We start from the raw sequence: 115,343 nt of genomic DNA, 5'->3' as shown, positions 1-115,343 counted from the left end.
AGATCTCCCTGCGCGGGCGCTTCGCCAACCCGGGAACGACGCTGCTGCCGGGCATGTACGTGCGCGTCAGTGCACCACAAGGCCTGGACAAAGCCGCCATTCTGATACCGCAACGCGCCGTGCAGCGCTCTGCCGATGGTCAGGCACGAGTGCTGGTCATCGGCCAGGACCAGACAATCGAAGCCAAACCGGTGAACACCGGCGCCATGCAGGGCTCCCGCTGGCAGATCACCAAGGGACTGGTCGTGGGTGACCAGATCGTCACCGGCGCAATGAACGGCATCAATCCTGGCGACAAAGTCATTGCCAAATCGCTGACTACCCAGCAGGCCAAGGTCCAGTAAGGGCGTAGCGCTCAAGGAAACGACATGTCTCAGTTTTTTATCCGACGCCCGAATTTTGCCTGGGTCGTCGCGTTGTTCATCATGCTCGCCGGTCTGCTGGTCATCCCGTTGCTTCCGGTGGCCCAGTACCCGGTCGTCGCGCCACCGCAGATCACCATTACCGCCAACTACCCGGGCGCCTCGGCGAAAGTCTTGGTGGATTCGGTCACCAGCGTCATCGAGGAAGAACTCAATGGCGCCAAGGGCCTGCTCTATTACGAGTCCACCAGCAACTCCAACGGTACCGGCGAGATCGTCGTAACCTTCGAACCCGGGACCAGCCCACCGCTGGCCCAGGTCGATGTCCAGAACCGGATCAAGAAAGCCGAGGCCCGTCTGCCCAAAGCCGTGCTCGATCTGGGTCTGCAGGTCGAGCAAGCCAGTTCCGGCTTCCTGATGATTTACACCCTGAGCTACAAAGGCGACAGCGCCGGCAAAGACACCGTCGCTCTCGCCGACTACGCCGCGCGCAACGTCAACAATGAAATCAGTCGCGTCAAAGGTGTCGGCCGGCTGCAGTTTTTCGCGGCAGAAGCCGCCATGCGGGTCTGGATCGATCCGCAGAAGTTGATCGGTTATGGGCTGTCCATCGACGATGTGAATGCGGCAATCCGTACGCAGAACGTCCAGGTACCGGCCGGCAGTTTCGGCAGCACCCCCGGCTCGTCGCAACAGGAGCTGACCGCGACCCTGGCGGTCAAGGGTACGCTGGACAACCCGGAGGAGTTCGGCCGCATCGTCCTGCGCGCCAAACAGGACGGCTCGACTGTGCGCTTGGCCGATGTGGCACGCATCGCCGTGGGCAGTCAAAGCTACAACTTCGAGTCGCGCCTCAACGGCAAGCCCGCCGTTGCCGCCGCGGTGCAACTCGCCCCCGGCGCCAATGCCATTGCAACGGTGGCGGCGGTCAAGCAACGCCTGAACGAACTCTCAGTCAATCTGCCCAGCGATGCCGAGTTCTCCGTTCCCTACGACACCTCGCGCTTTGTCGACGTAGCCATCGACAAAGTGATCTACACCCTAATCGAAGCCATGGTCCTGGTGTTCCTGGTGATGTTCCTGTTTCTGCAGAACATCCGCTACACGCTGATCCCCGGCATCGTGGTGCCGGTCTGTCTGCTGGGCACGCTGACCTTCATGTACTTGCTGGGTTTCTCGGTGAACATGATGACCATGTTCGGCATGGTGCTGGCCATCGGCATCCTGGTGGACGACGCCATCGTGGTGGTGGAAAACGTCGAGCGCATCATGGCCGAGGAAGGACTCAGCCCCGCTGCGGCGACGGTCAAGGCGATGGGCCAGGTGTCGGGCGCAATCATCGGCATCACCCTGGTCCTGTCGGCGGTGTTCTTGCCGCTGGCCTTCATGTCCGGTTCGGTGGGGGTGATCTACCAGCAGTTTTCATTGTCGCTGGCGGTGTCCATTCTGTTTTCGGGTTTTCTGGCCCTCACCTTCACCCCGGCGCTGTGCGCCACCCTGCTCAAACCCGTCCCCGCCGGGCATCACGAAAAACGCGGTTTCTTCGGCGCGTTCAACCGGGGTTTCAACCGCCTCACGCAGCGCTATGAGCGCCTCAATACCCAACTGGTCAAACGGACCGGGCGCTACATGTTGATCTATGCGGGCATCGTCGCCCTACTGGGCTTTTTCTACCTGCGCCTGCCCGAGTCTTTCGTCCCGGTGGAGGACCAGGGCTACCTGATTATCGATGTCCAGCTCCCTCCTGGGGCCACCCGTAACCGCACTGACCAGACGGCCCGAGAACTGGAACGCTACATGATGTCCCGGGACACCACAGCCTCGATGACCATGTTGCTGGGTTTCAGCTTTTCCGGTCAGGGCGAAAACGCCGGCATCGCCTTCCCGACGTTGAAAGATTGGTCGGAACGCGGCAAGGGGCAGTCAGCAGCGGATGAGGCAGCAGCCTTCAACCAGCAGTTTGCCAGCCTGAATGACGGCACCGTCATGGCTGTGAGCCCGCCGCCGATTGAGGGCATGGGCACTTCCGGCGGATTCGCCCTGCGCCTGCAGGATCGCGCCGGACTCGGCCGAGAAGCCCTGTTGGCAGCGCGTGACCAGTTGCTGGGCAAGGCCAACGGCAATCCGAAGATTCTCTACACGATTATGGAAGGCCTGGCTGAAGCACCGCAGTTGCGCCTGGATATCGATCGGGAGAAGGCCCGAGCGCTAGGGGTGAGTTTCGATTCGATCAACAACGCTCTGTCAACGGCGTTCGGCTCCACGGTGATCAATGACTTCGCGAATGCCGGCCGCCTGCAACGCGTGGTGGTGCAAGCCGAACAGGCCGCCCGCATGACACCCGAAAGCGTGCTCAAGCTGTATGTCCCCAACGACAGCAATGCCTTGGTTCCGCTGAGCGCGTTTGTTTCTACCCGCTGGGAGGACGGCGCGGTGCAGATCGCCCGCTACAACGGCTACCCGGCCATCAAAATCGCCGGGGATGCGGCACCCGGGGTCAGCACCGGCGAAGCCATGGCCGAACTGGAACGCCTGGCCGCCGAACTTCCACCCGGCATAGGTTACGAATGGACCGGCCTGTCCTATCAGGAGAAAGTCGCCAGCGGCCAGGCCTTGACGGTCTTTGCCTTGGCCTTTCTAGTGGTGTTTCTGTTGCTGGTCGCGCTCTATGAGAGCTGGGCCATCCCGTTGACGGTGATGCTGATCGTACCGGTAGGTGCTTTGGGGGCCGTGTTGGCGGTTACCTCCGCTGGCATGCCCAACGACGTCTACTTCAAGGTCGGCCTGATCACCATCATCGGCCTGGCGGCGAAAAACGCAATCCTGATCGTCGAGTTCGCCAAAGAACTGTGGGAACAAGGCGTGCCCGTACGCGAGGCGGCTATTCAGGCCGCGCGCCTGCGTTTTCGCCCCATCGTGATGACCTCCATGGCCTTTATCCTCGGCGTCGTTCCTCTGACGCTGGCCACCGGAGCCGGCGCTGCCAGCCAGCGGGCCATCGGCACCGGGGTGATTGGCGGCATGCTCAGCGCCACCTTGCTGGGGGTGATTTTTGTCCCGGTGTTCTTCGTCTGGGTGCTGTCTTGGCTCAAGCGTCAACCTCACCCATCGACCCCTGACGAAACCCAGGCCCCAGCCCGGACCACGGAGTAACCCAATGCCGTCGAATAACTTCCGCTGGTCCACCGTAGCGACACTGAGTGTCGTGCTGGGGGGCTGCTCGCTGGCCCCCGACTACCATCGGCCCGCATCGCCGGTGGCTATGCAATGGAGCGACGCGTCACAGCAAAAACCCGGCACCGCCGTCGTCGATGCCGATGCCTTGAACTGGCAAGCCTTTATTATCGACCCACAGCTGCGCCGGCTGGTGGCGGCCGCCCTGGACAATAACCGCAGTCTGCGCCAGGCGCTGCTGGACATCGACGCGGCGCGCGCCCAGTACCGGATCCAGCGCGCCGACCGCGTACCGTCGCTCAACGCCACCGCCAGCGGCAATCGCCAGCGCCTGCCCGGTGACCTTTCCACCACCGGCAACCCGCAGGTCAACAGCACCTATCAGGTCGGCCTTGGGCTGAGCGAGTTCGAGCTCGATCTGTTCGGTCGAGTGCGCAACCTATCCGACGCGGCGCTGGAACAGTACCTGGCGACTGCAGAAGCAACCCGCGGCACACAGATCGCCCTGGTGGCCGAAGTCACCCAGGCCTACTTGACCCGTGACGGCGCACAACGGCGCCTGGCACTTACCCGACAGACCCTGGAGACGCGCATGGCCTCGCTGGAACTGGTGACCCAGCGACGCAAGGCCGGTACCGCCACTGCACTGGATTATCAAGAGGCCCTGGGGCTGACCGAACAGGCCCGGGCCGAACTGGAGAGCACCGATCGACAGCTGCGCCAGGCCGGGCATGCCCTGCAACTGTTGATCGGGACCCAGGATGCAGCGAGTTACCTGCCCGCCAGACCGCAGGATGAGCTGTTGGTGGTGCAGGACATCGAACCCGGCACCTCGTCGACGCTGATCGAACGGCGTCCGGATATCCTCGCCAGCGAACACCGACTCAAGGCACGCAATGCCGACATCGGTGCCGCCAGGGCGGCGTTCTTCCCGCGCCTGTCACTGACCGGCTCGTTTGGTAGTTCCAGCAAGGAGTTGTCCGGCCTGTTCGACGGCGGCTCGAATGCCTGGACCTTTGCCCCGAGCCTGTCACTGCCGATCTTCGCCGGCGGGCGTAACCGCGCCGGTCTGGACCTGGCCAAGGTGCGCAAGGATTCGGCAGTGGCCAACTACGAAGGCACTATCCAGAACGCTTTCCGCGAGGTCGCCGACAGCCTCGCCGCCACCGACACGCTGCGCCGCGAGGAAGTCGCCCGCCAGGCACTGGCCGATTCCAGCCAAGAGGCACTGAAACTCGCCAAGGCCCGCTACGAAGGGGGAGTGGATACCCATCTGCGCTACCTGGATGCCCAGCGCAGTGCCTTCAGCGATCAATCCACGCTGATCCAGGTCAGCACCGAACGGCAGATCGCACTGACCAGCCTGTTCAAAAGCCTGGGCGGTGGATGGCGTGTTGATGCAGCCGAAAATCGCAATGATTGAGCCCAGCCACTTATCGCCCCCCAGGAGGGTCAATGCACTCTGAAAGTGATTATCTGAAGATCGGTCCCGGCGAACTTGATGCGGCTTCTCTAGCGGAGTTGATCCAGGGGCAGTCCTCGCCCCTCTGGTTCACCGGCGTCGACTTCAGCGGACAGGATCTGTCGCGGGTCAATCTGCAAGGCGCACACTTCGAGCGCTGCCTCTTCGCAGGCAGCAATCTGACCGCGGCAAAGCTCGATAGCACCGAGTGGCTGAATTGCCGAGCAGCACACGCGATTTTTCGCTCGGCAACATTGGTCGATGCCAAGTTCGTCAGCTCCGACCTGAACAATACCCAGTGGCAGCACAGCAAGCTGGCTCACGCCTCCTTTGACGGCTGCAAGCTGACGGGCGCCAATTTCATTGACACCTCAACCCTGGGTTTAAGTTTCTCCGACTGCGTGCTGCGCAGTGCCTGCCTGTCCGGCCTTTCATTCTACAAATCGCAGCTGCGAGGCCTCGACTTTGCCGACGCCGATCTGAGTTACTGCGACTTTCGTCATGCCGTCTTTCTTGAGGGCGGAAGCTTGTCGTTAGCCCGGGTCAATAATGCTCGTTTCGACCAGGCTGATTTGCGGGAGGCGAGTCTGCATGGACTGCGTCTTGTCGATGCGAAGATGTTCAAGGGTGCGATTATCTCCAAAAGCCAGGCGGCGATGCTGCTATCAGGGTTAGGCCTGACAGTGTTGTAGCGCGGCTCTGTCATTTACATTGCTCATAGGAGTTGAGCCGCTGGCAACCCACAGTCAGGCGGCGATCGAATTGTTCGAGCGTCAGGGTTTCCAAAACACTATAAAACAGATCACCTACCAGACCGGGGGTTTGGTGTCCAAGGTCTTCAAGCACTTCGGCAACAAACACAGAATACCGCTGGACATCCAGCCTGCGCGATGCCAACAACCTTGCACTCCAAGACCGTCAAAAACCCTACCCAGTATTTGGACAATACTACTTATTAGTTAGCCTTTGAAACTCCTCAACATTCTCGGGTGTAATAAGGCGATAGGGAACGAACAAACTCTGCTCAACTGTTTTTTTATCAATCATTTTTATGGCGACCTCCAGAGCACCTTCTGATTGACCTCTAGCATCCTGGAATACGGATACCGTCATAAGGCCTCGTTGAATCGCGGCCAACCCGTCGGAAGTACCATCAACCCCTCCAACAAGAACTTCATTTACGCCTGATTGACGTAGTGCCATAGCCGCGCCAATCGCCATTTCATCGTTATTGGATAGAATCGCGTCAATTTTTTTACCGGCCACCAACCAGTTATTCGTGATATCCATACCTTTTTCACGGAGCCAGGAGCCACTCTGCTCCTCAACTATATTGATATTCGGATACTTGGCCAGAACCTCCTTGAAACCCGTCGTACGACTGTGCGTCGCATTATTGGCCAAGTCCCCCAACAAAATGGCCACTCGACCTTTGCCCTCCAGCTTCTCAGCCAAGAATTGCGCTTGCATTCTCCCGGACTCCTTATCATCAGAAGTCACAGCTGCTACACCGCCAGGCAACTGAGGCTTATCGGGTCTCCGGTTAAGGTAAACCAGCGGAATTCCTGCTTTGACGGCCGATTCAGTAATAGCATCGGTTGCACCGGTATCCACCGGGTTGACGATGATCGCATCGACTTTCTGGCTAATGTAGCTCTGAACCTGGTTTAACTGTTTGACCACGTCATTGCGTGCATCTTCAAACTGAAGATCAACACCTTCTTTTTCTGCCCGATGGCTTAAATAGTTTCGCAAGGCGGTAAGGTAAGTATCATCAAACGTCGGCATACTGACACCGATCCTAAGTTCAGCCAACACAGTGGAACTCACCAACAACAACATCGAAAAAGCCAACACACGAGATTTGATATGCATGTTTAAAACTCCTTTTTATTGTAGGTATGGGTGCATCATCAAAAACATCAGCGGTCAATAAAGAGTCCGGCTTCGAGCAACGCCTCGTCCCAGCGGTGACTGATCTCCAGGCCATCGGCGTCCGTCACGGCATAAGGCGGTGGCCCCAGCTCACAGGTAAAAGAAAAGCTGGCCGAGGTGTCCGACCGGTTAAGCCAACCCTTGACCCCATAGCGCCACCCACCCAGAAAAGGCGCCAGCCAAGGTCAATGCTGGGCAAATTTCCATTGCATGGGCAGCCTCGAGGCCGGTCCGGCGATAGTCACGGGTGCAGGCCGGGAGGCACGGGCAAAGGTCGCGCTTGGTTCGGGCATCTTTTTATTCTCCGCAAGCAGGGTGATTCCAGGCGTTTGCCTGGACGAGGGATCACATCACCGCTAGAAAATATAGGGCGCAGGGAAGTGCTCCTCAATCCCCCGCACTCATTCCCTATCAAGCTATCATCTGGTTCCTCTAGCGCTTGATGGTTTTCTATCAAGGCGCTCCTGAGGCCCGCCAGCGCATCCACGAACGACGTTCCAGCTACCTGACCAGGCTTTCCACGGCAACCGTGCAACCGCAATCGCTGATCATGACCTCAGAAGCTGATTGGCCTTTTTCGAATGGCTGCATCAAATCCGGAACTGCCCCACCAGCAGGCCCAACCGCTGTCCGAGGCCCGCCAGGCTGCGAGAAGTCTGAGCGCCCAGTTGAGTCTCATCGGCCACGCTGTCTACCGCCACCGCGATTTGTTGCACACTGCGGTTGATCTCCTCAGCCACGGCCGTTTGTTCTTCCGCGGCGCTGGCAATCTGTGCGTTCATCGAATTGATGGTGCCAATCAGTTGCGCCATGGTGTCCAAAGAGACACCTGCCTGATTGGCCTGAGCCGACGTACCGTCACCGGCATCGCTGGAGCGACGCATGGCTTCCACCGCCTTACGCGTCCCCTGCTGCAAGCGGTCAATCATCCCCTGGATTTCCTGGGTGCTCTGCTGGGTTCGACTAGTCAGCGCCCGAACCTCGTCGGCCACCACCGCAAAACCACGTCCAGCCTCACCGGCCCGGGCGGCTTCGATGGCCGCGTTGAGCGCCAGCAGGTTGGTCTGCTCGGCGATTGAGCGGATCACATCCAGTACGCTGACAATTGATGAAACATCCTCCTGCAAACTGTCCAGTGAGGTACCGCTGCTACGGATATCACTGACCAGGGCATGAATCTGCCGGATGCTGCCGTCTACCACCCGCTTGGCGATCTGCCCCTCTTCGTCGGTCTGCTGGGCAGCCAACGCAGCGCTCTGGGCACTGCGAGCCACTTCCTGTGCCGCCGAGGACATCTCATTGATAGCGGTGGCCACTTGATCGGTCTCATGGCGCTGACGCTCCATGGCCTGATCCGAGCGCTGAGCCTGCTCGGACACCTGAGCCACCAGTCCGGTCAGTTGTGTGGTCATTTCGTTGATCTGACGAACCAGGCCATGGATCTTGTCGACAAAGCGATTGAACGAACCAGCCAGCTCGCCCAGTTCATCCTGGCTGGTGATCACCAGACGGCGGGGCAGATCGCCCTCGCCCGCCGCAATGTCATCCAGATTGGCTTTCATCAGGTTCAATGGCCGCAGCATGTTATTGGCCATCAGCATGCCCACAGCTGCAATCACCACCAGCAGCAAGACCGCGAACCCCAGAATGCTCAGCAGCACGTCCTGCATGCGCTCGTGTACCTCGGCGTCAACCACTGCCACCTGAGCATTGATACCGTCGATATTGATCGACGAGCCAATGATCATGTCCCATTTAGGCAGGTACTCGCTGTAGCCCAACTTCGGTACCCTCACATCACTGCCTGGCTGTGCAGCGTCGTACGCCACATAATGACTATCGTCTTTGGCCGCTCTCACCAGTTCGCGGTTGACGTACACACCGTTGGCGTCGTGGTTGTCCTTGAAGCTTTTGCCCACACCGTCCGGGTTGTTGCCTTTGAACAGGCGAATGGTCTCTGAGTCGAAACCGAAGAAGTAACCATCCTTGCCATAAGTGATGTTTGACAGCAGTTTGACCACCTCGGCGCGAGCGGCCTGGTCACCCGAGGGGGCAGCGTCGTACAGCGGTTTGATCGTGGTAAGAGCGACTTCGACGTAACTCTTCAATGCCAACCTGGCGTCTCCAAGAAGGCGTTGCCGAGTCTCTTCGACCTCTTTTTTCGCCTGCTGCTGGAGCATCAGAACTGTCGTCAGACTGATCACCAGTGCAAACAGCAAAACGGGTAACACCGCGATGGAAAGGACTTTAGTCTTCAGACTTAAGCGCATAGATCACTCACTTTTTATTTTCGTTAGGAGGATAGATCGTTAAAGACAGGTCGGATCAAGCGCGATAACTCCCCCTGCCATCGTGGAGTAGTCACGCAGGTCAAAAAGCCAGGTTGCTGGGTATTTCGTACAGGCACCGATGTAGAACATACCTGCGGCAAAGCCCACTTAAGCCCAAATCCTGACTCATCGTCAGCGCGGCAAAACCGATGTCGGTGCGATCCAGAGAGTTGACGAAACAGGCGATGGCTAATAGTGGGATCAATCGTATTGCCGCTTTACGGTAAGCACTCGACGCTCTGAGCGTTCGACACGGCCGAGCATATGCCAGCCCTGTTCCCCTTGACCAAGACCTTTAGACCATACGTATCCATGCCGACCTGGCATGGGGACCTATGTTGAGTCAGCACCTCATCCTGGATTTTTTCTCATGCGCCCTCGCGACCAAGCCAAAGAGTAGCCTCCTTCCACGCGCCAACCGTCACAAGTTCCTCCAAGGTTTCCAGCACAATTTTTTCCCAACTCAATGCCAAACGACTATTCCTGCGGTCTTTGAGTGTCGTCAACGAAACCGTAGAGCGAATGCCCGGTCTTTCAATCGCATGGCCCACCAAAATGCCCTTGGCGATGTCTTCTTGGACCGCGGCATGAGCAAGAATCGAATAGCCCATACCTTCGGCCACTAGGCGCTTGGTCAGGCTGACGCTGTCTACATCGAATATGACATTCAAGTGAAAGCCATTTTGTGCCGCCACCTGTTCAATCAGACGCCGATTGCTGTGGGGCAACCCTGGGAGGATCAACGGAAAATCTGCCAGGCCCATGATGCGCACCGATTTCGGCGCCTCCCCCGGTGGCCCGACCAGCACCATTCGTTCACTGAAAATGGGCCTGACATCGAAAGCCTCAAGCAACGGTTGGTTGTACACCACCGCGACCTGGATCCGGCCATCCAGTAGCCACTCCTGCAACGAAGTGCTCAAGCCTTCCAATGCATGCAATGAGGCCTTCGGCCAGCGCTCGTGAAAACGACGAATCAACTGCGGCCCGACGATGGTGCCGATCGCGGGCGGCAACCCAATTGCCAGATGGCCGCGCTCTTCGATCGCACTGTTGCGGACATGGTCGGCGGTTTCCTCCATGTAACGCAGCATGACATCCGCTCGTTCCAGCAGGCGCGCCCCAGCGGCAGTCAGCTCCACTCCCCGGCCATGACGAATGAACAGTGCCACCTGCAACTGCTCTTCCAGCTTGGCGATCTGCCGACTCAGCGCCGGCTGAGCGATGAAAAGCTCTTTCGCTGCGCGACTGAAGCCGCCGCACTGGGCCACTTTTACAAAGGAGCGAAGTTCTCGAATGTCCATCTTAGCCACCATGCCGTAATGGCATAGCTTTGTATCAAAATAAGGTTTTTGTGCCTAGGGTTAGTTTTTTCTATGCTCAACACAGATAGCTGAAGGCCCAGCTTGCACAGCAAGCGGCGCGTTACCACAAGAACAATGATGCCCACTATCGGGTCAGGAAATGCCATGAATCAGTTAAAGAAGCTCCACGTGCAGGTGCTGATAGCGCTTGTTGCTGCCGTCATACTCGGTTTCGCCGCCCCCCAATGGGCGGTGGCCATGAAACCCCTCGGACAAGCGTTCATTGCCCTGCTGAAAATGATGCTTGCGCCCATCGTCTTCGTGACCCTGGTCCATGGTCTTACCCACGTTCAGGACATGCGCAAACTCGGCCGGCTCGGTGTCAAATCGCTGATCTACTTTGAAGTGGTCAGCACGGTCGCGATGCTGATCGGTTTCATCCTGGTCAACGTGGTGGAGCCGGGCGTAGGCCTGCATGCCACCGGCCTGACCGAATCCAGTGAAGCGATCAAGGCAACCTCTGCGGCCGGTAGTGTGTCCATGATCAACTACCTGCTGGGTCTGATCCCCCACACATTGGTCGATGCATTCGCCAAGGGCGACATCATTCAAGTGTTGATTATCTCGGTACTGGCGGGTATCGCGATCAACCGCGTTTGCGGCCCGGATTCGGTCGCCGTAAAAGCCATTGGTGAAGCGCAAAGCATCCTCTTCAAAATGCTCAGCTTCATCATGAAACTGGCCCCCCTAGGTGCGTTCGGCGCCATGGCCGCGGCCATCGGCAGCTACGGTGGCGACACCCTCCTCTACCTCCTGAAGTTGATCGCGGTTTACTACGCAGCGTCGCTGATCTTCGTGTTCGGCATTCTGGGCTCGATCAGTTGGTCCATCGGCTTGCCGTTCGGCAGTGTGCTGCGCCTGATTCGCGATGAAATCCTGCTGGTGTTCGGCACGGCGTCCGGTGAAGTGGTGTTTCCACGCCTGATCGAAAAACTGCAGCGCAGCGGTTGCGATGAAGTGGTGGTCGGCTTCGTCCTTCCAGCCGGCTACAGCTTCAATCTCGACGGCACCGCGATCTACATGGCCATTGCCATCGGGTTCATCGCCCAAGCCACCGACACGCCGTTCTCCCTAGTGCAGCAACTTGGGTTGCTGGCAATCCTGAGTATCACCTCCAAGGGCGGCACCACCGTTGCGGGGGGGGCCTTCATCAAGCTGGCCGCCACCTTACAGTCGGTACAAACGCTGCCCCTGAGTGGCCTGGGGCTTCTGTTTGGCATCGACCGCATCATGGCCACCGCCACCGCCCTGACCAATATCGTCGGCAACACCATCGCAGTGTTCGCCATTGCACGCTGGGAGGGTGCCTTCAACCCTGAAGATTTCGAGCGCGAAACCGGCCGTAAACCGAGCCGCAGCCTACTGCGCCCGCCGGTGGAAACCCAGTCGGCCGAGTTGCCCATCGAGCCTGCGCACAAACCCCACATTCAGTCACCGCGTCCCTGACAGGAAAGCTCCATGAATCGTCTGCCCCCTATTGACCCGAACAACCTCAGCGATGCGCAGCGCCCAGTTTACGAGCGCATCGCCAACGGCCCGCGCAAAGGTGTGCGAGGCCCTCTGGCCATCTGGCTGCATCGGCCGGAACTGGCGGAGTGTGCCCAAGCGCTGGGCCGTTACTGCCGCTATGACACCTGCCTAGACCCGCGCCTGTCGGAGCTGGCCATTCTGATGATGGGGCGCCACTGGCTCGCCGAATACGAATGGGCCGCACACAAGCCGTTCGCACTGGAGGCTGGCTTGGCTCCGCACATCATCGATGCCATTCGGGATGACCTGGCGCCGGCGTTCGAAAACGCCGATGAAGCGCTGGTCTACCGCTTCATTCGCGAACTGCATGCCCAGCGTGCAATCAGCGACGGCCTGTACGCCGAATTCACCGAGCTGTTGGGCACAGATGCGGCCGTCGACCTGGTCGGCATCGCGGGTTACTACAGCCTGATTTCCATGACCATCAAGGTGTTCGAAGTGCCGCCGCCTGTGGGCGCCACTGCCGAACTGCCCATTACATTGAACTGAGGATATGTGCATGACTGATACTCTTCCAAAAAGCGATCGCCTCCAGGGCAAGGTCGCTATCGTCACCGGTGCCGGTTGTGTCGGCAGTGGCTGGGGCAACGGCCGTGCGGTCGCGGTGATATTCGCCCTGGCCGGTGCCAAGGTGTTCGCGGTCGATCGTGATCTGGGGGCCATGGAGGAAACTCTGGAGCGCATCCGCGATGCGGGTGGTGAAGTCACGCCTTATGCCTGCGACGTCACCAATACCCAGGCCGTCGCGGCCATGGTTGCCGCCTGCAAAGAGACCTATGGCACCGTCGATATTCTGGTGAACAACGTCGGCGGTTCGGCGGCGGGTGGCGCCGTTGCCTTGGCTGAAGAAAAGTTCGACGCCCAGATTGCCCTGAACCTCAGCAGCGTCTACCTGACCTGCAAGCACGTACTGCCGCTGATGGAAGCCCAAGGCAGCGGCTCGATCATCAACACCGCCTCGACCTCCGGTATTCGATGGACAGGTTCGGCCCAAGTGGCGTACGCCGCGAGCAAAGCCGGGGTGATCCAGCTCTCGCGCGTAACCGCCGTGGAGTACGCGCCCAAAGGCATCCGCGTGAACACCGTGGTACCCGGGCAGTTGCACACGCCGATGGTAGAGGTACGCCTCGCCGGCCAACGCACCGGTGGTGATGTGAGCAAATTGCTCGATACACGCCTGGCACGCATTCCCCTCGGGTTCATGGGCGACGGCCGCGACACGGCTTACGCGGCGCTGTACCTGGCCAGCGATGAGTCGCGCTTCGTCACCGGCACTGAAATTATCGTCGATGGCGGCATGACGGCGCGCTGCGACTGAGCCAGCCGCGAGGAGCAAGCATGTCGACTTCATTCAGCCCTACAGGTGTGTGGGATTGCCACACGCATATTTACGGCCCTTGGGCCCAATTTCCGCTGCCCGCCAATGCTACCTATACACCCGAGCCCGCGCCCTTCACCGAGTTGCTGGGCATGCATCGGCGTCTGAACATCAGTCATGGTGTGCTGGTGCAGGCCGCACCCTACGGTACTGACCACGCAGCCATACTGCAGGCGATTGCCATCAGCGAAGGACGTTACCGCGGAGTCGGCATCATCGACGAAACCACCACCGACGCGCAGTTACAGGCGCTGCACGACGGAGGCCTGCGCGGTATCCGCTTCAACTTGATGGGCCACCTGCCAGGTGCACGCGACCCGCAAAAACTGCGCGCACTGGCTGAACGCGTCATGCCCTTCGGCTGGCATGTGCTGGTGCATGGGGAGTTGCCGGTCGTGCTGCCATTTCTGCAGGCCTGGCGCGATCTGAAGACCCCTTTGGTCATTGACCATATGGCACGCCCCGACCTGACCGGGCCGGTTGATCCGATGCTGATCGGCGAATTGCGCGCGGAGCTCAGCCATGCAAATCGCTGGATAAAACTGTCCGGTATCGATCGCGCCATGCAAGGCAGGCCCGGTCCATGGCCGCAAGTGCTGGATCAAGTGCGCACGCTGCTCCAATGTGCGCCGCAACGCGCTATCTGGGGCTCGGACTGGCCGCATCCGAACATCAAGGGACCGATCCCGGAGGATGCGCAACTGCTCGACTTCATCGTCCAGGTCTGCGACAGCGCAGCCTTGCGGCAAGCGGTTCTGATCGATAACCCGGCTCGGCTTTACACCTGACACCTCGCCTATTCAGGAACTCAAACGATGGACGAAATCACTTGGTCGCCCAGTTTGCGCGTGCCCGATACCCGGGTGCGCGAGCTGGACCCGCGCTTTGCCCACTACCGCCTGGCGCATGCCAAGGTCGAACGGCTCGGTGGCGGCTTGCGCTGGGCGGAAGGCCCGGCGTGGTTTGCCGACGGGCGCTTTCTGCTGTTCACCGATTTGCCCAACGACCGGATCATGCGTTGGGACGAGGCCACAGGGGTACTGGGTGTATTTCGCCAACCCGCTAATCAGGCAAACGGCATGACCCGGGACCGTCAGGGCCGCTTGCTGGTGTGCGAGCACGGTGGCCGGCGTGTCACCCGTACCGAGTATGACGGCAGCCTCACCGTGCTGGCCGACAGCTTCGCGGGAAAGCCGCTGAATTCGCCGAATGACGTTGTGGTGAGATCGGACGACAGCATCTGGTTCACCGACCCGCCTTTCGGCCTGATCAGTGACTATATGGGCCGTCAAGGCACTCCAGAACTGCCGGCCAACCTGTATCGCCTCGATGCGGATGGCACGCTGCACTGTGTGGCAGAAGACCTCGAAGGCCCGAACGGCCTCGCCTTTTCCCCGGATGAAAAAACCCTTTACCTGGTCGAGTCCAGAGCGCGTCCGCGACGAATCGTGGCCTACAGCGTCGACATTCAGGGTCACCTCAGCCAGCGGCGCGAGCTGATCGATGCCGGCAGCGGGTTGCCCGATGGTTTACGCGTGGACGTGGACGGCAATCTCTGGTGCGGCTGGGGCGCACCAGAGCCAGGCATGGATGGCGTCCGCATCTTCGCCCCCGATGGCAGCGCAATCGGGCATATCGACTTGCCGGAGCGCTGCGCCAATTTGTGCTTCGGCGGGCCGCGCGGTAATCGCCTGCTGATGGCCTCAACCACTTCGTTGTATTCGTTGTTCGTCAACACACGCGGCGCTTGAAACGGGCGCCCATTAGAGAAGGTAGCACCATGAAAAAAACAAGATCTGCTCCGATACTGGTGGCCACGGGTCTGGTCAGCTTGCTCGGTTTCTCTCAGTTGAGCGAAGCAGCCGAACTGAAGGTCATTGCCAGTGGCGCACTCAGAGGCGCAATGGAACACCTTCGACCTGCCTATGAAAAAGCCAGCGGCAACACCCTGAGTTTCAGTTGGGGGCCTTCGATGGGCACCTCACCTGAGTCCATTCCAGAGCGCATCAAACATAAAGAGCCCATGGACCTGGCTATCATGGCGGATGAAACCCTTGAACTGCTCTCTTCCACCGGCGCCTTCGACATGGCGACCCGCCGTGAGATCGCCGATTCACGCATCGGGGTCGGCGTACCTCACGGCAAACCCAAGCCGGATGTCTCAAGCGTCGCAGCGTTGAAATCAGCCCTGCTGAACGCTGACAAGATCGCTTATTCCCAGGGCGCCAGCGGCGTGTACATCCGCACTGAGCTCTTCCAGCGTTTGGGTATCAGCGATCAGGTGAAAGGCAAGACCGTTGAAATCGCTGGCAAGGAGTTGGTAGGCACGGCCCTGGCCAGGGGCGATGCGGATATCGGCATGCAACAAATCAGCGAGTTGAAGGTAACCCCTGATGTCGACTACTTGGGCCCACTTCCCGAGGAAGTCCAGAAAGTCAGCCGCTTCTGCGCGACAGTAGCCCACCAGACACCCAATGCGGTCCCTGCCCGCGAATTCATTGCCTTCCTCAACAGCCCGGCTGCACGCCGTCTGCTTGAGGAGAGCGGCCTTGAGCCCGCCAAAAACCTGAATGCCCAAGAGGCCAAGTAATGAAAAAAGTCTCGCGTTTTCTTCTCGGTGCCACCGTTGGCCTGTCTTGCGCCATGGCGATGGCCGCCGGTGCACCGTTCAATCAAGAGCTGGTTCGTTATGACGATGTGCAAATCGAGGTCAATGCCCAAGGCAGCGGGCCGGTAATTGTGATGCTGCCCTCGCTGGGCCGCTCGGGGCGCGATTATGACCAAGTCGCCGAGTATCTTCAGGCCGACGGCTTCCGCGTGGTCAGGCCAGAGCCGCGTGGCATAGGGCACAGTAAAGGACCGATGGAAAACCTGACCGTGCACGATTTTGCCCGCGACGTCGCAGCGGTGGTCGAGCATGAAAATAAAGGTCCCATCGTGGTGGTCGGTCACGCCTGGGGCAACTTCGCGGCGCGCATGCTTGCCGCGGATCGTCCCGACCTGGTGCGCGGCGTGGTCATGGCCGCTGCGTCTGCCGGCAAGGTACCGCCGGGGTCGACTGAAAAACCCATCAACGCAGAGATGCGTCAGGCCATCGACGGCGCGGGCGATATGTCGTTTTCCGAAGAGCAACGCCTGATCTATCTGCACAAAGCGTTCTTTGCCCCCGGCAACGACCCCAAGGTGTGGCTGGGTGGTTGGCACCAGGCAACCCACGATGCCGAAGGCCACGCGCGCAACACCACCCCGGTGGACGACTATTTCGCCGCTGGCACTGCACCGATTCTCGATCTGCAAGGCGAGGCGGACACGGTTGCCCCAAGGCGCTTCTCGGGCGTGCTCAAAAGCATGCTCGGCGAGCGGGTCCAAGTGGTGGTATTAAAAAATGCCGGACACGCCATGGCCCCGGAGCAACCCAAAGCGATGGCTGATGCGATCGCCACGTTTGCCAAGGTGCAATACGCGAAATAGAAGTAGCCGGTAAGCGTTTCAAATGTGGGAGGGGGCTTACCCCTCCCACATTAAACCGAGATGCATCCGCGAATCAGTCGGTCACTTGGTCGCATACACGCGCTGAGCGAACTCGGCGATGGCATCCGCCATTTCACGAGGCTGCTCGGGGGCCATGGCATGCCCGGCGTTGGCAATAGTTTTATGTTCGACCCGGTCGCCGAGCATCGATTTGAGAATGTTCGGGATCACCACCGCATCATGCTGCCCCTGCAAGTCGAGAATGGGCACGGTGTTGCCGGCTGACCAATAAAGCTCCACGGGCGTGGTATCCCGCGCATGGTCCTGGGCCTGGTGGGTCTTGTCGTACCAGCCGGTCAGCCAGGCACGCGGGTCATTGCCGGGCGCGAAGAACGCCTCCTGGAGATAATCGATACGCTTGGCTTGCGGCAACGAATAATTACCCGCGCCCTTGATGGCCTCGACCATGCGCCCATAGGGCTTTTCCGACGAGCCTGCGGGCAATTTGCCAATCGACGCGGCCGCCAGCACGATGCCGTTGACCAGGTCCGGGCGATCCACCGCCAGTACGCGCGCTGGCTGGCTGCCCCAGGCATGCCCGACCACGACCGAAGGCCCAGTCTTGGCCTTGTCCATCACCAGGGCCACGTCGGCGGCGAAGTCGTGCAGCGTCGGGGTATCCATCGGCGCCTTGCTGCCCTTGACCCCACGCGGTTCGGGGCGGATCACGCGATAGCCGTCAGCGGCCAGGTAGCGTGCCACCTCGTCATAATCATTCGCGCCACGACCTTTTGACGGCAGGATCACGATGACACGGCCCTTGCCCTGATCCAGCGCCTCGATATGCACATTGCCCTTCTCGGCAACGAGTGTACGTACCGAATCGTCGGCATTTCCCGGCAGGCTATAGGCAACGAGGCCAGCGACGATTAAAGATTGCATGACGCGAGAGTAGTGCATTGGATGAGCCTTTTATTATTGTTTGGCATGCCAAACTGATGGGGGTGAACCCTCAGGTTTATGCACTTGGAAGAAAATAACCAATACTGATATCTCATGGTTTTCGATGCTCGTCGGGCATGGCCGAGGCCCTGCATTCAACGCCCTCGAAGTCCCATGCCCTGCGGTTATGGACACCTATGGTTTAAAGGTCTTGGCGCGCACGAGAATGCCGGCCCTATGCTTCCGGGCTCCTGATTACAACAATAATGGAGCCCCATGAATACACTCACAGCCGCTCAAGTAACGCCCCAGGAGGACCTGGAATCCAGCGCCTGTCGCAAAGCTGCGATCAGGTTGATCCCCTTGCTCGCCATCGCGTATTTCTTCAATTACCTGGACAGAACCAACGTCGGGTTCGCGTCGCTGACCATGAATGACGACCTGGGTCTTACCGCCTCCCAATTCGGTTTTGCGGCCGGCATTTTCTATGTCGGTTACTGCCTGTTCGAAGTGCCTAGCAACCTGGCGCTCTACCGCTTCGGAGCACGTCGATGGCTGGCCAGGATCATGATTACGTGGGGGCTGTTTTCCGCCTCTACCGCGCTGGCTCAAGGGCCTGTCAGTTATTCGCTCATCCGCTTGCTGGCCGGCATTGCGGAAGCCGGGTTTTTCCCCGGCGTGATCTACTTCCTGTCGCTGTGGTTTCCCATCCAGTATCGGACGAGGGTCATGGCCTGGTTTCTGTTTGCCATTCCGGTCTCTTCGGTGCTCGGTGGGCCGCTCTCTGCCGCCATGCTGGCGATGGACGGACTCTGGGGTTACCGCGGCTGGCAGTGGCTGCTGGTGCTGCAAGGCTTGCCGGCCTGCGTGCTGGGCGTGATGTGCCTGAAAATGCTGGCCGACAAGCCCGCCGACGCGAAATGGCTGACCGTGGACGAGCGCCAGGCATTGCAATCGGCCCTCGATGCCGAGCACGAATCGAAGGGCTCCCACAGCTTTCGCGAGTCGATCAAGGACGTCCGGGTGTGGCTGCTGGCGGCCATCCTGTTCAGCTATATCATCGGCATCCTCGGCATCGGTGTTTGGCTGCCGCAAATCCTCAAGACCCATGCGCTGACCACCACCCAGATCGGCTGGGTGTCGGCGATCCCCTATCTGATTGCCAGCGTCGCCATGCTGCTGTGGGCGAAGGTGCTGGCCCGCAAGCGACGTTATGTCCTGCATTTGGCGATTACCTGCGCCACGGGTGCGGCCGGGTTTATCTTCTCGGTGGTTTACAGCGACCTGATTCCGGCACTGATTGGCCTTACGGTAGCGTTGATCGGCCTGAGTTCGGTGCGTACCTGCTTCTACAGCATCCCGGCGACGTTCCTCAGCAAGCAGGCAGCGGCTGGCGGCATTGCGTTCATCAATGCCGTGGGTAGCCTTGGCGGGTTGGTTGGGCCGTACGCGGTGGGCTGGCTCAAGGACCTCACGCACTCATTCAACGCCGGGCTCATTGCAATGGCCACGATGCTGTGTGTCGCAACAGTATTGACCTTGATTCTGAGGTACGTGGTCAAGGAAGCCTGACCCAAAATGGCCCCGGCGGGCTCGTTCAGCCGCCGGGGCTTTTCATCAGTGATCGTGGAATGTTTTCTGGCGAGTCATGAACGTCGAGAGTTCCTTCCCCGCCTCCCGGCTGTAGCGCTTGAGCGCCTTCGCCACAGAGCCGAGCCCTATCTGGTCGGCATAGTAGGTCAACCCGCCCTTATAACGCGGGAAGCCATAGCCGTGAATCCACACCAGGTCGATATCAGCAGGGTGCGCCACGATATCGTGGTCGATCAACCAGACGGCCTCGTTGATCATCGCAAACAAACAGCACTCTTCAATTTCCTGATCAGTGATGCTGCGGGGCGTGATACTCCATTGTTGTCGGTACTGCTCCAGCCGTTCGGCCAGCCAGGCGTCGGGCAAGGCCTGGCGGCTGCCCGGCGCGTAGCGATAAAACCCAAGGCCGGCTTTTTGCCCAAGCCGACCTGCGGCATACAATTTATCGACCCAGTCGCAACGTCGCTCACGCTCGCTCAACTGCAACAGACGCCCCTGGCGGTTACGCCAGGCGACATCCACGCCGGCCATATCACGCACGCATCACCCGGTCGACAGCCTCGGGAGACGCGCCCTCCTCCAGCAAGAACATGGCTTCCCGCTCCCGCGCCGCCAACAGCCGATTACCCACAAAGCCGTCGCACACCCCCACGGTGACCGCCACTTTGCCCAGTCGCTGCGCCAAGGCAAGCACCGCGGCCAGCACTGACCTGTCGGTCTGGGTAGTGCGCACCACTTCCAGGAGTTTCATCACCGGCGCAGGGCTGAAGAAATGCATCCCCAACACCTGCTGCGGGCGACGGGTGCAATCGGCGATGGCCTCGACGTCCAGGTACGAGGTGTTGGTCGCCAGAATCGTGTCTGGCTTGCACAGGGTATCCAGCTGGCGAAACACCACGCGCTTGACCTCCATATCTTCGAACACCGCTTCGATGACCAGGTCGGTGTCCGCCACAGCGTCCATTGAAGTCGATGGCAGGATCAACGCCCGGCGCTCCTGGCAGGCGTGTTCATCCATGCGCCCTTTGAGCAACGCGTCCCGGTAATAGTCGTCGATGTTCTTTACGCCGCGTTGCAGCGCGGCGTCCTGCACATCGATCAGGCTCACAGCGACACCTGCGTTGGCCACGCAGATGGCAATCCCGGCGCCCATGGTGCCTGAACCGATCACCGCGACATGTTGAATCGCACGCGCCTGGCCGTTGGCGGCGAGCTTGCGCGCACGGCCGGCCAGCGCCCGCTCGGCTAAAAACAGATGCCGCAAGGCCCTGGCCTGGGCCGATTGCCGCCGTCCGATAAACAGCGCGCGCTTCCAACGCCATGCCGGCCAAAGGGTTCGGTCAGCGCCGCGTTGATGGCCTCAAGGGCGGCCTAGGGCGCTTGTTGCCCAGCCAGTTTTTTCATCACCCCTGCCACTTTCGCCTCGAATTCAGCGGCGTCGTGGGCAGGCATCAACCGATCCCGCGTGCGCCCCCAAAATGGATGGGGAAGGAGCAAACGCCTGGCGTGCTCGATCGCTGCGCTGTGCAGGTCGGTGGTCACGCAGTGGTCGACCAACCCGACGGTCTGCGCCTGCACCGCCGTCAGGCGCTGCCCGGCAATCATAACGTCAACGGCAACCAGCGCGCCGCACAGGCGAACCAGGCGCTGTGTACCGCCCGCGCCAGGTATCAAACCCAGGCTGACCTCCGGCAGGTCCAGCACCGTGTGTTCATTGGCAATATGCAAATGACACGCCAGCTCCAGGCCACCACCGAGTACCGAACCATGCAAGGCAGCGATCACCGGTTTCTGGCTGTTTTCGATAGCGTTCAGAAACAGGTCAAAGCGAAGCTTCACGCTCACTCAAATCTTTTTTCCACGGCATCAAGCGGCTTTCAGCCACCAAATGTGGCGAGAGCCAACAAAAAAATCACGCGCGTCAGCTAAGGTCGCACCTGGCCAGCAGCCTGCCATCTCTTTTTGGGAAAAGAATTCGACTAACCAAGATGAGGAGTTTTGGCAAAACTTCTTCAATACCAATCCGTTTGTGCTGGCCCAAGCATTCCCTGATAGCCTTTTAAAACTTAAGGACAAGTGCTATATGGGAGGGAAAGATATATCCAACCAAAATGGCAACTTAATCGACTTCCTGTACAGATCTAGCACAACCAAAAACGTAGTTCTTATTGAGATCAAGACGCCAGCGATGCGTTTGCTTGGAAGACAATATCGCGGAAATGCTTATTCAATTTCCGAGCAGCTTTCCGGTTCGATTGTACAAGTCCTAAACTATCGCGAGGAACTACTTAAAAGTTATTACATGCTCGCTGGGAACAGTCCTGATCGGTTCAATGCTTCTGCCCCAAGGTGTGTAGTCCTCGGCGGAAGCCTTTTAGGCGAGGAGATGGACACTACTCAGCGCCGCTCATTCGAGCTATTTAGGTGGTCCCAGCACACAACTGTGCTTACATACGATGAGCTGTTCGCGAAGCTCAGGGACATCGTGGATCTGGGCGATACATGAGAGTATTACGGATGGCTGCCCCGGTCTATTTGCGGCCTGACTTCTCTGCCGCGATCACGTACGGGGCAAACCGATGCGGCGATTACCAATAAAGGATCAGCGACAATCCCCAAGAAGCCGCTGCTGAATCCTCAACAGGAATCCGGCTTCAAAGGCATCCTGGTAGTCACCGACAGGAAAGGTTTTGCGCGCTTGCGCCAACTCCCACCACAGTGGAATCTCGCCGGGCATATCAAGCCAAGCCTGAGCGCATTGCACGCCACGTTCGATCATCGGGGCAAATTCGTTGCCCCAAGGCGTCAGAAGACTTGGGCTACCATCCGCCGCAGGAATTGAAATGTAGTTTTCGTCCATACACACCCTAAATTTCTGATTTTTTGTTAGACGCTAGGCCCAGCTTCGAAAAGCTTAACGACACCAAATGAACGCTCGATAACAGACATGAACACCAAATGGCCTAGATCAATGCCAATGTAGACTATATCCCGTGGATTGAGAGTCCCTCAAGGCGCAATTTGCGCGCATGACTCAAGACTACGAACAGCTTCGTCGGCAGCTGGCGGAAAACATCCGTTTGATGCGACGCGTGAAAAACCTTACCCAAGAGCAGCTGGCGCTCATGGCCGAGGTGGATCGCACCTACGTCAGTCAAATCGAACGATGCACGGGCAATCCGTCGCTGTTGGTCCTGTGCAAGCTCGCCAATATTTTCGAAATTACCGCAGATCAGTTACTTGTGGAACCCGATAGCCTGCGCAGCGCCCTTCACGTCAAATAATAGTCTCACGTCTCACAAACCCGATAGATCCGCCTTCATAATTTCCACTGACAGTCTTCAGCCCCTAACCGAACCTGCCCAGGCCATACACCGAGAGCCCGGATCATGCCTGTTGCCTGCTCGTCAATCCCGCCCACAAAGCTACGGCCCTTGGCGCTGAGCCTCCTGCTGGCGTGCGGCCCAAGCATGGCGCTGGACACCGGCAGCATCACGTCCTCCGTGCTTTCGCCAAACTGTCTCGAATACCGGGTCGTCGGCATTTGTTTCTGGCTGCTCTGCACGCCCTTCGGCTGCACAGTCAAAACCTCAACCAAGGTTCATCATTTCATTCCTGAACAGGTGGTCTCGAGCTACGCCACCACCGGCAGTAACCCCTGGACCGAGATGGCCACCCTCTCCGCTCCCATCAGTGGTGCGGAAGGTGGCGGTAACCTGATCACGCCGAACACCCAGCGCGACAACCTACCCCGCTTCAAGAACGTCGATGGCATCGGTCACCCCGGTGGCTGGGTCGCCACACAACTGGCCTCGCAATCCGGCTACGCCTGCGCCAGCGGCGCTACTGCGTTCATGCCCTACTACCTGAGCACCCTGGACTCACTGGCCTGGCGCCATGGCATTCCGGAAAGTCTTTACCCCGAGTCGCTTATACCGGGGATCCGTGAAATTGGTCGCCAGGCTTCGGGAAACATATGGGGCAACGTCTATCCTCGGCAGGGCTTTCTCGTGCAGCCCGACGACTTCAAAGCCGCTGCAGTCATGGCGCAACGGGCCGGCGATGTGATTACCCGCAACTGGCAGCCGCATGTGTACTTACCGCTCACGCCCGCCAAACGAGACGGCTACTGGCCGCCTGGCCCGATCGTTGAAAACGACGCCTCGACCCACAAATGGCAATTGCTCTACCCCCAGGTTCAACCGACTTGCGCCATCTTCCCCAGTGATCCGGTACAGAGCGCGGATGGCGGCTACGCCTGGTCGCTGTGGCGTCCCTATAGCTGTTGCAAACGAGAGGGACAGACCTTCCTGTTCAGCATCGACTTCGAAGGAGGTGCTTCATGAGTCGGCTTCTCGCACGACCCTGGTTGGGCGTGATGAGTCTGTTGCTCTGTGGACTGCTCGCCATGGCCACGCATGCCTACGCCGCCGAGGGCAATTACCGCCTGGGTACTCAAGGCGAAGTGCTCGACGACCGGGTGATGTACACCATCGGTGGCGGCTCGGCAGTCGGCTCACCGAGCTCGCTCTACCGACCTAGCGGTCTTGGGGTCGGCGGGTCCTGGCGAGCAAACATGATGTGCGGAAACATGAGCCTCACCAATACTCTGCAAAACCAGCTGAACGGCGCCACCGAAGGTTTCCAGCAGATCATGGGCAGCGTCGTGCAGAACGCGACCCAAGCGGTGATGTCTCTGCCGGCGTTGATCATCCAGCGCGCCAACCCCGGTCTCTATGAGTTGCTCAGTAACGGGGTGATGCAGGGCCGTATCGACTTCGATCGCTCCAAACTGACCTGCCAAGCCATGGCCGAGAAGATGGCGGACAAGGTCGGTCAAGCCGGTTGGGGTGCGCTGGCCAAGAACCAGGAGATGCAGGGCAATCTGGAGCAAACCGGCGGTGATGCGGTGGCAGCGGTGAAAAACACCGAAGCCCATAACGGCAACAATGGGGTGTCCTGGGTCGGCGGTTCGAAGGCCGGAGGTAACGGACAGACGCCCATTCGGGTGACCGCCGACGTGGTCCGCGCAGGCTATAACCTGCTGCATAACCGTACGGTGGATGACAGTGCCTCGATCAGTAGCAGTGATTGCCTGGGAGGGGCTATTTGTCAGACATGGGCTTCGCCCCAAGAGGAGTCCGACTGGGCCGTTCGGGTGTTGGGCGAGAGCGAAGTCGCGACCTGCGACAGCTGCGAAACTCTGCGTGCGACCGCTGGCAGCGGACTAACGCCGCTGATCCAGGAGGCCTATAACGAGCGCCTCAAGGCCCTGCAAGGGCTGTTGTCTGGCTCTCTGCCGCCTACCCCTGACAACCTGGCGAAAGCCTCCAGCCCGATGCTGCCGGTGACTCGTGGTGTGGTTGAAGCCCTGCGCGACGATCCCGATCAGGATCTGTTGGCACGGCGCCTGGTCAGTGAGACGGCCTTGTCCAGCGTGCTCGACAAAGCGTTGCTGCTACTGCGCACCCTGCTGGCGGGCAGTCACGAGCCGAACATCGCTTCCGCCGAACCGGCCCAAACCGCCTTGACGAAAAACATCGACGCTCTGGAGCGTGAAATCCGCCTGCTGCAGACCGAACTGCAGGTCCGGCAGATGCTGACCACCAATACCGCCAGCCTGGTGCTCGATCGGCATGCCGGCGGTGCTGATGCTTCGCGCACCGTCGAGCAAGGCGACCCCGAGCCCGGTCGACTCAATGATGCTGACGCCAGGCGCAAGTGAGCCATGAAACGCTCACCGCTATTCACTTTGCTTTCGAGTCTAGGGATTGCCACGGTGATGATCTTGAGCGCCGCACTGGTCGCCTGGATCGGCCGCACTGCGCTGGGTAGTTTTGAGGCCTGGCAGCAGGCACTCGAATCCGTACGGCCCTATCTGCGGTGGTGGCGTGCCCTGCTCTACGGCGCCCTCTTTGCGCTCTGGTGGGATCTACTTCGGCGCCACCGACATCGACCACAGGATCGACTGCGCGTGAAACGCATCGGGACATTAGGTCTCGTACTCTTTACCTGCGTCGAACTCACCCGACTGTGAGATCACCACCATGCTCATGAGCACCAATAGCTACCTGGAGTTTTACCTCTCCCTGCTGGCCTGGATTATCAACAACGGCCTCTGGAGCGTCCTGTCCGACACCGGACTGTTCGCCGCGCCCTTTGGCGCAATCATCCTGCAGGAATGGTTGTCGGCCCGTCAGCAAGGCGCGGATGAAGGCAACAAGGGACTATTGTCGGTACCGCGGATTGAGAACCGATTGTGGCTGGCATACATAGTCGTATTGTTTGGTTGTGCCCCCGTCTTTCCGTTGAGCCTCGCGTCAATGGCGTTCGATGATGCGGCGAGCCAGCGCTGCGGTATTAGTGTGGTCAAGCCAGCAGAAACGGCATGGGGGACCACCTTCAATACCATCGGCGAACGCTCCGCCAACGTACCGATCTGGTGGTTTCTGGTGCATGCCTTGAGCAAAGGGGTAACCGCAGCGGCCACCGCCTCCATCCCCTGCGCACCGGATATCCGACAAATGCGCATGGAGATCGACAGCTCGCGCATCGACAGTCAGGTACTGCTGCAGGAAGTTGCCGACTTCACTCGCGATTGCTATGGCTACTCCCGTTCTCGGTTGTTTACCAATCGCCCGCAGTTAGACAAGGCACAAAGTCACGACGCGTCCTGGATCGGCTCAAGCTACTTTCTCGATACCCCTGGCTACTATGATACGGATCGCTCACGAACGCCGCGAGTCAGTTGGCCGTATGACGACAACCGCGATGTCTCCTTACCGCGGCTGGAGAATGGCGCGGGCTACCCCACCTGCAAGCAGTGGTGGAGTGATAGCGGTGTAGGGTTACGCGAACGTTTGATCGAGCAGGTTGATCCCTTGCTGCTGACTCAGCTGAAAGGTTGGTTGGCTGGCCGTTCGGGCAACGAGATAGAGGATGCCACCCTCCGTGAGTTGGTCAGCCCGCGCCAGCAATCAATGTCCATGTCGCCCGGACAGGTGTACCAGGACTATGGCTCCAGCGCTCGTGGCGGCTCGATCAATCAGGGGCTCAATAATCTGGCCACCAATACCGGGTTAGCACTGGGCTCCTTCAGCAACTTCCCGGCAATGAATGCACTACGCGCCGCACTGCCAATGGTGCAGGCCTTCCTCATCATGGGCGTCATCATCAGCTTGCCTCTGATCCTGCTGGTCAGTACCTATCAGCTGAAGACCGTCATGACAGTGACGTTCGCGCTGTTCACCTTACACATGCTGAGCTTCTGGTGGGAACTGGCGCGCTGGGTCGACTCCTGCATGCTCGACACCTTGTACAACCAAGTTTCGGCTTCCAATCAAGCGCTGTTGTCGCTGCCTACGTCCGGGTTTATGGACGGGACAGTCACGGCACAGGTGATCGAGTACGTGATGGGGGCCATGTTCATCGTGCTGCCGATGCTGTTTCTAGGGGCCATGAGCTGGGCAGGATATTCAGTCGGCAGCGGGATTCAAGGCATGTTGGCGAACGGTAGCAAAGCAGCAAGTGACGCAGCGAGCAAAGGTACGGATCAAATATTGGGTGCTGCTAAGCGCTCAATTAGATGACTTGCTGTCGCCTATATAATGCCCGTTGTCGTCGAAGTCACCGATGTAGAGGTCAGCACCTAGGTAGTCTGGCCCTGGATTTTTCTCTTGTTGATCGGCACCAATAAAAACCCTGAGCCATAGCAAAGCAGTGACAGCCAGCATCATCACAATGAAAGTAACCATCCAAGCACTGACAAAGAGCAATCCTCCGATCAATGCCAGTTTGGCAATCAAAAAACTCCCGCGAACAAGTAATTTACCTGCGGGCATACCTGCCGTCACCGCACGCTCAGCCACGCGGAGCTCAAACGTTTTCAACATACGGCAACCACGTTTTACCGACATGCCACATGCGTACGCCCAGCGGTGGGCACGTGAATTCTGAACAGGTTGCTGAGTCGGCATGGTCTCGGCCTCTTCTGAACGTTTTCATGGTTGAGACAGGAGTAATAGCCTACTACTGAAAACGGTCCGTTCCTGACCATTTATCAGTTTACCTAGCCGAAAAAACTTCGCTGGAGTAAAGCGGGCGGCACGGTTAAGCAGGGTATTGAGACTGATTGCCCATGCTAGCCGCTTTGCCCTGCGTCTGTTATCGGACGCTGCTGATAGGCATTCGTTGCTGTTACCTCACGCATTGATTTTGGGCGTCGCGGTGAACGCGACCCGTATCGCTTCCGCCAGGAATGCTTCGAATGGACAGGACCAACAGATGGCTAGTAACCTTTGGGTATGCGGTAGGTCTCGCCTTTTTTCTTGTCTCCGAAATTATCCGTATGCTCCGATTCGTCTGTGCGTATGCAATTCCGAGTCTGACCATTCCCCACAATGCATTTCGACCACTCGACCCGACTAGCTAATTCATCCAGCCTCATGACTTCAACTCGACGCGCTTTGATCTCGTCTAACGACGGCACCCACAGATAGAGAAACACTACAACCAGTGTAAGGATCGTGGCCTGCGCCGACAGGAAGTAGAGCCAGCGCCTACTATCCAATTTTTTTGCTGCTGTGTCGTACAGTTTAGCGGCCCGCTGTGCGGCAGCATCTGCCTCGATGAATCTCTTGCTCAACAACTCGGCGGCTTGACTCGCGGTTGACTGTGCGGAGGTCTCGATACTCTGTTTGACGCCAGCCTCCAGTCGAGTCAGTTTCTTTTCGACATTATCCTGTAACTCACGCAAGGCACCGGTAGCCCGTCGAGACTCGCTCTCATTGACCTCTGCCGCTTCCAATATTTTACGAGCTGAGCCGAAGAGGGCCTGAAAATTACGATCGTGCACTTGTTCTTTACTCGTTCCATTCATCTAAATCTTCCTAACGTTGGACCTTCTAGGTCAGGCATCTCATGTTTTGGTTGTTGCAGTCCCCGACGACGAGAAAGGTCCTGACTCTTGCTGTACTCCATCCATTGTGTGTGAGACAGGTTTAAGTCCATCAGGTCCTGTAGGGCCGCGAAATGCAGAGCACCACCGCTGCCGGCCACCAACACCAGCGCCCCCGTTCCGGTCTCCTCAGGTCCTTGAGCAAGCCTCACCAAGTCGATGTAATCGCGCTCCGCCTTGGCGTTTTCAGTCGATCTGTTTTGCAGAATGCCTGTAGCCAACTCCTCGATGAAGTTTTGAAACCTCTCAGTCGATTTAGGCCTCTGTCTAGCTCCATCGCCGAATGCATCAAGATAGGGCTCGATACGTGCCTTCAACGCGGCGTCTGGAAGAGGTGCCGTTTCGATGTACCAATGCACCCGTCGTGAAGTGCTCGGCAGGTCAGGCAACTCGTCCAATTTTTCTGAAAAAATTCGAGAAAGAAACTGGTGTCGACCAGCCTCTTTTTTTGACTTATTGGCCTCAGTCTTAAACTCGATCAAACGTACTGTGCCGGGGAAAGCCATCAGCAAATCCCCCAGCCGTTTGTCGTCTGGCGTTTGCTGAAGCAAGTTCACCATGCTCGGTAACTGGCCGGATTTCAGCTGTGAACCAAGAGCGAACCCCAACCCGTAAAGAAAATTTCCGATAACCACATTTTCATACAGCTTCATTGAACGTCATCGCTCCAGTGTCACCTGCCAATTTACAGAAGCTCGCCGGTAGCGCTCTGTGCTTTACCGTTTGTCAGTCTATCGGCCCGAAAAAACAAAGCTGGAGCTCAGTAGACTCAGCCCGTCAAACGCCGTCGTTTATCCGATTGATATTCGTAAATGACTTGGCTAAACCCAAGGTACGGATCGCTGTTATCGACAGCACCTTCCCAGGTAGCCAGAGCCTTCAAGGCTACGTCACTTCGGTGATGGTTCTCCCCAAGTGCGATGAGCGTTCGGTAGCTCGCACGGTGACCGTTTCTACGGTGATGAACGCCTACTGCTCTCCTGAGCGCCTTCCGAGCTCTGCTCGTCAGGCAAACTTTCTTGTTTTTCTTCAACCCATCGCGGGGAAATTCTTTCCCCCACGGGACAGGTTTCTTCGCGCTTTCAACGGAGGCACACCATGTCCGACTCACTTACACCGAAAGCACTGAGCCCCCTTCGGTTGCCCATTGTGTTCACGCCTGGCGCTTGGCAACGCGCAGTACTACTCGAGCGCTCAGGTCATCCTGAGAAGCTGCAGGTCAATCGGCTGAGCCACGTACTGCGCGCAGCCTTCGAGGCACACCGGGCCTATCCACACGAGCCCTATGTGCTGTTTGAGGTAGTCCACATCGCGTCACCGGGTCATCCACGCCATGACCCGGTGCTGCAAATGAGCCTCAGCCTGCTCCAAGAGCCGGACCAGCCTGACGCCTTGCTGATAGCGCTTGCAGGAGAACACCAACGCTAAACGCGTACGGTCGTACTCAAGATCCAGATTCACACCGGACGGCATGCAGTCCTGCATCAATCCAACCCATCACCCACCGGGGAACCCTCCCCGACGGGCAAGGCGTTCCTCCGTTTTCTCTCGAGGAACATGCCATGCGCGATATCTACCAAGACGTGACTGACAAGATCGTTACCGCTTTGGACCAAGGCGTTGCCCCCTGGATCAAACCCTGGTCCTCAAGTGGCTCAGCTAACGTCGGTCATCATCACCCCTACCCCATTAACGCCATCACGCGGCGTCCCTATTCGGGGATCAACTTACCATTGCTCTGGGCCGAGGCCAGGTTGCAGGGGTTCACTCAAGATCGTTGGCTGACCTTCAACCAAGCCAAAAAGGCCGGTGGGCACATCCGTAAGGCTGAGCACAGTACTCTGGCTGTGCTCTACAAGCCGATGGAGCGCGAGGAACAGACCGAGTCAGGCCAACCCGTACTCGATGAGAACGGTCAGCCCAAGGTCACTCACTTTGGCCTTCTCAAGACGCATTTTCTGTTCAACATTGAGCAAACAGAGGGGGTCGAAGCGCTCAATGAAACCCTATTAGAGACGGAACCAAGTGATCCCTTCCGGGCCAACAGCGCTGCGGAAAATCTGCTGTTAAGTACTGGCGCACACATCGTTCATCGATCTGCCAACGAAGCCTTTTACCACCCGATCAGGGATCTCATCCAACTGCCGACAAAAGCGCAATTTCACGATGAAGGTGGGTACTACGCCACCGCACTTCACGAGCTGACGCACTGGACCGGGCATCACTCTCGCTTGCAGCGCGAAGGCGTGACGTCATCCTGTCCGTTCGGCTCGCCAGGCTACGCGTTTGAGGAGTTGATCGCCGAGATGGGCGCTGCTTTTTTATGTGCCTACGCCGGGATACAGGGAGCGCTGCGACACGAGGGCTACATCGATTCCTGGCTCAGCCTGCTCAAGGCTGACAAGCGCGCGATCTTTCGTGCCAGTGGCCAGGCCCGAAGCGCCTCGGAGTATGTACTCAACCTGGAGCAGCAACTGAAGCAAGCGGTCTTGGATGACTCACTGTGCATGAACGATGGAGCTTGATCGTTACCTCACCGCTGCAAACGCTTCACAGGGCCCAACGCGAGTTGAGCCCTTTTTTCTGTTTCCAGAAAACAGACGGAATCATACGGCGGCCCCCTCACGCAAAGAACAAGAGAGGGGCGCACACCCGCAGCATGCCGTTATGTATCCAGGTTCTGCGCCAGAAAATCCACCAGCTCGAGCGGACTCCGGCTGTCGATCACCTTGTAGATCAGATCGCGTTTACTGCGCGGTAACTTCTTGACCACGCTCTTCGCCGAGGCCCTGACGGCTTCGTCGGTCCCATGGATACGTGCCGCGAGCAGCAGCACGAGCGTGGCGTCAGTGAGGTTCATGGCAAGACCTAAAAAATATGCACCGCAGTGTACCGGCTCTTTTCTTTTCCGTACTAGCCCCAAAAAAAATGATGCCTATGAGTATCCATATTCCGATTGCCGCACAAAGGGACACGAGCCAAAAGGACGGGTAAGGGTTGGAAGGGAATGGGCACTCAAGGGTAAGAGCGCTATCCGAAAAGGTTAAAAGGCCACTGACCCAGCCACTTCCCGGAGGTCACGATGCTCAGTCTGTTTCGCCACAAAAGGCAGAAGCCCCCTCCGCCACCGACCGTCAACGTCGCCGAAGGTTACCTGTCCATCGAGTCTGCCCATACCCTCTTAGCAGTGGAGCACCGCCGTCAGTTGCTCGATCGCATCTGGCAATACACCGCCCTCTCCCACGTCCAATTCACCCAGCTCTACTTAAATCCGATCCATCGCTACGCCGAACAGGTCCAGCAACTCCCGGCCAGCGAGACGCACCACCATGCGTATCTCGGTGGCATGCTCGACCATGGCCTGGAGCTGGTCGCTTGCAGTTTGAAACTGCGTCAGTCGTATCTGCTTCCCACCGGCGCCGCGCCCGAAGACCAAGCCGCCCAGACCGATGCCTGGTCGGCTGGCATCGCCTATGGCGCCCTGCTGCATGACATCGGCAAGATCGCCGTGGACCTGCTGGTCGAACGCCAGGATGGCCGTGTTTGGCATCCTTGGCAGGGCTCCCTGGATCAGCCCTACCGTTTTCGTTACATCAAGGGTCGCGACTACCACCTGCATGGCGCCGCCGCAGGCTTACTCTATACCCAGATTCTCGACCGCCCTATCTTGGACTGGCTCAGTGGATTTCCGTCGCTGTGGGCCTGCCTGCTGTATGTCCTGGCGGGCCAATACGAACGTGCCGGTGTGCTGGGTGAGTTGGTGATTCAGGCCGACCGCGTCTCCACCGCGCAGAACATCGGCGGCAACCCAAGCAAGGCACTGCTGGCCCCTATTCATTCGCTGCAACATCACTTGATCAGCGGACTGCGTCATTTGGTTCAACATGAGCTGAAACTCAACCAGCCAGGTGCCGCGGGTTGGTTGACTCAAGACGCACTCTGGCTCGTCAGCAAGACGGTCACGGATAAGCTGCGAGCCTACCTGCTGTCGCAATCGATTGAGGGCATTCCTTCATCCAACATCGCTGTGTTCGATGAACTCCAGTCGCATGGGCTGGTCGAGTCTACCCCGGATGGCAAAGCCATCTGGACCGCTCTTGTCGCACAGGAAAACTGGGGGCAGACCTTTACTTTTCTGCGCCTTCAGCCCGCGTTGATCTGGGGGAACGAAGACCGGCCTGAGGCTTTCAGCGGAACGGTGGACGTTGCGACCGATGACCACTTGACTGACGCACCAGCATCACCACCAACGCCTAAGACTGTCAGTACAAGATCGCGTCAAAGCTCTTCGCTGACAGATCCCATGGCGATGGAAGACGCTGACTATCTCGGAACGTTGTTGGATATGTTCGAGCTGGAAGAGCCTGAGATCAGCGACGCATCATCAAGCACTCTCGAAATCTCAAATCCCTCGTCGGATAACCCTGGTCAGGCATTCCTGAATTGGGTCAAGGAAGGCATCCTGAGCCACAACCTGACCATCAATGACAGCAAGGCTAAAATCCACACGGTGTGTGGCAGCGTATTTCTGGTCACACCTGGCCTCTTCCAACGCTATGTGCAGGAGTTTCCCGGTGTCTCACAGGGTGCCACTCAAGAAATTGATGAATGGCGTTGGGTGCAGAAGCAATTCGAAAATTTAAAAATACATAAAAAACGCGATAACGGACTAAATATTTGGAGTTGTAAAATTCAAGGACCCAGAAAAACCTCAAAACTTAAAGGTTATTTGATAGAAGACACAAAAATAATATTTAATGAGCGCCCTAGCGACAATTCTTATCTGACAGTTGAAAATGACTACCCCCCACACCACCATCACACCAAGCAGTAAAAAGATGCACTTTCCCTCTACCGCTGGATCTTCCCTGGGAGCGACGTGAATAATCATATCGAACGGAGACGCCACGATATTCAGCTGCAAACAAAGCGAAATGCAATCGTTGCCGACTTAGAGCCAAGCGGAGCAACTTCAAATGAAGAATTATAATCTCTAGTTTTATAGAGCATCAACAACACTTCATGGCACGAGCATGGGTTATTAGCGCTGCATAAGGAATCTCTTCTACCTGCTCATCCAGCAGGATTTATGCATTCTCCATCAAAGAATGAGTTTCCCACTCTGTTTTGAATGGCGGAACACCAAACACAATATTAAACCGTTTCAAAACCTCAGATTCTGAATCAGCGATTAAATTGCGTAAACACGCACCTTCAAGGCCGACAAAAACAGTGACACTCCCCACACTATTAGGATTTGTCTGCAAATTTATAACCCCCTAAATAGGATAGTAATCCGACGCATAGCTAGCACCCAACTGAAATTCATACCTGGCTTTAGAACCAGTAGCGCTATTATAAGTTTGCGGCTCGGCATAAAAAATAGAACCTAGCGACGGTGGCGGCTTATCTGGAGAGGTGCGAGTAAAAGCGGACGGTTCAATCAGCATCCGCTTTAAATACGCATTCCGCTGGAATGGCAAGGTAGCGTGGCATCAATGCTGGACCTTCCCTGACACTGGAATAGCCAGCATCCGCGCCGAACGCGACCGTGCACGCCAGAAAGTGGCCGAGGGCATCAACCCCAGCGATGACAAGAAGGCCAATAGGATTAAAGAACAGGCAGCAAACAAGGCCATCATTGCCAAAGCCGAGCGGAAGGCCACCGAGAACTTGACAGTAACCGAGCTATTCGACAGTGGCTAACGGACGGTTTAGCCCGTCAGGACGGCAATGCAGAACTAAGGCGCAGCTTCAGCAAGAACGTGCTGCCTGCCATAGGTAAGAAGGCGCTGCGAGACTAGATGTGCTACGTGCTTTACGAGCACGCGGCCTGAACCGGGCTGTAGTCATCCTGAACAATGATATGGGTCAGATGCTGCGCTGGGCGGAAAAACGGAAGCCCCGGCGCAGCTTGATGATTGACGGCAACCCGTCCGAGTTGGTGGAAGTCGAAAAACTGCTCGAGCACGACTACCAGGAACAGCGCGGCCGAGTACTGTCTGTCGATGAAATCAGGGAGTTGCGCAACATTTTCGAACGCATGGAGCGAGACTATGGCGCCCTCCCCGCCGGCCAGAGATATTCCGGCGTGCGCCCTGGAAAGAAAAGCCCAACTCGCATTGTGGATATGCTTGAGTACTCTCTGCCGCATCGACGAATTACTGAAGGGTGAATGGCAACACGTCGACCTAGATAAGGGAACGTGGCTTCTCCCAGCCGAGAACACCAAAGGCCTGTGAGGCAAGCGCCAAGACAATCACGTGTTTCTTTCCGCCTTCGCCCTGCGTCAATTCAAGGAGTTGCACACCCTGACAGGCGACACCCCGTAACCAAGGTTGAATCGGCAATATGCAGAGGGGCTGACGAATCTTGAACCCTGGAATCAGGACGATGCCTTGGGTCCCCAAAAGCGTTGTATGAGCATTTTCCAGCACAGCACCTACGATGGGGCACAGCATTAGAACCCCCTCATTTCGATCGGTATGGCTACGAATGAAGAAAAGTCTCCTCTTGTGGAGGAAATCACTACCGCGGGGCCTCCTCTGGACGACACTTACTTTATCGATGCCGAAAACCTGGAGCTTTGGATAAACAAGGAGCTCGCGGAAGTTTGTCAGCACCGTAGCCCTTACAAGAAGCCCCTTGAAGATCTTTCTTTATTCTGCCGTCAATTTCCATTGATGTAGCTTCTGGCTTTTCACATGATCGAAAGCCTTTTACCGCTTTATGAATAATTGCATTCTATTGGCAAAATGCACCTCTTACCTTCTAGAAATCTGCAAATACTCAGAGTATCTACGTCGCCTCGACAGATAACTCTATCGCCATATTGCCTTTTGCGAAACCCCTCTCATCAGCTCTTTCGCTACATTGAAAAGCGCTTGCGCGTTATATTCGTGAGTAGGCGAACTCATGGGGCCCGCCAAAGACTTCAACTCGATGTGTAACCGGCATCGGTGATATCTCGATTTTTTTGGTGAAAATATTTCCGGCGCGATCGCCATGGTCGTGAACTCGCCAATCCCTCCCAACGACGCCTGATCACCTAACATTTTATCCGGTGACCGCTTTAACAGCAGATGTCTACTTTATTGTTCCGCACCGATCCAATTGTCAATCAATGCATCAGTACAGACGCTCAGCGAAACTGAGGCCAACCTCGAAAATCGGAGGGCAGCGAGCATCCATAGTTCAATTGCTGGCAACCAGGTGGAATATTCTCATATTTAACCTGGCTCGTTTTTCCCACCACAAACACGCACAGCAGCACAACAAGTGAAAAAACCGCGAATGAGATTAGCATTGTTTTTATTCTCATTTCTCTGCCTTCCAAATAGTCCAAGTTTTTTTATTTCACCGCTACCCTTTGCAACCGCTCACCTATCTCTTAAATGTTGCATGGCTCATTTTCTCTGGTGAAACGACCTTGAGCACCTCGATTTCAGAATGAGTGTGGATCATTGGTTTCGGGAGTCGACTGCCCCTTACTGATATCAATCAACTGCTTGGAAAACCGAAAATGGAGGGCAGGCTGGCGACCGCGGAATAATCAACGGGGGCGAAGGCAACGATGGTCCCGACCACCATGCCGGGCGCAATTTCAACCCTCCTTCCTACCAGCTCGGTGCGCTCGGCCTCCAGCAGCAGTTCGGGATCAACGATCCGAGCATAGGATCGGTCGCCCGTTGGCAGGTCGCAAATTGCCGCGCCATGACTTGGCACGCCCTCGCGATCGTACATGACCGTATAGGTTGCGATGTTGGCGGGCCCAACGTAGTCATCGTCGATCTGGAGCTGTGGGATAGCGTCCAGCGCCGCTTGCACGGCCGGCTGATCAGGCTGGTGTACATCGGCCCCGGGCGGGGTCGTCGAATAGATGGAATAGACATGGTTGGACATCATCATACCCAGCCCACTGACAAGGCCCTTCGAGCCCGGATTGGCCCGCAACATCTCCGCCATCCGCCCAATGGACGTAAGGACGAAGCTACTTCCAGGCCCGCCTGCATAGGGCAGGCCGCCGGTTACGGTGACAGCCTCACCGGAACGATCCGGTACGCCAAGCGAATCACGACCGAAATTCACCGCTGCGGCAAAGCAGCTATAGAGATCCACATGGTCGATGTCGTTCATCGTCAGGCCCGCGCTGTGGAGCACCGCTCGGCTCGCGGCTTCCATGGCGGGTGACTTCCACAATTCGGGGCGCACGGCGATATATACCGGATCCTCGGCATAGCAGGATGTCCAAGGATAGACGCGCTGTTCGCGTGGAACACCGTTCGCGTCCGCCCATTCTTCGCTTGCGATCAGCAATCCAGCGCAGATATCGACATCCATGATCGCCACCATATGCTTCGTGTATGGATAGGCGATGAGGCGATTGTCCGGACGAGGCGTGACGAGGAAATCGGCGGAGCGCTGCTCACCGAACCAGGCATGGGGGTTGCGCGCTGCTACGGATGTCATGGCGCAGAGCGTCTGCCCAAGTTGCTGGCGATAGACGTCGGGGGCGATGCCAAGATGCGCACGACGGGCAATATCACGCATCGCGAACCCATAGACAGCGCCTATGCCCTCAGTCAGCCCAATGGCCGCCTCGCCGGGATGTTGATGCTTATCGATATCGAACCAGTGTCCCGGGCCGTCGGCATGCGCGTGGCTCCAGGGCGGTATGGTTCCCTGCTTGTGATAGTGCCGCATCGTCGCGAGCGCCTCGCCGCCGCAGACCAGAGCAAGCGACGCCTGCCTTTGGCGGATCGCATCAAAGGCATTGTTGGCCAATGACTGGGGAGATGTTCCACTCGGCGGGCCCAGCAGTCTGACCTTCGGGTCAGCGCCCAGCCGTTCAGCCAATCGGGCGACGGGATCGTCATAACGCCAAGTCATGCAGTCGGTGATGTACAAGGCGTCGATTTGTGCCAGCGCGTCGTCGCTCACGCCGCTGTCGCGCGCGGCCGAACGCGCTACTTCTTCCCATGCCGCAAGCGGCTCGGGTCCGGGTTGCTGGCCGCGATGAACCGTTTTTTGCGCGACACCGATGATGACAGGGGTTTGGGGGGCGATAGAGTTCATTGGTGGCCTATTGAATGCGGTGTTGGACGCAACTCTTGCGCAAAACCGAGCGCATCGGGTAGACGTAGCCCATACACGGCGCAGACCGTGCCCGCAAAGAGGCGTTCGCGATCCTCCTGGCTGAAATCTTGCACGATCTTCTTGAAGCTGTTCCAGAGTACCGAATAGGATATTCGCGGCAAATCGACGGGAAAATTGCTTTCAAACATGCATCGTTCAGGGCCGAAGAGGTCTATCGTCGTCAGCACATGGTCCCGCTGAAGCTCTGCAACCTGGTCGGACGTACATGGAAGCATGGCATCGGGTGCGGCCAGCCCGGTGAACTCCATGTTCAGCCCGCCGATCTTGACGAAGACATTGTCCAGCTGCGCGAGAGTCCGCATTTTTTCCCGCCAATCCCGAAAACCTTCGTCGCGCGCCATTGCGTAGCGCCCGACCCCGATAGGGTAGCCAGCATGATTGATGACGATGCGCGTATCGGGAAATGCGCTGGCGAGATCGAACAACTCGCCAAGCTGTGACTGGAAGAACGCCGCCTCGAAACATAGGCCAGCCTTGCCAAGTTCCGCGAAACCCTCCCTGAAAGCGGGGAGCATCGCTTCGCCGGAGGGAGAACCGCTATGTTGCGGCACTTCCGGGTCATAGCTGACGCGATGTCTAATGCTCACCAAGCGATCGGGGGCTGCAGCGCGGTGAGCCGCCAATATTTCGGCCACTGCCGAGCCCATTAGCAGGTCCGCCTTCGCGACTATGCCAGAGCAAGCCCCGGCTGCCTTGCCGCCAAGCGCATCGGCGGAGCGCCCGAACTTCTCGATATATTCGGTCTCTCCCACAAGACGCAAATGCGCAGGGCCTTCGGTACGATAGTGCGATTGCGCTTCGACATAAATCGTCGCTACCACATTGTGACCAGAGCCGGTCTTGTCCGCGAGAACGTCGTCCTCATCATAGGAAGGAAAAAAAGGAGCCGGAGGCGTGGCCCATAGATGGTGGTGAGCATCAATGATGGGAAGATCGGGAGTCAGAATTGGCTCACCCCGATTTTTATCGTTCATTTCCTTCATGGTTTAAATGTCTCCGGATCCGTTTCAATTACACTTCGGTTCGATCTGTGATTTATCAACTCCTCGCGCGACCCGTGCAGGTCTGCTCGGAACCTCGTTATGCTTGGGCGACGCCACGCGGCGGCACGAACCAGTGCGGCTTGGAGTAGTAGAGCAAGCCATCCTTGAACGTCCACTGTTCTAGCAGCGTCGTATCGATCGGCTCGCCCGTCTCGACCGCCGATCCGACGAGATGGAACTGAATGACTACTTCATAAAAAGATGGGGCGTTCACAGCCGCGTTATAGCGACCCACCGCCTCAAACTTTTCCATCTTCCATGTAGAGAAGAAAATACCGAGGAACTGGAGAAAGCCCTCGCGTCCACGATAGCTGCCACCATAGGGAAGCGCCCGCGACTGGACCACCTCGAACTCCGGATGGACTAACTGCACAACGGCATCGAAGTCACCCGTTGCCATAGCGGCCTGGAAGCGTGCTACAAGATCGAGTTCGTCACTCGCCATATCTCTCTCCGTATAGTGTTTGTCTCGAATGAATCAGCGCTCGTATGTTGCATTATCGAGGACTGCACGCGCAGCACTGGCAGCCTTCGCCACCCGGTCAGCAGCCGACATCCCCTGGTCCTTGAGAACCGTTAGGGGAACCTCGATGTCTATCGCAGTCGCAAGCGGGATCGCCCCCACTAGCTCCTTTAGCGGCCACACACCCTCTCCGGGGGCAAGGCGGTTGAGGCCCTCTGCCAGATAGTCATCCATGGCGCCCAACGTGGAACCGTCGCAGATTTGCGCATAGCTGATGTATTGGGCCGGTACTGTGCGCACGTCCTCAATCGACGCGCCGGTCCGGATGAGATGGAGGAAATCAAGCGCTACGCCGACATTGGGCATATCGATCGCTTTGGCAAAGAACAAGCCGCGTTCAAGTGTATTGCAGGCTCCGATCAGGCCCATAAACTCAATACCGGCACCGATGTTGTACTCGGCTGCCATCTCGCAGAATGCGCGCAGGCTGTCGATCGCTCTGTTCTCATCAAGGTCATGGATATGCACCACCGCACGCGCAGCGTTCAGTTCCGCGCCCATCTCCAGATAAGGCCTGTAATCCTCCAAGTTGATGCCCTGCGCGATGGGGAACATCTCGATATTCGCCAGTTCGATGCCATTGTCGGCGAGGCTTCGCTTCATTTCAGCCTTGGTTGACGGCGTGATCGATGGAAAATGGAACTGGGGCCATCCCTTACCAGGGAAGGGATCGACGGGGTCGTGCACCCACGTCACGATGCGTTGGCAATTATTCGCCGCAGCCAGCCCCACGAGTTCAAGAGGGGTCACGTCTAGAGCCGTCAGTTGATGCAGTGCCAGAGGTCGCATAGTTTTTCTCCTGTCTTGTTAGGCGGCTTTACTGCCACTCGGACTGGTCAGGAACCTGACGAAGCTGATTGCTGCCATCCCAATCGACTGCGGCACGCTTCATATAATCGAACAAGGGGGTGAACACGGGATCGAGGCGAACAACTTCCAGATACGGGATATCGGGGCTTTTCATATCGAAGAAGATGTATTCGCCCCCAAGGCCGATGCGCGCTTCCTGAGCCGCTGTGATGCCGACCTTTGCAAGATCACGGCGCGTAGCCTCCACGTCAGGCGAACGTACCAGCGCATGGTGCAGCCCGGCCCGCTTGCCATTCGTCCAATCCGTGAAGATCGACTCGGCATCATTGTGCTGGTGAATGAACTCGATCTGAAGACCCTGCCAGTAGCCCAGCGCGATCGACTGATCAATCACTGTCGGCACGCCGCGATATTTCACGTCGAGCAGACCGATATGTTCCATATGAAAGAATGGCCCGGCGCCAAACGTCCGCACCCAGAAATCCACGCTTGCGGGGATGTCCGTGGTGATGAAGCAAATCTGCTCTATCGTGCCTAACCCTGCAGGTAGGCCTTGCGTAATCGCGAAAGGATAAACCATTCTCAGCTCCTTAGTTCCCACGCACGGCGCGCGGTAAACCTTTTTCTTAGGTCGCCGCAAGCTTAGCCATCGTCTATCCCCCGGGCATCAGGTCCAGCGCCAAATGACAGCGCCAGAACAATATGATTGCGGGGTCAGGCCCAAGCTTCGCTATGCGGCGCATCCGTTGCTACGCACTTCTTCGTCGGTAGCCTGACGTCAGCATTGACTTGCCGCTGCGGGACTTGCGAGGGCGCGCGAAACTGGGCTTTCGCGCACAAGTCCCTCCCGTGTTCACGCGAGGCTTTTCTCCAACGTGACCAACCCGCTCACAGCTTGCGGCGTACGATGATGCCCGCGGCGTCGCGATCCCAGGTGGTTGCAGTGACGCCTTCGTCGCGCAGCATGAACTTCTGCACGCGGCCCGTCGGGTTTTTGGGCAGCTCCTTGCGAAACTCGTAAAAACGCGGCACCGCGAAGTGAGGCAAATTATCGATCGACCACCGGCACACATCTTCTTCGGTCGGGGTTGCTTCTTCCCGCAGGACTATCGTGACCTTGATGTCGTCTTCGCCTTTCTGCACGCCGGTGGCATGCACCGCCACCTCCTGAACCCAGTCATTGGCGATGTAGGTGCGCTCAAGCTCGAAGCTCGAGACGTTCTCGCCGCGACAGCGCAGATAGTCCTTTTGCCGGTCAGCGAAGTACAGATAGCCATTCTCCATTCGACCCAGGTCTCCGGTATGCATCCAGAGGTTACGCCAGGCCCGAGACGTGTCTTCCGGTCGCAGCCAATATCCTTCGAACATGACGTGGGGATATTTGGGCCGGAACACGATCTCACCGATTTCGCCCTCTGGCACCGGACGATCATGCTTATCGAAGATCTTCACTTCAAATTCCTCAGCTGGCCGGCCGGCGGAGGTTTCCGGAGGATTATCATCCATGGTCGCCAAGGTCACGCGCGACCCTTCAGTCTGCCCGAACGCCCAGGATGACGCAGTGGCAACGCCGAAACGTTCCTTCCATACTTTTCTGATCTCAGGCGTTATGGGATGTCCCACGATCATGCGCAATTGGCCGAAGCAGCGCTTCTCAGCCTCGCTCTCAGCGGCATGAGCGATGAGGGCGAAAATGGACGCCATCAAGATGGCATTGCGGGCGCCAGATTGTTCGATGTCCGACCAGAAGGTGGTTACCGAAAAGCGCGGCCAGATTGCCACGCGATGGCCAGCCACTAGTGCCCCCATTACTGCAGTCTGGGCGCTACTGTGGAACAGCGGCAGACACGTCCAGGTGACTTCGTCAGCCGTCTCCGGCATGCACCGGCGCTGCTGCCGGCCCTGCATACACATGTAGTTATGGCTGATCATGCAGCCCTTTGAAGGTCCGGTCGTTCCCGACGTGTAGATCAGGCAGGCGAGATCGCCTGGCTCGATGGGCGTAGCGATCGGAGTGTCGTCCGACCCTCGATACTCGCCGAACGGCTGGATGGGTATGTTGCACGGTGAAAAGGGGCCTTGCGACCGGCACAGGATGAGCGATACCTGATCGAGCTTGTCGGATATTTCGAGTAGGCGATCAAGATAGATCGGATCGCAGATGATCAAGCGCGCACCCGCATCGGCGATCTGATGACGCAGGAAATCCTGCTTGTAGGCATTGTTGATCGGTACCCATAGCGCGCCCAGCTTATTGATGGCGAACCATGTCGCGACCACGTCGACACTCGTGTCGAGCAACGTAACGACGGTCGCGCCCTTTCCTATGCCAAGTCTCGCCAGCGAATTCGCCAGGCGGGTCGAACGCCGATCCATCTCGGCATAGGTGATCGTGTCACCCTGTACGTCGAGAAAGACCTTGTCCCCCGCACGATCGACGGCGCGAGCCAACGCATTCACCACTGTGTCGAGACGGTCGGGACGAAGCTCGTCATCCGGTTCACCGCCGTTGAAGGACTGTGCGCGACTCTCGGCATGTTCGCTATTTAACATGAGCAGGACCTCGTCTAAATGGTTAAACCGCTTCAAAAACGAAGGTCTTATTAGCTGCGTTGTTTTCTCCTGTCGAGACGTTGCGTCCCGTATTGCGGCGTTTGGGGGGTTATTTGACAGCAGGGGCAAATCTTCTTGCATTTATGGACAGATTGCTGGATGCGGTGAGTCGTACGGACCGGTGCGTTTCAATGCCTGACGACGGCACGCGCATACGTCTCTTTTCATGATTGATGATTGAGATGGCAATAGCATTTGTCCCCGCTGTACCAGTCCGTTTTCCGCCCCAGTGTATCCCCTATGCTTGGCCTGGTCCGTTGCCGAGGCGCTCGTTTTCGATCGACCTTCTCAACGGTTAATGCATTCAAAACGCAGCCAAACAAGTTAGGGCAAAACTTATGCGAAACCCGGTAATCGTCGATGCGATCCGCACGCCCATGGCACGTGGCAAGGCAGGCGGCGCGCTTTCTACTGTTCATCCTACCGACCTGCTCGCAGGCCTGTTCAAGACTCTCATGTCTCGCCACGATCTGGATCCGGCAACCGTCGATGACGTCATCGTCGGCTGCGTCAGTCAGGTCGGTGAGCAATCTGGAGCTCCCGGCCGGCTTGCCTGGCTCGGGGCCGGTCTGCCGGAAACGGTACCCTCGACCACGGTGGATCGCCGCTGCGGTTCCAGCCAGCAAGCCATCCATTTCGCTGCTCAGGGCATCGCCGCCGGAGCCTATGACATCGTCGTCGCCGGAGGTGTCGAGTCGATGAGCCGCGTGCCCATGTTCAGTGCACGCATCGGCCAGGACCCTTTCGGAGCGACGCTCTACGAACGCTACCAAGGTGGCATGATCCCCCAGGGCATTGCCGCCGAACGCATCGCCGCACGCTGGAATATCAGTCGCCTGGAGCTTGACGCCTACTCCTCTCGCTCTCACCGGCTCGCCGCCGCAGCAAGAGACTCGGGGGCGTTTGCCCGCGAAATCATTCCAGTCAGCGCCAACGGCATTGAACTGCGCCATGACGAAACCATACGCGATACGACTACTGCCGAAGGCCTGGCCCAGCTCACGCCCTCGTTTATCGACGATGCCTGGCTCCAACGCTACCCAGAACTGAACTGGGGAGCAACCGCAGGCAACGCCTCGCAGCTGGCCGACGGCGCATCCGCCATGCTCCTGATGAGCGAAGAAACGGCCGTGCGCTTGGGCCTGACACCGCGTGCACGCTTCGTTGCTTTCGATGTCATCGGCGACGACCCGATCATGATGCTCACAGCCCCGCTGTCCTCCACCCGCCGGGTACTCGCCAAAGCCGGCCTGCAAGCCAAGGACATTGATCACTTTGAGGTCAACGAAGCCTTCGCCAGCGTCCCTTTGGCCTGGCTTAAAGAGTTCGACATCAACCCGGAATATCTCAACCCCCGTGGTGGGGCAATCGCCCTGGGCCATCCATTGGGCGCTTCCGGTGCTCGCCTCATGACCACGATGCTGCACGCCCTCGAACAGACCGGCGGGCGTTATGGCCTGCAAACCATGTGCGAGGCCGGCGGTCTCGCCAACGCAACCCTCATCGAACGATACTAAAGAGGCAACAGCACTATGAATGTGACAGGAATTTCGGCGGTCGTTACCGGGGGAGCGTCGGGGCTGGGCCGTGCCACCGTGGAAGCCCTGCTGGCACAAGGTGCCAAAGTGATCATCGCGGACCTGCCTGGCTCACCGGGCGCGGACGTTGCCAAAGAACTGGGCAGCAACTGCCGCTTCGTGCCGGCCGATGTCACCAGCGAAGATCAGATGAAAGCCGTATTTGCTGCCGCCAGCGACCTCGGCCCCCTAAGGGCCACGGTGCATTGTGCTGGCCGTGGCGGTCCGCTGCGGGTGGTGGACAAGCACGGTGAACCAGGTTCTCTGGAGCATTACGAAACGATTGTGCGCATCAACCTTGTCGGCACTTTTAACGTGCTGCGCCTGGCGGCCGCCGAGATGGCAAAAGGCGAAGAAATCGATGGCGAGCGAGGCGTGGTAATCCTTACCGCTTCGGTGGCGGCATTTGAGGGACAGATCGGCCAGATTCCTTATGCCTCGGCGAAGGCTGGCATTGTTGGCATGACCATCGTCGCAGCTCGTGACCTGGCGAGCCGCAAGATCCGTGTTTGCACCATCGCGCCCGGCACCTTCGACACCCCGATTCTGGCCCGCGTCACCCCCGAGGCACGCGAATCGTTGGCCAAATCGGTGCCACATCCTGCACGCCTGGGGTACCCATCCGAGTACGCCATGCTGGCAGCACACATCATTCAGAACCCGATGATGAATGGCGAGACGATCCGCCTTGATGGCGCCATCCGGATGCCACCGCGCTGAGAGCACGAGATGACCGGGAAGAGCAACCGCTCTTCCCGGCACCTTATTTCGATTTCGAGAAGGACACATAGATGGACAAGTTCGACTGGAGGTGTTCGACATGAGCATGCTTGATTCACTTGCTCTGACCCCAATACCTGCCGAGGACGAGGCGTTACGCGCGCCCGTTCGGGCTTTCCTGACGAAAGCGATGTGCGAGGTACCGGCTCATATTCGGGCCAAGTCATGGGGTGGCTATGACGCAAAATTCAGCCGCAAGCTGGGTCAGCAAGGCTGGCTCGGCCTTACCCTTCCTAAAGAATATGGCGGTGCGGGGCGCAGCTCTTTTGCCCGCTATGTGCTGGTTGAAGAACTGCTCAACTTTGGCGCGCCGGTGGGCTCGCATTGGATCGCTGACCGCCAGAGCGGGCCGCTGATCCTCAAGTATGGCAGCGAAGAGCAGAAGCAGCGGTATCTCCCCGCGATCTGCCGTGGAGAGTCTTTCTTTTGTATCGGTATGAGCGAGCCCAATGCGGGTTCCGACCTGGCCAGCGTAAACAGCCGTGCCACCCGCACCGAAGGTGGCTGGACACTCAGCGGCCAGAAAATCTGGACCACTAACGCTCAGCATTGCCATCATATGATTGCCCTGGTGCGTACATCGGGGAGTGCCCAGGATCGCCAGCAGGGCCTGTCCCAAGTGATCGTCGATCTGTCGCTGCCCGGCGTTACCGTACGCCCGATCACCGACTTATCCGGCGACAGCCATTTCTGCGAGGTCTTCTTTGACAAGGTGCAATTGCCAGAGGACGCGCTCATCGGCACGCAAGGCAAGGGCTGGGAACAGGTGACCGCTGAGCTTGCCTTCGAACGTAGCGGCCCCGAACGCCTCTATTCCAGCATCGTGCTATTCGATCAGTGGCTGGCCTTCGTGCGTACCGCCGCCGGACGTAACCCGTCCTCGGTACGCCTGGCCGGCCGTTTGTTAAGCCAACTTGCACCGCTGCGCGCCATGTCGATCGCAGTGACCGGCAAGCTGGCACGCGGCGAGAGCCCGACCGTGGAGGCAGCGTTGGTGAAAGACCTGGGCACCTGTGTCGAGCAGGCAATTCCTGCAGCCATTGCCGATGATCTGTTTTCGCGTGAAGGGCAGAGCGTACCCTTGGAACTGCTGCAGACCCTCAACTACGTCACTCAGGTGGCACCTTCGTATTCATTGCGCGGCGGTACACGCGACATTCTGCGCGGGATGATCGCACGCGGCCTCGGTTTACGTTAAGCATTCAAGGAGTCCTCTATGGACGATCTCTTTTCAGACGCCGTTCGCCGCTTGCTGGCGAACCAATGCTCTCTCGAGACAGTACGCGAAATCGAAGCCGGGAAATCGACGCAATCGCTCTGGCAACAAATCGACGAGGCGGGTTTCGCCGACGCACTGGTCAGCGAAGACCAGGACGGCGCAGGGCTTTGTCTGTCAGATGTGTACAACGTGTTCGAGTTGTGCGGACGGTACCTGTTACCCCTGCCCTTGGCCGAGACCATGCTTGCCCGCGCACTGCTGGCTCAGGCCGGGCTGGCTCGACCAGGTGGCTGCATTGCCTTGGCCACTGGCGTGAAAGTAGAAGGCGGCCTTAAGAGCAACATAGTGCGTTATGGCCGGGTGGCCGACTATGTTTTGCTGGCCGTTGATAACCAACTCCTGCTGCTGCCCAGCGCTCAGGCAGAGGTCAGGCCGGCTGATTTCCCGCTCGACGCCAGCCTGCACTGGTCGGCCGAAATGGCAACTATCGCTGTAACTGTCCCGCGTGCCCATGATGTCCAGATGTTGTTGGCTTGCATCTATGCAGCCAAGCTGACCGGCGCACTCATGCAAGTGTTCGAAAGCACCCTGCAATACGCCAACGATCGCCAACAATTCGGCCGCCCGATCGGCAAGTTCCAGGCTATCCAGCACCAGCTTGCTGTCATTTCCGAGCACGTTTTCGCCGCCCGTATGGCAGCGCAGATCGGCTGTCATTCCAGTACCAGCGAGCCCGATCGGGTGCGCGTTGCGGTGGCCAAGGCGCGCACCAGTGAAGCCGCCGTAGAAGTTGCCGCACTGAGCCACTCCATCCATGGGGCTATCGGCATTACTGCCGAGTTTGACTTGCAGCTCTACACCCGACGCTTGCATCTCTGGCGCCAGACGGGGGGCTCCGAGTCGCGCTGGCATGAGGTACTTGGGGAGGCTCTGGTAGACGGCCACGACGGCCTGGCGCTGGACCTTCTGCGCAATGCAACAGACATCCACTGACCCGGACAGGAAACACCGATGACTCCATTTTTGAAGCTAGAACGCGAGGGCCCTGTGCTCATCATCACCATGAGCCAGCCCGCGACCCGCAATGCACTCACCGGTAACAACGCAGTGCCCGAGTTTGTCCAAGCCTGTGCCGATATTGCCCTGGACCCCAGTGTGCGCGTGGTGATTCTCACTGCTGAAGGCCCGGTCTTCAGCTCGGGCGGTAATGTGAAGGATATGCAGCGCTATTACACCGAGAAGCTCACACCCGACGTGATCCGCGAAGAGTACCGCAACGGTATCCAGCGGCTACCCAAAGCGCTGTACAACCTTGATGTACCCATCATTGCCGCGATCAATGGCCCGGCCATAGGTGCGGGTCTGGATCTGGCCTGTATGTGCGACATTCGGATCGCTTCGGAGCAAGCTACCTTTGCCGAGAGTTTCGTCAAGATCGGGATTGTTCCCGGCGACGGTGGCGCGTGGTTGTTGCCGCGAGTGGTGGGGATGTCCAAGGCATCGGAGATGGCCTTCACCGGAGAGAGCCTGACGGCCGATCAGGCACTCGCGTGCGGCCTGGTCTCAAGGGTGGTGGCCCCAGACGCGCTGCTGGCCGAAGCACGCAAGCTTGCCGAACGTATCGCCGCCAATCCGGGTGGCGTACTGCGCATGACCAAGCGCCTGTTACGCGAAGGTGAGCGCAGCAGCCTGGATTCGTTGCTCGAGACCAGCGCCGCCTATCAGGCCATTGCCCATATGACGCCTGACCATGAAGAAGCGGTACGCGCTTTCGTGGAGAAGCGTGCACCGAAGTTTTCCGCGTGACTGCACGCATGGTTATAGACGCCTGAACCCAGTCTGGGTGTAGCGTGGTTTGAGTTTTTGCTACCCCGCCAAACAGTCTGCGCCCGTACCTCGGCAAATAGCAGGAAGCCGAGGTACGATCTTGGCACTGCTATCACCCCTTCAATTTACTTGTCTGTCCCACCCTGCCCAGAATGGTTTACGCAGTTCACGCTTCAATACCTTTCCAGCCCCGCTCTTGGGAATGCTATCCACGAAGTCGACTGACTTGGGTACCTTGAACCCAGCGATGCGGTGCCGTGCCCAGGTGATAACATCTTGCGCACACACCTGCGCCCCTGTCTTCACAACCACGATTGCTTTGACCTCTTCACCCCACTGCAGTGAGGGCACCCCAATCACCGCAACCTCGCAAACCAGTGGATGGCTGTAGATTGCGTTCTCGACTTCGGCTGGGTAGATGTTCTCGCCACCAGACACAATCATGTCCTTGATGCGGTCATGGATATACAGATAGCCGTCCACATCGAGATAGCCCGCATCGCCGGTTCGCAGCCAGCCCGCGCTGTTGAGGGTACGAGCGGTGGTTTCAGGGTCACGCCAGTAGCCTGCCATATTGCCCGGCGAGCGCGTCACGATCTCGCCGACCTCGCCCGCTGCCAATGAGTGGCCATGCTCGTCCAGTATGCGAATGTCTACGCCTGGTAACGGCTTTCCGCAGGAACGCAGACGCGGTGAGTCGCCGTCCAAATGGTCCTGCGCTGAAAGTTGCACAATGCTGGCGCAAGTTTCGGTCATACCGTAGCCCTGCACGAAGCCGCACCCGAAGATATCCATGCAGTCTTTGAGTAACGGATAAGGCATCGGGCTGCCGCCGTAGGTGATGTACCGAAGGCGACTGAAGTCTACGTGCCTTGCCCGCGGGTCCTGCACGATCTTCTGCAAGGCCGATGGCACCAAGAAAAAGCAATTCACTCCGTCATGCTCGATATAGTCGAGCACATCTTGTGGTTCAAATTGGCGAGCGACAACCGACTTGATGCCGTGGTACATCGCCCAGATCGCGGTCGAGGTGCCGCCGACATGGGACACTGGCATCGCCAAGAGACTGATGTCGTCCGGTAGGTACTGACTAGCCGCACTGCCTTGCGCTGTCAGCAGTTCGCGTATGTGGATGAAGTTGCGATGGGTGAGCAAGACTCCCTTGGGCCGGCCGGTGGTACCGGAGGTATAGATCTGCACCGCGGTATCGTGCGGAGCAATGGCGACAGTCGATTGCTGCCTGGCCTGAATCATTCGCCATGAGGTAAATGTTTCCTGACCAGGAGTGTCGCTTTCCATCAGGATGATGTTCTTCAGCCATCTTGATTGAACCATCGTATTGGCTGACGCCAAGGCGCTATCCACAAACAGCAATCGGGCCTCGCTGTTGTCCAGTATATAGGCTACTTCCGGAGCTGCCAGCCGCCAACTGATCGGCACCAGCACGATGCCACTCTTGATCGCACCGAACAGTAATTCCAGGTAACTGTCGCTGTTCCTGCCCAAGTACGCGATGCGATCGCCCGCCTTTAGCCCTGCGGCCAACAAAGCATTGGCAACCTGGTTGCTGTTCATATCGAACGCTTCAAAGCTCGTTTCACGGCCTTCGAAGAGCAAGGCGGCCTTCTTCCCGTAGAGCTTTGCGTTGTATCGGGGGATGTCGGCCAATGTAGTGATGGGAATCTGAGTATGCATCGGGCATGTACCTCGCGAATTTTCCTGTCTGTCATGCGCGCGCAATGAGCAACCGCCGACAACGATCGAGATCAAGCATAGGGGAAGCACACAGGCGCCAACCGCCCTGGTAAAGCCAAGACAAATGCGATTGCCGGCTCAATCAGATGCCTGACTTGAACGCACAGCCGACGGCATTGGCTAATTTCGCTGGACCGGTAACGGCTTTGTTCTGCATAGGAACTATGGCCGCGAAGATGTTGTTGGCCAGGAGTATCGGTACCAGAATCGCGCCACATCCCGGCGACTTTTTCAATTGCCGATAATCAAGACAATGCATCGAGCGCCCATCAGGAGAGCCCCTATGCCGGAAGTTGAGTTCAGCGTCAGCGAAGGTATCGCCACCATCACCATCAACCGACCCGAGGCCAGAAACGCGGTCAATGCCGCAGTAGCCTTGGCCATTGCTGACGCCACGGACCAGATCGATCAGCGCGAAGACATCAGCGTGGCCATCCTGACGGGGGCAGGCGGCACCTTCAGCGCGGGGATGGACTTGAAGGCCTTCTTGCGTGGCGAGAACGTCAAACCCTATGACCGCGGCTTGGCGGGCCTGACCAATGCATCCATCCGCAAGCCGTTGATCGCTGCTGTCGAAGGCTATGCCTTGGCGGGCGGCTTCGAGATGGCGCTGGCCTGTGACCTGATAGTCGCAGCCGAGACTGCCAGGTTCGGTCTACCGGAAGTCAAGCGCGGGCTGGTGGCCAACGCCGGGGGGTTGGTGCGCCTACCGCGGCAGCTGCCCTACCGGATTGCGCTGGAGTTGGTGCTGACCGGTGACATGGTGTCGGCCCGAGAGCTGCACGGTTATGGCCTGATCAATCGGGTCGCGGCCGAAGGGCAAGCCCTGGCCGTGGCCCAGGAGCTGGCTCGTAGCATTGTCGCCAATGGGCCGCTAGCCACGGCCGTGAGCAAGCAGGTAGTCAAGGAGTCCCTCGACTGGCCCAGCAACGAAGTGTTCGAGCGCCAGGATGCTTACACCTTGCCGGTGTTCAAATCGAGCGATGCCCGCGAAGGCGCCAGTGCGTTCGCTGAAAAACGCAAGCCGGTCTGGACCGGGAAATAAGGGGGCGCGGAGGTATTTCGCCATGGGTCGGGGCAGCACGCGATCTAGGCTACAACCACACGCGCCCTTGCCGATATCCAAACATCGAGCGTCGGGCTGTGGCAGCCCCGCCGCTCATTAATCGTAGGGGTCATGCATGACGTATGAGCAGGAAAATCTGACAACACTGCGTACACAAGTGCGCGACTGGTTGGCGAACAACGTGCCAGCAGATTGGCGTGTGCAGATGACGGGGGTAGGCAGCGATCAGTTCGTAGCCTTTCAGCGCGACTGGATGCGGACACTGGTCAGCAGTGGCTACGCGACCTCACACTGGCCAGCAGGTTGGCCAGGGGGCGGTCGTTCGCTCGACGAACAACTGGTGATCATCGAGGAGTTGGTCAGGGCGGGAGCACCCCGGCTGATTCTGTATTTCATTTCGCTGTACCACGCGGCGATGACGCTATCGGAATGGGGTAGTGAGGAGCAGAAGGCACGCCACTTGCCGGCGATTCTCAATGGCGAGATCTGGTGCCAGGGTTTTTCCGAGCCCAATGCCGGCTCGGATTTGGCCTCGTTGAAAACACGGGCCTATCGTGACGGTGACTTTTACGTCGTCAATGGCCAGAAAACCTGGTCTACCCTCGGTCAGTATGCTGACTATTGCCTGCTGTTGGTGCGGACCGATACGAGCGTACCCAAGCAGGCGGGAATTACCTTCCTGCTGATGGACATGAAGAGCCCGGGCATCGAATGCCGACCGATCCGGCAGATTACCGGTGACGAAGAGTTTGCCGAGATCTTCCTGACCGATGTAAGGATTCCCGTGGCCAACCGGCTCGGTCAGGAAAATGAAGGCTGGCGGGTAGCGCAAACCACGTTGAGCTCAGAACGTGGAGTGGCGATTTTCGAGCTGGCCGAACGCATGGCTTCAGCACGCTGGCAACTGCTCGAAGCGCTTTCGGGGCCGGACGGCACGGTCGACGACGACCAACTGCGGCGAGAAGCTGTCGACGTTTTTACCCATATCGATGCGCTACGTGCACTGGTTAACGAAATGATGGGCAATCTGATCGCGGGTAAGGAGATCGGCGGTGCGGCCTCGATTGTCAAGCTCAACTACGCCCAGGTATTGCGTGAGTTCACCGCTCTCGGACTGAAGGCCCATGCCGGCTCGCACCTGCTGGCTCCCTATACCCTGGGTGTCGGGCATGAAACGGGTAACTGGACCTTCGACTACATGAATTCCTTCATGTGGTCGATTGCCGGCGGCAGTAACGAGATTCAACGCAATATTATCTCCGAGCGCGTGCTCGGTATGCCACGTGAAAAGGCGATCTGATGCCGCCTGCCGTGGTGTTGACTGCGTACACGAATAACCCATAGAGCGGAGACTTGGTTTGGACGCATTTATAGACAAAGACGAGTTGCGTGACTCAGCCCGCCACCTGCTCGAACGTTACATCGACCGCCAGGCGTACCTTAGCCACGATGTTTCTTCGGCGGCTCTGGATCGAAAGTTATGGCAACTCATTGCCGAGCTGGGCTGGCTGGGCCTCACGGTTGACGAGGACAAGGGCGGGCTGGGCCAGCCCTTTGCGGTGCTGTCGGTACTCTACATTGAGCTGGGCCGGGCACTCTCGGCGCAGCCCTTCGCCAGTGCCATGATCGGCCTCGAGGCGGCGAGCCATGCCCAGGCGACTATCGCAGCAGCTTCGGTGGTGGCGAGTGCAATCGTCGGCGACGCCATCGTGGTACCGGTCATTGGCAGCGACTCGCTACGCCTGAGCCTGCAGGAGGGTGGCAATGTGCGGCTCGACGGCAGAATACGCAACGTACTCGATGCCCCTCATGCCACTCACCTGCTGGTTCCACTCGACGGTGAGGAAGCGGCCGTGGCCCTGCTTGCCCTGCCCTATCCCGGCGTGGTGGTTAGTCATCGCCCCACTTGGGATAGAACGCGACAGATTGCCGATATCGAGTTCAACGGTGTTGTACCGGGTGAGACCGATGTGATCCTGCGCGGAGAAGCGGCGCGGCAAGCCATGGCCCGCCTTCGTGCCCACTTCGATCTTGCACTGGCATGTGATGCCTGGGGTGGTGGCGCCGCCGCGCTCGAGCAAACGTTGGAGTATATGAATCAACGGCACCAATTTAACCGTCCCATTGCCTCGTTCCAGGCGCTAAAGCACCGCTGCGCTGACCTCAAGGCATCACTGGAGGCAACCCGTGCATTGCTTGAGGTGACCTGCAGCGACGCGGGCGAGAAGCATCCAGGGTGGGAGATAAAAGCCGCCAGCGCTCGACTGTATGCCGGCGCTGTTTACAAGACAGTAACCGACGAATGTGTGCAGCTGCATGGTGGCATCGGCTTTACCTGGGAATACACTTGCCACTTGTTCCTCAAGCGGGCACGGCTGAGCGAAGTGCTGGGCGGAGCAGCCGAGAAGCGTAAAGACCGTTTGGCACCACAGCTGTTCAAGCTCGCGACGCCAGCTCAGAACCCGGGCCAACATTCCAGCGACATCTTGTAAGAAGGCGGAGGCCCGCTTCCTGCAACAGGAGGCGGGCTTTTTTATATGTGTTGGATTTCAGCAATGGCAGGCAGCACTGAGCAGATTAAAGCCCAATGACGAGCAAGCTAGCAGCGCGTCATTGAGCCTCGTGAACATTATTGCTGAGCGTTACTTCCTCAGTCGGGCAATCGCTTCGGCAACTTCAGGACGGGTCATGCTCTCCATTTCATAGGCCAGGCCAAGATCGAATACCGCATGAGCAGTCTTCTCGGTCAAGCAGCTGAAGGCGCGCTTGGTGCCCTCCACTCCGGCACGCGGGAGTCGGACGATATGTCGAGCGATTTCCAGTGCACGCCCCAGAGTGGCTTGCGGGGTATCGACCAAGTCGGTAACCAATCCCATCGCATGGGCTTCGCGCGCAACTAGCCGATCGCCGGTCAGCAGGTAGCGCTTGGCGCGCAACAGCCCGAGCGACTGTGTCCAGCCGATGATGCCGCCATCGCCGGCGACCAGGCCGATGGCTACATGGGGGTCGGAGATATTCGCTTCAGCATAAGCCACGACGATATCGCACAGTGTCATCAATGTCGCACCCATGCCGGCGGCGGCCCCCTGCACCGCTGCTATCACCGGAATCGACAGGCCATTCAGTGTGTGGAAGACACGTCGGGCATCGCGGGTCATGCGCATACGAATTTGCAGCGAGTCGCGCGCCTCAATGATTTCATCAAAATCACCGCCGGCCGAGAACACCTTACCCTGAGCGGAAAGTACTAGTACGCGCACCGCTTCGTTCCGGGCGATGCTATCCAGGGCATCGGCGAACTCGATATGAGCGAGTTTGTCGAAACGGTTGGACAGCTCTGGGCGTGATAGTTGGATATGGGCGATCTGGTCATTGATCTCGAGCTGCAGGGTAGAAAAACTCATCGTCATGGGTGCCTCTTGTTCGAAAAAGGAATGGGAATGTCTCATCGCTGAACGAATAAGATGGGCTGGCTGATGATCGCCTGGGATTTAGACGTGTCCAGTTCAGCCAGTAGCGCCTGCTCGCGGACGCGATAATCCTCGACGGCCACATGCTTGACCGGTCCGAAGCCTCTTATCTCGGTGGACGCGTGTGCCAAGTCGATGGCAGCCTGGATGTTGTCCGGATTGATCTTGTCGACAACCTTATCGATCAGCGAGCGATAGGCATCTATCAGCGCCCGTTCCATACGCCGCTCCCGGGTGTAGCCGAAAGGATCGAAAGCAGTGCCGCGTAGGCCTTTGAAGCGCCGCAATACACGGAATAGCGGCAGTACCCACTGTCCAAACTCACGCTTCTTCGGTCGCCCATTGGCCGGATCGCGCCCCGGCAGCATCGGTGGAGCGAGGTGGAACGTCACCTTGAAATCACCGGCAAACTGACTACGCAGCTGGTTCCAGAACCTGGGATCGGCATGCAGGCGCGCGACTTCGTATTCATCCTTGTACGCCATGAGACGCGCCAAGGTGATGGCTACTTCGCGGACAAATACCGTACCTTGCTTGAGCTGCTTGGCCTGGACGCGGCGCTCGATATCGCGCACGAAGCTTTGATAGTGCTGTGCGTAACTGGCGTCCTGAAATTCGGTCAGCAGTTTGACCCGACTATCGAGCACGGCCTGCACGGTTTCCAGGTTGGCCAGGGTGACCGCGGCCTTCTGCGGCTGCAGGGCCTGCGGGGCATGGGCGGCGAGACGGCCCAGGGCAAAGGTGCGCAGGTTGCCATCAACGAAGGTGCCATTCAGGCGAATTGCTTGCTCGATGGACTCGACGGCGAGGGGCAGCAGGCCCTTTTGCACGGCATAGCCAACCATCAGGATATTGGTCGCGATGCTGTCGCCGATGAAGTCAGTGGCGAGGCGGGTGGCGTGGAAGCAGAAAAGGTCGCCGCCGTCGATGCCCTTGCTGACCACGTCACGCAGCTTGTGGTCATCGATCTGCAAATCGCGCTGAGTCTGGAAGGCGCCTGTGGGGGTCACGTCCATGTTCAGGACCGCTGTGGTCGCCCCGGGCTTGACCGTCTTGATGGTTTCCGGGCCGGCGGCAACGATCATGTCACAGCCAAGCAGCAAGTCGGTCTTTGCAGTGTCCAGGCGTGAGCTGTAAATCCGGTCAGGATGGCTGTCGATGCGGATGTGGCTGGTCACCGCTCCGCCTTTCTGGGCCATACCGGTTAGATCCAGGATGGTACAGCCCTTGCCTTCGAGGTGCGCGGCCATGCCAAGCAAGGCGCCCACGGTAAGCACTCCGGTACCGCCGATACCGGCCACCAGCACGTTGTAACCGTCCTGCATAGGGGCCTGGGTAGGCCTTGGCAGGGCGGCGATCAGACTTTCGATACGTTCGTTGGCGACCACCGCCTTCTTGGTAATCTTGGCGCCAGTGACGGTCACGAACGACGGGCAGAAGCCCTTGACGCAGCTGAAGTCCTTGTTGCAGCTGGACTGGTCGATCATCCGCTTACGCCCCTGCTCGGTTTCCAGCGGCTGGATGCTGACGCAGTTCGACTGCACCGAGCAATCACCGCAACCTTCGCAGACCTGGGGGTTGATGAAGACCCGCTTGTCCGGATCGGGAAAGGTTCCGCGTTTGCGGCGCCGGCGCTTTTCGGTGGCGCAGGTCTGTTCGTAGACGATGGCGGAAACGCCCTTAAGCTCGCGCAGTTCGCGCTGCAGCGCGTCGAGATGGTCACGGTGATGTACCTTGACTCCGTCGGGTAGCTTGACGTCGAAGAACTTGTCCGGATCGTCTGTGACCAGCAGCACCGGGTTAACACGTTCGGCCACGAGTTGGTTGACCATGTCCACAGGGCTGATGTCAGCCTCAATTGGCTGCCCGCCCGTCATGGCTACCGCATCGTTATAAAGCAGCTTGAACGTCATATTGGCCTTGGCCGCCACTGCCGCACGGATGGCCAGAATGCCGGAGTGGGAATAGGTACCGTCACCGATATTCTGGAAAAGATGGGGCATCTCTACCAAGGGGCCAACCGAGACCCAGGGCATGCCGTCGCCGCCCATGGGCATCGGCTGCATGGTGCGCCGCTCTGGCATGACATAGGCAGCCAGGCCATGGCAGCCCACGGCACTGAGCGCCACGCTGCCCTCGGGGATCCGCGTACTTGTATTGTGCGGGCAGCCCGAGCAATAGAATGCAGGGCGGTATACATTGCTGCCCGCTGACGACACTCGTTGCTCGATACGGGTGAACCATTGCGCGCGGGAGGTTACGTCCGCAACTGGCAACCCCATCTGTTCCAGGACACCTCGCAACGCACTTCGCACGATTGAAGGCGACAGCTCTCCGACGGCGGGTAACAGTGCAGTTCCGAAGAGGTCTTGCTTGCCGACCAGAATGGGTCGTTGTTCGGCACTCAGGTGGTAGAGGTGGCGAGCGAGCTGATCTTCGATAACCGGGCGTTTCTCTTCAACCACCAGCACGACTCGGCTACCCTCGGCGAAGGCCACCGCCCCCTGTTGTTCCAACGGCCAGATCATCCCTGGTTTGTAGACGCGAATACCCAGTTCTAGGCAACGCGCCTCATCCAGCCCGAGGTCCTTCATGGCCTGGCGCAGGTCCAGGTAGGCTTTACCAGCTGCGACGATCGACAGCTCGCGGCGTGGGCCGTCGAGCACCAATCGGTCAATTCCATTAGCACGCACGAAGGCCGCAGCGGCCGGCAGGCGCTTGTTGATGACCCAGTCTTCCTGGACCAGAGGCGGCAATTTGGGCCGCAAGTTGAGCCCCTCTGGGGGTAGCGGATCATCAGGGATGATGAACTCGCGATGGGCATCAGGCAGCTCGACCGAGGCTGCGAGGTCGAGCGTGTCGGTGATGCACTTGAGGCCGATGTAAAGCCCGCTGTAACGCGACAAGGCCCAGCCGAACAAGCCGAACTCGAGGATTTCCTGGATCGTCGACGGATAGAGCACAGGAATGAAACTCGCGATCAACGTGTGCTCGGACTGGTGTGCGCTGGCAGACGACTTTCCGCCATGGTCATCTCCCACTACGGCGAGGAAGCCACCATGAGCCGCTGCACCTTCAAGGTTGCCGAGCTTGAGCGACTCGCAAGCACGGTCGACGCCCAGGCCTTTGCCATACCAGAGTCCGAATACTCCTTGGTACTGACTCTTGCCGTACCACTCCAGTTCTTGAGTGCCACGAATCGCGGTAGCAGCCAGCTCTTCGTTCAGACCTGGCTGAAAACGCACGTGGTGCTCATCGAGCAGCTTTTGTGCTCCCCACAGAGCAGCGTCGTAAACGCCCAGAGGCGACCCCCTATAACCCGAGATGTAACCGGTTGTGGCCAGGCCCCGGGCATGGTCTCGGCGCGCTTGATCCAGCGGAAGGCGCACGAGCGCCTGGTTCGAGGACAGAAAAGCTCGACCGTGTTCGAGCTCGTACTTGTCGTCCAGCGTAGTAACGCCCTTGGTCATATCAGTCAGGTATCCAATGCAGTGATTGATTCGAGGAGTGCCTCTGCATGGCATTTATAGGGGATGCGGAAAAAATCTCCTTGTCTGTCGCTGAACATTGTTTTGAATCGGCGGTGTGGCTATCGACGACACATACCGCAGAACAAGAAATCACAGGCCGGCATCTTGCGTGTGCAAGCAAGATGGCTTACCGGGAGAGTCAATCGCCCGAAGACAATGGGACTTACCATCGTTTGGTACGCCCTCCCTTTCGCGTGTCTTTCAATCTCTCAGCCCAATTGGACCGGACGATGCGCAAGGTTTGCGAAGGGACTTGAAAACCCATCCATGAGGTGACCAAAAGTGGGACAACGAATTCTGTTTGCCAACGCCAAAGTATTCGACGGCAAACGCAGCTACAGACCTAATACTGCCGTCGTCGTCGAGGGCGAAAAAATCGTAGCCGTAGGGACTGAGCCAGCACCATTGCCCGGCGACCGACGCATAGACCTGGCTGGAAAAACTCTGATGCCGGGAATGACCGTTGGCCACTGGCACGGAGAGTTTGCCGAGATCGGCCCCCCCCTATTCTCTTCAGGTCGCGCCGGCACCTTTCTGGGCGAGGAGAAACCGCCAGCCATCCTCGCCTTGCAGTACGCCAATTCTATGCGTGCTGCGCTGTATTCAGGAGTGACCCAGGTGGTCTCCGCCTCCTGCGGCCATAACCACGACGCCCAACTGCGCATGGCCAAGGAAATCGGACTGATCCAGGGGCCGCACATCACACCTTGCAGCCGCCATGTGACCTCCACTGGCGACTACGAGGATCGCGGCCAGTGGTGGTGCACATCGGCACCACCGCAAGATGGTATCCGCCGCTATGGGCAGAACGTGTTCGCCGATGGCGTCGACCAGATCACCAAGGCGGTGCGCGAAGAGATCCTGTTCGGTGCCGAGATTATCAAGCTCCTACTCAGCGGTGGCCACGGTTTCATCTGGAGCAAGGGTTACCGCGGTATCTCCAAAGCAGAAATGTACGCAGCGGTGCAAACCGCCCATGAGCGTGGCATGCGGGTGCGGGCCCATGTGGCGACCCGTGAGGCTATCCTCGAAGCCATCGAAGCGGGGGTCGACATTATCGACCACGCCGACTTCATGGATGAGGAATGCATCGACAAGATGCTCGAACATGATGTGACCCTAGTCCCGAGCATGCTGTTTACCAAGATCATCGGCCACTCCAGGACCGACACCCCCAGCGACCTGTCCGACCCCGACCAGCGCGGCTGGCTGAATGCGCTAAAAATGCTGCCCAAAGCCAACGAGGCCGGTGTGCGGATCGTACCCGGTGATGACTTCGGCGCTCAGGGCCTGCCTCACGAGCCAGGCATCTATGCCCGCGAGCTCGAAGTCTACGTCAATGACATGGGTATCCCAGCGTTGGATGTGTTGCGCTGGGCTACCAGCAACGGTGCCGAACTGGCACGGGCGGGGCATGCCACCGGGACGGTTGAGGCTGGCAAGCTCGCCGACCTGCTCGTACTCGATGGCGACCCGGTTGCCGACATCGGCATCCTCACCCAGCCGGGGCGCTACCTCAAGGCGGTAATGCAAAACGGCCGCTTCATTAAAGACGAACTCTAACCCAATAGACCTGTGCCGAACGCACCCCGAGTGCGCCCCAACGCTCCTCATTTATAAAGGACCATAAAAACAAATGAAACGAATCGAAGTCACGCTGCCCTCTTCTATTGACAGTCTGCAGGTCGTCGAAACCGAGCGTCCGCAGCCAGGTCCAGGCGAACTGCTGGTCCGGATTCGAGCTTCGTCCTTGAACTTTCACGACTACCTGGTCGTGAGTGGAATCATGCCCGCCGACGCGGGTCGTGTGCCGCTGTCGGACGGTGCTGGCGAGGTGATCGAGGTCGGCCGAGGCGTACAGGCATTCCAGGTGGGCGACCGGGTGGTGGGTACCTATTTCACTGACTGGCTCGACGGCCCGCCCAATGCCGATCAGATCAAGCGCATGCGCGGCGAGCAAGTCGACGGTTTCGCCAGCGAATACGTGGTCAGGCCCGAGTCCGATTTCGTCAAGACACCGCAAGGCTTGTCGCATGAGCAAGCTGCAACCCTGCCGTGCGCCGGCCTGACAGCTTGGCGTGCAGTTGTAGTTGAGGGCCAGGTCAAACCGGGTGACACGGTCTTGATCCAGGGCACGGGCGGTGTTTCCATCTTTGCCCTGCAGTTCGCCCGGATGGCTGGCGCGCAAGTCATCGCCATCACCTCATCCACGGAAAAGGCGCAGAAGCTGCACGCGTTGGGCGCCTCGCATGTCATCAACTACTGTGATGAACCCCAGTGGGGCGCCAAGGTGCGTGAGCTCACTGGTGGCCGAGGGGTGGATCACGTTGTGGAAGTGGTCGGCGGCGAACAAATCGTACAGAGCTTCAAAGCCTGCCGCGTGGGTGGCAGCGTCTATATGATCGGCGCGCTGAGTCGCCGGCCGCTGCAGTTTCCGGCGGGCTTGATCATCACCGCAAACATTCGCTTGGTGGGCGTCACCGTCGGCAGTCGCGCCCATCTGCAAGGCATGATGCAAGCTATCGCCGTCAACGAACTGAATCCAGTCATCGACAGTGTATTTCCTCTTACCGACCTCAAGCAGGCCTTTCAACATCAGGAAGCCAAAGCACACTTTGGCAAGATCGTCATTTCGATCTGACAACACTACGACGGGAAAGTGGCTACGAGTCGATCAGCGTCAAAGGTCGAACCTTGCGCCCGAGATCGACTCACAGTTCCCTCCATTGATATCGGAATAATTGAGGAGGAAGCAATGAGCACACCAAGTACACCGGCCAACTCGCGCCTCGAAGGCGCCGGTAGTGACTGGCCACAAGACTCGATCGCTTTGCATCGCCTGTTGGCAGAGCGTTTCAGCTGCCGCGCCTACCTTGCGAATGAAGTGCCGCGCGTCCATATCGAGCGCATGCTGGAAATGGCACAGCTATCGGCCTCATGGTCAAATTCTCAGCCCTGGCAGGTGCTGGTAACCGAAGGCAAGGGCACTCAACGCTTTCGCGAGGCCTTATTCGCTCACGCCAGCGCCGATTACGCGGCAAACGGCGGAGTACCGACCGCCGCGCCAGACCTCCCCTTCCCGCCGGCCTACCGCGGGATCTACAAGGAACGAAAACGTGAAGTGGGCTGGCAACTTTATGAAAGCGTCGGCATTGAGTACGGCGACCGAACCGCGTCCGCCGAGCAGACGCTGAAGAACTTCAGGCTGTTCGACGCGCCACACATGTTGCTGATCACTTCGGAGCGCGACTTGGGCGCCTACGGTGCCATCGATAGCGGCCTTTATCTGTCGAACGTTTTACTCGCAGGGCAGAGCCTAGGCATCGCAAGTGTGGCGCAAGCGGCACTGGCGATATATGCGCCTTTCATGCACGACTACTTCGGCATCCCTGATAACCGCATGATCGTTGCAGGCGCCTCATTCGGCTATGCCGACCCTGGGCATCCAGCCAATAGTTTCAGGTCGCGGCGCGCCGATCTGCAAGAGGTGGTGCACTGGGTTAGTACGTAATGGCCATGGGCGGGTGATCGCTTTACCCGCCCGTGTTCGTCACTGGCCACTAAACACGGGTTTGCGCTTCTCGCGAAACGCGGCAACACCCTCGCAAAACCCCTCAGTGCGTCCGGCCAGCCGCTGATTGGCGCGCTCCGCTGCCAACGTTTCACTCAGTGTGTGATCGAGGGAAAAACGCACGCACTGGCGGATCAACGCATAAGTCTTGGTCGGCCCTTGTGCCAAGCGGCTGGCCAGCGCTTGAGCCTCCTCAGCCAGAGCCTCGTCTTCTACCAGCCGATGAATCATCCCCCACTGTTGCGCCTGCTCAGCCGAAATGCGCTCGCCCAACATCATCATTGCCTGAGCGCGAGGGCGACCAATCGAGCGGGTCAACAACCAGTGGCTACCTGCATCCGGGATCAGACCGATGTTGATGAATGCCTGCAGGAAATAGGCTGAGCGTGCCGCCAGCACAAAGTCAGCGGCCAGCGCCAACGCACACCCAGCCCCAACCGCCGGCCCGTTGATAGCGCTGATCACTGGCAACGGCAACGCAAACAGACGCTCGACGATGGGGTTGTAAAAGTGCTCCACTTTGTAGCCCAAATCATTGCCTGGGCCAGCAGTAGTCAGGTCCGCGCCGGATGAAAATGCCCGCCCCGCTCCAGTCAGCAGCAGCACCCGCGCGCTGTTGCCATCGCGGATAGTATCCAGTGCCTCAATAATTTCTTCCAACATTCGGGTATTCAACGCATTCAATGCATCGGGTCGATTGAAGGTCAACGTGGCAACGCCAGCCTGTTCATGGACGGTAATGTTCTGATAATCGCTCATCGTGTAATTCCAGAGTTTGTTCCTCGAAAAGCGATACTGCCAATAGCCGGGGATCGCCACGAATCCCCATGTTAGGCGCCGAGCGAAAGACCCGAACGACTGGAAAAGAAGTGGCATTAGCCTGTGCTGGCAATTGCGCAAATTAAGGGAATGTTCTGAGAGTGCCGCTCAATATGATCTGCACGGAACACCCGATCTGAACGGACAAATTGCGTGCTAGCTTTGCCCATCGCACCTCTTCAACAATCACAATATGGTAGGAATTGAAATGACCTCAAGCCAATGGCAGACATTTGCAAGCGAACCGGCACTGGACCCCGATCTGCCCATTATTGATACACACCACCACATCTGGGGTCAGGATTGGGACAATCCCATTTTCAAACCCTACGATCTCGAGGAGCTCATTGCGGACAAGGCGCTGTCAGCCCATAACGTAGTGGCTACAGTGCTAGTCGACGGTCATTCGCACTACTACACTGACGGCCCGCAGTCCATGCGCCCGGTAGGTGAAACCGTGAACGCCCAACGCATTGCCGAGGAAAGCGCACAACGTGGCGGCAAGGCCGGTGGTCTGTGTTCGGCGATCGTGCCTTTTGCCAACCTCACCCTCGGCGCTGCGGTGGGCGAGGTACTCGATGCGCACGCAGATGCCTCGCCACGCCTTCGCGGCATCCGCCATATGCTCGCCTTCGACGCCTCGCTGCCACCGATCTATGGCGCCAGCGAAGCGGACATCACCCAACAACCCGCGTTCAGGCAAGGCTTCGCCGAACTGGCGCGACGCGGCTTGAGCTTTGAAGCCTGGGCTTTTCAGACTCAACTCGGCGAGGTGCAGGATCTGGCCGCTGCCTTTCCCGACACCTCCATCATTCTCAACCACCTGGGTGGCCCCTTGGCGATAGGTCCATTCGCCGGCCGTCGCAAGGAAGGCTTTCAGGCTTGGCGCACAGCCATGATGCATCTGGCCCGATGCTCTAACATCACGGTCAAGCTGGGCGGCCTCTATGTGTCACAGACCGAGCCGGCTGCCTATGGCTTCCCGTCAGAACCGTTAAGCTCCGAGCAGATTGCCGATATCAATCGTGACTACGTGCTGACGGCCATTGAACTGTTTGGCCCCGAGCGCTGCATGTTCGAAAGCAATTTCCCAGTGGAGATGCTTTCCACCACTTACGACACCCTGTGGAATGGATTCAAGCGGATAGTCGCCGACTTCAGTGCGAGTGAGCGACAAGCAATGTTTGCCGGTGTGGCTCGACGAATTTATCGGATCGCCGACTAAATCGTTCGCAAGCAAACCTGAGCTGGCGTCATGACGTGACTCTTGATTCGCATCCTGGCGCCTCGCCGCGAACACCAAAGAGTATCCACTGTATCGCGACCATGGGCCTAGTATTCGGCTCTTTCTGCCAGCAGTCAAAATCAGCCACACCTCAGCAGGCCGCCAGTCTGGGGCCTGTTGACGGATCTCCATTCGACCCACACTTCCCAGCCCGGCCAACCGTACTGCCATCGCTGGAAGCCTACGGCTTTTGCAAGTGGGAAGAGGCCAAGGACTTCATCAGGGACGGTAACATCGAAATAGATAGCAGCCCGTCAACACACATGGAGGACAACTGGGCGAAGTCTACACACACGGTCTCAGTGGCTTAAGCGAAGCGGTCCGGCAGCTGCGCAGTAACGCGGTCAACCAGGTTGCGGAGGTGCATAACGTGCTGGTCACCGCCGGCAGTGGGGTGTCAATCAGCGGCGCGATCCTTGGCATCGACCAGTAATTGGCCACTGGTCCGCTATCGGCAACTTCGATTGCTACCCCGGATAAGCAATGTTTTCTCAAATTGATAGATTGACTCCATCAACGACTGCTACGGAAACAACCTCAATGGCTATGGATATTCGACTCAACGGTTCAGGCGGTATAAAGCTCGCGGTGGATGTAGTGGGAAACCCCAGTGACCCCTGCGTACTGTTATTGCCTGGTTTCGGCCAAACTCGTGCTGCCTGGAGCAAGGTCGCTAAAGCCCTGGCAGCAGCCGGCCGCTATGCAGTCTCGGTCGATTTGCGCGGTCATGGCGACAGCGACTGGGCACCCAACGCTCGCTACGACTTGGGCGACATCGTCCAGGACGTCAAGGCCATTATCGAACAGCTGCCCTCCAGACCCGCGGTGGTCGGCACGTCCCTTGGTGCCCTGGCCGCCTTGGCAGCCATCGGTGAAAGCGACAAGCCGATCGTCAGTGCGCTGATCCTGATTAACGCGCTGCCACGTATGAAACCTAGCGGACTCGACCGCAACGCGGCCCTGATGACCAGGGATGCCAACGGCTTCAGCAGCCTTGAAGAGGCTGCCGCTGTATTGGCCGAATACCTGCCCGCCAATGAGCAGATCGACCTCGCCAACCTTAAGCATGACCTGCGCCGAGACGACAGCGGCCGCTTCCGCTGGCATGTCGATCCCGCCTACAACGGCTTTGACGTCGGACCCGAAGGCCGCGCTGCTGCACATAACCGCTTCAACATTGCCGCCTCTGCGCTGGAAGTACCCACCCTATTGATCCGCAGCGAATCGGGCACTGCGCTCGACGAGGCCGGTGTGGAGGCTTTCCGCAAGCGAGTACCGCATGCCGAAGTGGCTGAAATCGCCGGAGTCGGCGACCTCACTATCGGACGGCGCAATGATGCTTTCGACATCGCAGTGCTGAATTTTCTTGAGAGCGTTAACCCACGCCCAGGCGCGCACCCCCAAGGCGGTTTCGAACCGCGCATGCTGCGCAATGCCCTTGGCTGTTTTGTTACAGGTGTCACCGTTATTACCACTACCGACGAAAACGGCAGCCCCCTGGGATTCACCGCCAACTCCTTCACCTCCGTTTCCCTTGACCCCTCGCTGGTGCTGTTCTGTGTCAAGCGCGAGTCGCCCAGCGTGAACGCGCTGCGTAAGCACGGCGCATTCGCCGTGAACGTTCTGCACATCGGACAACAACCCATTTCGGCACGTTTTGCCTCCAGGAACGTGGACCGCTTCGCTGAAACAGAATGGGAAACCTGGGACCAAAATGTGCCCATCATTATCGACGCCGCCGCAAACTTTGAATGTGCCATCACCGAAGTCTTGGACGGCGGCGATCATGTCATCGTAATCGGTAGAGTCGATCGGGTGCATTTCGATCCATCACGCGATCCGTTGCTGTACTTCCAAGGCGCCTACCAGCGCATGCACATGGCGCGTGACGATTGATCGGGTAAGTCCATCCACTGTGGGTATTGCAGTCACAGACAATTCCCATTGCAAAACAAGCCAAAGTTTCAATGACTGCTCGCTTTAGACTGCCGCCTACAAACGATGGGAAAACAGAATGCTCCCAATGCATCAGTTCAAAATGACGGACGGCATGTCCATTGCAGCCGACATCGGTGGCGACGCTGATAAGCCGCCCATCGTGCTGCTTCACGGAGGTGGGCAAACTCGCCACAGTTGGCACAAGGGCTTTGTCGCCTTTGTCGAAGCTGGCTACCACGTAATTTCCATAGATGCACGAGGGCATGGCGACAGCGACTGGTCTCCCACAGGGGACTATGGGCTGGATGCACTGGTGTCCGACTTGCTCTCGGTCATTGGTCAACTCGATCAGATGCCAATCCTGGTGGGAGCCTCAATGGGCGGCATGACTGCGCTGACTGCGGTCGGTGAAGCCGATTGCAGGCTGGCCCGAGCGCTGGTATTGGTCGACATCACCCCGACAGTCAACCTACAAGGCACGGACCATATCGCTGCATTTATGCAGGCTAACCTGTCAGGGTTCGCAACCCTGGAAGACGCGGCCGAGGCTGTCGCTCGCTATAACCCGAACCGTCCACGCTCACCCAACCCCAATGGCTTGATGCGCAACTTGCGCAAGCGCAACGGCCGCCTCTACTGGCATTGGGATCCTCGCTTCATATCCTTCGGAGAACTGCGCCCCGATATTGTACAACCCCGCCTGGAGCAGGCAACGAATCAAATTCAAATACCGACATTACTGATCAGCGGCTCGCAAAGTGAAGTGGTCGGAAAAGAACAAATTGCACATTTCCAGCAACTGCTACCCACCGCAGAGTGCGTCACGGTGGAGGGTGCGGGGCATATGGTCGCGGGTGACCGCAATGATGCCTTCAACGAAGGCATTCTGAGTTTTTGTCGCAGGCATTCAAACCCTGTGCAGATTACTTGCGTTCAAAAATAAAGCCAACAAAAGGAGTAAATCAATGTCAAGCGGCCCCCTTCAGGGACTTAAAGTAATCGAGTTTGCCGGCATCGGACCTGGTCCGTTCTGCGGCATGTTGCTGTCCGACATGGGTGCGGACGTACTGCGCATCGAACGCAAGGGCAGCGCAAGTAAGCGTAATGCGCAGACGGAAATCGATAGTCGTGGCAGGCAGTCCCTGGAAGTCGACCTCAAGGATCCCGAATCGATCGAACTGTGCCTGAAGCTCTGCGAGACCGCCGATATCTTGTTTGAAGGGTTCCGCCCTGGCGTCATGGAGAGGCTTGGCCTGGATCCGGGTATCGTCCTCGCGCGCAATCCACGCATCGTGTATGGCCGCATGACCGGCTGGGGCCAATACGGTCCTTACGCGTATCGTGCAGGCCATGACATCAACTACATCGCCGTCACCGGCGCATTGGATACCATCGGCACTCAGGACAAGCCCATCGCGCCATTGAACCTGGTCGGTGACTATGGAGGCGGGGCGATGTTCCTGGCAGTAGGCGTGCTTGCTGCGGTATTGAGTGCCCGCGCCACAGGCAAAGGCCAGGTGGTCGATGTCGCAATGACCGATGGCACCGCCTACCTGACCGCGATCATCCATCGCCTGCGCTACTCCGGGCAGTGGGAAGACCAGCGCAGCAGCAACCTGCTCGACGGCGGTGCACCTTTCTACGACACGTACCGCTGTGCCGATAGCAAGTGGATTGCTGTGGGTGCGATCGAGCCACAGTTCTACGCCATTCTGCTGGAGAAGATCGGTTTGGCTGGCAAAATCCCCCACGCTCAAATGGACAAATCGAAGTGGCCGGAAATAAAGGCCAAGTTTGCTGAAGTGTTTGCGAGCAAGACTCGCGACCAGTGGAGCGAGATCATGGAAGGATCCGATGCGTGCTTCTCCCCCGTGCTGTCGATTACCGAAGCCATGCAAGATCCCCACAACATTGCTCGCGCATCGTTTTTGGAAATCGACGGAGTGCCGCAACCGGCACCAGCTCCTCGATTCTCGGTTACGCCGGGCGAGGTTCAGGTGCACGCAGGAGCTAACGACGGAAACGGTCGCAGCCTCCTGCAGAACTGGGGAATCAATGCCTCGGACGCAAAAAATGCTGTGGCTGGCGGTTTAATCGCCTGAGGACAATGTTCTCAATAAAGCGATAACGGGTATTGGGCGTTCGCCATGACTGGCAAATCGACTTTTTGAATCGCACGCCTGGTTTTCCTCTGAATCATAATTTCACTGCGGGTAGAGACAAGCTGATGAGAAGCGGGGTTGTTAGGATTCAACTCAACGATGCTTCATACATAAACATCGTACTACGTCGCTATCCGTAGAGCGCTTATTGCAGCGCGCATAATCCAACATAATTAAGGTGCAGAAATGGCTTACATGGATTATTTAAACAATATACCCCAGCAACTCATTAGCGCAATGACGCTCTCATGGGACAACGCTGGCAATATCGCCGCCTGGCTCATTGCATGCACATTGGGTTATCTTCTTTATACGCACGCGCTTCGATTGATGCGCAAAGAAGGAACGGACCCATACCCCATTTATCTTCACTGCTGGATGATTACCATTGATCTGATCGGCACCTACACATTCTGGCACTTAGCCCTCAAGAACGACTTTTTCTGGATGTTCGTGGTGCAAGGCGTTTTCCTGCCCGTATGGGTGGTGCTGGAAGCTATTTGCATCTATAAAGCAGTCAAGGACAAAGTGTCGCGACAATTGGAGTTCGGCTCCATGAGCAAGGGCCACATCGATGAGAACACCGCGTGGTTCAATGTCATCGGCATCACCCTCGTTTGCTTCGCTGTCAATATGTACGTCCTGTCCATGATTGGCGGTGTCGATAACGCTGCCATTTGGATAATTTATCCTTTCACGAACTATGTATTCGCCTATTGGACCTGGAAATACTGGGGGGCTCGCGCCGCAGAAACCGGAACGAGAAAATTCAACTCCATGGGATTGCAGATCATCATCGTTGTTGAATGTGCAGTTATGTGGATACCGGGAATTAGTTGGTTCTTGGCAGTGACGCCGTTTTTCAACCAAGCTTGGTACTATTTCTGTGGCGTCATCACCACCGGCCTGGCAATCTACAACCTGTACAAGTGCTCTCAATTGCCGAAAAAAGAATTATTACCCAATGGCAGCAAGCCAGTTTGGTAAAGTCTTCTAGCACCACCCCATCGAAGCAAGGTGTATTTAGAGTTGAATTACAACACTGTTACAGCATCATCTTTTAACATTAGCCAACCCTTTGATCCAGTATAAATTCGTTGTCCGAGCTGGGATACTACCCCAGCTCGCACTCGTCTACGAAGACTAGTCTAGGGTCATAACTGATTTTCCATTTTGCAAGCCTCTCCACTTCCTATCCAAGTGCCCGCGTCACAACTTCGGCAACCGTAAACTTGCGAAAGTCTTTGAAGTCCCGGGTCTGCATCGACACGATCTCCAACTGCACGATGGTTTCTTCACTGATCACATGCTTGCGGTAACTGCAGGCCCAGATCAGTTCGTATTCGGCCTGTACGCTCAACACAATGATTTGGTCGCATCGGGAGTCAATAGGTTTCCGGCAGTCCACCGATTGGGGGTTTGACTATTTTAATGAGGAGACTGTATTTCAGCATATACGGGGATTGTTCGGAGTTTCCATAGCACCTGCTCATCTCTCTATTGACGGTTCCTCATTTTACCACCAGGACATTTTCACTTAACCAAAGCCATAAAAAAAACGCCCCTACAGAACCAATTTACAATCTGGCCTACCTGCAGGGGCGCTGCTTTTATCAACCGATCAACTTGCATACCTCGGCATACGTTGCTCGACCGGAGGAGTGACTTCATTTCGACGATACTCACTGGGAGAACAACCAAAATGCTCTCGAAACATACGACTAAAATGAGCAGCACTTTTAAACCCGGTCATAAAGGCGATTTCACCGATCCCGTAGCGCCTTTTGTCCAACGTAGCAAGCCACTCCTTGGATTTTTCCAGGCGACTTTTCCACAACAACTCGGAAAACGCGGTACCGTTTTCCTTCAGCAGATGACATAGATAGCGAGGCGATATCTTGCAGGCCTTTGCCGCCGCAGACAAAGAAAAATCAGGATTGGAAAGATGTAGAGATATCAGGGAAATGATTCCCTCAAGGCGCTTCTCACCAATGCTTTGACGAGACTCGACCTCCATACCCTGCTCTACTGCAATATCGTACGTCGTTTTCAACATCGCTGAAATGAGATCGTCGATAACCTCTCGTGCAAGCGACTCGCCTTCTGCGCTCAAGACAGCCATCACTTGCGCAATAATCAATCGTCGCCCTTGAGGAGCTGTCAGCCGTGAACACATGGGTATCCCGTCCGGAAAGTGTCGATGCACCAAGTCCAATGGCAAGATTATAAACAACCACTCGGTTGCCTGCTTTGCGGCTGCACAGCTTTTATAATGAATTGGAATATTAGAACGGGTAAAAGCAAGATCGCCTGGACCCAGCTCACATGAATTCCCTGCCTGGGACACACTCAGCATCCCCGATCGCACATAACGCAATGTGATCGTATTGACTTTGTTTTCACGAATATGATCCCAGGACCGACGAAACTCATACTTCGACCGGGCGTTCACGACGCCCATTGGGTACTGTCCTTGCAACAGCATGGATAACTCGAAATGCGGACTCTGCTCCTGTTCGCACATGATCACATCGCCATCATTGTATTTTTTTGCTATTTCTCTTGTCGCAAGAGAAAACAACTTTCCAACTACTGCAGCAGAACTGTTGGGCCGATCAAATGAAAAATATTCCATCGCCATTCACCTATTTTATTTTTATTATCTAGCAAGACACCACATGTCGCACAGCAGTGGGCTAACATCACGGTTTGTAGATTGGATTAAATTTGAGACCAGCGACATACGCCTAAAGGCAGTTGATCACCTCCTGATCTGCCTGTCACTAACCGACCGTCACCTCCCGTTTGCACCAAGAGAAGTATCAACGCTACGTACCAACGTCAATAACCTGGGGCCGACCTCGTCAACCAGATGTTTGACCTGCGGGCTGAACACAGGAACTGTCGCGGAAAAGATCCAGGCTTCCTCTTCTTCCGAGCGGCGTGTCATTGGCACGGCAATCACTGCCATCTCGCGATGCAAATCACCGTGCCCCTGACAGAACCCATGCTGTTGAAGATCATGACGCGCATCATCCAGACGATCAAGCAACCACGCGTGGCGCTCTGGATTCTTGCTTGCCAGTTCTGCAAGGTAGGTTTCGCGCTCAATCGCAGGCGCGGTGACCAGGTAGGCACGACCCGACGCGGTTCGCGAAAGGGACAACTTTGTTCCTACCTCAGATCTGAAAACCTTACTACCAACCCCTTGAACCAACTCAACGTAATTCAGATTTGCTCGGTAGCCCACTACCAGCTGCAGCTGACCCGTAATGTGATTCGCCAAGTCTTCCATCAATGGCCGAGCCAATTGGCGAATTGTCATTCTGGCGAGCGTCGCCGCACTGGCTTCGAGCAGTCCCAACCCCGCCACATAACGGGAAATTCGCTCTGAATAACGCAGGATGCCCAGGTCGCAGAGCGTGTCCAACAGGCGAAACAGAGTCGGCTTCGCAAGCCCTGTCAACTCCATCAGCTCGCGTGCACTGAGCTCTTGTCGCATGGGAGTAAAACAGCGAATGATGGCCACTCCACGCGCCAGCGCGCTGACCTGTCGCCCTTCGCTTTCGCTCTCAACTTCAGTTTTCAAACTAGCCAAGAATTTTCTCGCTTCGAAATGATCCAGGCATGAACCGCATGATGACTCTGGCGTGCTGTTCTCTCATGAGTCAAAGCGTTCGAGCAATGATTTCTTTCATGATCTCGTCGCTGCCACCGAAGAGCCGGCTGACTCGTGCATCCACCCATGCACTGCCCACGACATACTCACTCATGTAGCCATAGCCTCCATGCATTTGCAGGAACTCGTCGAGCAAGCGATTTTGCATCGCTGTAGCGTTGAGCTTGGCCATCGCTGCACGATCCGGTGTCAATTCGCGACGCAGATGTCGAGCAAGGCAATCGTCGATAAAGGTCCGTATCATGGTTGCTTGGGATTTTGCTTCGGCAAGTTTGAAGCGAGTGTTCTGGAAGGAAAACACAGGCTGGCCGAAGGTGTTTCGTTCTCTCGTATAGGCAATTGTGCGCTCAAGCATTGCCTCAATCGATGCGGCGGCGCGCACAGCAATGACCAACCGCTCTTGAGCCAATTCATGCATCAAGTAGCCGAAGCCGGCATTCTCCTCGCCCAGCAAGTTATCGACTGGAACACGCACATTTTCAAAGAACAGTTCCGAGGTATCCTGCCCACGCAAGCCGACCTTCTTGAGTTTTTGGCCCTTCTCGAACCCTGGAGTGCCTTCCTCAACGCAAATCAGTGATATGCCGCGAGCACCCGCTGCTGGATCGGTTTTGACAACCACGATGACCAGGCCGGCATTCAATCCGTTGGTAATAAAGGTCTTCTGACCATTGATGATGTACTCATCGCCTTCGCGACGCGCGGTGGTCCGTATAGCCTTCAAATCGCTACCCGCTCCGGGCTCTGTCATGGCGATGGCGCCAATCAATTCGCCCCTCGCCATGGCCGGCAGCCAGCGCTCCTTCTGCGCCTCGTCACCATATTCATGAATGTAAGGCGCCACGATATCGGAGTGCAGGTTAAAACCCACGGCAGTGGCGTTTACGCGCGCCAACTCTTCGATCAGCACGGCTGAATGGCCAAAATCACCACCGCTACCGAAGGGCTCAGGCAGCATGATGTTTAGCAGCCCCTCCTCACCAGCACGTAGCCAAAGCGCCTTCGGCACTATCCCTTCGTCTTCCCATCCAGCATGAAAGGGCTGGATCTCCCGCTCAATGAAACGGCGCACCTGGGTGCGAAACTGCTCGTGGTCTTCTCGAAATACGCTACGCATGAAAATCCTCTGATTCAGCAGATGAAAAGATGACGAGTAGATGACTACCACGCCGTTGATCCGATAATCGCGGGGGAATGTTTCAAAGCCCTGACACTCACCGGCCAATTATCACCACAACTAAATAATAAATGTTTTTTTGGATTATAAAACAGTTTTATTGGAATAAATAAGCCATTTTTTAATTATTAAAACTATAAATCGAGACAAATGTCTCATTATATTGATAAGCAAACTTTTGACGAGCCCATGCCAATGGGCATGAAAACAACTTCCACCTCTGCACCAAAGTCAAAAAAGCCCCGAGCCTTGCGGCCAGGGGCTTTCATATATCAACGAGTTATTAAACGCTCAGTCACCCCACCGATGACAATTGCGCCAACGGCTTGAGTTTGACTGTCTCTTTGCGCAAAAGGAAATGAGAAAGCGCAGGTATCAATATAAGTGCCCCGACCATATTCCAGACAAACATGAAGGTGAGCATGATGCCCATATCGGCCTGGAACTTGATCGGTGAAGCCGCCCAGGTAACAACCCCGGCCGCCAGCGTGATACCCACCAGCGCAACAATTTTTCCGGTAAAACCAAGAGCGCCGCGGTAGGCCTCACTGAGTGACAGGCCTTGGCGCTGGAGCACCAATATCACACTCAGCAGGTACAGTGCATAGTCCACGCCGATTCCAACCCCTAGCGCAACAACGGGCAACGTCGCCACTTTCATGCCGATACCAAGCATTGCCATGAGCGCTTCCGCCATGATCGAGGTCAGGATTAACGGCAACACAGCCACCACGACCGCACGCCAACTGCGAAAAGTAATGGCGCACAGCAAGATCACCGCTGCGTAAACCTGCAATAACATCTCGCGGTTGGCCTTCTCGACCACCGAGTTAGTAGCAGCATCGATACCTGCATTGCCTGCCGCCAACAGGAACTGACGATCAGATGTAGAGTGCCGATCGGAAAAATCCTGGGCTACGTCCACAACGCGCTTCAAGGTCTCGGCCTTGTGATCGCTCAGGTAGGTTTGCACCGGCAGCAGCGAGCAATCAGCGTTGAGCATTTCAGAGTTCCAATTCTGCGCGAGGTTGATCCGGTCCTTGAGTACCAGAGGGTCCCAGGCCACAGTCGCCCATTTAGGATTGCCCTCGTAGGCACCCACCGTTAATGCACGCAACTGGTCTACCAGCGACGCGGTATGCAGCACACCCGGCACTTGACTCAGCCGCTCTGCAAGACGATCCATCTCGATCAGCGTCTCGAAGTTGCGACAGCCGTCAGTCGGTGTCTTGACCATCACTGCAAACACATCGCTGGAAATGCCATAGTGCGCCGTGATGTAAGCGTTGTCCTGGTTGTAACGGGAATCAGCCCGCAGCTCAGGCGCACCGGGATCAAGGTCGCCAACCTTCACATCTTGTGCCTTGACAAAGGCCAACAACGCCAACACCACCGCCACGGTAATAGCTGCGATCGCATAGTTCCGCTCGGTGAAGCGATTGAACCACAACCAGATACGGCCCACATCGCCGCCAGCTGAAGCCAGGCTGCGCTGCGCGGCCACAGGGGAAACCCCTACATAGGAGAGCAGCACCGGCAGCAGGATGAGGTTGGTCAAAATTAAAATCGCGACACCTATACTGGCGGACATCGCCAACTCGCGGATCACCGGAATATCGATAATCATCAGCACGGCAAAGCCGACGGCATCAGCCAGCAATGCTGTCAGCCCGGCTAGGAAAAGTCGGCGAAAGGTAAAACGTGCAGCAACGGACTTGTGAGTGCCACGGCCGATGTCTTGCATCACACCGTTCATTTTTTGAGCGCCATGGCTGACACCAATGGCAAACACCAGAAAAGGCACCAAGATCGAAAACGGGTCAATCTCCATCCCGAGATAAGTGACCATTCCAAGCTGCCAGACCACGGCGACCATCGAGCAGCACATCACCAGAAGGGTACTTCGTAAATCTCGGGTATAAAGGAAGATAATCAGGGTTGCGGTAACAGCTGCCAGACCAAAGAAGAGCATCACCTTCTCTAGCCCCTCGATCATGTCCCCTACCAGTTTGGCAAAGCCAATCACATAGATGCGATAGTTGTCCTCTGCATCACTAGTCGTGCGCAGTTCATCCAGCATTTTGGAGAAGCCGGCGTAGTCTACCGGGTTGCCGCTGGCGTCGCGATCCATCAGCGGAATCACAATCATGCTGGAGCGCTGATCCAAACTGACCAGGCTCCCGACCAGATTGGCTCTCTGCACATTGAGACGGAGTTCGGCAATGGAGCGCTCTGAGCCGTCATAGTCGCTTGGCATCAACGAACCACCGTCGAAGCCTGCCTCGGTCACTTCCGACCAGCGCACGGCCGGCGAATAGAGCGACTTGATCCACGCCCGGTCAACAAACGGGGACAGGAATATCTGGTCGTTGATCCTGGCCAGCGTCTGAAGGTACTCGCGATCGTAAATATCGCCCCGAGTGTTTTCAACGACAACCTGCACCGTGTTACCCAGCCCGCGCAGCTCGGCGCGATTTTCGATAAAATTGCGCACAAAGCTGTGGCTTTGTGGAAGCATCTTCTCGTAGCTGGCATTGACCCCCAGGAAACGCAGTTGGTACCCCAGGAGCACTGTCAGCAGCATCGCGAACAGCACCACTAACAGTCGATTGTTGAACACAAGCCGTTCGAGGAGGCTGCCGGATGACTTATCGAACAGGGAAGGATCGCTGAAGATTTCTGCAGCCTCTTTCGAGGCGGAGTGGGAAATGTGAGCCATGGTGACGGATCCAATTCAAAGGATTGTTCGTTCAAGGATTTCGCTGTGCCGGTTCAGCCAAATTATGCCGACCGACACCTGAGACTCCGACCACCAGATAGTCATCGTGGAGCGTGGCGGCAATAGCGGCGACCGCGCCAGATTGCTCACTGCCTTGGGCAAGCGTAAAAGTCGCACCCTGGTCTGAACTCACTAAAACCTCACCACTCTGGCCGGCTATGACAATGTTCCCGTTCGGCCACACGTCTGCGGACACAATTCCTCCCCTGATCGCCGAGGGGATCTGTTCCCATGTAGCGCCACGGTCCAGCGAACGAAACAAGCTGCCGCGCATCCCGTATGCCAGCACCACTTCCGGCGTCACGATCAAGCCGAAAAGAGCTCCTTCGTAAGGTATGGACACATCGACAAAACGCACCGTGGGCTCATCCCATCGCCACACATGGCCCGCCTCGCCAGCGAGATATACCTCTTTCTCGTTACCGCGAACCGCATAGAAATGCAGCCCCTGAGGGTTGTCGATTTTGTCGATCAGCGGAACCCAACTCTTGCCTGAATCGTCCGTGCGCAAAATTCGGTTGAAGGTTCCGACAATGAATCCGGTCTTGTTATCCTTGAACCAGACATCCAGGAAGGGTTGCGTTGTACTTTCCTGCTCCCAACGACCAGCCTCCTGCAAGATCAATTCACGATCCTGCGTCGCCAGCCCTCCAGCCAGATTCCGGTAGTACTCATGCGCCTGCACACCTGCGCTGTGGCCGTCGAGTTGCTTCACCCATTTCTGCCCCCCGTCGGCACTGTGCAATACCACGCCACCATGACCCACTGCCCAGACATTGAGGGCGTCCCCGAAAGCCAGGGCTACCAGATCGTTCGAAACGGGTACCTCGGCCTGTTGCCAGTCGTCACCATGCCCACTGCCGTGGACAATGACACCGTAGCGTCCCGCAGCGACCACGTTGACGCCGTCCCACGTGGCCACGCTGAACAATGGCGATTTCTGCGCTAGCGCAAGCCTGGGCGCAGTCACACTCAAGGGATTCTTGAATGTCTCCGGGCGCGATGTACTTGGCACCAGCGCGCTGAGTATCTGCAACTCGGCCGGCTTGGTATCAGCGCAGGCAGGTTGAACTCCATTACCAAATAACGGAATGACGACTCCAGAGAGAATCGTCAAAGCGAAAGACGCTCTGTTCATTCGTGGCAAATCTCACAAACTGCCGCCAGACACTGGATGATGCTGCAACTAGCGACAAGGCACGATGAGAATACGATGCACACCCAGGGGGGGGGCCCGTACGACAACTTCAAGTGCGCTATCAAGTAGCGCACCCTGAATGAGTCCTTCTTGACTCAGCGAATGCCACCGCTCGCCAAAGCACCTGGCGTGAACTCACGTGCCGGCAACTGAAAGGGAATAGGCGCCGACCCTTTACGCCCGTAACTTAGAATGTTGAAAGCACCGTAACCACCTGTCTGATTATCGTAGGTAACGAACGCTTGACCTAGCATTCCCAGTTCAGGATAGCTGTAGACGAAGAAGGGAAACTGCATGCTCGTCCTGTAGAGTTTCCCTGAGGCATCGTAGCCTTCGTAGATACCGCCCGAGTAGGAGTCCTCTTGGACATACATCACGCGTTTTGAAAAAACGTGACGGCGACCTTGCTTGAGCGTCCCCTCAACCTGCCATACGCGATGCAGCTCCCAGCGTACACAACTGGGATTGATGAAGTTAGGCGTCAGCCCCTTTTCCTCATTGCATTCCGGCTGAAGCAGTTTGTAGCTGTTATAGGGTATGTACACTTCCTTACGACCGACCACCTTCCAGTCAAAACGATCAGCTCGACCAAAGAAACCACCTATCTCATCCATACCCGATGTCCCACCGGATATGGGATTGGGGGTGTCATACACCAGGTCCGGAGCTAGTTTCACGCGCCGTTGACCTGGTAGGTACTGATAGGTCGGCGTGGGCACTTTGGTATCGATCGGGCGAATCAGCAAAATCCGCTCACCGGAACTGCGTGCCGGCTCATCAGTGTCAGAACGAAAACGAGTCATCAACTTGTTTTCCTTGTTCCCCCCTCCTTCGCCTGGCGCCCAATAGGGTACCTCGTTGAAAGCCTCCAACCAGGACATGAACGTCAACTTGCCCGACCTGTCGACCACATAAGCGCCGAAGGAGGCCTTAAACGCAACACCTTGGAAATTAAGTGCTTTGTTATAGATGATTTCTTCACCGCTTTTGGGAATCGGGAACGGTAGACCTGCCTTGCATTCGCCCACGAGGGTTTCATCAACCAACTGGCAGGACGTAGCATTGTGGAGCATATTGTTAATGCTATATTCGGGGTAAACCACAGTGCGATGAGTGGGGTAAACATCGACTCGAAAGTCGGGGTATTTCTTCAGCAGTTCCTTGACGCCCTCAGTGAGCTTATCTGCGTACTGCGTCATGTTGCCCGCATTGATGGTGAGCACAGGCTTTTCGTCAGCAAATGGATCCGGCAGATAGCCTGGGTTCTTTGGGTCAAAAGTTGCGGGTGGCTTGAGTAGCTCACCGGTGTAAGCCGGAATAGTACCGCTCTCGTTACCCGCCTTGATGGCGCCGAAGGGTGTTAGTGTTTTGCCTAACTGAGCCGCTTCTTGTGCACTCACAGCGGCGTTGGCTGCATTGGCAACCAGCATGGACCAGGCCAAGGCGATAAAAGGCATGCTTTTTTTCATGATAGTTCCTTGAAAGGCGGTGACTGCTTATGGAAAAAGCTCACACTCAAAATGAGGTCTGCAAGGTAAGGGAAAGCCAGCCACGATCCTTGTAGAGCGCACCACCGGCGTTTTCGCTAGTGATCGTCTCCCCATTGTTACTCATCTGGTTCATGTAGTCGGCATAGCGCAAAGTGGCGTAGTACTGGTTTTGCACCACAGCTGCCACACCGGCACTCCAGGAACCATTGCCTTCTCGGGTGCCGCCAAGTGCCGGGGCATTACCGCTCAGGCCTATGCCATAAGTGAGTGGCATCTTGAGGTCCACGCCTGGCCACACCTGATACCAAACTGGCTCAAACGCAAGATTGGTGCCCCAGGCATTCTTGGTCACACAGCCACTTGATACGCCACCAGCACAACCCGCCGAATGGGTTTCAGCAAACTTATCGGCGTTGCTGCGTACTTTTTCCAAGTGCGTATAAGTCAACTCCGCGGTTAGTGGTGCTGCGTCCCAAAGGGCATTCGTACCACCGTACCAAATCATGTTGACCAGACCGTGCCATGTGTCGCCACGAGCCCCTTGATCTGTGACATTGACGCTATTGAGCGCTGTGTTCTTACGGTAGGAAACCTCACCGCCCACGCCGATGCCGTCGAAGTTCTTGGCAATACTCAGGCCATAGAGCTTGGTCTTTTCTGCATAGGCCAGGTGTGACGATGAAAAGTCCGGAGCTATAGCTAGCCATGGTAGTTTTTCGGCGAATTCACGGTAGTACACACCCACCGTGCCGCTCAAGGCTTCGGGCGACCAACGCGCCATAACTCCCCAATCTCCGCGATCCTCGGGACGGTCTTGAATGCCATTGAACGGCACTCCAGGAGCAAGGAATGTACCTCCCTCAATATTGAAGAAGTTGGCAGTCCCGAAATATGTTCCGCCCGGAGGCAGGCGCCATGGCTCCCATTCCAAGTAGTATTGGGCGCCCACTGAGAGCTCGTCCGCGACTTGTGCGACAGTGGAGATCTGGGTCAGCGGCAGAAACAACTCCTTCGCTTGGCTACCCGGGTTAGCGGCGCCCTTTATCGCATCCAATGCCCCTTGTGAGTACGCGATGCTGTCAGACAGCGAGAACAGCGACTCGCCCCAATAAACATTGTGCCTGCCCGCTTTCACGGACACGGGCGTACTGCCGAGGTTGAAACTGGTAAAAGCAAAAGCATCAAGAAATTCGCCAGAGGGGCCACGCATATAACGTTTGACATAACCGGTGTAGCTATTATTGGGAGTAACGCCTTGAGTTCCCTTGATATCAGTATCCTTATAGGCGTCGTCATACCATCCAGCCGCACTGACGCGAATACCATGAGCATCTTTATAGACTAAATCCAGCTCGGTCAACACATCAACTCGATTGGCAACGAGATCACCACGATCAAATTTTCGATCTGAAGTGTCGAACGGTGGAGTATTGATAATATGTTTGTCCTGGCCCTCGGTACGCACCCCCAGGTTATACCGCAATGTATTATCCCAGCGAACTTTGAAGTCAGGATTATCTGTATCGATCTTGAAGGCGGAGGCACTGTCGATTATGGAAAACGAGAAGCCAAACACCATAAAAGAACTTATGACACGATGACGCGAGTTGCACTTCTTCATTGCGTTGTCTCCGGGCTCTTATTTTAATGGAGTGACGCCTCAGCACCACTCAATTGGAGGCAGAAGGCGAACTAACCCCAGGGTTCTGAACTCACAGGTATCGGTGGCGCCGTCGATTTGAATGATATCGACCATCCCGACAACAGACTTATCTCTACCAGCAATGAAAACATGACCCAATGGCAACCCAGCCCCGACGAACTCACCTCGCAGCGGAAGCAACGATTGCTGATCGAGACAAATCGGCTTGCACCGGCAGGAACACGTCATTTTGAACACAGGGTTAGTATGGCCATAACCAAGCAGGACTCGTTGGTTAACATTCATGATGGATTCCGAAGAGTTACTTGTTGGAATCCGAACTTATCAGCCGTTCATGCAAAGTCCGCCCACGCAGGGCCGGCAATCACATGAAACAGGAGACAAAATGTCAGCATCCACCGACAAGAACGCGTGGCGCCTAAAAGAGGAAAGCCCCCTCCCATGGAGCGATCGCCTCGTATCAGGCAACGCAGATAAATATTTCATTGTCAGCGCTGATAGCCACGCCAACGAACCTCTCGACTTTCTCACTTCCCGAGTGACTGACCCGCAGTACCAGGATCGCTTGCCTCGTGTTCGGGTCGATGAAGAAGGCGTTCAGTGGCTTCATACTGATGGGTGGCCTCGACAACGTGTCAGCGTTCCATCAGACCGCCGAGACCTGTTGCCAGAAGCCGAAGCCTTCGAGAGCTTTGAAGTGCTCGCTCCCTACACCGATCGCATGGAAGATCAGGATGTACTGCGCGCAGCCTCCGGCCGCAGCGTTGAACAGCGCCTGGAACATGCACGGCAGGATGGCGTGGACGCGGAAATCGTGTTTCCGCAGAAAGGCATTCTGGCCTTCGCCACCCCAGATCCCGTGTTCTCCGGTGTCATGACCCGTGCATGGAACCGCTGGGCACACGAAACCTTCAAGGACGAATTCCATCGAATCATGCCTATGGCACTGATCGCTGCAGGCGACTTGGAAAATGCGATCAAGGAAGTTCAGTGGGCGGCTGCAAATGGCTTTCACGGCATCATGATTTCCAATAGACCTAACTTCCACCGGCTCGACCAACCGCGCAATCGACTGGAATACAACGATAAGAGCTTTGAACCACTGTGGGCGACCATTGAGGAAACCGGCCTGCCACTGGTGTTCCACGTCGGTAACGGAGAGGACCCCCGTGCCGTTGGTGGCAAAGGGGGAGCGATTATCAACTTCCATGCTGCCATGGGTTCGGGAATCGACCCGCTGGTGACCTTGATCGCGTCAGGCGTATTCGAACGCTTTCCTCGTCTTAAAGCCGGTGTAATAGAAGCCGGCACAGGTTGGATCCCATGGGTATTGAATTCAATGGACCATGCCTATCGTGCGCACCACATGTGGGTTCGACCCGTTATTCCGGAACTTCCAAGCACCTACTTCAAACGCAATTGCTTTGTCTCTTCGCTTGAACACCCGGGGATGCTTGACCACTTGGTAAGCCTGGGTTTGGAAGACAACATTCTCTGGTCGAGTGACTACCCACATCACGAGGGTTCCTTCCCACATTCGAAGCTAAGTATAGAGCGCGAGATGAAAAATCTGAGCGAAGTCCAGCGAACGAAGATACTCGGTGAAAATGCGGTCCGTATTTTCAATATGGACAAGTCAAAATTCAATACAACCAAGACAGCTACATAAATCAACAAGTTCTCTACCCGCAAGATCAGCCCTCCCTCTACAGCGGCGGGAGGGCCGAACCAATGCTCTTGATCACTGAGCGCATGAATTCAAAACTCAGGCAGGAATACCAGCACCTTCGGCACAAACCGACTACATCGGGGCAGCCACATTACGCCTATTCAACCGTCCCATATTCCCGCCAAGAAAAATCTCGCCAAGGTCAATCAATAGCACTCGCTGCTATTCGCCAAACACCTAGAGGGCTGCAATCGCGGCGTAAAAACTATGCAGAGCAAACGCAACACACAACCTGATGTGGCTATCGCAGCGAGTTTTGAACTAAAACCTGGTCGCTTCCCAGAAATCAGTCCTTACAATCTATACAGACATGTTGCTATCAATGCCCTGAAAGAGTGGGGCCTGCATCCCCGCGACATTAACGGCCTGCTAACCGCCCCCTCTGGCCAAGGTGTGGGGGCGATCGACATTTATACCCATGAAAAGCTGGGTGCCGATCTCGGATTGGTGCCAGGCTTCGCAGAGACCCTGAACGCTGGCGGAGCCAGCTTCGCTATTATGGTTGCGCGAGCCGCCTCAGCGATTCGCGACGGTCTAACCGATGCCGTACTGTGCATCGGTGCTGGCAAGTTCACCAAACCCTCGGCGGGCAGCGCGGAGGTGATGGCTCGAATGATCAGCGAGCCTGATTTCGAGATCGGCTACGGCCCATTTATCCCAGCACTTTATGCATTGATCGCCTCACGCTTCATGGCCGAACGCAACGCAACGCCTGCCGATCTGGCCCGAGTGGCAGTGTCTGCCCGACAATGGGCCTTGCTCAACCCGCGCGCGCTCATGAACCCAAAGGGTGCAATCACCGCCAACGACGTACTTGACTCCAGGATGATCGCCGACCCCTTCCATTTTCTCGATTGCTCGGTGCCTTGCGATGGCGGCGGTGCAGTGCTCGTCACTTCCGCTGACAAGGCCCGTGAACTCTCCTCCAGACCAGCCTACCTACTGGGCTACGGCGAAGCGCACAGCCATGGCTCACTCAGCGCGGCCAACGGCCGCCTCGTCGACACGGTAGCGACCCGTACCAGTTCGGATGCCTTCCGCCGCGCTGACCTGCAACACAGCGACATAGACGTTGCTATGTTGTATGACGCTTTCTCGGTCACGCCGCTGATCTTGCTGGAAAACCTCGGCTTCTGCGCTCGGGGCCAAGCCGCGCGATTTGTCCAGAGCGGCGCCATCGACCCGGGTGGCAGCCTGCCGGTCAACACCAATGGCGGTCTGCTTTCCTTTGGTCATACCGGAGAAGCATCCGGTATGTCATTGATCGTCGAGGCTGCACGCCAGGTAATGGGTGAAGCAGGCAACAACCAGGTGCCGAACGCGAACACTGCACTAGTTCATGTTTACGGAGGCATGATGTACGAACACGCGACCTTAATACTGGGAGCCTCACTATGAATGGCCCAATGCCCGAAGTGACACCGGTCAACCAGCAGTTCTGGAATGGCACCGCCATCGGAGAGTTGCGCCTGCAACTTTGCAAGACCTGCAATCATCGCTTCCGCTTCGTCACCCAATGGTGCCCGGCTTGTTGGTCCACCGACCTAGACCATTTCGTCGCCAGCGGCCTCGGCCGTATTACCGCACGCACTGTGATCCATACGCCGCCTTACGAGTCGATGGCAGAGCGGGTGCCCTATGTACTTGCGCTTATCGAATTGGAGGAAGGCCCAACCATGATGAGTAATATCGTCGATTGTGATCCGGAGTTCGCCCAAATCGGTGCTGCCGTGCAAGTGGTCTTCGAACCCCGAGGTGACTTGCAACTGCCACAGTTCAAGCTGGTCTGAGCGCGGTCTGCCATAGAAAAGGAGATAAACATCATGACCACGCAGACAAGCAGTACTGTGAACACTGCGGTACTTGCCCTTCAATGCCTGGGAGCCCGTGACTTCGATGGTCTGCGGGCGTTGCTGGCGCCCCAGGTTCAGCTCGATTGGCCCTACCATCACTCAGGGGCGCCGGTGCTGCTACAGGGGGTAGATGCATTCATCCAAGCGATTAATGCGCTCAAAGTATTCCATGCATTCGAACTGAATCTGGTGGATGTCATCGAGCAGCCGGGAACCAGCCACACCATTATCGAAGCGCGCTCACTGGGTACCTATATTGGCGGCAAGCCGGACTATACTAACCACTATCTTTTCATGCTTACGGTAGAAGCCGGCAAGGTCACGCGCTGGCGAGAGTTCTATAACCCCCTTGCTGTTTTGAAGTTGCGAAACGCGCGCAATGATTGACTTCCTGACTCCTGGGGCCTTTTATGTAAAAAGCACATCATCAGGATGCAGACTTTTCAGATCCTCATCCGCGGCCTGGCCGGTTAGCAACGGAAGCTGTCCATGACGAAAACCAATGCCTTGAATCTACCCTCAACCACGGTTGAGGGCAGGAGTTGAAAACGCCCTCTGTATCAATCTCTGCGAGCCAACGCGTCATTGGTTGGAGTCCCTGCTGAAACACCGCTCAGCCTCTCTGGCTCCTACCAATCGCCAACCGCAGCCCTCTGCAGAGTAGCGAAATCGAAACTGTTCTCATGTAGATAGTGTTAGCGACAGCACGATACCGATTTGCTGGCGAAATCGAATTTGATTTCCAATATAGATATGCGGAAATATTTGTGCAACATCTCAACATTGGAGATGTTTGGCACCTTCTTGCCAGGATAAATCCGAGAAGAAATCGAATTCGTATTCTAAATAGATAGATACTATGGAGTCTGAAATACTCAATCGCCGCAAGGGGAGGATGCAGTGGCTAGTGATTTTTTGGCTGCGCTTTAGCTGCTGCAGATAACCGAGGTGATAGCCTCGACTATGGAGCTGCCTCCCCCAAAATGCTAGTGACCGTCAAAGACTTTTACAGCCTTTCCTCCAAGGACAAGATTTATTACAGGAAGATTTAGCCAGAATCATGAAATAAGATGGAGCTGAGCAGGCATCAGAAGCAATTTACGTAATATAAAAAATTCTAGAGAAGGAGCCCAAACTAAAAAATTAGGATTTCTAAGAAGAGACAGAGAGTCGAATCATCGCTAACATACATGAGCAAGGGGTACAATTCAGGCCGGGTCATTCTATGGAAAACCCCACATTTTCCTAGACACTTTGAAGACCAAATTTCAAGTCCTCAAAAAATTATTTACTGGGCAAAACCCAAATCAGGAGTTGGTATTGCAAGCTACAGAAATCCTAATCAATACGAAAGAAAAAAATATCAGACATAGTTACTGCGTCGAGCACTCCGTTTAACAGTTGGTGATAATTTTAAGATCGCGGATTCTCAGTACTGTAGTGGTGGAATAGTTCGTGTGCCGCGCAGTTGCCCTAATGCCCAAGCCGTCTTGCAGCAGTTCTTTGACCCTCTTGTGCAGATCCTCATCTGTTCGCCCCTGATACTTGCCAGCAGCTTTGGCGTTCTCGATGCCTTGGGCCTGACGTTCGGGGCGCTGCTCGTAATCCTTGCGGGCAATGGCGGCGTAAACATCCGAGCTACACCGCCATGAATCTCAAACCTTATCCTATAGAATCCCTTTAGCTCTTTCCTATAGCCGCCCGCTTGTGGACAACACGCCCCGAAAACCAATCGCGAAATCAAGAAGAAGCGCCGCCTATTGGGGTGGCTGCACCGCCGCGCAACCACCAAAGCCCAGCGTAAGCGGAGAAGTCAGAACGCAACGGCCACTCCCCAAGGGCAGCAGGCGGCTTGGGCAGTTCATTATCGGCGCCGTTTGCGCTTGCCGATAGCAATTTTCGGGAGGGAACGCGGCCAATCTGCTGAACAAGCCACCTGATTGTCTGGAAGTTCGCTCATATTTTCCTTTGTTGCGCGGCTGCCCCCCCCCCCAGACTCAACCCTTGGGGCGACAGGCAGGATATCAGCCCGAAAAGTGCTACTTCCATATTTCGACGGTGTCCTCGAAGTCCCGCCAGCTCTTAGCATTCGGATCGCCGAATAACGTGCCTAGAGTCTCCTCGGTATCTCTTATCGCCTCTTGGAACGCGGGACGCGCCAACAGCCGATCTATGTACGCTCGAATTTTTGGCCTGGTCTCGAACCATCCTGCCTTGTCGGCGAGATATATGGGGAAGCTGAGCATAAAGTCTGCGGCGGTAAGGTCGTCACCAACCACATAACCCGTATCCCGCAATGCCAGCTCCAACTGAAGCGAATATTTGATTGCCTGTCGTTTGCCTTCGATTCCAATACTGTCTATTGGATCGCTGATGCAGGCCGGTTTCGGAACAGAATGGTCCCAGAAATATCTCTGGTGGATTGCGAAATTGCCCTCGGACCAGAACATCCATTGATCAACGATGGCCTGTTCCTTGATGCTATTTGGCTGAAATCGGCCGCCCCCATATTTGCGCAGGACATAATTGATGACAGCACCCGATTCAGTCAGGATCAGTTCGTCATCCTCGACCGTGGGGAATGTGCCGCCCGGATTAATCTTAAGGTAATCGGGATTTACCCGTTCCTCATTGTAAAAATTATACTTCTTCTCTTCATAGGGCAGACCCAGTTCGCAGAGCAGCCATTTGATGCGCATCGAACGACAAGTTTGCGAATGATGAAGCAGGAACATATGATCTCTCCAATTGTATTCAACGAGTTGCCCCGAGGGGAAAGGGTTGGATTTCCGCAGGTCGTTGCATCTAATCAGGTTTTCCGCTCTTTGGCAATATTCAAAACGGAGTTGCCTCAATTGCTCATACCTTCGACTTCCGCACGCCCATGCCGGCAATTAAATCGGCTACAGTATATGTTCTTAGATAGCCATGGTATTTGTCTCGTGAGGAAGTATCGGGTCGCTTGACGAGATCGCATGCTAGTCTCAGGCATAACGCCCCAGCAACATTCAGGCGCCTGACATGCACTGATTTTTAATTTTACAATGTATCGCTAGATGTCCAATCAATCTAATAAAAACCAGACTCTAACCTTATGGCTTACTCAATCGCGGCGCCCTACATTGCAAACTACTCATATGTAGAAATTTGTCCCGTCAATTGCATCAGCCCCGGGCCGTATGAAAAGGAGTTCGACGGAGTAGAGAAAATGTATATCAATCCGGATGTCTGCGTGAATTGCGGTGCTTGTCGAGACGTTTGCCCTGCATTGGCAATCTATGAAGCGGGTTGTTTGCCGGAGAAATGGCAGCCCTATGCTCAAATAAATAAGGAATTCTTTTCCACGCGGAGCAGATGATCATGTCTCGACGTCTTCGAGTTGCAGTGGTTGCGCGGGGCCTGCCCGGCCTTATTCGACTGAACATTTGCTTGAAAGACCACATGTCGAAGTGGAAATCGACTTGTTCGAGCGATTGCCCACTCCCTGGGGATTGGCGCGGTCGGGAGTTGCTCCGGATCACCCCGAAAAGAAATGGGTGATTGTTCGTCAGCTCTCCTTTTTCCTGAACAACCCACGAGTGCGATTTATCGGCAACCTGGAGATAGGAAAAGACATCCATTACCACGAACTGGCGCACTGGTATGACGCGGTTTTTACACCATGGTGCAAACAGCATTCGCGCATGGGCATTGGCATTGAGGGGGAGTCGTTGACCGGGCGCTGGGTGGCGCGAGAGTTCGTCTCTTTCTTTAACGGCCACCCAGACTTCAGCTATCTCGATTTCGACCTGTCCTGCGACAGGGCAATCGTCGTCGGCAACGGTAATGTCGCACTTGATGTCGCTCGAATCCTGACGATGCCAGTGTCGGAGCTGGAGAAAACCGATATCGGTGATCATGCGATAGCAGCGTTACATCGCAGCCAAATTCAGGAAGTGGTCATTCTGGGGCGTCGAGGGAGCCTGCAAGATGCCAATTACAATTCTGAGCTGGAAGAACTGGAGCACCTGTACGGTGTGGAGGTCATTGTCCAGGGCGAGGAGTTGCCTGGTGAGCGCGATGAGTTTCTGATGGGGGCTGACTGGGAAACAGTGCGGAAACTCAAGACTCTCAGACGCTTGGTCCAACGAGAACCCAAGGCCGATAACAAACGCATCGTGCTGCGCTTTCTGATATCTCCTGTGTCGTTGTCGGGCAACGGTAAAGTCGAGCAATTGCGAGTAATGCGCAATCATCTTGTGTTAGATGTGAGTAGGAACCTGAATGCGCAACCGACTGATGAAGAGTTGCTTTTGGATACTGGCCTGGTTTTGCGTGTTATCGGCTACCGTGGAACAGCATTTCTCGTCCTGCCTTTCGACGAGCGACGTGGTGTCATCAAAAATGCCCAAAACAGCACATACATTCTGTCGTATATACGAACCGAACTACCCAATATTGGCTGAACTCGATGACCAGGGCAACGTGACCGCGCTCCATCATGATATGAGGCATCCGTACGGCGGGACTTCTTGTCATAAAGGATTGTCGTTTCTGGAGGTTCACAACGATCCGGATCGCGTAAATTCGCCCCAAAAATGCTTGAATCCACGTACAGAACCGCGTGGCGATTTTGTCAAGATCGACTGGGACACTGCCCTCTCCGAATTGGGTGAAAAGCTTAGGGAAACTCTGAAAAAGACTTACTGATTTGGCAAAATCTTCGGACACCAGTCGCCGAGCTTTTCAATGATGAAACAGATGACCTTCGCCGACGCCGAGTACGCCAGCAAGCGCAAACAGACCCGCAAGGAATTGTTTCTGATCGAGATGGATCAGGTGGTGCCCTGGAAGGGCTTGATCGCCCTGATCGAGCCGCACTATCCAAAGGGTGAAGGCGGTCGTTCGGCCTATCCACTGATGGCGATGCTGCGCGTGCGTCTGATGCAAAACTGGTTCGGCTACAGCGAACCCGCGATGGAGGAAGCATTGTATGAAACGACCATCCTGCGTCAGTTTTCTGGTCTGAGTCTCGAGCGAATCCCGGACGAAACCACCATTCTGAATTTCCGTCGCCTACTGGAAAAACATGAGTTGGCCACCGCGTCAAGGCACCATCGTCGATGCCACAAAGATTCATGCGCCCAGTTCGACCAAGAAAGGAGACGGCAAGCGCAACCCGGAAATGCATTAGACCAAGAAAGGCAACCAATACTATTTCGGCGCCAAAGCCCACATCGGTACCGAAGGTTCGAGCATGCGGTAACTCATGCTCGAATCGCGAAAGCCCGAGGCTTTCGGTATCAGATCAGATTCACCGGGCCCAATCGACAACTGGCGAGCTTGGGTTTCGAGTGAGCAGAAGACAAGCTAGCTGGCGACCTCTATAACGATTTTGCCGACATGCTCTCCCGCTTTAATTCTCCTATAAGCGTCACGGTATTCAGCAAACGGGAATACCTTATCGATAACGGGCTCGATCTCATGCTGGGCCATCGCAGTCATCAAGGCATCGAAGTTCACTCGCGGGCCGATGGAGGTACCTGCTACTGAAAGCGTTCGGGAAAGTATATCAATCGGCGGAATCCCGCCGCCAAATCCGCTTGTGAAGCCAACCAACGTGACATCGCCACCAATTCGAGTCGACGCTGCTGATTTGACGATAGTCTTTTCTCCGGCAATATCGATCACTTTATCGACCCCTTTTCCATTGGTGAGATCGAGGATTTTTTTTTCCCAATCAGGGTACGTACGGTAGTTAACAACCGCCTCGGCCCCCAAAACCTTCAGTTTTTCAGCCTTTTCTTCAGATGAGGTAATAGCAAAGACACGTGCGCCATACATTCGCGCGACTTGAAGCGCAAACAATGCAACTCCACCGGTACCTTGGATAAGAACCGTCTGACCTGGCTGAAGGGGAGACGACAAACTGAGACCGGTCCAAGCTGTAACAGCCGCGCATGGCAGTGACGCCGCCTGGATATAGGACATGTAGGGCGGAAGATGAACAATTGCGTTTTCATGCAGTTGGATGTATTCGGCAAGCCATCCGTCAGTGGTCATACCCAAGCTGTCTGCTTGATATTCGGGTAACCACGAACCGCCTATCCACGCAGGATGACAAGCTGCCGTGACCCGGTCGCCAGCCTTTGCTCGAGTAACAGCGCTCCCTACCGCGACCACCTCACCAGCGCCATCCGACAGGGGAATCCCATTTTGTCGAGTAAGCCCGCCATATGCGCCGTCAAGGATGGCTTGATCTCGAAAATTCAGCGATGCGGCGTGTACACGGATCAGCACTTCATGAGGACCCGGATTCGGTACCCCTTCCTCATGCATTTCCAGATCGGGCTTGGCCCCATTGGTCCATCTCACGACTTTCATAAGCAGTAGCCTCCGATAAAAGGTCCTGTCAAAGTATGATGTAGCTGATCATTAGACAAGAACAGACTATTTTGTTGGTAACCCACCTAGAGGTAAGTATGGCAACTCAGCGCGATTGGAAATGCGAAGATCCCAAGCAGCAACTCGTCTGGGCAGCTGCGACAAGAGAAGCCCTGCAAGTTATTGAAGGAAAGTGGAAGATCGTCATTATCTGTCAACTTTTCGGAGCGAAAGGACCTCTGCGCTTTTCTGAGCTGGAACGACGCGTCGAAGGCGTCAATCAAAAGATGCTTATCCAGCAACTCAAGCAACTTGAGACTGATGGAATCGTCAGCCGCACGGTTTATCCGCAAGTGCCGCCTAAGGTAGAGTATGCACTTACCGAAATGGGTACTGGCTTGGCCCCCTCAATGGCCGAACTTATAGATTGGGCTTTCAAACGCCGTGAAGCGCTCAGACAGCGCCCAGAATCTGCCGATCCACTATAGACAATAACCCACAGGGCTTCAGCGCCGGATTGAGCTAGTCTTTTTGACAACGCCCGCCTGGATCCGGGCACGCCTGTTTCACGGGTCGATTTGCAGGATCTTGTCCATATGTCGCGAAAGATCGACCACAATTCCGTCGGTCAGTGACTGCCCGTTTGTCCCCGCCCCTCCTCCTTGCCGTGAGATTTATCCGGCGATAGGCCGGTGCGGCCAGAAACCGCGCGACACAGGCCACATCGTCCTTATTCAATGGAAAACAACTTTTCGGCAGGCGTGCCAATTACTCGCCGAGGTAGGCTTTCTGCACCTGTTCGTTGCGCAGCAACTCATCCGCTTGGATGCTGATGTGTCTGGGCGACCCTGAGAGTCTTTAGGTGTCGTCGAACAGTGTGTTCAGCCTGATCATTTCTGCCTTTTGATAGACCATGGAGATCCATCCACTTCCAATGGATTGCCACACTCGGGGGCATATCTGAGGACATGCTTTGGATGGTTTGAAAAGGATGCCCCCAGCCTAAGGTCCAGCGGCACCCTTCTCGGAAGAATCACACGGCAGATGGGCGCGCCCTACAAGATAGCCCCGGGTTGCGACAGACGTAATGACACGTTCCGCATCGGCGTGGACGGCAAGTTCTGACCTGCTTGCCGTAATGGTCTGACGGTGTCCTCACCGGCGCCTTTAAAGCGTTTCCCTAGAAAGGGGGCGGATTTATTTGCCTGCTAAATAAATCAGCACCCTTTCCACATTTGCCACGGCATACTAGAAAGGGAAAAATACTGTTCGCAATGAACCACAAACTGGCAAGATACGAGCATGAATAAATTGACGATGGATGTATCCTACACTAGCACTTGAGAGGCGGCGATAGAGCTTCTGATTTCGCTAAGGACCTAATAATCTTGGACAACCGATGCCCCACTATTGTCCCAATGATCTCCTTATAACGCTCTTTGTCTCCTGTGACCTTCAGTTTCCTCAGCCTCAAACCCGCCACCCCGACAATATCGATTCTCTGTTCAGGGGTGAGAGATTGCTTGTATTTCTCAATATTTGGATTGGCTCGACATGTAAAAGTATCGATACATCCGTAGATTTCTGATTTCGCAGCCAACTGCCTAACATTGTCAACAGTCTTGCCACTACTTGTATTGTCGTCAAAGATTATCAGCCAGTTTTCTGACTTCAACTTCTGCTTAGTACGCTGATCAAGCGTCACATCGCTGGCTATTGAAGAATATGGGTAATCTGACAGCTTGGTAAATGAGCCATTTCTCTTTACATCATAAATTGAATACGTCAAAGCGCCGGTGTTTGCCATTAACTGACCTCCAAGAACCATTCTAGAGAAGGTGTGCTTGGCATACATCCCAACTAGCGCGCCACCATAATTAACACTCAGAGGGTGTAGCACATCTCGTTTCGGATCAAAGCCTTTACGCTTTATGACACTCATCGCCTGTTGAGCCGTCAAAACCATTACCAACGGGTCATTCTCTTCCCGATATATCCGTATAAGTTTACGCGCCACCCTCTCTGCCTTTATCAACCGACGATCGATGCCAAACATTCCAATCTGAGATGGAGGTACACTGAAAGCCATCCGAATCCATCTTGGTCTCTGTCAGAGATTGCCATTCACGATCGCTCGCAAATTTGATGCAACTGGGGGCAAAGTTGGGGGTATATTTGAACTTTTTCTGCCTGAAAATATTGTTTTAGAGCCCTGTCAAAATGTTCTTCGGATATTTTGACTTTCTTCAGTGCCTCGATCAGCGCCCTACTACCAACGAGTAGCCAGGTGACAACGGGAGCTCGCCAAATGCAATCAAATCAATAGCAAGCCCCGTCAAGCACTCAAAGATGGAACATTAGCTCGAGCCCAAGGCACTGCAAACAATCCTGGCAGTAATTTCGAAATTCCCCATAGTGAGCCCATCGATTGGCGAATGACCTTTCAGTCGCTCATGAGGCTCACAGAGCGTCCGATAAAGCCTCCACGCATCCACATCCGGAAACCGCGCTAACGCCGCAAGTACCAACTTGTGCCGCAATGGATCGAGCTGCCAATCTGGAATGCGCTGACCACGATTCCCCAAGCTCAGGGACAGAAGACGTCGAGCCTTGATATCGCGATTGATCTGATCGCGGGATTTGCCTGCCAGCCTGGCGAAAACCAGCAGCGGCAAGTTACTCGAAGCCTCAAACGTCGCGAGCATTTCGGCGCGCTCGCGCTGGATATCAGACACGTGCGGTTTACGCGGCTTTTCAGTCCGGATTGGAACGGGCACGACAGGCAATTGGATGGACCCAATGGGGGCTTTCTTGCTACTGGCCAGCATCGTCGATGGGGCGGTCGCCGATGGAAAACTGCTGCTGTACAGAACGGCACTTGCGTTCGCGTTTTCCGGTAAGGGCAACGAAGCTGCGCCCTCCAAACGAATAGTCAGCGGAGAGCTTGCTGCTTTCGGCTGGCCCTGCCCCCAAAGATCCAGACGGTTCGCCCAGTCCTGCATCATGGTTCGGCGCTGCTCGACATATTCCGCATGGTTGTAGGCCGCACTCACCTTGTCTGGATCGGCATGAGAAAGCTGCGCGTCGACCCATACCTTCGGGTATCCAATCTCGTTCAGCGCCGTCGAGATCGTAGCCCTCATCCCATGACCTGTGAGTTGGTCGGCATACCCCATCCGGCGCAGCGCACCATTCAGCGTGTTCTCACTAATACGCTTGGTTAGATCGCTTCGATGCGCGAACAAATATCGTTGCGCAGGGAGAACCTGGTCCAGCAAGTGACGCACTATTTCAAGCGCCTGAACCGAGAGCGGGACGATGTAGGGCGGTATATTTGCGACATGCTTGCCTGGTTTCCGCATAGCTAACTGGAGTTGCTTCACCACCTCCGCCGGTATGATCCATAACCGCTGCTCCAGATCGAACTGGTCGGGTGTCGCCAAGCGTAACTCACCCGTGCGGACACCGGTCAGCAACAACAATCGAAGGCCAAGGCGTGTTTGGTTCGCTCCACCATAGTTTCGGAGAGCAGTCATCAACGCAGGCAGCTCGTCCATATGAAGAAACGGATTGTGTGACACCGGAGGCTTGGGGAGTGCGACAACATCGAGGTCTGAAGCCGGATTGTGTTCCAGCCCCTCGATCTTCACCAGCGCATAACGGAACAATTGGTTGAACCAGGTCCGGCACTTTTCAGCTGTCGTTAATGCCTTGCGTTGTTCGATCCTGCTTAGCAAATCCAGCAGATCGTGACGACTGATATCGTAGATGGACCGCCCACCCAGTATGGGCAAGACGTCTTTATTGAAGATTCTCAAAATTTGCGAGAGCGTGCTCTGGCGCCCTTCCTTTAGGCTCAGCCTGCGGAACTCCACCCACTGATCGAACACGGCCCCGAAGGTATGCTCTGTCGCAAAACGAACAGCACGGCGCTGCTGTTTACGGTGCTCATAGGGGTTGATGCCTTGGGCAACCAAGGCACGCGCTTCATCACGACGGGTACGCGCTTCCTTGAGGCTAATTTGCGGGTAACAACCCAAGGACATGCGCTTCTGCTTACCCGTCCAGTAGTAACGGAAAAGCCAGATCTTTCCACCGCTGGCCGTCACATTGAGCGTGAGGCCGTCACTGTCACCGAGCGTGTAGTCAATACCAGTGATTCGGGCGTGCCGAATAGACATTTCTGAGAGTGCCATCGCGAGCTCCTGAACAGAGTCAGGGCCAGATGCTCATCTCGCTACGCAAACTGCTCCAGCAACAAACCGATTCCGTACGCGTCAGAATCTTGGACTTAATCCTGGACTTAAACGCACCGGATAGTGCTGGATTTCAGTGGTTCCCGCCGGAACGAAAAAAGGACCCGAAGGTCCTGATTTCAATCACTTACAGAATTCAGTGGAACTCTGCAGCGCAATATTTGGAGCGGGAAACGAGACTCGAACTCGCGACCCCGACCTTGGCAAGGTCGTGCTCTACCAACTGAGCTATTCCCGCGTCTTGGTGAGGCGCATTCTATAGAATCCAGATGCCCCGTCAACCCCTTGATTCAAAAAAGTTTTATTTCTTTTCCACATCCGTCTTCAGATGCGGCCAGGCGGCCCGCAAGTACTGGACCATGGACCACAAGGTCAGGCCAGCGGACACCATCAGCAAGGCGTAACCCATCAGGACCCAGAAGCTGAAGTCCGACGGGTTGGCCAGCAGGATCACCAGCGCCAGCATTTGCGCGGCGGTCTTCCATTTGCCCAGGTTCGACACCGCTACATGGGCACGGGCGCCGAGTTCAGCCATCCACTCGCGCAGTGCCGAGACGACGATTTCGCGACCGATGATGACGGCGGCCGGCAGCGTGAGCCACAGGTTGCCGTGTTCTTGCACCAGCAGCACCAGCGCAACGGCGACCATCAATTTGTCTGCAACAGGATCGAGGAAGGCCCCGAACGGAGTGCTTTGTTCCAGACGTCGGGCCAGATACCCGTCCAGCCAGTCGGTCGCGGCGGCAAAGGCAAAAACCGAAGCCGACGCCAGATAGCTCCAGTGGTAAGGCAAGTAAAACAGCAAAATGAAGATCGGGATGAGCAGGACGCGTAGAACGGTAATCAGATTAGGGATATTCATCGGCACAACTGGCTACGAGGTGAGTTGGGCATTCTACTCGCTGTGCAGATTTGCATAAATCAACTCTGCGAGCTTTTTACTGATCCCGGGTGCTTTGGCGATCTCTTCGATGCTGGCACGAGACAGCTCCTGCAATCCACCAAAATGTTTCAACAAATCGCGTCGACGTGTCGGTCCGACACCGGCAACCCCCTCAAGCGTCGAGGTACGGCGAGTTTTTCCGCGCCGCGCACGGTGCCCGGTGATGGCAAAACGGTGAGCTTCGTCGCGGATCTGCTGGATCAAATGCAGCGCGGGGGAATCACCGCGCAAGGTGAATTCATGGGCCGCGTCGTTGAGGTACAGGGTTTCGAAACCGGCCTTGCGCGTCGCACCCTTGGCCACGCCCAGTAGAATCAGGTCGGGCACGGCCAGCTCATTGAGCACGTCACGGGCCATCGACAGCTGACCTTTACCGCCGTCGACCAGCAGAATATCCGGCAATTTGCCCTCCCCGTCCTTCAACTTGCTGAAGCGTCGGGTCAGGGCCTGGTGCATCGCGGCATAGTCATCGCCTGGCGTGACGCCTTCGATGTTGTAGCGGCGGTAGTCGGACTTGATCGGGCCTTCCGGGCCGAACACCACGCAGGACGCCACGGTGGCCTCGCCACTGGAATGACTGATGTCGTAGCACTCGAGACGTTGCGGTGGTTCGTCCAGGCTCAGCACTTCAGCCAAGGCATCGAAACGTGCCGCGACGTGTTGCCGGTTCGCCAGACGTGCGCCCAGCGCCTGCTCGGCATTGGTGACCGCCAATTGCTGCCAGCGCGCTCGTGTACCCCGTACACGATGGCTGATGGTCAATTCACGACCGCGCAGCTCTTCGATGGCCGCGATCAGGGTCGGAAAGTCTTCGTGAACCACGTTGACGATCAGCTCGCTCGGCAAGTCGCGTTCGGGGCTGCTGATGAAGTACTGACCGAGAAACGCCGCCATGACTTCGGAAACGTCTTCTTCAATACCCACCTGCGGGAAGAAGTTCTTGCTCCCCAACACCCGGCCACCGCGTACGCTGATCAAGTGCACGCAAGCGCCACCAGGATTGACGAACGCTGCGATCACATCGACATCGCCCGTCCCGCCTTCCATGCTCTGCTGGTCCTGGACCCGGCGCAGCAATGAAATCTGGTCGCGCAATTCGGCGGCACGCTCGAACTCAAGGTTGACCGCCGCCTCTTCCATGGCCGCGGACAACTCGTCCGCCAGCGCGTTGCTGCGCCCTTCAAGAAACATCACCGAGTGGCGAACATCTTCGGCATACACCTCGGGCTCCACCAGGCCGACACACGGCGCCTTGCAGCGCTTGATCTGGTATTGCAGGCAAGGTCGCGTGCGGTTCTTGTAATAGCTGTCTTCACATTGACGAACAAAAAAAGCCTTTTGCAACAGGCTCAGGCTTTCGCGGATCGCTCCTGCGCTGGGGTAAGGGCCGAAATACTTGCCCTTGGCCTTTTTCGCTCCGCGATGGATGCTCAAGCGCGGGAACTGGCCATCCGAGAGAAATACATAAGGGTAGGACTTATCGTCGCGCAGCAGGATGTTGTACGGCGGGCGCCATTCCTTGATCAGCGTCTGTTCGAGCAGCAAGGCCTCGGTTTCGTTTGCCGTGATGGTGGTTTCGACCTGGGCGATACGCCCTACCAGCGCAGCGGTTTTGGGAGCCAAACCGGTTTTGCGGAAGTAGCTCGCCAAACGCTTCTTGAGATTCTTGGCTTTGCCGACATAAAGCAGACGGGCATCGCTGTCGAACATGCGATAGACACCCGGCCGCCCACTGACCGTCGACAGAAAAGCACTTGGATCGAAGGTTTCAGTCATTTTCAGAGGCTGGCATCAACCATGCCGTGACGAACCGCCAACAGCGTCAACTCGACATCGCTGCTGATCGAAAGCTTTTCGAAAATACGGTAACGGTAGGTATTCACTGTTTTTGGCGACAGGCACAGTTTGTCGGAGATGATCTGCACCTTCTGACAGCCTACAATCATCAACGCAATCTGGATTTCCCGTTCAGACAACGCGTCGAACGGCGAATCGTTGGTTGGCTGGAACGACTTGATCGCCAGTTGCTGAGCAATCTGCGGGCTGATGTAACGCTGCCCGGCAAACACCAGGCGAATGGCCTGGACCATTTCCGGCAACCCGGCGCCCTTGGTCAGGTAACCCGCGGCACCTGCCTGTAACAGGCGGGTAGGAAACGGATCTTCTTCGCACACGGTGACCGCGACGACTTTGATGTCGGGATGACTGCGCAATAATTTGCGCGTGGCTTCAAGACCGCCGATCCCGGGCATCTTGACGTCCATCAGCACCACATCGGGTTTCAACTCACGCGCTTTGAGCAGGGATTCCTCTCCCGACTCGGCCTGACCGACTACTTGCAGGCCATCGATGTCAGCCAGCATTCGTGTAATGCCTGTACGAACGAGATCATGGTCATCGACTACTAGCACCCTAATCAAGCAGACACCTCGCGATTTGGTCTTATTGGGTTGCCGGACACCTTAGCAAAAAGCGACTGGCAGACCTAGCGGAAAGCAGCATATAAAAAGTGTCAATTCTTCTGGCGAGGCTTGCTGGCAGTGTGTTTCAGCGATGCAGTCCATTGATATCACGCTGCATTCTCAGGAAACACTGGTCCTTGCCGACCACCTTCAGGCCTTTTCTCTCGTAAAGTATTTTTGCCGGATTATTTTCAAATACGGTCAGACGCAATGCCGGGCGCCGTTCCTTGCAGGCCATGGCGAATACCTGATCGATCACCCAGGAGCCGGCGCCCTGCCCCCGGTACGCTTCAAGTAAATGCAATTCGCGGATATACAAGGCTCTGGCGTCACGGCTCAGACTGACATACCCCATCAGTGTGTCATCACGCACAATCAGCCAGTTTTCGCGCCCTTCCCAAGCAACATCGAAAGCTTCGTCCAGCCACAACAGTTCATGTTGAATGTAGTAGCGCAGCATATTTCGACAAGTCAGGTCACGAGCAAAGTCCAGGTCCCGAGACGTTGCCGGACGCAATTCGAAACCCATTCAAGCCTCCGCTACAGCCACGATTTGCCCCTTCCAGCCGTCAGCATTGCGACGAGCAACGACCATAAGGTTCCCCGTACCCGGCGCAGCCGCAATCAACGACCCGTCCGCCGCCCAGATTGCACTGCGCCCAGCAGACTCCCAGCCCCCCGTTGCGCCACCATGGTTGGCCATCAGCACCGCCATCGAGTGGGTGTGGGCATAACCTTGCAACAGTGCGGTATCTGGAGCGTAGCCGTTTTCTGTGATCAGCACGCCCGCGGCATAAAGATCAGCGCCCTGTAGTGCCGCGGCGGCTGCGTGACTGGCGTGAGAAAAATCGGCGCATACCGCCAACGCGACGGTGTCGGTGCCGATCTTCAATGTCGAACCGCCTGCTCCCGGGGCAAACGCCACCTCCTCCCCTGGGTGCAGGTGCTGCTTGCTGTAAACCCCGAGCGAACCATCGGCTCCCAATACCAGGGCACCGATCAACACCGGCGAATCGTCCGACAGGCGAATCGGCATCCCGACGACACTGGTCACGCCGACCTCACGCGCGAAATCGCGCAGTGGTTGCAGCACTCTGGCGTCTGGCGCGATGGCCAGCTCCGCTGCCAGACCACGCTCGTAGCCGGTCAGCGACAGTTCCGGAAACACCAGCAATTGCACGCCCTGCTCCGCGGCAACCTGCATGAAGCGCAGATGCCGGGCAATATTGGCGGCAAGATCACCGGCGATGGAAATCGATTGAGCGGCGGCAATGGTCAGTGTCGTCATGGTTCGTCCTTGTGACGGTGTTGTGGTTGGGCGCAGCGCAAAGTGTGTCACAACCCCCGACGTACTCAAGTAATAGAAAAGCCCATGAACATCGATAGCATTTTCTGATTGAATCCGCGCACCGGCCTCTAGTAAGCTCGGCTCATTCATCGGAGACAGACCATGTTCAACGCCCTCTCACAGCTTCGTACCGCCAGCGCCCCGCGCTCGGTTGCGGCTGCCCGGGTGAATGACGTTTGTGCTTCGGTCAGCTTTTATTTTGGGTATTGGTTTAGCCACTGGCGCGCCTGATACCCACACGGCGCCCATTTTAAACGGGTCGCCACCAGAGAATTTTCAACCCCCGGTCGGCCTCCCGACCGGGGGTTTTGTTTTTTCAGCCCTGAACATTTTTAGCGTCACACCAGACATCCAGGAGTTTTGAACATGAATTACGCCACTTATTACCGTTACGACACTTTTACCGCCTGGCGATTTACCAGCTTCCGCTCGGGACAGCCTGCCGCCTCCGATCGGTCACCCACAGGTGGCAAGCACACACACGCAGCCAATCCGGCCAATTGTCGAACACCCCAGTAGGGCCAAGCGCGCGGGACGAACCCGCCGCCAGCCCAGGAAGCCCGAATATGAACTCGTCCGTCTCTGCTCTGCCGCTGTCCACCTTGAGCCCTGCCAATGAAGCGCTGACCTTGCGTCTACCCAGCTCATTGCAACTCAAACAGCAACTGCCACTCAGCAATGCCCTGACCCAACAAGTCGCCGCCCACCGCCAGGCCGTCCGCGCGATCCTCAACGGTGAAGACTCCCGTCTGCTGGTGATCGTCGGTCCCTGCTCGATTCACGATCCACGTTCAGCCCTCGAATACGCCGCCAACCTGGCCCGTCTGTCTGCACAAGTCAGCGATGAGATGCTGCTGGTGATGCGCGCCTACGTCGAAAAACCCCGCACCACGGTCGGCTGGAAAGGCCTGGCCTACGACCCGCACCTGGATGGCAGCGATGACATGGCGGGCGGTTTGACCCTGTCCCGCGAATTGATGCGCGAAATGCTCCAACTGGGCCTGCCCATTGCTACCGAGCTGCTGCAACCGATGGCCGCCGGTTACTTTGACGACCTGCTGAGCTGGGTCGCGATTGGAGCCCGTACCACCGAGTCGCAGATCCATCGGGAAATGGCCAGCGGCCTGAGCATGCCGGTAGGGTTCAAGAACGGCACCGATGGCGGTGTGGCTGTCGCCAGCGACGCCATGCGCTCGGCCGCTCATCCCCATCGCCACTTCGGTGTCGACAGCCAGGGCCATCCTGCGATTATCCAGACACCGGGCAACCCCGACACTCACCTGGTATTGCGTGGTGGCCATCGCGGGCCGAACTACGACCGCGACAGCATCGCCAAGGTGCACAGCGACTTGACCAGACTCAAGATCCCGGCGCGGATCATGGTCGACTGCAGCCACGCCAACAGCGGAAAAGATCCGTTGCGTCAGCCCGCCGTGTTCAACGACGTGCTTGAACAGCGCCTGCACGGTGATCGCTCGCTGGTCGGCATGATGATTGAGAGTCATCTGTTCGAAGGCTGCCAACCGTTGAGCCCGTCGTTGCGTTACGGGGTGTCGGTAACGGACGGCTGCCTTGGCTGGGCCGGGACGGAACAGTTGTTGCTACAAGCTGCCGGACAACTTCGTGCGCAGCGTCACAACCAACAGCCGATGTGATCAGTACCCGCCTTCCGGTTTTCATTCGGAGACTGGAAGGCGGTCGATGTTAGAGTCAGTCTACGACTGCACTTGCACCAACGTGACTTCAGACTGCTGACTCACATCGTCGAGGCGTTCGACCGAATACGCGACCTGGACCGTCAAGTCCCGATGCTTTCGCCAGAACCTGTAGGGAACGATAAATACCAGCGGCTGACCGGCCATGTCCCTGGAAATCTCTCGATCATCGCGGTGACTGAAATGCTCCCCGTCGCACTTCAGATAGACCAGTTCCCCTTCTTCAGCCTGAGCGGCGTCGATCACAACGGTGACCCCATCGATCGCGTCCTGTAGCTCCAGCCAACCCTCATCGGCTTCCAGCACGGTGGGCGGCAATAGCGGTCCTCGTTCCAGCGGGCCGATCAACAACTGCGCAGGCTCGGAGAAACGTGACACTCGCCCCTTTTGCTCGACGCAGTAGCTGATCGTGACGGCGGTACCGAGATTGGTCGCAATACAATCGGGGCTTACCCAAAACGACAGTTCGCCACCCACCGCAAAGGCTTCGACTTTCAAGGTGTCATTGAAGCTCGCTTGTGGCGTGACACCGGCCCAGGACAGCAAGACCTGATCTCCAACCGCCATCCGCGCATACGGCCTGATCGTTACGCGCGCGCCCTCGGCGACTCTGTCCGGATCGAGCGTGCCGCCCACCGCATCATTCACGATCGCTGGCAGCAAATCTGCCCGCGCATCACCAACGCTCAGGTATAAACGCCCGGACTCCACAGGTTCACAAAGGAGCGCGCTATAGAGCGTGTAGTAAACCTCGAGCGACCCGCCGTCCAATGCAGCGATGTGTTCACCCGATACGCAAAAGACCACCGCTCTGCCCACCTGAGCTTCGCTGACGAAGCGCGACACATCATGCCAATACGCAACCCCCTCTGCATCGATACCTGACCAGGACATTTCCAGTTTGTCTCCGCAGACCATGTACGGGTAAGGCGCGACCGTAATGATGGCTTTATTGTCGGCCGGATCAAGCACCGAGTCATCCGCCTGGTTTAGCTGTGGCGCAGCCATGTATTGCCCAGCAGCATTCAGGTTATCTGCTTCATAAGTAGTCATTCATACCCTCCAGTCCTTGGAATAAATGCCGCCTTGAAGGTCAGCATCGAACGAAGCCTATTGAAACCCACGACATAGATCCGCGATGCCGGGCAATCGCGTCGGTTTGCACGGAAAAATGATGTATCAGAAGTAGGTCATTGAGAGGAAGCGCTCGCTCATCGTTAAAAAGATGTCCGGATATTCCGACCAAGACCTCACACTCATTCGAGTTTTCGTACCATTTCTATTCCGTTTTCATCAGGTTACAGCGGCTTTTTCATACATCGCCGAGCGGTGGGTGTGCTTTAGAGTGCCCCCTTGAGCACACACCTGACCTACTGCGAAAAAGGAAATGCACATGCTACGGAATGCAACCACTGACTATCCGATCCTGCTGGTCCACGGGCTCTTCGGCTTCGATCGCATTGGCAAACTGGAACTGTTCCATGACGTCAAACAGGCCCTCAGAAGCGCCGGCGCGAGGGTTTTCATCCCACACCTGTCGGCTACCCACAGTAATGAAGCCCGTGGCGAACAGCTGCTGGTGCAGATCGACCGGGTTCTGCAAGGAACCGACGCAAGCAAAGTCAACCTGATCGGTCACAGCCAGGGCGCACTGGCTGCACGATATGCGGGGGCGATGGCGCCAGAGGCGGTCGCTTCGGTGACATCGGTCAGCGGGCCGAACCACGGCTCGGAACTGGCCGACTTCCTGCGCAAGGCGCTGACGCCCGGACGCCTGCCGGAACAGGTCGCCGGGGCGGTGGCGACCCTGTTCGCCGACTTCCTGTCGTTGCTCAGTGGCAACCGGCACCTGCCGCAGAATGCCATCGCCGCGCTCAACGCGCTGACCACCGAAGGCGTCGGTGCATTCAACGACAAGTACCCTCAAGGGCTGCCGAAAACCTGGGGCGGCAAGGGTCGTGAACTGGTGAACGGCGTGCGCTACTATTCCTGGAGCGGCATCCTGCAGGGAAACATCCTCGACGAGGGGCTCTATGCGCTAAACCCGCTGCACGGGTTTCTTCGGGCGTTCTCCCACTACTTCACCACCGAAGCCGAACAGAATGACGGCATGGTCGGCCGGTTCAGCTCCCATCTGGGTAAAGTGATCCGTTCCGACTATCCGCTGGATCATCTGGACAGCCTCAGCCAGACCACCGGTCAGGTCCGCAAGGGCATCGACCCGATCGCCCTGTATGTACAGCATGCCGAACGCTTGAGAAATGCCGGCCTTTAGGCAGTGCCTTATGAAGCTGGACGAAACTTTGAGAGAGAAATAGCCCACTGAATCCGGTAGGCTCCGCATTTTACTGAACATTGAATGGAGTATTTTCCCATGGCTAAAGCCACTGCCCGTCACATCCTGGTTTCCAGCGAAGAAAAGTGCAACGAACTCAAGGCCCAGATCGAAGCCGGCGCCGATTTCGCCGAAGTCGCCAAAGCCAACTCCAGCTGCCCATCGAGCCGCCAGGGCGGTGACCTGGGTTCGTTCGGTCCAGGCCAGATGGTCAAGGAATTCGACACCGTGGTTTTCAGCGCGCCAATCAACGTGGTGCAAGGCCCGGTCAAGACTCAGTTCGGTTTCCACCTGCTGGAAGTGACCAGCCGTCAGGACTGATCAACCCTTGAGTTTCCTGCACAACGGCCCGCCTTTTGGTGGGCCGTTGTGTTTTCGTTACGTGATACGGCTGGCGAGGGACGCGCCGCTAGCGTACAAATTGTGCTTATCGATCACCCGGCTCTAAGGCTGACAATGCGACTGGTTTTCCCCACTCTACTGTTCACTGCCGTGGCCCTGTTGTTGGGCGCCGCCGGTGTGAACGCTGTACCGCAACAGGCGTTGACCGTATACGGTGAACCGGCAAAGTATCCCGCCGGTTTCAGTCATTTCGACTACACCAACCCGCAAGCGCCCAAGGGCGGCACGATGCGTCGCTCGGCGCTGGAAATCGGTCATTTCGACCACGTCCTGCCATACATCGACAAAGGGATTGGCGTCACACAAGTCGATGGCTTGATCTACTCGCCCCTGGCCGTGCGTTCGCTGGACGAACCCTACACCGTGTACGGCCTGGTGGCGCAGCAGATGGAGCGTTCCGATGATGGACTGTCCCTGCGTTTCTACCTGAACCCGAAGGCCCGTTTCGCCGATGGCAAGCCGATCACCGCCGAAGACGTGCGCTACACCTTCGACCTGCTGATGACTCAGGGCAGCCTGCGCTATCGCACGCAATTCGCCGACGTCAAAGGCGTCGAAGTGGAATCACCGCTAACCATTCGGTTCGACTTCAAGAGCAACGAAAACCGCACCCTGCCCCTCGACATCGCCACTTTGCCGGTGTTTCCCGAACACTGGTGGAAAACCCGCGACTTCGCCAACGGTGGCGGTTACGAGCCACCATTGGGTAGCGGGCCGTACCGGGTGAGCAAGGTCGATTCCGGGCGCAGCATCACCTTCGAGCGTAACGCCGACTGGTGGGCCAGGGATTTACCGGTCAGCCGCGGCCTCTACAACTTCGATCATTTCAGCATCGAGTACTTCGGCGACACCGACGTCGCCCGTCAGGTTCTGCGCGGCGGTGCCTACGACTACAACCGCGAATTCTCCGCCACCGCCTACTCCATCGGCTACGAGAGTCCGGCCCTGAGCGACGGTCGCCTGCAAAAAGCACACTTGGCAACGCAGGCACCACAACCGTCCCAAGGCTTTGTGTTCAACCTGCAAAACCCGATGTTCCAGGACCGCCGCGTGCGCCAGGCGCTGGCCATGCTCTGGGACTTCGAGTGGAGCAACCGGCAGATGATGCGCGACCTGTACATCCGCCAGCAGAGCTTCTTTTCCAACACCGACCTCGCTGCCCGACAACTGCCCGACGCGGGTGAGCGGGCGATTCTCGAACCGCTGCGCGGGCAGATCCCCGACGAAGTCTTCACTCAGGTCTTCGAAGCACCGAAAACCGATGGCAGCGGCGTGATTCGCGACAAACAGTTGCAAGCCCTGGACCTGCTCGAACAGGCCGGCTGGAAACCCGATGGCGATCAACTGGTCAACGCCGAAGGTCAACCGCTGAGCTTCACCTTCCTGATCAGCCAGAACGGCATGGACCGATTGCTGCTGCCTTACAAGCGCACCCTGAAACAAATCGGCATCGACCTGAACATTCGCCGCATCGACGCCTCCCAGTACGTCAACCGCCTGATGTCCCGGGACTACGACATGATCGTCACCGGCTACCCGGTCACCAACTCGCCGGGTAACGAGCTGTACAACTACTTTGGCTCGGCAGCGGCCAGCGATCCGGGCTCCAACAACTACATGGTGCTGAAAAGCCCGGCAGTCGATACGTTGATCAACGGCCTGGTCCGGGCCACCACCCAGGCCGACATGCTGCGCTACGCCCATGCCCTGGACCGTGTCCTGCAATGGAACTTCTATTGGATTCCCAACTATTACCCGCCCGGCAGTTCGACCGTGTGGTGGAACCGCTTCGGCATTCCTTCCGTGCAAGCGAGCAATGACGAAGCCATCGAGAGTTGGTGGGAAGTCAGCTCCACTCCCTTGACCAACGAACAGATGACCGCCGAACTCATCAAGCGCGGCAAACCCGGAGGGCCTCGCTGATGTGGGCTTACGTACTGCGGCGTTTGCTGCTGATCATCCCGACACTGGTGATCATTCTTCTGGTCAATTTCGCCATCGTCCAGGCCGCGCCCGGCGGCCCGGTGGAACAGGCTATCGCACGCCTGCAAGGCATCGGTGGCGCGAGTGTCGGCGGCGGTTCCAGCGAGACCATGCACGGCAGCTCACGAGCCAGCCGTGGTCTCGATCCGCAGTTGATCAAGGAGATCGAAAAGCAATACGGCTTCGACAAGCCGGCGCCGGAACGCTTGTGGCTGATGCTCAAGAGCTACGCCCGCTTCGACTTCGGCAAGAGTTTTTTCCGCGGTGCCACAGTCACCGATCTGATCCTGGAAAAAATGCCGGTGACCATTTCCCTCGGGCTCTGGGCGACGTTGATCACTTATCTGGTGTCGATTCCGCTGGGCATCCGCAAGGCCGTGCACCACGGCAGCCATTTCGATATCTGGAGCAGCACCGCGATCATCATCGGTTACGCGATGCCGGCGTTCCTGTTCGCGATGTTCTTGATCGTAGTCTTCGCCGGCGGCACCTCGTTGAACTGGTTTCCAGTGCGCGGCCTGGTCTCGGACAACTTCGAGTCGCTGTCGACGGTGGGCAAAATCGCCGATTATTTCTGGCACCTGGTGCTGCCGGTGACGGCGCTGGTGGTCGGCGGCTTTGCAACCCTGACCATCCTCACCAAAAACTCCTTCCTCAATGAAATCACCCGCCAGTACGTGGTCACCGCCCGGGCCAAGGGTTTGAGTGAACGCCGGGTGCTTTACGGCCATGTGTTTCGCAACGCGATGCTGCTGGTGGTGTCGGGGATTCCGCAGGCTTTCATCAGCGTTTTCTTCGCCGGTTCGCTGCTGATCGAAGTGATCTTTTCCCTCGATGGCCTGGGGCGCATGAGTTACGAAGCCGCGGTATCGCGGGACTATCCGGTGGTATTCGGTTCGTTGTTCATCTTCACCTTGTTCGGCCTGCTGATAAAAATCGTCGGTGACCTCTGCTACACCTTGGTCGACCCGCGTATCGACTTCGCCGCGAGGAACGCCTGATGTTCAAGTTCTCGCCACTGGGCCGTCGCCGTTTCGAACGCTTCAAGAAAAACCGCCGAGGCTGGTGGTCGCTATGGTTGTTTGTCGGTTTGTTCCTGCTGACCCTCGGTGGCGAGTTGATCGCCAACGACAAACCGCTGGTGGTCAGTTATCAGGGCTCGCTGTACTTCCCGGCACTCAAACGCCACACCGAACAGGAGTTCGGCGGCCAGCTGCCGTTTCAGGCCGACTACCGCAGCGATTACGTGCAGAAACTGATCAAGAAGGACGGCGGCTGGTTGCTGTTTCCGCCGATCCCGTTCAGCGACGACACCCCCAACTACGACCTCAACAAACCGGCGCCGAGCCCGCCCACGAGTGTCAATTGGCTGGGTACGGACGATCAGGCTCGCGACGTGTTGGCCCGAGTGATTTTCGGCGCGCGGGTGTCGATTCTGTTTGCGCTGATGCTGACCTTTGTCAGCGCGCTGATCGGCATCGCCGCCGGCGCGCTGCAAGGCTACTACGGCGGCTGGGTCGACCTGATCGGTCAGCGCCTGCAAGAAGTCTGGTCGGGGCTGCCGGTGCTGTACCTGCTGATCATCCTGTCGGGCTTCGTCGAGCCGAATTTCTGGTGGCTGCTGGGGATCATGGCACTGTTTTCCTGGCTGGCCCTGGTGGACGTGGTGCGCGCCGAGTTCCTGCGTGGGCGTAACCTGGAATACGTCAAAGCCGCCCGTGCGTTGGGCCTGACCGACCGCAAGGTGATCGTACGACACATTCTGCCTAACGCAATGAACGCCACCCTGAGTTATCTGCCGTTCATCCTGACCGGGGCGATTTCCACGCTCACGGCACTGGATTTCCTCGGTTTCGGCATGCCGGCCGGCAGCGCGTCCCTGGGCGAGTTGATCGGTCAAGGCAAGCAAAACCTGCAAGCACCGTGGCTGGGGCTGACGGCGTTTTTCACCCTGGCACTGATTCTTTCGTTGCTGGTGTTCATTGGCGAGGCCTTGCGTGATGCCTTTGATCCACGCTCTTGATCGACAACCATGACACGGACTGGTGATATGACTGACAACCTGATCGAAATCCGTGACCTCAACGTGGCCTTCAGTGGACAGACCGTGGTGCGCAATCTGTGCCTGGACATCCGCCCCGGCGAATGCCTGGCGCTGGTCGGCGAGTCCGGTTCCGGCAAGTCGGTGACCGCCCACTCGATCCTGCAACTGCTGCCCGACAGCGGCACTGAAACCACCGGCAGCATTCGCTATCGCGGCCAGGAATTGATCGGTGCCGACACCAGCGCCTTGCGCAAGCTGCGCGGCAACCGGATCGCGATGATCTTCCAGGAGCCGATGACCTCCCTCAACCCGTTGCACAGCATCGAAAAGCAGATCGGCGAAACCCTGCTGCTGCACAGAGGGCTGAGCGGCAAGGCGGCGCAAGCGCGGATTCTCGAATTGCTGCAACTGGTGGGCATCCAGAAGCCCGAAGAGCGGCTCAAGGCCTACCCCCATCAACTGTCCGGCGGCCAGCGGCAACGGGTGATGATTGCCATGGCCCTGGCCTGCGAACCGGAATTGCTGATCGCCGACGAACCGACCACCGCGCTGGATGTAACGGTGCAACGCAAGATCCTGCTGCTGCTCAAATCCTTGCAGCAGAGACTCGGCATGTCGCTACTGCTGATCAGCCACGACCTCAATCTGGTGCGTAGCATCGCCCAGCGCGTGTGCGTGATGCGCGCTGGGGAAATCGTCGAGCAGGCGCCCTGCGAGACACTGTTTACCGAGCCGAAACATCCTTACAGCTGCGTGCTGCTGAACGCCGAGCCGGAGGGTGAAGCGCTGCCCCGGGACGAACGTGAAAACGTGCTGGAAGTGGACAATTTGCACGTACAGTTCGCTATCGGTGGCGGCCTGTTCCAGCGTAAAACTTACTTGCGTGCAGTCGATGGCATCAGCCTCAACGTTCAGCGCGGTAAGACCCTGGGCATTGTCGGTGAATCCGGGTCGGGCAAATCCACCCTCGGTCAGGCGATCCTGCGCTTGCTCGATTCCGAAGGCAGCATTCGCTTTCAGGGTGAGGCGCTGGATAGCCTGACGCAAAAGCAGCTGCGACCGTGGCGCAAGAAGATGCAGGTGGTGTTTCAGGACCCCTTCGGCAGCCTCAGCCCACGGATGTCCGTGGCGCAGATCATCAGTGAAGGCCTTGAGGTCCATAGCCAGTCCACTCCCGCCCAATGCGACGCCCAGGTGATCCGGGTGCTGGAAGAAGTCGGCCTCGATCCGCAAAGCCGTCACCGCTACCCGCACGAATTTTCCGGCGGGCAACGCCAGCGCATCGCCATTGCCCGCGCGCTGGTGCTGAAACCGGCGCTGATCCTGCTCGACGAACCGACCTCGGCCCTCGATCGTACGGTGCAAAAACAAGTGGTCGCCCTGCTCCGTCAGCTTCAGGAGAAACACGGCCTGACCTACCTGTTCATCAGCCATGACCTGGCGGTGGTGCGCGCCCTGGCCCACGACATGATCGTGATCAAGGACGGCAAAGTGGTGGAAAGCGGCGCCAGCCACGACGTGTTCGACTCGCCGCAGCATCCCTACACCAAAGAGCTGTTGGCGGCGGCGCATCCGGGGTAGGCATAATCCCTGCGATCTTTTGATCTTGATCCCCCGACAATGGACACCCCGATGAACACCACCGAAAGCCTCAAGGACTACCAGCGCGTTCGCACCCTGGCGATCCGCTCACTGTTCGAGATCATCGAGCAATCGAGCGAAGGCACGGTGATTGTCGACCGCGACGCGAACATCGTCTGGATGAACGAGCGCTATGCCCGGCGATTCGGCCTGGAGTCGGCCGCAGGTGCCATCGGCAGGGCCTGTGAAAGCGTGATCCCCGGCAGCCTGTTGCGCGAGGTGGTGCGCACCGGACGGCCGATCCTGCTGGACATGCAAGACACCCCCAAAGAACCGCTGGTGGTGATGCGCCTGCCGATTCACGACGATGCCGGCGCGGTGATCGGGGCCATCGGTTTTGCGCTGTTCGACGAGTTGCGCAGCCTGTCGCCAATGCTCAAGCGCTACCTGAGCATGCAGGAAGAACTGGCATCGACCCGCTCGCTGCTGCGGGCGCGACAGACCAAGTACAACTTCGCTCACTTCATCGGCACCAGCGCCGCCAGCCTCGAAGTCAAACGCCGCGCCCGACGCAGCGCCAGCGCCGAGTCACCGGTGTTGTTACTCGGTGAAACCGGCACCGGCAAGGAACTGCTGGCCCAGGCAATCCACGGCGCATCGCCCCGAGCGCATAAAGCCTTCGTCAGCATCAACAGCGCAGCGATTCCCGAGTCGCTGCTGGAAGCCGAGTTCTTCGGCACCGCGCCCGGCGCGTTCACCGGCGCCGATCGCAAGGGCCGCGCCGGCAAGTTGCAAATCGCCCAGGGCGGCACGCTGTTTCTCGACGAAATCGGCGACATGCCGCTGCCGTTGCAAAGCAAACTGCTGCGGGTGTTGCAAGAAAAGGAATTCGAACCGGTGGGCTCCAACGAAGTGATTCAAAGTGATGTGCGAGTGATCGCCGCCACCTCCACCGATCTGGTGGCGGCGATCAAACGCGGCGAGTTTCGCGCCGATCTGTATTACCGCCTCAACGTGCTGCCGATCCAGGTCCCGCCCCTGCGTGATCGCCTCGACGACCTGCCGGCCCTCAGTGAAGCGATCCTTGAGGAACTGCGCAGTCAGCACGAATTGAACCGCGAAGCCCTGGATTTGTTGGGGCAACACGCCTGGCCAGGGAACATTCGTGAACTGCGCAACGTGCTGGAACGGGCGGCGTTGCTCAGTGATGACTTGATGCTGAACGCGGCGGATATCCGCGCGGCGATTGGCAGCTTTACCCCGGTGGAGCGTGCGGCGCCTCTGCCCCTTGAGCCGATTGCCCATGAAACCTTCAGCGAGGCCCGCGAACGGTTTGATCGGCAGTTGATTGAATCGACCCTCGCGCAATGCGGTGGGAAGGTGATCGAAGCGGCGGCGCGGTTGGGGCTGGGGCGGTCGACGCTGTACAGGAAGATGGTGGCGTTGGGGATTGCAGAGTCTCCATAAAGAGACATAGGTCTCCATTGGTAGATAGGGCCTCTTCGCGGGCAAGCCTCGCTCCTACGGGAGCGTGATTATTTACGAAATCGCACGCCCCGTAGGAGCGAGGCTTGCCCGCGAAAGCGTCAGCACAATCGCAAAAAATCTCAATACAGAGACAAAAATCAGCGAAACCACCTAACAAACAAATAATCTCCTTATATTTCAACATCTTAGGCATCTGGCACGAAACCCGCTATAGCCCTCCCCACCAAGCTTCACCCTACAAAAATAACAATCCTGGAGAGACACACCATGAGTGTGATCATTGCCTTGGCAGCCCTCGCGCTGCTGATGGTGGCTGCTTACCGTGGCTACAGCGTTATCCTCTTTGCCCCGATCGCCGCCCTCGGCGCCGTCCTGTTCACCGACCCTTCCGCCGTTGCCCCCGTCTTCACCGGGGTGTTCATGGAAAAAATGGTCGGCTTCGTCAAACTGTATTTCCCGGTGTTCCTGCTCGGAGCGGTGTTCGGCAAGCTGATCGAGTTGTCGGGTTTCTCCCGCTCCATCGTCGCGGCGGCGATTCGCTTGCTCGGCACTCGCCAGGCGATGCTGGTGATCGTGCTGGTCTGCGCCCTGCTCACGTACGGCGGTGTGTCGCTGTTTGTGGTGGTGTTTGCGGTCTACCCGTTTGCCGCCGAGATGTTCCGCCAGAGCAATATTCCCAAGCGCTTGATCCCGGCGACCATCGCCCTCGGCGCATTCTCGTTCACCATGGACGCGCTGCCCGGCACCCCACAGATCCAGAACATCATCCCCAGCACCTTCTTCAACACCACCGCCTGGGCGGCGCCGTGGCTGGGTGTGATCGGCGCGATTTTCGTGTTCTGCGCCGGCATGCTGTTTCTGCAGCGCCAGCGCAACAAGGCCCAGCGCAGTGGTGAAGGCTATGGTTCAGAACTACGCAACGAACCGGAAACCGCGCCGGACATCCAGCTGCCCAACCCGTGGATCGCGCTGTCGCCGCTGTTGCTGGTGGGCCTGATGAACCTGCTGTTCACCCGCTGGATTCCTGTTTGGTACGGCAAGACCCACAGCCTTTCGCTGCCGGGCATGGCCACTCCCGTGACCACCGACATCGCCAAGTTGACCGCAATCTGGGCGGTCCAGGCCGCCCTGCTGGTGGGCATCATCATGGTGCTGGTATTCGGTTTTCAGGCGATTCGTGGCCGGTTGGCCGAAGGCAGTAAAAGTGCGGTCAGTGGCGCACTACTGGCGGCGATGAATACCGCGTCGGAATACGGTTTCGGTGCGGTGATTGCCTCGTTGCCGGGCTTTCTGGTGCTGTCCGACTGGCTCAAGAGCATCCCCAACCCGCTGGTCAACGAAGCGATCACCGTGACCCTGCTGGCCGGCATCACCGGCTCGGCGTCGGGCGGCATGAGCATCGCGTTGGCGGCGATGTCCGAGAGTTTCATCAGCGCTGCCCACGCCGCCAATATTCCGCTGGAAGTGCTGCACCGGGTCGCCGCGATGGCCAGTGGCGGCATGGACACCCTGCCGCACAACGGCGCGGTGATTACCTTGCTGGCGGTCACCGGTTTGACCCACCGCGAGGCCTACAAAGACATTTTCTGTATTACGCTGATCAAGACACTCGCTGTTTTTGTGGTGATCGGTACTTTCTACGCCACTGGCATTGTGTGAGGTATTCATGACGACTCTTTCGGGCAAGACCGCACTGGTCACCGGTTCCACCAGCGGCATCGGTCTGGGGATCGCCCTGAGCCTGGCCAAGGCTGGCGCCAACCTGATCCTCAACGGTTTCGGCGATGCGTCCAAAGTGATTGCCGAAGTAGAACAATTCGGCAGCAAGGTCGGCCATCACCCCGCCGACGTCAGCGACCCGGCACAGATCGCGGACATGATCGAGTACGCCGAGCGTGAGTTCGGTGGCGTGGATATCCTGGTCAACAATGCCGGCATCCAGCACGTGGCGTCGGTGGAAGATTTTCCGGTGGAGCGCTGGGACTCGATCATTGCGATCAACCTGTCGTCGGTGTTTCACAGCACCCGTCTGAGCCTGCCGGGCATGCGCGCCAAGGGCTGGGGAAGGATCGTCAACATCGCTTCGGTGCACGGCCAGGTCGGTTCGGTGGGCAAGGCAGCGTACGTCGCAGCCAAGCATGGCGTGATCGGCCTGACCAAAGTGGTCGGCCTGGAAACCGCCACCACCAACGTTACCTGCAACGCCATTTGCCCAGGCTGGGTGCTGACGCCGCTGGTGCAGAAACAGATCGATGATCGTGCCGCGACCGGGATCGACCCGCAGCAGGCGCAACATGATTTGCTGGCCGAGAAACAGCCGTCCCTGGAATTCGTGACGCCGCCGCAACTGGGAGAGTTGGTGCTGTTTTTATGCAGCGAAGCCGGTAGCCAGGTGCGTGGCGCGGCGTGGAATATTGATGGTGGGTGGTTGGCGCAATAACCTGCCGCCCGCCCAGACACTGATCGTTCCCATGCTCCGCGTGGGAATGCAGCCCGGGACGCTCCGCGTCCCAAGAGCGGACGCAGAGCGTCCATTGAGGCATTCCCACGCAGAGCGTGGGAACGATCTGACTAGAAAAAGAGGCCAAGCCATGTCCGACATCCTCTGGCAACCCGGCACCGAGCGCATCGGCAAGACCCGCATGGAGGCCTTCCGGCGTTTCATCAATCAGCGACACACCCTTGGGATCGCCGACTACCCTGCCCTGCACCAATGGAGCATCGACCAGCGGGAAGCCTTCTGGCAGGCCATCGTCGATTTCTTTGACATTCGTTTTCACGATCAGCCAGACGCGGTGCTGATCGAAGGCGCGCAAATGCCCAGCGCGCAATGGTTCCCCGGCGCTACCCTGAACTTCGCCGAACACTTGCTGCGCCGTCGTGACGATGCCGTGGCAGTGGTGGCCATCGGTGAAAACGGCCAACGGGAACAATTGACCTGGGCCGAACTGGCAAGCCACGTCGCCGGATTTCAAAACGGCCTGAAAGCCGCCGGTGTCGGCCTCGGTGATCGCGTGGCGGCGTGCATGCCGAACACCTGGCAAACCCTGGTGGCGATGCTCGCCACCACCAGCCTGGGCGCGATCTGGTCCTGTTCTTCTCCCGATTTCGGCACCCACGGCGTGATCGATCGCTTCGGCCAGATCGAACCGAAAGTGCTGATCACTTGCGCCGGTTACCGCTACGCCGGCAAAGAGATCGACCAGACCATCAAGGTCAATGAGATCCTCGGACAATTGCCGTCCTTGCAGCAATTGATTGTTGTGCCCTATGCACGTCCTCAGGCGCGCATCGAGGATTTCCGCTGCCAGGCCAACGTGACGCTGTGGGACGATTTTTACGACCCGGGCGGCGAGCCGCAATTCGTTCCCGTGCCCTTCGCCCATCCGCTGTACATCCTCTACTCCAGCGGCACCACCGGCGTGCCCAAGTGCATTGTGCACGGCACCGGCGGCGTGTTGCTGCAACACGTCAAGGAACATGGCCTGCACACCGACCTCGGTGCTGGCGACCGCTTGTTCTACTACACCACCTGCGGCTGGATGATGTGGAACTGGCTGGTCTCGGCGCTGGCCGTGGGCAGCGCGGTGGTGCTGTATGACGGCTCGCCGTTTCATCCAGGCCCGGAGCGCTTGATCGACCTGATCGACGACGAACGCCTCAACGTCTTCGGCACCAGCCCCAAGTTCCTCACCACGCTGGAAAGCAATGGCTTGAAGCCGTGCGAAAGCCATGACCTGAGCAGCCTGAAAACCATACTGTCCACCGGCTCTGCGCTGTCGCCGCAAAGCTTCGATTACGTCTACCGCGCATTCAAGTCCGACCTGTGCCTGTCTTCGATGTCCGGCGGCACCGATATCGTTTCGTGCTTTGTGATTGGCAACCCGGTCCTGCCGGTGCGCCGCGGCGAAATGCAGTGCAAGAGCCTGGGCATGGCGGTCGAAGTGTGGAACGACGATGGCCGGCCTGTGATCGGCGAAAAAGGCGAACTGGTGTGTACCCGGCATTTTCCGGCGATGCCTATCGGACTGTGGAACGACCCGCAACAGGAAAAACTGCGCGCGTCGTATTTCAGCCTGTTCCCCGGTGTCTGGGCCCAGGGCGATTACGCCGAGCAACTGCCCCATGGCGGCATGCTGATCCACGGCCGCTCCGACGCGGTGCTCAACCCCGGTGGCGTACGCATCGGCACGGCGGAAATCTACCGTCAGGTGGAGAAAATCCCGCAGGTGCTGGACAGCGTCGCCATCGGTCAGCAATGGCAGGATGACGTGCGAGTGGTGCTGTTCGTGCGCTTGCGCGACGGCGTCGAACTGGACGAAGCGCTGCAACAACAGATCCGCCAGGTCATCCGCGCCAACACCACGCCACGGCATGTGCCGGCGAAGATTGTCGCAGTGACGGATATTCCGCGGACCATCAGCGGCAAGGTGGTCGAGTTGGCGGCGCGCAACGTGGTGCATGGCCAGAAGGTGAAGAACACCGATGCACTGGCCAACCCCGAAGCCCTGGAGCAATTTCGAAACCGCCCGGAACTGAACGACTGAAATGCGCCCCCCGTAGACGTCAGTCCATCAAACCCCATTCACCCGGCGGCGTATGAGGGCCGGGTGTGGCCTCGGCGTGCATTTTCAGGCGCAGCCGCAAGTTGTTCACCGAATCCGCATGTTTCAACGCCTCTGCCTCATCGATCGCACCCTCGGCAAACAGCGCGAACAGCGCCCCGTCAAACGTCTGCATCCCTACCTCTGAAGACTTCTCCATGATCCCCTTGAGTTCGCCAAACTCATTGCGCCGGATCAGGTCGCCGATAGTCGGCGTGCCCAGCATCACCTCCACCGCCGCCCTGCGCTGCCCGTCGCGGGTACGCACCAAACGCTGGGACACAAACGCCTTGAGGTTGTTGCCCAAGTCATTGAGCAGTTGTGCCCGGCGTTCTTCGGGAAAGAAATTAATCACGCGGTCCAGCGCCTGATTGGCGTTGTGCGCATGCAACGTGGAAATCACCAGATGACCGGTATCGGCAAATGCCAGCGCATGCTCCATAGTCTCGCGGTCACGGATTTCACCGATCAACACCACGTCCGGCGCCTGGCGCAACGTGTTTTTCAGCGCGGCATGGAAACTGCGGGTATCGACGCCGACCTCGCGCTGATTGACGATCGACTTCTTGTGCCGATGGATAAACTCGACCGGGTCTTCAATAGTGATGAT

General features: G+C 57.3%; 101 protein-coding genes, 1 tRNA gene and 2 pseudogenes (2 of these 104 running past the window's edge). 59 read left to right on the top strand and 45 right to left on the bottom strand.

The features are described 5' to 3' along the window. The 4 genes in view from AC1RO5_RS01850 to AC1RO5_RS01835 are tightly spaced (at most 32 nt apart) and all read left to right on the top strand, a layout consistent with a single transcriptional unit that may run on beyond the window. Nucleotides 1-344, top strand: the final stretch of a protein-coding gene (locus AC1RO5_RS01850) for an efflux RND transporter periplasmic adaptor subunit (RefSeq protein ID WP_493172225.1). Its footprint begins 811 nt before the window's first position; only the last 344 of its 1,155 coding nucleotides appear in the window; the start codon falls outside the window, past its left edge; its stop codon occupies nt 342-344. A 24-nt stretch (nt 345-368) separates the two neighbouring features. After that, the gene (locus AC1RO5_RS01845; protein ID WP_493172223.1) at nt 369-3,515 is read left to right on the top strand and encodes a multidrug efflux RND transporter permease subunit; all 3,147 of its coding nucleotides are present in this window, start codon (nt 369-371) and stop codon (nt 3,513-3,515) included. Between the two features lie 4 nt (nt 3,516-3,519). Further along, nucleotides 3,520-4,959: an efflux transporter outer membrane subunit gene (locus AC1RO5_RS01840; RefSeq protein WP_493172221.1), complete on the top strand. Its 1,440-nt coding sequence runs from the start codon at nt 3,520-3,522 to the stop codon at nt 4,957-4,959. 32 nt (nt 4,960-4,991) lie between these two features. Next, nucleotides 4,992-5,690: a pentapeptide repeat-containing protein gene (locus tag AC1RO5_RS01835; protein ID WP_493172219.1), complete on the top strand. Its 699-nt coding sequence runs from the start codon at nt 4,992-4,994 to the stop codon at nt 5,688-5,690. A 256-nt stretch (nt 5,691-5,946) separates the two neighbouring features. On the opposite strand, the gene AC1RO5_RS01830 is transcribed toward AC1RO5_RS01835, so the two are convergent. The 3 genes from AC1RO5_RS01830 to AC1RO5_RS01820 all read right to left on the bottom strand — a co-directional run bounded on the left by AC1RO5_RS01830 (nt 5,947) and on the right by AC1RO5_RS01820 (nt 10,567). Continuing rightward, complete coding sequence (locus tag AC1RO5_RS01830; protein WP_493172217.1) at nt 5,947-6,873, bottom strand: sugar ABC transporter substrate-binding protein; 927 nt, start codon at nt 6,871-6,873, stop codon at nt 5,947-5,949. Nucleotides 6,874-7,523: 650 nt separating this feature from the next. After that, nucleotides 7,524-9,203, bottom strand: a complete 1,680-nt coding sequence (gene ctpM, locus AC1RO5_RS01825; protein ID WP_493172215.1) for a methyl-accepting chemotaxis protein CtpM — start codon at nt 9,201-9,203, stop codon at nt 7,524-7,526. A gap of 428 nt (nt 9,204-9,631) precedes the next feature. Then, complete coding sequence (locus tag AC1RO5_RS01820; RefSeq protein WP_493172213.1) at nt 9,632-10,567, bottom strand: LysR family transcriptional regulator; 936 nt, start codon at nt 10,565-10,567, stop codon at nt 9,632-9,634. A 165-nt stretch (nt 10,568-10,732) separates the two neighbouring features. Between AC1RO5_RS01820 and AC1RO5_RS01815 the strand changes: the two genes are divergently transcribed. The 7 genes from AC1RO5_RS01815 to AC1RO5_RS01785 are packed head-to-tail and all read left to right on the top strand — an operon-like array spanning nt 10,733 to nt 17,006. Next, nucleotides 10,733-12,073: a cation:dicarboxylate symporter family transporter gene (locus tag AC1RO5_RS01815; RefSeq protein WP_493172211.1), complete on the top strand. Its 1,341-nt coding sequence runs from the start codon at nt 10,733-10,735 to the stop codon at nt 12,071-12,073. A gap of 12 nt (nt 12,074-12,085) precedes the next feature. Continuing rightward, on the top strand, nt 12,086-12,646 hold the full coding sequence (locus tag AC1RO5_RS01810) for a carboxymuconolactone decarboxylase family protein (protein ID WP_493172209.1): 561 nt from the start codon (nt 12,086-12,088) through the stop codon (nt 12,644-12,646). A gap of 10 nt (nt 12,647-12,656) precedes the next feature. Continuing rightward, nucleotides 12,657-13,475 carry an SDR family NAD(P)-dependent oxidoreductase gene (locus AC1RO5_RS01805; RefSeq protein WP_493172207.1) on the top strand — a complete coding sequence of 273 codons (819 nt, stop codon included), beginning with the start codon at nt 12,657-12,659 and terminating at the stop codon, nt 13,473-13,475. Between the two features lie 20 nt (nt 13,476-13,495). Continuing rightward, the gene (locus AC1RO5_RS01800) at nt 13,496-14,323 is read left to right on the top strand and encodes an amidohydrolase family protein (RefSeq protein WP_493172205.1); all 828 of its coding nucleotides are present in this window, start codon (nt 13,496-13,498) and stop codon (nt 14,321-14,323) included. Between the two features lie 27 nt (nt 14,324-14,350). Next, a complete protein-coding gene (locus AC1RO5_RS01795; RefSeq protein ID WP_493172203.1) occupies nt 14,351-15,286 on the top strand; it encodes an SMP-30/gluconolactonase/LRE family protein in 936 nt (311 codons plus the stop codon). Between the two features lie 29 nt (nt 15,287-15,315). Continuing rightward, nucleotides 15,316-16,125: a molybdate ABC transporter substrate-binding protein gene (locus AC1RO5_RS01790; RefSeq protein ID WP_493172201.1), complete on the top strand. Its 810-nt coding sequence runs from the start codon at nt 15,316-15,318 to the stop codon at nt 16,123-16,125. Next, nucleotides 16,125-17,006 carry an alpha/beta fold hydrolase gene (locus AC1RO5_RS01785; protein WP_493172199.1) on the top strand — a complete coding sequence of 294 codons (882 nt, stop codon included), beginning with the start codon at nt 16,125-16,127 and terminating at the stop codon, nt 17,004-17,006. The genes AC1RO5_RS01790 and AC1RO5_RS01785 overlap by 1 nt, the downstream gene beginning before the upstream one ends. 81 nt (nt 17,007-17,087) lie before the next feature. On the opposite strand, the gene AC1RO5_RS01780 is transcribed toward AC1RO5_RS01785, so the two are convergent. After that, a complete protein-coding gene (locus tag AC1RO5_RS01780) occupies nt 17,088-17,966 on the bottom strand; it encodes an alpha/beta fold hydrolase (protein WP_493172197.1) in 879 nt (292 codons plus the stop codon). A 258-nt stretch (nt 17,967-18,224) separates the two neighbouring features. On the opposite strand from AC1RO5_RS01780, the gene AC1RO5_RS01775 reads away from it, so the two are divergent. Further along, nucleotides 18,225-19,520: an MFS transporter gene (locus AC1RO5_RS01775; protein ID WP_493172195.1), complete on the top strand. Its 1,296-nt coding sequence runs from the start codon at nt 18,225-18,227 to the stop codon at nt 19,518-19,520. 45 nt (nt 19,521-19,565) lie between these two features. Here AC1RO5_RS01775 and AC1RO5_RS01770 read toward each other — a convergent pair whose 3' ends face one another. From AC1RO5_RS01770 to AC1RO5_RS01760, 3 genes are all read right to left on the bottom strand, one after another. Continuing rightward, nucleotides 19,566-20,072 (bottom strand): 3-hydroxyacyl-CoA dehydrogenase family protein, encoded by a 507-nt coding sequence (locus AC1RO5_RS01770; RefSeq protein WP_493172193.1) that lies wholly within the window; start codon nt 20,070-20,072, stop codon nt 19,566-19,568. A 1-nt stretch (nt 20,073) separates the two neighbouring features. Further along, nucleotides 20,074-20,805, bottom strand: a complete 732-nt coding sequence (locus AC1RO5_RS01765; RefSeq protein WP_493172191.1) for a 3-hydroxyacyl-CoA dehydrogenase family protein — start codon at nt 20,803-20,805, stop codon at nt 20,074-20,076. Between the two features lie 107 nt (nt 20,806-20,912). Next, complete coding sequence (locus AC1RO5_RS01760) at nt 20,913-21,386, bottom strand: enoyl-CoA hydratase-related protein (RefSeq protein ID WP_493172189.1); 474 nt, start codon at nt 21,384-21,386, stop codon at nt 20,913-20,915. Nucleotides 21,387-21,429: 43 nt separating this feature from the next. On the opposite strand from AC1RO5_RS01760, the gene AC1RO5_RS01755 reads away from it, so the two are divergent. Then, a complete protein-coding gene (locus tag AC1RO5_RS01755; RefSeq protein WP_493172187.1) occupies nt 21,430-22,047 on the top strand; it encodes a Shedu immune nuclease family protein in 618 nt (205 codons plus the stop codon). 96 nt (nt 22,048-22,143) lie between these two features. Here the strand turns inward: AC1RO5_RS01755 and AC1RO5_RS01750 are convergent, their stop codons facing one another. Next, nucleotides 22,144-22,401, bottom strand: coding sequence for a LasR-specific antiactivator QslA (locus AC1RO5_RS01750; RefSeq protein ID WP_100845510.1), 258 nt, complete (start codon nt 22,399-22,401; stop codon nt 22,144-22,146). 169 nt (nt 22,402-22,570) lie between these two features. On the opposite strand from AC1RO5_RS01750, the gene AC1RO5_RS01745 reads away from it, so the two are divergent. The 5 genes from AC1RO5_RS01745 (at nt 22,571) to AC1RO5_RS01725 (ending at nt 27,130) form a co-directional block, all read left to right on the top strand. Continuing rightward, nucleotides 22,571-22,825, top strand: a complete 255-nt coding sequence (locus AC1RO5_RS01745; protein WP_493172185.1) for a helix-turn-helix domain-containing protein — start codon at nt 22,571-22,573, stop codon at nt 22,823-22,825. 105 nt (nt 22,826-22,930) lie between these two features. After that, nucleotides 22,931-23,887 (top strand): TIGR03756 family integrating conjugative element protein, encoded by a 957-nt coding sequence (locus AC1RO5_RS01740; RefSeq protein WP_493172183.1) that lies wholly within the window; start codon nt 22,931-22,933, stop codon nt 23,885-23,887. Beyond that, nucleotides 23,884-25,266: an integrating conjugative element protein gene (locus AC1RO5_RS01735; RefSeq protein WP_493172181.1), complete on the top strand. Its 1,383-nt coding sequence runs from the start codon at nt 23,884-23,886 to the stop codon at nt 25,264-25,266. The genes AC1RO5_RS01740 and AC1RO5_RS01735 overlap by 4 nt, the downstream gene beginning before the upstream one ends. Nucleotides 25,267-25,269: 3 nt before the next feature. After that, nucleotides 25,270-25,578, top strand: coding sequence for a hypothetical protein (locus AC1RO5_RS01730; protein WP_253397468.1), 309 nt, complete (start codon nt 25,270-25,272; stop codon nt 25,576-25,578). A 10-nt stretch (nt 25,579-25,588) separates the two neighbouring features. Beyond that, entirely contained in the window at nt 25,589-27,130 is a 1,542-nt protein-coding gene (locus AC1RO5_RS01725) for a conjugal transfer protein TraG N-terminal domain-containing protein (RefSeq protein WP_493172176.1), read from the top strand. Here the strand turns inward: AC1RO5_RS01725 and AC1RO5_RS01720 are convergent. The 3 genes from AC1RO5_RS01720 to AC1RO5_RS01710 all read right to left on the bottom strand — a co-directional run bounded on the left by AC1RO5_RS01720 (nt 27,119) and on the right by AC1RO5_RS01710 (nt 29,150). Beyond that, complete coding sequence (locus AC1RO5_RS01720; RefSeq protein ID WP_253397473.1) at nt 27,119-27,517, bottom strand: DUF3742 family protein; 399 nt, start codon at nt 27,515-27,517, stop codon at nt 27,119-27,121. The genes AC1RO5_RS01725 and AC1RO5_RS01720 overlap by 12 nt on opposite strands. 311 nt (nt 27,518-27,828) lie before the next feature. After that, a complete protein-coding gene (locus AC1RO5_RS01715) occupies nt 27,829-28,419 on the bottom strand; it encodes a hypothetical protein (RefSeq protein ID WP_493172173.1) in 591 nt (196 codons plus the stop codon). Further along, a complete protein-coding gene (locus AC1RO5_RS01710) occupies nt 28,416-29,150 on the bottom strand; it encodes a hypothetical protein (RefSeq protein ID WP_253397476.1) in 735 nt (244 codons plus the stop codon). Before AC1RO5_RS01710 ends, AC1RO5_RS01715 begins: the two co-directional genes overlap by 4 nt. Before the next feature lie 445 nt (nt 29,151-29,595). Here AC1RO5_RS01710 and AC1RO5_RS01705 point away from each other — a divergent pair, with 445 nt between their 5' ends. Further along, on the top strand, nt 29,596-29,925 hold the full coding sequence (locus tag AC1RO5_RS01705) for a hypothetical protein (protein ID WP_493172171.1): 330 nt from the start codon (nt 29,596-29,598) through the stop codon (nt 29,923-29,925). A gap of 134 nt (nt 29,926-30,059) precedes the next feature. Then, nucleotides 30,060-31,022, top strand: a complete 963-nt coding sequence (locus AC1RO5_RS01700; RefSeq protein ID WP_493172169.1) for an ArdC family protein — start codon at nt 30,060-30,062, stop codon at nt 31,020-31,022. A gap of 140 nt (nt 31,023-31,162) precedes the next feature. Here the strand turns inward: AC1RO5_RS01700 and AC1RO5_RS01695 are convergent, their stop codons facing one another. Continuing rightward, nucleotides 31,163-31,357: a DUF7740 domain-containing protein gene (locus AC1RO5_RS01695; protein ID WP_020300924.1), complete on the bottom strand. Its 195-nt coding sequence runs from the start codon at nt 31,355-31,357 to the stop codon at nt 31,163-31,165. 222 nt (nt 31,358-31,579) lie between these two features. Between AC1RO5_RS01695 and mobH the strand changes: the two genes are divergently transcribed. The 3 genes from mobH (at nt 31,580) to AC1RO5_RS01680 (ending at nt 34,672) form a co-directional block, all read left to right on the top strand. Further along, entirely contained in the window at nt 31,580-33,331 is a 1,752-nt protein-coding gene (gene mobH, locus AC1RO5_RS01690) for a MobH family relaxase (RefSeq protein ID WP_493172166.1), read from the top strand. A 584-nt stretch (nt 33,332-33,915) separates the two neighbouring features. Beyond that, a complete protein-coding gene (locus AC1RO5_RS01685; protein ID WP_493172164.1) occupies nt 33,916-34,203 on the top strand; it encodes an Arm DNA-binding domain-containing protein in 288 nt (95 codons plus the stop codon). 160 nt (nt 34,204-34,363) lie between these two features. Next, nucleotides 34,364-34,672, top strand: coding sequence for a hypothetical protein (locus AC1RO5_RS01680; protein ID WP_493172162.1), 309 nt, complete (start codon nt 34,364-34,366; stop codon nt 34,670-34,672). Nucleotides 34,673-34,688: 16 nt separating this feature from the next. Here AC1RO5_RS01680 and AC1RO5_RS01675 read toward each other — a convergent pair whose 3' ends face one another. The 7 genes from AC1RO5_RS01675 to AC1RO5_RS01645 all read right to left on the bottom strand — a co-directional run bounded on the left by AC1RO5_RS01675 (nt 34,689) and on the right by AC1RO5_RS01645 (nt 42,582). After that, nucleotides 34,689-34,958: a hypothetical protein gene (locus AC1RO5_RS01675; RefSeq protein WP_493172160.1), complete on the bottom strand. Its 270-nt coding sequence runs from the start codon at nt 34,956-34,958 to the stop codon at nt 34,689-34,691. A gap of 1,039 nt (nt 34,959-35,997) precedes the next feature. Next, complete coding sequence (locus tag AC1RO5_RS01670; RefSeq protein ID WP_493172158.1) at nt 35,998-37,572, bottom strand: hypothetical protein; 1,575 nt, start codon at nt 37,570-37,572, stop codon at nt 35,998-36,000. Continuing rightward, nucleotides 37,569-38,636, bottom strand: a complete 1,068-nt coding sequence (locus AC1RO5_RS01665) for an amidohydrolase family protein (protein WP_493172156.1) — start codon at nt 38,634-38,636, stop codon at nt 37,569-37,571. Before AC1RO5_RS01665 ends, AC1RO5_RS01670 begins: the two co-directional genes overlap by 4 nt. A 97-nt stretch (nt 38,637-38,733) precedes the next feature. After that, nucleotides 38,734-39,141, bottom strand: coding sequence for a nuclear transport factor 2 family protein (locus AC1RO5_RS01660; RefSeq protein ID WP_493172154.1), 408 nt, complete (start codon nt 39,139-39,141; stop codon nt 38,734-38,736). Between the two features lie 33 nt (nt 39,142-39,174). Further along, complete coding sequence (locus AC1RO5_RS01655; protein ID WP_493172152.1) at nt 39,175-40,008, bottom strand: sugar phosphate isomerase/epimerase family protein; 834 nt, start codon at nt 40,006-40,008, stop codon at nt 39,175-39,177. Between the two features lie 28 nt (nt 40,009-40,036). Then, nucleotides 40,037-40,609, bottom strand: coding sequence for a VOC family protein (locus AC1RO5_RS01650; protein WP_493172150.1), 573 nt, complete (start codon nt 40,607-40,609; stop codon nt 40,037-40,039). Between the two features lie 308 nt (nt 40,610-40,917). Continuing rightward, nucleotides 40,918-42,582, bottom strand: coding sequence for an AMP-binding protein (locus AC1RO5_RS01645; protein ID WP_493172148.1), 1,665 nt, complete (start codon nt 42,580-42,582; stop codon nt 40,918-40,920). Nucleotides 42,583-42,980: 398 nt separating this feature from the next. Here AC1RO5_RS01645 and AC1RO5_RS01640 point away from each other — a divergent pair, with 398 nt between their 5' ends. The 5 genes from AC1RO5_RS01640 to AC1RO5_RS01620 all read left to right on the top strand — a co-directional run bounded on the left by AC1RO5_RS01640 (nt 42,981) and on the right by AC1RO5_RS01620 (nt 48,024). Further along, entirely contained in the window at nt 42,981-44,159 is a 1,179-nt protein-coding gene (locus AC1RO5_RS01640) for a thiolase family protein (protein ID WP_493172146.1), read from the top strand. 15 nt (nt 44,160-44,174) lie between these two features. Continuing rightward, the gene (locus AC1RO5_RS01635; protein WP_493172144.1) at nt 44,175-44,939 is read left to right on the top strand and encodes an SDR family NAD(P)-dependent oxidoreductase; all 765 of its coding nucleotides are present in this window, start codon (nt 44,175-44,177) and stop codon (nt 44,937-44,939) included. A 100-nt stretch (nt 44,940-45,039) separates the two neighbouring features. Beyond that, nucleotides 45,040-46,197: an acyl-CoA dehydrogenase family protein gene (locus AC1RO5_RS01630; protein WP_493172142.1), complete on the top strand. Its 1,158-nt coding sequence runs from the start codon at nt 45,040-45,042 to the stop codon at nt 46,195-46,197. Between the two features lie 18 nt (nt 46,198-46,215). After that, a complete protein-coding gene (locus tag AC1RO5_RS01625; protein WP_493172140.1) occupies nt 46,216-47,211 on the top strand; it encodes an acyl-CoA dehydrogenase family protein in 996 nt (331 codons plus the stop codon). Nucleotides 47,212-47,229: 18 nt separating this feature from the next. Beyond that, nucleotides 47,230-48,024, top strand: coding sequence for a crotonase/enoyl-CoA hydratase family protein (locus AC1RO5_RS01620; protein WP_493172138.1), 795 nt, complete (start codon nt 47,230-47,232; stop codon nt 48,022-48,024). Nucleotides 48,025-48,165: 141 nt separating this feature from the next. Here the strand turns inward: AC1RO5_RS01620 and AC1RO5_RS01615 are convergent, their stop codons facing one another. Beyond that, complete coding sequence (locus AC1RO5_RS01615; RefSeq protein ID WP_493172136.1) at nt 48,166-49,740, bottom strand: fatty acid--CoA ligase; 1,575 nt, start codon at nt 49,738-49,740, stop codon at nt 48,166-48,168. Between the two features lie 343 nt (nt 49,741-50,083). Between AC1RO5_RS01615 and AC1RO5_RS01610 the strand changes: the two genes are divergently transcribed. The 3 genes from AC1RO5_RS01610 (at nt 50,084) to AC1RO5_RS01600 (ending at nt 53,358) form a co-directional block, all read left to right on the top strand. Then, the gene (locus AC1RO5_RS01610) at nt 50,084-50,845 is read left to right on the top strand and encodes a crotonase/enoyl-CoA hydratase family protein (RefSeq protein ID WP_493172134.1); all 762 of its coding nucleotides are present in this window, start codon (nt 50,084-50,086) and stop codon (nt 50,843-50,845) included. A 136-nt stretch (nt 50,846-50,981) separates the two neighbouring features. Further along, nucleotides 50,982-52,166 carry an acyl-CoA dehydrogenase family protein gene (locus tag AC1RO5_RS01605; protein ID WP_493172132.1) on the top strand — a complete coding sequence of 395 codons (1,185 nt, stop codon included), beginning with the start codon at nt 50,982-50,984 and terminating at the stop codon, nt 52,164-52,166. A gap of 58 nt (nt 52,167-52,224) precedes the next feature. Beyond that, complete coding sequence (locus AC1RO5_RS01600; RefSeq protein WP_493172130.1) at nt 52,225-53,358, top strand: acyl-CoA dehydrogenase family protein; 1,134 nt, start codon at nt 52,225-52,227, stop codon at nt 53,356-53,358. A 150-nt stretch (nt 53,359-53,508) separates the two neighbouring features. Here AC1RO5_RS01600 and AC1RO5_RS01595 read toward each other — a convergent pair whose 3' ends face one another. After that, entirely contained in the window at nt 53,509-54,276 is a 768-nt protein-coding gene (locus AC1RO5_RS01595) for an enoyl-CoA hydratase/isomerase family protein (RefSeq protein WP_493172128.1), read from the bottom strand. Nucleotides 54,277-54,311: 35 nt separating this feature from the next. Further along, a complete protein-coding gene (locus AC1RO5_RS01590) occupies nt 54,312-57,806 on the bottom strand; it encodes an indolepyruvate ferredoxin oxidoreductase family protein (RefSeq protein WP_493172127.1) in 3,495 nt (1,164 codons plus the stop codon). Between the two features lie 342 nt (nt 57,807-58,148). Between AC1RO5_RS01590 and AC1RO5_RS01585 the strand changes: the two genes are divergently transcribed. The 3 genes from AC1RO5_RS01585 (at nt 58,149) to AC1RO5_RS01575 (ending at nt 61,377) form a co-directional block, all read left to right on the top strand. Next, nucleotides 58,149-59,429 (top strand): amidohydrolase family protein, encoded by a 1,281-nt coding sequence (locus AC1RO5_RS01585; RefSeq protein ID WP_493172126.1) that lies wholly within the window; start codon nt 58,149-58,151, stop codon nt 59,427-59,429. 73 nt (nt 59,430-59,502) lie between these two features. After that, a complete protein-coding gene (locus AC1RO5_RS01580; protein WP_493172124.1) occupies nt 59,503-60,507 on the top strand; it encodes a zinc-dependent alcohol dehydrogenase family protein in 1,005 nt (334 codons plus the stop codon). Between the two features lie 114 nt (nt 60,508-60,621). Then, nucleotides 60,622-61,377: a nitroreductase gene (locus AC1RO5_RS01575; RefSeq protein ID WP_493172122.1), complete on the top strand. Its 756-nt coding sequence runs from the start codon at nt 60,622-60,624 to the stop codon at nt 61,375-61,377. A 39-nt stretch (nt 61,378-61,416) separates the two neighbouring features. Here the strand turns inward: AC1RO5_RS01575 and AC1RO5_RS01570 are convergent, their stop codons facing one another. After that, nucleotides 61,417-62,196 carry an enoyl-CoA hydratase-related protein gene (locus tag AC1RO5_RS01570; protein WP_493172120.1) on the bottom strand — a complete coding sequence of 260 codons (780 nt, stop codon included), beginning with the start codon at nt 62,194-62,196 and terminating at the stop codon, nt 61,417-61,419. Between the two features lie 268 nt (nt 62,197-62,464). Between AC1RO5_RS01570 and AC1RO5_RS01565 the strand changes: the two genes are divergently transcribed. From AC1RO5_RS01565 to AC1RO5_RS01540, 6 genes are all read left to right on the top strand, one after another. Next, a complete protein-coding gene (locus AC1RO5_RS01565) occupies nt 62,465-63,481 on the top strand; it encodes an amidohydrolase family protein (RefSeq protein WP_493172118.1) in 1,017 nt (338 codons plus the stop codon). A gap of 334 nt (nt 63,482-63,815) precedes the next feature. Further along, nucleotides 63,816-63,974, top strand: coding sequence for a hypothetical protein (locus tag AC1RO5_RS01560; RefSeq protein ID WP_493172429.1), 159 nt, complete (start codon nt 63,816-63,818; stop codon nt 63,972-63,974). A 107-nt stretch (nt 63,975-64,081) separates the two neighbouring features. Further along, on the top strand, nt 64,082-65,437 hold the full coding sequence (locus AC1RO5_RS01555) for an alpha/beta fold hydrolase (protein ID WP_493172116.1): 1,356 nt from the start codon (nt 64,082-64,084) through the stop codon (nt 65,435-65,437). A 127-nt stretch (nt 65,438-65,564) separates the two neighbouring features. After that, nucleotides 65,565-66,422 (top strand): alpha/beta fold hydrolase, encoded by an 858-nt coding sequence (locus AC1RO5_RS01550; protein ID WP_493172114.1) that lies wholly within the window; start codon nt 65,565-65,567, stop codon nt 66,420-66,422. A gap of 22 nt (nt 66,423-66,444) precedes the next feature. Further along, nucleotides 66,445-67,581: a CaiB/BaiF CoA transferase family protein gene (locus AC1RO5_RS01545; protein WP_493172112.1), complete on the top strand. Its 1,137-nt coding sequence runs from the start codon at nt 66,445-66,447 to the stop codon at nt 67,579-67,581. A 246-nt stretch (nt 67,582-67,827) separates the two neighbouring features. Then, the gene (locus AC1RO5_RS01540) at nt 67,828-68,628 is read left to right on the top strand and encodes a hypothetical protein (protein WP_493172110.1); all 801 of its coding nucleotides are present in this window, start codon (nt 67,828-67,830) and stop codon (nt 68,626-68,628) included. 205 nt (nt 68,629-68,833) lie between these two features. Here AC1RO5_RS01540 and AC1RO5_RS01535 read toward each other — a convergent pair whose 3' ends face one another. The 8 genes from AC1RO5_RS01535 to AC1RO5_RS01500 form a co-directional block, all read right to left on the bottom strand. After that, a complete protein-coding gene (locus tag AC1RO5_RS01535; RefSeq protein WP_493172108.1) occupies nt 68,834-69,004 on the bottom strand; it encodes a hypothetical protein in 171 nt (56 codons plus the stop codon). Nucleotides 69,005-69,262: 258 nt separating this feature from the next. Beyond that, nucleotides 69,263-70,276, bottom strand: coding sequence for a helix-turn-helix domain-containing protein (locus AC1RO5_RS01530; RefSeq protein ID WP_493172106.1), 1,014 nt, complete (start codon nt 70,274-70,276; stop codon nt 69,263-69,265). Between the two features lie 159 nt (nt 70,277-70,435). Next, a complete protein-coding gene (locus AC1RO5_RS01525; RefSeq protein ID WP_493172104.1) occupies nt 70,436-71,239 on the bottom strand; it encodes an IclR family transcriptional regulator in 804 nt (267 codons plus the stop codon). Nucleotides 71,240-71,309: 70 nt separating this feature from the next. After that, the gene (locus tag AC1RO5_RS01520; protein ID WP_493172427.1) at nt 71,310-72,443 is read right to left on the bottom strand and encodes an acyl-CoA dehydrogenase family protein; all 1,134 of its coding nucleotides are present in this window, start codon (nt 72,441-72,443) and stop codon (nt 71,310-71,312) included. A 349-nt stretch (nt 72,444-72,792) separates the two neighbouring features. Next, complete coding sequence (locus AC1RO5_RS01515; protein ID WP_493172102.1) at nt 72,793-75,216, bottom strand: efflux RND transporter permease subunit; 2,424 nt, start codon at nt 75,214-75,216, stop codon at nt 72,793-72,795. Nucleotides 75,217-75,247: 31 nt separating this feature from the next. Beyond that, nucleotides 75,248-76,393 (bottom strand): WD40/YVTN/BNR-like repeat-containing protein, encoded by a 1,146-nt coding sequence (locus tag AC1RO5_RS01510; protein ID WP_493172100.1) that lies wholly within the window; start codon nt 76,391-76,393, stop codon nt 75,248-75,250. 176 nt (nt 76,394-76,569) lie between these two features. After that, entirely contained in the window at nt 76,570-77,943 is a 1,374-nt protein-coding gene (locus AC1RO5_RS01505) for a DUF1329 domain-containing protein (protein WP_493172098.1), read from the bottom strand. 46 nt (nt 77,944-77,989) lie between these two features. Further along, a complete protein-coding gene (locus AC1RO5_RS01500; RefSeq protein WP_493172096.1) occupies nt 77,990-79,585 on the bottom strand; it encodes a DUF1302 domain-containing protein in 1,596 nt (531 codons plus the stop codon). 427 nt (nt 79,586-80,012) lie between these two features. On the opposite strand from AC1RO5_RS01500, the gene AC1RO5_RS01495 reads away from it, so the two are divergent. The 4 genes from AC1RO5_RS01495 to AC1RO5_RS01480 all read left to right on the top strand — a co-directional run bounded on the left by AC1RO5_RS01495 (nt 80,013) and on the right by AC1RO5_RS01480 (nt 83,596). Further along, nucleotides 80,013-81,296, top strand: a complete 1,284-nt coding sequence (locus AC1RO5_RS01495) for an amidohydrolase family protein (protein WP_493172094.1) — start codon at nt 80,013-80,015, stop codon at nt 81,294-81,296. 267 nt (nt 81,297-81,563) lie between these two features. Beyond that, complete coding sequence (locus AC1RO5_RS01490) at nt 81,564-82,754, top strand: thiolase family protein (RefSeq protein ID WP_493172092.1); 1,191 nt, start codon at nt 81,564-81,566, stop codon at nt 82,752-82,754. Then, complete coding sequence (locus AC1RO5_RS01485) at nt 82,751-83,146, top strand: Zn-ribbon domain-containing OB-fold protein (protein WP_493172090.1); 396 nt, start codon at nt 82,751-82,753, stop codon at nt 83,144-83,146. The genes AC1RO5_RS01490 and AC1RO5_RS01485 overlap by 4 nt, the downstream gene beginning before the upstream one ends. A gap of 33 nt (nt 83,147-83,179) precedes the next feature. After that, the gene (locus AC1RO5_RS01480; protein WP_493172088.1) at nt 83,180-83,596 is read left to right on the top strand and encodes a nuclear transport factor 2 family protein; all 417 of its coding nucleotides are present in this window, start codon (nt 83,180-83,182) and stop codon (nt 83,594-83,596) included. Between the two features lie 1,007 nt (nt 83,597-84,603). On the opposite strand, the pseudogene AC1RO5_RS01475 reads toward AC1RO5_RS01480, so the two are convergent. After that, nucleotides 84,604-84,843, bottom strand: a pseudogene (locus tag AC1RO5_RS01475) (recombinase family protein); the annotation flags it as partial. 405 nt (nt 84,844-85,248) lie between these two features. Next, nucleotides 85,249-85,944, bottom strand: coding sequence for a glutathione S-transferase family protein (locus AC1RO5_RS01470; RefSeq protein ID WP_493172086.1), 696 nt, complete (start codon nt 85,942-85,944; stop codon nt 85,249-85,251). 359 nt (nt 85,945-86,303) lie between these two features. Between AC1RO5_RS01470 and AC1RO5_RS01465 the strand changes: the two genes are divergently transcribed. The 3 genes and pseudogenes from AC1RO5_RS01465 to AC1RO5_RS01455 form a co-directional block, all read left to right on the top strand. Further along, entirely contained in the window at nt 86,304-86,567 is a 264-nt protein-coding gene (locus AC1RO5_RS01465; RefSeq protein WP_493172084.1) for a 4Fe-4S dicluster domain-containing protein, read from the top strand. 91 nt (nt 86,568-86,658) lie between these two features. Beyond that, entirely contained in the window at nt 86,659-87,654 is a 996-nt protein-coding gene (locus AC1RO5_RS01460) for a ferredoxin--NADP reductase domain-containing protein (RefSeq protein WP_493172081.1), read from the top strand. Between the two features lie 286 nt (nt 87,655-87,940). Next, a pseudogene (locus AC1RO5_RS01455) lies at nt 87,941-88,445 on the top strand (IS5 family transposase); the annotation flags it as partial. Between the two features lie 113 nt (nt 88,446-88,558). On the opposite strand, the gene AC1RO5_RS01450 reads toward AC1RO5_RS01455, so the two are convergent. Next, nucleotides 88,559-89,572 (bottom strand): zinc-dependent alcohol dehydrogenase family protein, encoded by a 1,014-nt coding sequence (locus AC1RO5_RS01450; RefSeq protein WP_493172079.1) that lies wholly within the window; start codon nt 89,570-89,572, stop codon nt 88,559-88,561. 98 nt (nt 89,573-89,670) lie between these two features. On the opposite strand from AC1RO5_RS01450, the gene AC1RO5_RS01445 reads away from it, so the two are divergent. After that, nucleotides 89,671-90,060, top strand: coding sequence for a winged helix-turn-helix transcriptional regulator (locus AC1RO5_RS01445; RefSeq protein WP_493172076.1), 390 nt, complete (start codon nt 89,671-89,673; stop codon nt 90,058-90,060). A gap of 78 nt (nt 90,061-90,138) precedes the next feature. Here AC1RO5_RS01445 and AC1RO5_RS01440 read toward each other — a convergent pair whose 3' ends face one another. The 9 genes from AC1RO5_RS01440 to AC1RO5_RS01400 all read right to left on the bottom strand — a co-directional run bounded on the left by AC1RO5_RS01440 (nt 90,139) and on the right by AC1RO5_RS01400 (nt 98,521). Beyond that, a complete protein-coding gene (locus AC1RO5_RS01440) occupies nt 90,139-90,192 on the bottom strand; it encodes a hypothetical protein (RefSeq protein WP_493172425.1) in 54 nt (17 codons plus the stop codon). A 713-nt stretch (nt 90,193-90,905) separates the two neighbouring features. Further along, the gene (locus AC1RO5_RS01435) at nt 90,906-91,661 is read right to left on the bottom strand and encodes a hypothetical protein (protein WP_493172074.1); all 756 of its coding nucleotides are present in this window, start codon (nt 91,659-91,661) and stop codon (nt 90,906-90,908) included. A 268-nt stretch (nt 91,662-91,929) separates the two neighbouring features. Continuing rightward, a complete protein-coding gene (locus tag AC1RO5_RS01430) occupies nt 91,930-93,768 on the bottom strand; it encodes a tyrosine-type recombinase/integrase (protein ID WP_493172072.1) in 1,839 nt (612 codons plus the stop codon). Nucleotides 93,769-93,990: 222 nt separating this feature from the next. After that, nucleotides 93,991-94,066 (bottom strand) — tRNA-Gly (locus tag AC1RO5_RS01425). A gap of 63 nt (nt 94,067-94,129) precedes the next feature. Further along, a complete protein-coding gene (gene pgsA, locus AC1RO5_RS01420; protein ID WP_007933765.1) occupies nt 94,130-94,690 on the bottom strand; it encodes a CDP-diacylglycerol--glycerol-3-phosphate 3-phosphatidyltransferase in 561 nt (186 codons plus the stop codon). A 33-nt stretch (nt 94,691-94,723) separates the two neighbouring features. Continuing rightward, nucleotides 94,724-96,547, bottom strand: coding sequence for an excinuclease ABC subunit UvrC (gene uvrC / locus AC1RO5_RS01415; RefSeq protein WP_007933764.1), 1,824 nt, complete (start codon nt 96,545-96,547; stop codon nt 94,724-94,726). A gap of 2 nt (nt 96,548-96,549) precedes the next feature. Beyond that, complete coding sequence (gene gacA, locus AC1RO5_RS01410) at nt 96,550-97,191, bottom strand: response regulator transcription factor GacA (protein ID WP_008015884.1); 642 nt, start codon at nt 97,189-97,191, stop codon at nt 96,550-96,552. A gap of 127 nt (nt 97,192-97,318) precedes the next feature. Further along, a complete protein-coding gene (locus tag AC1RO5_RS01405; protein WP_493172070.1) occupies nt 97,319-97,762 on the bottom strand; it encodes a GNAT family N-acetyltransferase in 444 nt (147 codons plus the stop codon). After that, complete coding sequence (locus AC1RO5_RS01400; protein ID WP_493172067.1) at nt 97,763-98,521, bottom strand: carbon-nitrogen hydrolase family protein; 759 nt, start codon at nt 98,519-98,521, stop codon at nt 97,763-97,765. A gap of 626 nt (nt 98,522-99,147) precedes the next feature. On the opposite strand from AC1RO5_RS01400, the gene AC1RO5_RS01395 reads away from it, so the two are divergent. Further along, a complete protein-coding gene (locus AC1RO5_RS01395) occupies nt 99,148-100,236 on the top strand; it encodes a 3-deoxy-7-phosphoheptulonate synthase (protein WP_493172065.1) in 1,089 nt (362 codons plus the stop codon). Between the two features lie 60 nt (nt 100,237-100,296). Here AC1RO5_RS01395 and AC1RO5_RS01390 read toward each other — a convergent pair whose 3' ends face one another. Then, nucleotides 100,297-101,349 carry a hypothetical protein gene (locus AC1RO5_RS01390; protein WP_493172063.1) on the bottom strand — a complete coding sequence of 351 codons (1,053 nt, stop codon included), beginning with the start codon at nt 101,347-101,349 and terminating at the stop codon, nt 100,297-100,299. A 340-nt stretch (nt 101,350-101,689) separates the two neighbouring features. Between AC1RO5_RS01390 and AC1RO5_RS01385 the strand changes: the two genes are divergently transcribed. The 10 genes from AC1RO5_RS01385 (at nt 101,690) to AC1RO5_RS01340 (ending at nt 114,676) form a co-directional block, all read left to right on the top strand. Further along, nucleotides 101,690-102,571 (top strand): esterase/lipase family protein, encoded by an 882-nt coding sequence (locus AC1RO5_RS01385; RefSeq protein WP_493172061.1) that lies wholly within the window; start codon nt 101,690-101,692, stop codon nt 102,569-102,571. A 99-nt stretch (nt 102,572-102,670) separates the two neighbouring features. Beyond that, nucleotides 102,671-102,952, top strand: a complete 282-nt coding sequence (locus AC1RO5_RS01380) for a peptidylprolyl isomerase (protein ID WP_493172059.1) — start codon at nt 102,671-102,673, stop codon at nt 102,950-102,952. Nucleotides 102,953-103,087: 135 nt separating this feature from the next. Continuing rightward, the gene (locus tag AC1RO5_RS01375) at nt 103,088-104,956 is read left to right on the top strand and encodes an extracellular solute-binding protein (RefSeq protein ID WP_493172057.1); all 1,869 of its coding nucleotides are present in this window, start codon (nt 103,088-103,090) and stop codon (nt 104,954-104,956) included. After that, nucleotides 104,956-106,017, top strand: coding sequence for a microcin C ABC transporter permease YejB (locus AC1RO5_RS01370; protein WP_493172055.1), 1,062 nt, complete (start codon nt 104,956-104,958; stop codon nt 106,015-106,017). Before AC1RO5_RS01375 ends, AC1RO5_RS01370 begins: the two co-directional genes overlap by 1 nt. Then, a complete protein-coding gene (locus AC1RO5_RS01365) occupies nt 106,017-107,039 on the top strand; it encodes an ABC transporter permease (RefSeq protein ID WP_413695550.1) in 1,023 nt (340 codons plus the stop codon). The genes AC1RO5_RS01370 and AC1RO5_RS01365 overlap by 1 nt, the downstream gene beginning before the upstream one ends. A gap of 27 nt (nt 107,040-107,066) precedes the next feature. Beyond that, on the top strand, nt 107,067-108,641 hold the full coding sequence (locus AC1RO5_RS01360) for an ABC transporter ATP-binding protein (protein WP_493172053.1): 1,575 nt from the start codon (nt 107,067-107,069) through the stop codon (nt 108,639-108,641). A gap of 51 nt (nt 108,642-108,692) precedes the next feature. Then, a complete protein-coding gene (locus tag AC1RO5_RS01355; RefSeq protein WP_493172051.1) occupies nt 108,693-110,108 on the top strand; it encodes a sigma-54 interaction domain-containing protein in 1,416 nt (471 codons plus the stop codon). A 288-nt stretch (nt 110,109-110,396) separates the two neighbouring features. Beyond that, complete coding sequence (locus tag AC1RO5_RS01350; RefSeq protein WP_493172049.1) at nt 110,397-111,788, top strand: GntP family permease; 1,392 nt, start codon at nt 110,397-110,399, stop codon at nt 111,786-111,788. 7 nt (nt 111,789-111,795) lie between these two features. Beyond that, nucleotides 111,796-112,569, top strand: coding sequence for a 3-hydroxybutyrate dehydrogenase (gene hbdH / locus AC1RO5_RS01345; RefSeq protein WP_493172047.1), 774 nt, complete (start codon nt 111,796-111,798; stop codon nt 112,567-112,569). Nucleotides 112,570-112,720: 151 nt separating this feature from the next. After that, nucleotides 112,721-114,676 carry an acetoacetate--CoA ligase gene (locus AC1RO5_RS01340; RefSeq protein WP_493172045.1) on the top strand — a complete coding sequence of 652 codons (1,956 nt, stop codon included), beginning with the start codon at nt 112,721-112,723 and terminating at the stop codon, nt 114,674-114,676. A 19-nt stretch (nt 114,677-114,695) separates the two neighbouring features. Here AC1RO5_RS01340 and AC1RO5_RS01335 read toward each other — a convergent pair whose 3' ends face one another. Further along, nucleotides 114,696-115,343 carry the 3' portion of a PilT/PilU family type 4a pilus ATPase gene (locus AC1RO5_RS01335; protein WP_493172043.1) on the bottom strand. 462 nt of this gene lie beyond the right edge of the window, so the window shows 648 of its 1,110 coding nt (coding positions 463-1,110); the start codon falls outside the window, past its right edge — the gene reads right to left on this strand; the stop codon is at nt 114,696-114,698.

This window comes from Pseudomonas sp. GW822-FHT02G04 (genome assembly GCF_058802085.1).
This window is presented reverse-complemented; position numbering and strand designations above follow the sequence as displayed.

Coding starts and splice junctions, on each gene's coding strand:
- AC1RO5_RS01710 (WP_253397476.1), bottom strand. CDS start 29,150: ATGAAGCTGTATGAAAATGTGGTTATCGGAAATTTTCTTTACGGGTTG.
- uvrC (WP_007933764.1), bottom strand. CDS start 96,547: ATGACTGAAACCTTCGATCCAAGTGCTTTTCTGTCGACGGTCAGTGGG.
- AC1RO5_RS01745 (WP_493172185.1), top strand. CDS start 22,571: ATGACTCAAGACTACGAACAGCTTCGTCGGCAGCTGGCGGAAAACATC.
- AC1RO5_RS01740 (WP_493172183.1), top strand. CDS start 22,931: ATGCCTGTTGCCTGCTCGTCAATCCCGCCCACAAAGCTACGGCCCTTG.
- AC1RO5_RS01470 (WP_493172086.1), bottom strand. CDS start 85,944: ATGTTCCTGCTTCATCATTCGCAAACTTGTCGTTCGATGCGCATCAAA.
- AC1RO5_RS01605 (WP_493172132.1), top strand. CDS start 50,982: ATGACGTATGAGCAGGAAAATCTGACAACACTGCGTACACAAGTGCGC.
- AC1RO5_RS01405 (WP_493172070.1), bottom strand. CDS start 97,762: ATGGGTTTCGAATTGCGTCCGGCAACGTCTCGGGACCTGGACTTTGCT.
- AC1RO5_RS01465 (WP_493172084.1), top strand. CDS start 86,304: ATGGCTTACTCAATCGCGGCGCCCTACATTGCAAACTACTCATATGTA.
- AC1RO5_RS01635 (WP_493172144.1), top strand. CDS start 44,175: ATGAATGTGACAGGAATTTCGGCGGTCGTTACCGGGGGAGCGTCGGGG.
- AC1RO5_RS01815 (WP_493172211.1), top strand. CDS start 10,733: ATGAATCAGTTAAAGAAGCTCCACGTGCAGGTGCTGATAGCGCTTGTT.
- AC1RO5_RS01785 (WP_493172199.1), top strand. CDS start 16,125: ATGAAAAAAGTCTCGCGTTTTCTTCTCGGTGCCACCGTTGGCCTGTCT.
- AC1RO5_RS01505 (WP_493172098.1), bottom strand. CDS start 77,943: ATGAAAAAAAGCATGCCTTTTATCGCCTTGGCCTGGTCCATGCTGGTT.
- AC1RO5_RS01780 (WP_493172197.1), bottom strand. CDS start 17,966: ATGCACTACTCTCGCGTCATGCAATCTTTAATCGTCGCTGGCCTCGTT.
- AC1RO5_RS01555 (WP_493172116.1), top strand. CDS start 64,082: ATGGCTATGGATATTCGACTCAACGGTTCAGGCGGTATAAAGCTCGCG.
- AC1RO5_RS01640 (WP_493172146.1), top strand. CDS start 42,981: ATGCGAAACCCGGTAATCGTCGATGCGATCCGCACGCCCATGGCACGT.
- AC1RO5_RS01450 (WP_493172079.1), bottom strand. CDS start 89,572: ATGAAAGTCGTGAGATGGACCAATGGGGCCAAGCCCGATCTGGAAATG.
- AC1RO5_RS01490 (WP_493172092.1), top strand. CDS start 81,564: ATGCAGAGCAAACGCAACACACAACCTGATGTGGCTATCGCAGCGAGT.
- AC1RO5_RS01435 (WP_493172074.1), bottom strand. CDS start 91,661: ATGGCTTTCAGTGTACCTCCATCTCAGATTGGAATGTTTGGCATCGAT.
- AC1RO5_RS01810 (WP_493172209.1), top strand. CDS start 12,086: ATGAATCGTCTGCCCCCTATTGACCCGAACAACCTCAGCGATGCGCAG.
- AC1RO5_RS01835 (WP_493172219.1), top strand. CDS start 4,992: ATGCACTCTGAAAGTGATTATCTGAAGATCGGTCCCGGCGAACTTGAT.
- AC1RO5_RS01485 (WP_493172090.1), top strand. CDS start 82,751: ATGAATGGCCCAATGCCCGAAGTGACACCGGTCAACCAGCAGTTCTGG.
- AC1RO5_RS01620 (WP_493172138.1), top strand. CDS start 47,230: ATGACTCCATTTTTGAAGCTAGAACGCGAGGGCCCTGTGCTCATCATC.
- AC1RO5_RS01495 (WP_493172094.1), top strand. CDS start 80,013: ATGTCAGCATCCACCGACAAGAACGCGTGGCGCCTAAAAGAGGAAAGC.
- AC1RO5_RS01355 (WP_493172051.1), top strand. CDS start 108,693: ATGAACACCACCGAAAGCCTCAAGGACTACCAGCGCGTTCGCACCCTG.
- AC1RO5_RS01755 (WP_493172187.1), top strand. CDS start 21,430: ATGTGGCGAGAGCCAACAAAAAAATCACGCGCGTCAGCTAAGGTCGCA.
- AC1RO5_RS01545 (WP_493172112.1), top strand. CDS start 66,445: ATGTCAAGCGGCCCCCTTCAGGGACTTAAAGTAATCGAGTTTGCCGGC.
- AC1RO5_RS01350 (WP_493172049.1), top strand. CDS start 110,397: ATGAGTGTGATCATTGCCTTGGCAGCCCTCGCGCTGCTGATGGTGGCT.
- AC1RO5_RS01725 (WP_493172176.1), top strand. CDS start 25,589: ATGCTCATGAGCACCAATAGCTACCTGGAGTTTTACCTCTCCCTGCTG.
- AC1RO5_RS01795 (WP_493172203.1), top strand. CDS start 14,351: ATGGACGAAATCACTTGGTCGCCCAGTTTGCGCGTGCCCGATACCCGG.
- AC1RO5_RS01400 (WP_493172067.1), bottom strand. CDS start 98,521: ATGACGACACTGACCATTGCCGCCGCTCAATCGATTTCCATCGCCGGT.
- AC1RO5_RS01675 (WP_493172160.1), bottom strand. CDS start 34,958: ATGCTGTGCCCCATCGTAGGTGCTGTGCTGGAAAATGCTCATACAACG.
- AC1RO5_RS01615 (WP_493172136.1), bottom strand. CDS start 49,740: ATGCATACTCAGATTCCCATCACTACATTGGCCGACATCCCCCGATAC.
- AC1RO5_RS01380 (WP_493172059.1), top strand. CDS start 102,671: ATGGCTAAAGCCACTGCCCGTCACATCCTGGTTTCCAGCGAAGAAAAG.
- AC1RO5_RS01735 (WP_493172181.1), top strand. CDS start 23,884: ATGAGTCGGCTTCTCGCACGACCCTGGTTGGGCGTGATGAGTCTGTTG.
- AC1RO5_RS01695 (WP_020300924.1), bottom strand. CDS start 31,357: ATGAACCTCACTGACGCCACGCTCGTGCTGCTGCTCGCGGCACGTATC.
- AC1RO5_RS01650 (WP_493172150.1), bottom strand. CDS start 40,609: ATGGTTTATCCTTTCGCGATTACGCAAGGCCTACCTGCAGGGTTAGGC.
- AC1RO5_RS01365 (WP_413695550.1), top strand. CDS start 106,017: ATGTTCAAGTTCTCGCCACTGGGCCGTCGCCGTTTCGAACGCTTCAAG.
- AC1RO5_RS01705 (WP_493172171.1), top strand. CDS start 29,596: ATGTCCGACTCACTTACACCGAAAGCACTGAGCCCCCTTCGGTTGCCC.
- AC1RO5_RS01730 (WP_253397468.1), top strand. CDS start 25,270: ATGAAACGCTCACCGCTATTCACTTTGCTTTCGAGTCTAGGGATTGCC.
- hbdH (WP_493172047.1), top strand. CDS start 111,796: ATGACGACTCTTTCGGGCAAGACCGCACTGGTCACCGGTTCCACCAGC.
- AC1RO5_RS01625 (WP_493172140.1), top strand. CDS start 46,216: ATGGACGATCTCTTTTCAGACGCCGTTCGCCGCTTGCTGGCGAACCAA.
- AC1RO5_RS01550 (WP_493172114.1), top strand. CDS start 65,565: ATGCATCAGTTCAAAATGACGGACGGCATGTCCATTGCAGCCGACATC.
- AC1RO5_RS01430 (WP_493172072.1), bottom strand. CDS start 93,768: ATGGCACTCTCAGAAATGTCTATTCGGCACGCCCGAATCACTGGTATT.
- AC1RO5_RS01670 (WP_493172158.1), bottom strand. CDS start 37,572: ATGAACTCTATCGCCCCCCAAACCCCTGTCATCATCGGTGTCGCGCAA.
- AC1RO5_RS01590 (WP_493172127.1), bottom strand. CDS start 57,806: ATGACCAAGGGCGTTACTACGCTGGACGACAAGTACGAGCTCGAACAC.
- AC1RO5_RS01775 (WP_493172195.1), top strand. CDS start 18,225: ATGAATACACTCACAGCCGCTCAAGTAACGCCCCAGGAGGACCTGGAA.
- AC1RO5_RS01630 (WP_493172142.1), top strand. CDS start 45,040: ATGAGCATGCTTGATTCACTTGCTCTGACCCCAATACCTGCCGAGGAC.
- AC1RO5_RS01830 (WP_493172217.1), bottom strand. CDS start 6,873: ATGCATATCAAATCTCGTGTGTTGGCTTTTTCGATGTTGTTGTTGGTG.
- AC1RO5_RS01800 (WP_493172205.1), top strand. CDS start 13,496: ATGTCGACTTCATTCAGCCCTACAGGTGTGTGGGATTGCCACACGCAT.
- AC1RO5_RS01360 (WP_493172053.1), top strand. CDS start 107,067: ATGACTGACAACCTGATCGAAATCCGTGACCTCAACGTGGCCTTCAGT.
- AC1RO5_RS01570 (WP_493172120.1), bottom strand. CDS start 62,196: ATGAGCGATTATCAGAACATTACCGTCCATGAACAGGCTGGCGTTGCC.
- AC1RO5_RS01375 (WP_493172057.1), top strand. CDS start 103,088: ATGCGACTGGTTTTCCCCACTCTACTGTTCACTGCCGTGGCCCTGTTG.
- AC1RO5_RS01750 (WP_100845510.1), bottom strand. CDS start 22,401: ATGGACGAAAACTACATTTCAATTCCTGCGGCGGATGGTAGCCCAAGT.
- AC1RO5_RS01540 (WP_493172110.1), top strand. CDS start 67,828: ATGGCTTACATGGATTATTTAAACAATATACCCCAGCAACTCATTAGC.
- AC1RO5_RS01340 (WP_493172045.1), top strand. CDS start 112,721: ATGTCCGACATCCTCTGGCAACCCGGCACCGAGCGCATCGGCAAGACC.
- AC1RO5_RS01700 (WP_493172169.1), top strand. CDS start 30,060: ATGCGCGATATCTACCAAGACGTGACTGACAAGATCGTTACCGCTTTG.
- AC1RO5_RS01580 (WP_493172124.1), top strand. CDS start 59,503: ATGAAACGAATCGAAGTCACGCTGCCCTCTTCTATTGACAGTCTGCAG.
- AC1RO5_RS01720 (WP_253397473.1), bottom strand. CDS start 27,517: ATGCCGACTCAGCAACCTGTTCAGAATTCACGTGCCCACCGCTGGGCG.
- AC1RO5_RS01370 (WP_493172055.1), top strand. CDS start 104,956: ATGTGGGCTTACGTACTGCGGCGTTTGCTGCTGATCATCCCGACACTG.
- AC1RO5_RS01645 (WP_493172148.1), bottom strand. CDS start 42,582: ATGTTAAATAGCGAACATGCCGAGAGTCGCGCACAGTCCTTCAACGGC.
- AC1RO5_RS01665 (WP_493172156.1), bottom strand. CDS start 38,636: ATGAAGGAAATGAACGATAAAAATCGGGGTGAGCCAATTCTGACTCCC.
- AC1RO5_RS01595 (WP_493172128.1), bottom strand. CDS start 54,276: ATGACGATGAGTTTTTCTACCCTGCAGCTCGAGATCAATGACCAGATC.
- AC1RO5_RS01840 (WP_493172221.1), top strand. CDS start 3,520: ATGCCGTCGAATAACTTCCGCTGGTCCACCGTAGCGACACTGAGTGTC.
- AC1RO5_RS01500 (WP_493172096.1), bottom strand. CDS start 79,585: ATGAAGAAGTGCAACTCGCGTCATCGTGTCATAAGTTCTTTTATGGTG.
- ctpM (WP_493172215.1), bottom strand. CDS start 9,203: ATGCGCTTAAGTCTGAAGACTAAAGTCCTTTCCATCGCGGTGTTACCC.
- AC1RO5_RS01390 (WP_493172063.1), bottom strand. CDS start 101,349: ATGACTACTTATGAAGCAGATAACCTGAATGCTGCTGGGCAATACATG.
- AC1RO5_RS01445 (WP_493172076.1), top strand. CDS start 89,671: ATGGCAACTCAGCGCGATTGGAAATGCGAAGATCCCAAGCAGCAACTC.
- AC1RO5_RS01820 (WP_493172213.1), bottom strand. CDS start 10,567: ATGGACATTCGAGAACTTCGCTCCTTTGTAAAAGTGGCCCAGTGCGGC.
- AC1RO5_RS01805 (WP_493172207.1), top strand. CDS start 12,657: ATGACTGATACTCTTCCAAAAAGCGATCGCCTCCAGGGCAAGGTCGCT.
- AC1RO5_RS01680 (WP_493172162.1), top strand. CDS start 34,364: ATGGGTCAGATGCTGCGCTGGGCGGAAAAACGGAAGCCCCGGCGCAGC.
- AC1RO5_RS01845 (WP_493172223.1), top strand. CDS start 369: ATGTCTCAGTTTTTTATCCGACGCCCGAATTTTGCCTGGGTCGTCGCG.
- AC1RO5_RS01530 (WP_493172106.1), bottom strand. CDS start 70,276: ATGGAATATTTTTCATTTGATCGGCCCAACAGTTCTGCTGCAGTAGTT.
- AC1RO5_RS01565 (WP_493172118.1), top strand. CDS start 62,465: ATGACCTCAAGCCAATGGCAGACATTTGCAAGCGAACCGGCACTGGAC.
- AC1RO5_RS01660 (WP_493172154.1), bottom strand. CDS start 39,141: ATGGCGAGTGACGAACTCGATCTTGTAGCACGCTTCCAGGCCGCTATG.
- AC1RO5_RS01395 (WP_493172065.1), top strand. CDS start 99,148: ATGAACTCGTCCGTCTCTGCTCTGCCGCTGTCCACCTTGAGCCCTGCC.
- AC1RO5_RS01515 (WP_493172102.1), bottom strand. CDS start 75,216: ATGGCTCACATTTCCCACTCCGCCTCGAAAGAGGCTGCAGAAATCTTC.
- mobH (WP_493172166.1), top strand. CDS start 31,580: ATGCTCAGTCTGTTTCGCCACAAAAGGCAGAAGCCCCCTCCGCCACCG.
- AC1RO5_RS01770 (WP_493172193.1), bottom strand. CDS start 20,072: ATGGCCGGCGTGGATGTCGCCTGGCGTAACCGCCAGGGGCGTCTGTTG.
- AC1RO5_RS01575 (WP_493172122.1), top strand. CDS start 60,622: ATGAGCACACCAAGTACACCGGCCAACTCGCGCCTCGAAGGCGCCGGT.
- AC1RO5_RS01480 (WP_493172088.1), top strand. CDS start 83,180: ATGACCACGCAGACAAGCAGTACTGTGAACACTGCGGTACTTGCCCTT.
- AC1RO5_RS01790 (WP_493172201.1), top strand. CDS start 15,316: ATGAAAAAAACAAGATCTGCTCCGATACTGGTGGCCACGGGTCTGGTC.
- AC1RO5_RS01715 (WP_493172173.1), bottom strand. CDS start 28,419: ATGAATGGAACGAGTAAAGAACAAGTGCACGATCGTAATTTTCAGGCC.
- AC1RO5_RS01385 (WP_493172061.1), top strand. CDS start 101,690: ATGCTACGGAATGCAACCACTGACTATCCGATCCTGCTGGTCCACGGG.
- pgsA (WP_007933765.1), bottom strand. CDS start 94,690: ATGAATATCCCTAATCTGATTACCGTTCTACGCGTCCTGCTCATCCCG.
- AC1RO5_RS01610 (WP_493172134.1), top strand. CDS start 50,084: ATGCCGGAAGTTGAGTTCAGCGTCAGCGAAGGTATCGCCACCATCACC.
- AC1RO5_RS01655 (WP_493172152.1), bottom strand. CDS start 40,008: ATGCGACCTCTGGCACTGCATCAACTGACGGCTCTAGACGTGACCCCT.